Here is a 115343-nt window from a genome sequence, read left to right as displayed (position 1 = left end):
AAAAACACTAGATACGGCAAATATTACAGCCAAAAACAACCTAACTTTAACTGCAGAAAATTCAATAAAAAATCAAGGCGCAAATCTAACCGCCGGTAAAGAACTCGTACTTACAGCGAAAAAAGATATCGACCTTGAAACTGTAGCAAAAGAAAGACACGTTGCCGTAGTTTATAACAAGTCTAGTGCCGAAGAAAATAAAATAGAGCACAGACAAGGCAATGTAACAGGGCAAAACATTACGATACATGGGGACAATGTAAATATACAGGGTACCAATATTGTCGCAGATGACACCGTAAACATTACCGGCAAAAGTGATGTAAATATCAGCGCTGTAAAAAATAGCGACGAAAGTGATGGCACCGTAGGCAGCCGTGGGGGAGAATACTTCAGACGACAAAAAAATAACGATGAAACCATCCTCAATGCAAGCATCGCAGCAGGAAAAGACATCACGATAAAAACAGGAAAAGACATCAACGTAAAAGGTTCTAATATCAGTAGTGAAGAAGGAAAAGTCACCTTAACAGGTAAAGATGTGAACCTCCTAAACGAAACTGAACACCATGAAAGTTTGAGAGAAGAACACACGGAAAGAAAAGGCTTCTTCTCATCAACGAAAACAGATATCTACGACTACCAAGCAACAGATGCAGTCGTAGGCAGCAGTATTTCAGGTGGACAAATAAAAGCAGATGCCGATCAAGATATCCATATCAAAGGATCGACAGCAGTCGCCGACAAAGATGTAGAACTAACAGCCAAAGGCAATATCAACATAGAATCTGCTGAACAAACCAGCGAAGATCTCTACAAAAAATCCGTCAAAAAATCCGGACTATTCAGCGGTGGCGGACTTGGTATCACCATAGGCAAACAAAGCCAAAAAGACAGCCAAGCCAACCAGACAATAGAACAAATCGGCGCAACCGTAGGCAGTCTAGAAGGTAATGTAGACATAAAAGCAGGCAAAGATGCCAATGTAAAAGCCAGTGACGTAATCGCAGGCAAAGACATCAACATCACCGGAGAGAACATTGCAATCGAAAGTGCAGATAATACCTATAATTCTCAAGAAAAACACGAATTCAAACAAAGTGGTTTAACAATAGCCTTAGAAAGTCAAACCATCAACACATATCAAAAAGTATATGACTCCGTAGAAAGAGCAACACAGGTTTCAGACGACCGTTTAAAAGCACTGTATGCTTATAAAGCAGATGAAGACTACAAAGCAGTAAAAGCAGCAGAAGATAAAGCGGCAAAATTAAAAGCGGAACAAGAAGCAAAAACAAAAGTAGAAACACAAAACAATAACAACGGTGATCCTACGAACCAAACAGGGAATCAGGATCAGCCGAAAAAACCAGCACAAAAAAGTGATATCTCCATCAGTGTAAGTCTAGGAACAAGCAAATCCGAAAGCAATGCAACCAGCCACACGACAGTTGCCCAAGGCAGTAGTATCACAGGCGGAGATAATGTAAAGGTCAAATCCACAAAAGGAGATATCAAGGTCAAAGGCTCAGATATCTCCGGAGAAAATGTAACCTTAGACGCAAGTGAAAATATCGAAATCATAGCCAGTGAAAATAAAAATACGAGCAACACCGACAGTAAAAGCAGTTCAGCAAGTATCGGAGCAAGCATCAATCTAGGTGATGGAAGTATTGGCGGAATCAATATAAGTGGTAGCAAACAAAAAGGAGAAATTAAAGAAAATAGCACCACCTATAACCAAAGCACAGTAACAGCCGATGATAACTTAACCATGAAATCTGGTAAGGATATCGACGTCATAGGTTCAAAAGCAAGCGGAGACAAAGTAAAAGTAGAAGCAGGAGAAAACCTAAACCTAGAAAGCCTGCAAGACCAAGAAACCTACGATGAAAAAAACAGCTCAGTCGGCGGAACGATTGGTGTAGGTACTTTCAATGCATCCGCAAGTAAAGGAAAAATAAATTCAGACTACGAAAGCGTAACCAAACAAGCCGAAATCCATGCAGGTAAAGGCGGCTTCGATATCGAAATAGGCAAAAACACCGATCTAAAAGGTGCGGTCATTAGTAGTGATGCTACACCGGATAAGAATAAGATCAGTACAGATACGCTGACTTACTCGGATATTGATAATAAGGCGGATTATGGTGCAAGTAGTAAAGGCGTAAATTACAGTAACGGCGGAGATACAAAATATAACGAACAAGGATTTACACCAAACGCTAGTACACCAGCCAATGGAGAAGCAAGCAGTACAACAAAATCCGCAGTAGCCGAAGGAACAATAGAAGTAAGAAGCAATCCAAATCAGGATTTAAGCGGATTAAGCCGAGATACAAGTAAAGCATTAAATGAACTAGGAAAAATCTTTGATAAAAAGAAAATCCAAGAACAACAAGAACTCGCAGACCTATTTGGCAAACTAGCCTTTGAAGAAGTGCATAAAATCAGTGAAGCACATGGCTGGGATGAAGGAAGTCCACAAAAAATAGCCCTTCATGCCTTCGTCGGTGGAATCATGACTGAAATAACAGGCAACGGATTCAAGTCTGGCGCAGTAGGAGCAGGTGTAAACGAAGCAGTACAAAAAGAACTAGAAAAATACTTCAAAAACCAACCAGATATGTGGCAATGGGCAAGTGCACTTATAGGGTCAGCCGCAGCCAAAGCAGTAGGTGGAAATGCACAAGCTGGCGGAAGTGTAGCAGCGAGTGGGACGAAGAATAATAATTTATATGAATCAGTTGCGCGTACTGCAATAAGAATAGGTGTTTTACCTAATCCAGAAAATATGCAGAATGATTATGTATATGTTGAACTAAGTGGAGACCTTCCATTTGTAGGATCACTTGGGGGCGGATATATAATGGATAAGAATGGGGAATTATATAGATTTTCAGAGAAAGGTTGGAGTCTAGGCTTGCCTATCCCACTTGTTGGTGCAGCGGGAGTAGGTAATGTTGATACAACATGGAAAGATGGAGGCGGAAACATACGAGATGCAATTGAAGGAATGAGTGCAAGTGGTGGAGGAAGTTCACTGGTATCAGCAAATGTATCTGTTGCAACTAATGGTGCACTTACTTTCGAAGTTGGATTTGAAACAAGTGCAGGTGTTACGTTTGCTACGAGAGATGCTGAGTGGGTGGGCAGTATTTATCAGGATAATTAATATTTACGTTTATAGAATTTTATACAATAAAAATTATGTCAAATAAATAATAGAGGAGGAGTCTCAAAATTTATAAAAAAATCAAATGGGTTATATGCGGTTTTATTGTTTTAAACTTCATTTCTATTTGGGGAGTAGGAATAATAAGTAGTATAGTAGCTTTGCCCGTAGAAGAGCAGGAATATTTAATAGAAAATGAAGTCAAGAATATAAACTTTGCTAAATTTTCTACATTATCAAAAACTCATTATAATAAGAGAATATTTTCAAGGTCACGAAATGATATATATGAATATCCAATAGCTTTTAATTTGAAGCAAGTAGAGGAAATGTGCCTGAATGAATTAAAAAAAGAAGAATGGATTATTCTAAAAGTAAACGTAATCAACGCTGAAAAAAAAGTTATAATTTTACAAAAACAAAATTTATATGCATTTTTAAGATTTGAAGAGAAGAATATTTTTTCTTTTCAAATAGGATACATAACTTTTGAAAAGAAAATCAATGGTTTTTCTTGATTTGGGATTAATGGGGTCAGGATTGAGTTATTAAATAAATTGACTTATTTAACTTTCTTATATAATTATCAAAGTTTTTTAAAGGTATAGTAAAATCACGAAGAGAATAAGAAGGATAAAAATAACTCAAAAATAAATAAGTCAAGCCTGACCTCGAAAGCTCCGAAAGCTCCGAAAGCTCCGAAAGCTCCGAAAGCTCAACGACTTTAGGACGGCGATTTATAGACGTATTTTCTGAAGGAGTAGCGCATGAATCTAAAGTTGGATATGTTCCATTAACAAATTTCATTAAGAAACAAGTATTAAAGGATGCTGAATTACTTGCGGAGAATAAAGTAGATGAGGTAAAGTGGCATTTTTATAGAAGCGCCATTACGGGGAAAATTGGACCATCACAACCACTCTTAGATTTTTTAGAACAACATGGTATAAAATATGTAATACATGATTAAGGAGAGAATGTTATGCTATATCCTTTAATGGATCCGCCTAATTTTATGTCTTATGATGATATGACAAGATCCGAAGCAAAAAAACATTTGGAATGGTATGTAAATCAAATACCAGAGCGATTAGAATTGCTTAGAAAAGCCTATGAGGAGACAGGGGGAGGTGCAAAAGAAGAACTAGATTATTCAGTTGAATCGTTAAGAAGATTATGGGAATGGTTTATACCTTTGATTTAAGGGACAAGGGGACAGGTTAAGTGTCCCACAAATGGAAAAGATGGTATACTAATAATGAAATATTTAAGTGAAATAGGAATAACAACGATTAGTCAATTGAAACAATTAAAAAAGGACAACGGGATAACGTAATTCTAAATATGAAAGAAAAAGAGGGAATGAGAATCGGACAATTAGCAAGGATAACTGGAATTTCTAAAAGTGTAATCGGCTAGATTGTAGTGGAACGGTAAACCTGTCCCCTTGTCCCTCCGTGGCTTAGGAAATTTAGAACAAACTCTACGATCAGAAGGTAAAAGTTTAGAAGAAATAGCAAGGACATTACAGCAAGCAAGACGAGACTTAGGAGTTCAATATAAAGATATGACTTCCCCAGAAATGCTCGAAGTAATCTATGCGCGGAACATAGAAAAATATGGTGATAAGTTAGGACCTACAGTTGATTGGCTTAGAGCAAGAGGGAAGTCATGGGAACAAATTATCGAAAGTTCTAAAACACCAGGGAAAGAATTTAATGATTTAGCAGGCATAAAATGAGGAGATTGAAAAATGAGTAAGAATATTATATTTCTACAAAATAACGATATTTGGCTAGAAGTTATGCAGTTAAATACTATAACTGGCGGTACTAAAATTTTGAAACGTACTGATGAATATAAAATCAGTGGACATTTTGGGGAGGTGAACAATGAAATTGTAATGTTTTACAGAAAAGATAAATATTTGTATCTTAATCTTAAAAACAGAGAGATATCATTGTGTGACAGTACTATTAACTTATCATTTGAAAGAATTGATAAGAATAATAAATTTTCAATTAATAGAGGGAATGATATTTTATACTCAGTGATATACCCATCATGTATTTATGATCCAGTAAATATTGCAGATTTTGATTTTAATAGTGATAGGGAAGAAGATCAAGATTTTTTCCTCTTTGTTTATAATGTTATGCAAAACAAAGATTGGCAAAGTCGAATCTATTTTTAATTGAGTGTATAGTATAATACTAAACAATATCAAATCCTATAAATCAAAGAGGTCAGTGGACGTAAAAATCCGCTGACCTCTCTCTTTCTCTCAGGTGTCGTCTCGTGATCAAAAATAAAGGGACAAGGGGACAGATTGCACTGCAACTAAAATTCGGACACTGTCCCTATGGGGAAAAATAACATTTTTTAACAATATTGTCTTCTATAACTGACAGGGGACATCCCCTTTAAACGAGCTTGAAAACGTTCATTGTTATAATAATATAAAAGATGACAAAAAAGGAACGTCCCTTAATGTTACTGATAAAATGACAAGGGGACGGAGAAAGTGTCTTCTCGAGACAAAACCACCGTCCCTTCGTCTTCCTTCGTCTTCCTTCGTCTTCCTTCGTCTTCCTTCGTCTTCTGGGAATATTTGAAAAAACAGAACGAGATAGAATCCTACAAAAGTTAAAAAATTCAGGATTATCAATAAGAGAAATAGAACGAGCAACAGGGATATCAAGAGGGATTGTAGCTAAAAGTTGACAAAAAAGGAACGTCCCGTAATGTCCTAGACTATCTGATGCGGGGGTGAATAATTGGTGACTTCCATGTAAGACCTAAACATTCTGCAGCTCTTAAACCTGTATAGTATGAAATAATAAATGGAATATAATATTCGGAATTGCTTACCTGGGCAAATACGTCTTTTATAGTTCTTGGGGATAATGCTTTGGATTTTTTTTGCTTTGGCATATATTTAGGTTTAATTACGTTCTTCAGAGGATTTTCATTAATATATCCACAGGTTAGGTGTGCGTATTTAAATGCACCGGATAATATTGCATATAATACATACCTTCGAGATGTAACAGAGCAAGAAGTCATAAATCGCTTCACAACTGCAGAAATAAAAGTTGAAATGACAAATCACAATACGGTTAATAATGAAATGGATCTCGATGGCATAGTAAATCATCTCGAAAATAAAGTTGATGAAACTATGCGGATGGCTGCTGAAGGAGTGCATGTTTAATGAGAAAATTATAAAATACAATTTATTTGCAATAATACAGCCAGAGCTTAAAAGTTTTGACTGTATTTTTTTTTGAATATGTTATTCCATTATTTAGGAAGGAAGTTGCGGGGGTTTGTCGAACGCTATATTTGTAAGTGGGGGTGAAATTATGGATGAGCAAGACATTATTGGACGTATAAGAGCAGACTTTATACAACTAAAGGTGGATGGAATTCAAAGTGTAATGGTTGATAACTTATTAAAATATATTGATACACTAAATCATGCTCAAGATGTAGAAGCAAAACGTTTCTTGGCGAAATTATCACATGAACGAGAGCTGGAGCAATATAAAGCGGAGAATCAATCTAGAATTTCTAATGTGGATCGCTTAGAAAAAGATCAAATACTTATGACAAAATCGGCAATTGAAATAGGTCAATATGCATTAAGGTATGCAATAATCATCAATGGTGGTGCGGGTGTTGCTTTACTTGCTTTCTCTGGAAACATTTTATCAAATGGTGGTAGTGTTAATAATTGTTTGGCAAGTAGTCTGCTGCTCTTTGCATTTGGAGTGTTATCCACAGCAATATCGAGTGGTGCTTCATATTTGAGTCAATGGTATTACGCTTCTTCATTTGCAAAGCAGAAAGATAAAATAGTAGAGGAAATCAATGCTGGCGAAAGGCATACTAATACTACTGACTGTAATAGTTGTCTAGATGAAAAGAAGGGGGATTTGTATCGCAATATAGCTATTGGGTTGGCAATAGCGGGATATGGATTTTTCTTAATAGGCATTATTACTACATATAGAAGCTTTTAAATAATTGCACTAATTCTTTAAATCGAGCGTTATTATTAAATGTTAATGGCTACAGCCTATTCGTGATGGACGAGGAATAATCAAATTAATGACAGGTTGATTAAAGAAGAGTAATACAAAAATTAAAATGGAGGAATTTAAATGAAAGTATACTCAAAAATTATTCATGTAATGGCAGATGGTACAGTTAGAGATTCAATTGAAGGCGTAGTAATTCCATTAAACGAAAAAACAGAATGATTTTATCGTTTAATGGTTGATTTAGCCAAAAAACAAAAAATGCTTGCTCAGTCACAGAAATAGAAAAAATATGCTGATAGAGTGGCTTACAGGTTGTTAAGAAATGTTAAGGTTCAATCAATAATATGCTAATCATAGTATGCAAAAACCAATGCTGATAAATTGCTAAGAAACCTTAAGATTTATCTTATTAAATCAATGCTCAAAGTTATAAATTGTTGGAGAATGTTTAAATTAGCTGTAAATAGTTACATACAAGGGAGTATGACGAGTGGAAAAAGAAGAATTCATAAGTAAAGCAAAAGAGCTTGGCTATACGGATGAAATGATTAATGAACATATCAGATTGAATGAAGAAGCTGAAAGACAGGGAATAAAAGTACCTTGGGAATTTGGTCTTGTAGAATTACCAGTTGATTAAATCACTTACAAATTAATTAGAGAGGTCTGAATAATGTCTAATCAAATTGAACAATTAAAATTTTTAAGAGCTGAAGAAGTAGCCGAAATATTACAAGTATCGAAATGGCATGCGTATAAAATTATACGAGATTTGAATGAAGAATTAAAGAAAAAAGGGAAGATCGTTGTTGCCGGAAGAATTTCAAGACGATATTTTGAAGAAAAGTTTTATTAAGTCAGTAAAAAATGCTTGCTCAGTGATAAGAGTATTGCTTTCAAAAATCAAACCTAAAGCTTGTCAAAACTTTACATTAGCTATTATTAGGGGAGGATATTACTGATCAGCATGAACCAAAGAAATTAAATATAAAGAACCTTTGATAGTTAAGGTGTAAAAGGAGAAATCATGTTTCTAAAGTTTTGGAATAAAGATAGAGAAATTACCCGCAAAATTCAGGCCATGGCTTGTTTTATAGAGAATGAGAAATTTGTGGATTATCCGTTGTGTTGGCAAGAATGTTCGTGTAGTGGAAGAAATGATTTGATTCATTACTTAAATAGTAATGAGAAACTATTTAGAGGGATCGTGAATATAGAGTTTAATAAACGGATTACAGGGGAAATAACAAATATACTATCTATCGATGGGATATCATGTTCGAGAAGTCCAGTTGAAAAATATGCCGATTTAAATGAATTTGCTTTGAGTTTGAAAAAAGACGCTAAAAAGTTATATAAAGATAAAAATGCGATTGAATTTATTACAGACCAAGACTTTGAGGACAATTGCAATTTTATAAAAGAAGAATACCATAAACTACATAGTATTGCCGTTCAAGGCTGGAATAACAAAAAATATATATTGAATGACAATTGCTCAGAGGGACAAGGGGACAGGTTTAGCGTCCCACAAATGGAAAAGATGGTATACTAATAATGAAATATTTAAGTGAAATAGGAATAACAACGATTAGTCCATTGCAACAATTAAAAAAGGACAACGGGATAACGTAATTCTAAATATGAAAGAAAAAGAGGGAATAAGAATCGGACAAGTAGTAAGGATAACTGGAATTTCTAAAAGTGTAATCGGCTAGATTGTAGTGGGACAGTAAACCTGTCCCTTTGTCCCCCTTTGTCCCACTAATCCCGTCAGAATAGAAATTCCATCACCAAATAGATTGCGAATACCAAATGGGAATGAGCCCGGAGTCAATTCAGAGTGGTTACCAGGTGGATATACAAGTGGTGGTATTCCAGAAGCCGTAATAGATCAACTGAACCCTGGAGAATATACGGTAACTACTATTAAATAATATAGGAGAGATGATGAAATGGAAGAAATAATATTTAGTAAATATGGGTGTGATATTTTTATACGAGATAGAAAATATTATCTTCGGCACGATATAGGGCACTTTAATATTGAAATGAGAGATGATGAAATTTTGGAAGAGGAAGCAATTAAAGCTCAAAAAAGTAAACAGAATTTGATTGAATTAATTGATAAATATACAAGGTGAAGCGTACTTTTGCCTAAGCAATAAGAAGGTCAGTGGACGTAAAAATCCGCTGGCCTGTGCGCCAACAAATTTGATGATCCAGACTTAGATCTTGCAAAAAGGGTTTTAAAGTCGAAAGGCCTTGATCCAGATGATCCAGAAAACATGACAAAGGGGACGTTCCCTTTTTGACAACAAAATAATAAAATTAAGGGGCGTGACAAAAAAGGAACGTCCCTTAATGTCGAGAATACTTGAACGGCTGGGACTTACTTCTGAAGAAGCAGTACTTGCTAGTGAAGAAAATATAATAAAAATAGTTGAAGAATATAATATTTGGCAGGCGCGGATAGTTGTTTTTTCACACACGCTACCAGAATTTGCAGAACAGGAAACGATGAATCCAAATTCCAATATAGTGGCACTAGGAAATTACTGGAAGGATGGCGTTTCCTATGTACAAGTGGCAAAAGATATGGAAGCTACATATTTTGAAGTGCGTAATTGGAGTCAATTAGTCGCAGAATTTGGTGAGACAAATATGTGGAAAATTAATCAAAAATTTTTAGAACAACAAGTGAATGCTGGAAAGAACTTTGTTTTTTCGCATAATCCATTTGAAGCTGACGGATACTTTTTAAATGAAGTAGATTACTTGATAAGCAGAGGATATACTTTTTGGCAGGAGGGTTCAATTTGGCATGCAATGAAGTAGTTTTAGAGGTGGTGTCTTATGAGCAATGAAAAAAATAATATAGCGAAGAGTATTTTCATGAAATATTGTGGAAGTCACTTTCATATGGAGAGGGAAGGCAACTATAAATATTATAAAAGTTTTGATGTTTCAGAAGAACAGGAAAGCTTATGGATTGATGAGTGTCAGAATGAATTGTTGAATGAAATTAAAAGTGAGGATGTTGTAAGTTTTAATTTTATAAAACTTGTGGGTATAATTAGTCAATATAAGCGTATTGACGGATTATGCGCATTATTGGAATTTGTAAAAATGAAAAATGGGAAATTAGACACATTTTCACAAATAAGAATAGCTGAAGAGATTATGGGTGTTGTGAAAGCATTTGATGCTAATGCAATGAATATTGACGTAATACGTGAAGCACAAAAGCTCGCTTCTGATATAGTGAATAATATTGATATAGATAATGTATCAATAGCGATATACTATAAGGATCTTGGATATTTAACAGATATATTAACAGAAGAAAATATAATTAATAGGATTAAAAATTTTAGAAGGAGATGGGATAAATATACAAGTTGACGGTTATTGTGAAAACAACACCTAAAAAAGACAACAAAAAGCAAACCTGAATAAATAGGTGAAATTTAGTTGCTTATTGAGATTTAACGGAGCCTAAGCTATATTTGAATTAGCTATTATTTAATGGTGGAGAGAATGCAAGTTGACGCGTACTTTTGTCTCACTAACTCAAACTTCGCACATCAATAAAAGCCTATGACAAAGGAGACGTTCCCTTTTTGACAACAAAATAATAAAATTAAGGGACGTGACAAAAAAGGAACGTCCCTTGATGTCTGGTGGTAATGCTCAAGCGGGAGCTAATGCAGCATATAATGGAGTGAAATATAATGATTACGTTCATAAACCAACTGCAGAAGGCTCGATAATTTATGATCCAGATAAAGGTTTTTATAAGATTCGCTACGATGAAAATGGCGAAGAAGACGATGAATACATGGGAAGTGACTGGTATCCAGATCCGAACCAACGGTATTGGCGTCAAGATAAAGATGATAATTATGGAACTATGGGCTGGGAATATGAAGCTGGAAATGAAAAATATGGTGGACCATATAAAGATCATGAAGTGGATGTTAAGTCATATTATGGTGTTAATATTGTAGATGATCATGGATATAAGGCAAGTGTAGATCTTAAAGGTAAATTAGACGAATATGGGAGAGTTGCACAAGATTTCCTTCCATTCTATGGTACTGGAGCTGGTTTGACTAGTAAGGGCGTTAAGACAGTAGAAGAAGTAAGTGCTTGGTCTAAATTAACAGGGATTGATTTGCAATTATTTGCTGAAGGTGGAGAAGCTGCGATATCAGCGGCCGGTAGCATAAATCCAAGCGATATAAGATTTACACAAAGTAGTATATCAGCTATATTTAAAGATGGTAGAACAGTTAGTGAATTAATTAATGGTTTAAAAACTGGAGAGATTAGCTCAACAAGTATTGCACCTATAAGAGTCTTCGAGAGAGATGGAAAATTTTTCACTTTGGACAATCGTCGGTTATATGCATATCAACAAGCAGGTATTGCAGTTCCATTTAGATGGGCTGCTGCTGAGGAAGTTGCCAATGAATCATGGGAATTTACTACTAAAAATGGCGGTGTAGGTATTCGGGTAAGGGGAGGTGAAGATTGAAATGAAAATAGAGGTCGTAAATACAGGTTTTAAGATAAACGAAACACCGTTAGAAGAAATAGATATAAAAAATTCTCGTGTAACGGTAATATTTGATGATGCTTTTGAAAAACGTCGTAAAATATCATTTTGTCCTTATCAAGGAGTTAAAATTACTACTATAGATTGCGTAAATGTTAATTCATTTTTGATAAATGGAAAACGTTCATTCAATATGTTAGAAGTAGCTGATTCACAGTGGTTAATTATTTTAAAAGAGAATTTAAGAAAAAATGATTACACGGCTGAATTTTTAGAAAAGGCTCATCATTATGTACTACCTTTTCAAGATACAATGCTAGAAATAATAGCTTGGGATAATTTTATAGTAGAATAATTCAATAGCAAAAGAGGTTAACGTGGACAAAGGGGACGTTCCCTTTTTTGACAACAAAATAATAAAATTAAGGGACGTGACAAAAAAGGAACGTCCCTTAATGTCTTTGGGGATCAATATACAAAAGTAAATGGAAAGAAAGCGCTAAAACCAGATATTGAATATACGACAAAAGAAGGGTATACGTATTTGACAGATGGTAATGGAAGAATCTCATCTGTTGAAGCGAAATTAGAGCTAGGAAAAGCGGATCGTAATACATATGCACAAAAAACAGTTGGCAGAGAAGATAGATTACCTACAGATGATGGTGGTCACTTAATTGCAAGTATATTTAAGGGATCAGGAGAACTTGATAATTTAGTACCAATGAACTCTACGCTAAATCGAAGTGAATATAAGATTTTAGAAAATACTTGGAAAAATGCTTTGAAGGAAGGAAAAACGGTAAATGTTAAAATCGAACCAAATTATAATAGTAGCTCGATAAGACCATCTAAATTTGACATTGAGTATACAATTGATGGTAAAAAATATAATAACAGTTTAACTAACTATGAATGAGGTGGAAGATATGGAGAATAAAAGAATGGAAACATTATACATGGAGATTGCTGAGTTACTAAATAAGATGATTCCAGAAGAATGGTCAAGAATTTTATTATACTCAGAAGTTCGAGAAGGTATGTCACAAGTGTATTTTTATTATTATCCTAAATTACAGAATAAGCCAATATATAGTTTAGATATTGTAGATATCTACGATATCGATAAACAAAATTATAAAAATATAGATCACAAGTTATATGATTGTTTCGAAAGACTCTGGGAGGAATTTAAAATACAGGGGCAAGAACCATGGACGCATCTCACATTTTTCCTAGATAGTACAGGAAAAATGAAAATTGACTATAATTATGATGATATATCTCAAATAAGCCCGGTAGAAAAACAAGATAAATGGGAAGCTAAATACTTAGGCATCTAATAATTCATAGTCAAAGTGGCGCGAAATTTTGTCTCAAAAATATAATAGGCCAGCGGAAGTAAAAATCCGTTGACCTATTTTTTCTCATGTAAAAGAACAGGGGTATTAACAATAAGTTTTAATATCAAAAATATCTTTCACGGAAAGCAAGCGAAGGAAAAACACCAAGAGATCGTTTAGACTGGAAAGAAACAAGAGACTATTGGCTAAATGATTCACCAATGGCAAGAGGTAATGCATTTAATGATAAGGCTGTAGACCAAGATTGGTACAAATATAATGAAGTTAACTTAAGCAATGGAAAGCGGCTGGATTCGTATGATCCTAAAAAAGGCGAAATAGTATCGAGAAAAGCAACAAACTTGGCGGATGTGGAATTATCAACATTTGAGGCTTATTTAAAAGAATTGAAGGGACAAGGGGACAGGCTTAGTGTCCCAAAAATGGAAAAGATGGTATACTAATAATGAAATATTTAAGTGAAATAGGAATAACAACGATTAGTCAATTGCAACAATTAAAAAAGGACAACGGGATAACGTAATTCTAAATATGAAAGAAAAAGAGGGAATAAGAATCGGACAATTAGCAAGGATAAGTGGAATTTCTAAAAGTGTAATCGGCTAGATTGTAGTGGGACGGTAAACCTGTCCCCTTGTCCCCAAATTTGACTTTAGTACAATGCAAATGGTACCTAAAAATTAGGAGGGAAATAAATGAATTATGAAATAATATTTAAACAGGAATTTGAAAATATAATGAATAAATATGATATGAAATATTTAAATGTTGATAATAATGAATTTGCAATAGTGGGTAAAGATTTTGCGTTGATTTTTATGATACATTTAGACGATATATTTATTTCTTATGTTATGCGAAATAGTCATAGAGAATTAGAAATATATAATTTTGATTCATTTATAGTTGAAAAATTTAATGCTATTGATAGAGAAAATATTAAAGAAGCTAATACAGTTGAAGAAAGGATAAAAAATAGATTGAAAATTATTACTAGAGGCTTGAGAAATCATTGGGATGGTTTGATGAAAGGTGATAAAAATTGGGTAGAGGATTATTTGGTGTATTCATTGGCTGGAAAGCCAAGAAAGGCAAATAAAAAAATTCTAGATATAATAGGAATTTAAAACGTTATATAGACAAGGTGACGCGTACTTTTGTCTAAACATAAAAAGGTCAGTGGAAGTAAAAATCCGCTGACCTATCTTTTTCTCTCAGGTGTTGTCTGTTGATCGAACAATAATTGAATAATATTAGTGACAAAGGGGACGTTCCCTTTTTGACAACAAAATAATAAAATTAAGGGACGTGACAAAAAAGGAACGTCCCTTAATTTTCACTATCAATGCTTTAGGAAAAATCTTTGATAAGAAGAAAGTACAAGAGCAACAGGAATTAACGAAAGTATTTGGTCAAGAAGCCTATAAAGCAATCGGTGATTTGTCATTAAAGCAATACAAAAAAGCACTTGATGATGCGGCGAAAGCAGATAAAGCCGGTGATAAAACAGCCTGGGAATTAATGGGGTCAGGCTTGAGTTATATAAAAATTGACTTAAGGGACAAGGGGACAGGTTTAGTGTCCCACAAATGGAAAAGATGGTATACTAATAATGAAATATTTAAGTGAAATAGGAATAACAACGATTAGTCAATTGCAACAATTAAAAAAGGACAACGGGATAACGTAATTCTAGATATGAAAGAAAAAGAGGGAATAAGAATCGGACAATTAGCAAGGATAACTGGAATTTCTAAAAGTGTAATCGGCTAGATTGTAGTGGGACGGTAAACCTGTCCCTTTGTCCCTCCAAAAGTAAATGGAAAGAAAACGCTAAAACCAGATATTGAATATACGACAAAAGAAGGGTATACGTATCTGACGGATGGTAATGGAAGAATTTCATCTGTTGAAGCGAAATTAGAGCTAGGAAAAGCGGATCGTAATACATATGCACAAAAAACAGTTGGTAGAGAAGATAGATTACCTACAGATGATGGTGGTCACTTAATTGCAAGTATATTTAAGGGGTCAGGAGAACTTGATAATTTAGTACCAATGAACTCTACGTTAAATCGAAGTGAATATAAGATTTTAGAAAATACTTGGAAAAATGCTTTAAAGGATGGAAAAGAAGTAACCATAAAAGTTGCGCCAATATATGAAAAAGATTCTATGCGCCCTGCACAATTTAGAGTTGATTATAGTATTAATGGTGAAAAATATAAAGCAGAGTTGCCTAATTATAAGGAGTGATAGATTATGGAAACTGATAGAATGGAACAACTATATCGAGAGATAGCTAATAATATAAATCACATAATCCCAGAAGAATGGAAAAATTTATATTTATATGCAGAGATAAGGGAGGGGTATGCTAGTGTATTTTTCTATTATTATCCACTAGGAAGTGATACACCAGTAAATTCATTAGAAATAACAGATAAATTTATTATTGATGATAATTATTTTTCAGATCTTGACCATCAGTTATATAATGTTTTTAGAAGACTTTCAGACGAATTTAAATTTCAGAAACAAGAGATATGGACAAATTTAACTCTAACCTTGAGCTGTAAAGGCGATTTTAAAATAAACTATGAGTATGATGATGTTTCCCAGATAAGTCCTGTAGAAAAAAAAGAAAAATGGAAAGCTAAGTATTTGGGGTTATAAAAGAATAGACAAGATGACGGCTATGTTTGTCTAAATTAAATTTAATTTAAAGAGTAGGAATGGCTAGCAGAAATGTTAGCCATTTTTGCTAACCAAACAAACGTCAACATAGGGATTGACGGGGTCAGGCTTGAGTTATATAAAAATGGGACGAGGGGACAGGTTAAGTGTCCAACAAATGGAAAAGATGGTATACTAATAATGAAATATTTAAGTGAAATAGGAATAACAACGATTAGCCAATTGCAACAATTAAAAAAGGACAATGGGATAACGTAATTCTAAATATGAAAGAAAAAGAGGGAATAAGAATCGGACAATTAGCAAGGATAAGTGGAATTTCTAAAAGTGTAATCGGCTAGATTGTAGTGGGACAGTAAACCTGTCCCTTTGTCCCTCTTTAGAAAATTCAGCAAGATATGATGGCTTTTGGGAGAAAACTGCTGCTATTACCCGATCTATAGTAAACAATCATACATTTGATAATGGTAATAAACGTACGGCAATGGCGGTAATTCAATCGTTAATGGAGAGAAATAATATATCTACCGGAGCTAGTATAGAGGGAATGAAGGAGGTAATCTATAAAATATCGACTGGTGAACTAAAAGATGTTAATGAAATTGCAAAAGCATTAAGGGGGTTTTAATATGAATTTAAGTTCATATAAAATACAATATATACAATTGGCAAATAAATTGGGTTTCCCCATAGATAAGAATGATTTTAAAGGTATTGATTGTTTCATTCCTTGCTTTGAGAAAATAAAGCAAGATTTATCATTAATCATTATCAAGGTAGATGGAGAAAGGAAGGAAAATATTTATACTTTTATTGTATCAGGTAAAATACTTGGTGAAAGGGAATCTATAAGAATGGATACTTCTGACCTTGAAGGAGGATTGTCATATATTTGTACTGAATATGCAAAAATTGCATGGGGCTTTAGTTTTTAAGATGACAAGGTGACGCGTTGCACTGCAACAAAAATTTGGACACCATTCCTATATGGGGAAATAAGTAAATGAAAAAGGCTAGTGACAAAGGGACGTTCCCTTTTTGACAACAAAATAATAAAATTAAGGGACGTGACAAAAAAGGAACGTTCCTTAATATCAGGAAATGAATGGGGTAATATTGAATGACAAGGGGACGGAGGAAGTGTCTTCTCGAGACAAAACCACCGTCCCTTCGTCTTCCCTTCGTCTTCTGGGAATATTTGAAAAAACAGAACGAGATAGAATCCTACAAAAGTTAAAAAATTCAGGATTATCAATAAGAGAAATAGAACGAGCAACAGGGATATCAAGAGGGATTGTAGCTAAAAGTTGACAAAAAAGGAACGTCCCGTAATGTCCCGTAATGTCCTAGACTATCTGATGCGGGGGTGAATAATTGGTGACTTATGAACAAGAGATTAATGAATTAAAAGAACAATTTGGGATAATGGATAGTGAAAAATTAATAGAAAAAATCAAATTAATAATTAATAATCCCTTGGTTGAGGTATCCGTTAAATCAAATGGATTATGTTTGATTGGGAATATAATTTGTTATTTATCTCCATATTTAGAAGAGGATAATGGCTATTCATATTTTAAAAAAGCATTAAATTTTAACCAGACTAATTATGATGCCATATTAGGGATCTGTTTTATATTTAATACATACCCTTATCCCTTCAGTACAATAGTAACGGAAGTAGAATATCTTTCCTATATTCAGAGACTCATTGAAGAGTTTGATTATATGGAAGAAAGACAAAGACTCAATACGTTACAATCTTTAAAAGGTTATTCATCTTATAGAACAAAAGTTATTGAGAAATATGGATATCCGATGAAGATTCAAGGAAACAAGTCAGTTTAGACAAGGTGATCCGTATGACAAAGGGGACGTTCCCTTTTTGACAAGAAAATAATAAAATTAAGGGACGTGACAAAAAAGGAACGTCCCTTAATTTTATTACGCAAATAGAGACAGGAGTAATAAAACCAACAAAAGAAGCTTTTTATAAAAAATCAAAAGAGATTGATGAAATGTTTGGAAATTTGTATAATCCTCCACACTAAATTATAATTTAAGGTGAGAATATATGAAAATGTACTTACTGGAACCAGAAGTTCCAGGAGGAATAGGAAAGAATTCTATATTAGAACATGAGAATGGTAGGATAAAAAAAGCTGTTCACTTACATTATGAGTTTGATGGATGGCTAGGTGATGATTTAATTACTACAAGTCCATTTTTTATTATAACTGAAAGGTTAGCCGATAAAATTCAGACTAACGATATTATTGGGTATGACTTTGAAGATTTAGAAACTAGTTTATCCGATAATTTTAAGGAATTGTATCCAATCAGGGTATTACCAAAATTTAGAATGTTGATTCCTTTAGGAATTGTTGAAACTGATAAACAATACATAATAAAATGGACAGGACATGATTTGTGTTTACGAAATGGAGCTGACTTTATAGTGTCAGAAAAGGCTTTGGTGATATTTCAAAAATACAACTTGAACTATTGTGATATTTCAGAATTAGAAACAAGGTGACGAGTACTTTTGCCTAAACAAAAAAATATAAGAGAGGGGACGTTTTGCACTGCAACTAAAATTCGGACACTGTCCCTATGGAAGAAATAACATTTTTTAACAATATTATCAGAAAACAAATAAATCTTATACTTATGTCATTAGATGAAAAGATAAGTGAAGATAATCCATAATTACCGTCACTTTGCCTCTTGCGAATTTATAACCACTGCAAATAAATCGGGAAGTGGATTATTAGGAGGAATATAGTGAGAAAATTAGAAAAAATATTACGCGACTATGAAAGTGCTTGCATTAAAGGAGAGGAAGCACAGGAAAATGGAGACTCTAAAAATTCTAATAAAAAATACAGAGTAATACAAAAAATTCGTAAAGAGTTAAAGGAAAACACGGAGTATGGTCTAGAAAAATTATTACCTTACTTGGAGCATCCGAGCCCATTTGTTAGATTGAAAACAGCATTTAGTATTATTCCGGTAGCACCAGAAAAAGCCAAAGAAGTGCTTATACAGCTAAAAGAAATTCGAGGATTAATAGGGTATTCTGCAGAAATGATATTGTCTGAATGGGAAAAGGAAAATTTAAAATTTGATTAAACAAAATGAACAATTAAGAATAGGCGAGTGACAGAATTGTGCTACATTAGTTGCACAATTCATGTTTCATTTGGAAGGTCTTATTTAGTATCGTTTTTCGTTTTTATAAGTTTATACAAGACAGGACTGAGGATAAACGCTCAGTCCTGTTTTTCAAAACTAGGCGAATTACTATAATACATTCTAATACACGTTCTGTATGGGTGTATTATTTTTTTGCCAACATTGCAGAAAAAAACATGAATAATGAAATATTCATATAGGAAAGAATAATAAACATAAAATCCTTGTGGATCCTTTAAATATATGGATTAGTGAAAATTTCAGCAAATAACTAAAATAGGTCTTAATAACTAAACTTTTAACAATTCCTTAACATTGTCTTAACACGAAATATGAAATACTGCGATAAAATGAGAGACATAGAAAAGATTTAAATATTTTAGGAGGTTCATGAAGAATGAATTTATTTAAAAAATCTAAAGTGTTAGCAAGTGCAGTTGCAATGATGGTAGGTGCAGCGATGTTTGCTGGCTGTGGCGGCACCGATACAAAAGCGGACAACACAGCAAAGCCGGCAGCGGTTGAAGGAACGGTGAGTGCTTCTGGTTCAACTGCATTGTTACCACTCTTGAAACCAGCACAAGAAGAGTTTCAAAAGCTTCATGATAAAGTGAATATAAATATTGCTGGTGGCGGTTCGTTTACAGGAATGAATCAAGTTGCTGAAGGGTCAGTGCAAATTGGTAACTCCGATGTAAATTTACCAGAAGATTATAAAGGCAAAGGGTTAGTGGATCATCAGGTTGTTGTACTACCATTTGTTTTTATCGTGAATAAGGATGTGCCAGTAACGAATTTAACAGCAGTACAAGTTGTTGATATTTTGACAGGGAAAGTTAGTAACTGGAAAGAAGTTGGCGGTCCTGATCAAGCGATTACGATTATCCATCGTTCAAAATCTTCTGGCTCAAGAGCTACGATTGCAGAAAAAGTATTGAAAGGTGCTTCATTTACAGATAAAGCAGTCATTCAAGATTCAAATGGTGCAGTGAGAGCAGCAATTGCAAATACACCTGGCGCAATCGGCTATGTTGACGCTCCTTATGCAGATCAAACTGTTAAAATTCTTGATTTTGATGGTGTGAAATACAGTCCAGAAGCTATTACAGGCGGCAAATATCCAGTTTGGTCTTATGGTCACATGTATACAAAAGGTGAAGCAACAGGCGCAACAAAAGCATTTATTGATTATGTGATGAGTCCAGAGTTTCAGAATACTTACGTTGAAAAAGCTGGTTTTATTCCAATAACAAAAATGTCCAAATAATCGATAAATATTCCCTCATTTCTTAGTAAGAAGGCCCGCTTGCGCGGGCTTTTTTACTAAAAGAAAATTGAGAAGGCAAAGCAAGGAGTAACAAAGTTATGAATACGATCGATCAAAACCATAAACTGACTTTAGCCTATGATAAATATGTACGGTATTTGTTTATTGCAAGTGCCGTTTTTATGACAATCGTTATTTTTTCTATTATATTTTTTGTTGGTAAGCAGGGGCTAATGACATTTAAAGAAGTAAGTCCAATTGAATTTTTCTTTACAAGCAAATGGGATCCTATGGAGCAGCAGTTTGGGGCACTTAGTTTTATCATTGGGTCAATTTCGGTTACCTTGATGGCAATTCTTATCGGAGCACCGCTTGGATTAGCTGGTGCCGTTTTTATGGCTAAAATTGCACCTAGATGGGTTCGTGAAATTATGCGTCCGGCAACTGATTTGTATGTGGCAGTTCCATCCGTTGTTTATGGATATGTAGGGTTGATTGTTTTGGTACCTTTTTTGCGTGAATTTTTCGATGTTAGTACGGGTTTTGGGTTGTTGGCAGCTGCAATCATATTGGCAGTCATGATATTACCAACGATTATCAGTATTTGTGAAGATGCCCTGCGTGCTGTACCACATACCTTGGAAGAAGCGAGTTTGGCGCTGGGCGCAACTCGTTGGCAAACACTTTGGCTGGTTGTGATTCCAGCTGCTCTGCCAGGGATTTTGACAGCAATTATACTTGCAATGGCAAGGGCGATTGGGGAAACCATGGCCTTACAGATGTTGATCGGGAATACGCCGCTTATTGCAACTTCATTATTTTCACCGACGTCTGCTTTAACAAGTAATATCGTCGTTGAAATGGGGAATACGCCATTTGGATCTGCTTGGGGGAATTCATTATTTTTAATGGCGTTGGTTTTATTATTAATCTCCTTAGGCATGATACTTTTAATTAGACGGATTGGTGCAAGGAGGTTGGCATCACAATGAATGCAAAGTTTATTGATCGGGTCGCGACCCTATGTATGTGGGTTGCAGGAACTATCATTTTAGGTATCTTGATGGCTTTTTTAGGTTACATTTTATACAAGGGATTACCAGTACTTTCTTTTGATTTTATTTTTGGAAAATCGAAAGAATTGGATACTGGCGGTGGAGTTGGTGCACAGCTGTTCAATTCTTTTTATATTCTGTTTTTATCTATGTTAGTTTCTATTCCTGTTGCAATTGGTGCGGGGATTTATCTTGCTGAATATGCAAAAGATAATAAATTAACCTATATGATTCGTTTAAGTACAGAGAGTTTAGCAACAGTGCCATCGATTGTTTTGGGTTTATTCGGTATGATTGTTTTTGTTAATTTCTTTCGTGTTGGTTTTAGTATTATAGGTGGAGCACTTACGTTAATGCTGCTTAATTTACCTGTACTGGTTCGGGTGACTGAGGAATCAATTCGTACAGTTCCCAAATATTACAGAGAAGCAAGTTTAGCGCTTGGTGCAACGAAGTTACAGACAATTTGGAAGGTCGTATTGCCAAATGCAATGCCTGGAATTATTACTGGTATTACTCTGACTGCCGGACGTGCACTTGGTGAGACTGCTATTTTAATTTTTACAGCAGGAACGACTGTATCCAGACATTTGTTTGATACAGATGTATTTGCCGCCGGAGAAACATTAGCAGTCCATATGTGGTATCTGATGTCAACGGGAATGGTTCCGGATCGCGATATGATAGCGGATGGAATTGGGGCATTGCTTATCATTATGATTTTGATTTTTAATTTGATTTTTACAATACCAACGAAAATCATTCAAAAACGAACAGGTACTTTGCGATAAACATATTTTTAAGGGCTTATAAGAATAAGTCCTTAATTTTTTTCAAAGTAATGATGGAAATAGGTGGAGGAAATGATGAAAGCAGATTGGGTACAGCGGCGGTTTATAAAATATTTAGAAAAATATAAAACGATATGCAGTAAAAGCAGACTATGTGTATCGCAAAATTTTAGTATAAAAGAGCGATTGCAATGGTTTTTGCTGCTTAGGACAAAAGCTGCTGTTTTTACAGCAGGTATCTGTTTATTGACAGCTGTCAGTATTGGTTTTTATTTGCTTAATCAAGAGGTAAAAGATTTAACACAAATCGCAATTGACAATAATAACAAAGTGGCGGAGCGAATTTGTGATGATATTAGCAGTTACATAGAAATCGAGAAGAATTTTTTGGTTGTGACAAGTGCAAATCAACGGGTTCGAAGTATGGATAAAAAAGTTATGCAGGAGCATTTGTCAAATGTGCAGGTCTATCGTAAAAATAACAGTATTGGTGTTGTTGATGAAACCGGACATGAGATTGTAAGAATTGATAATCGGCAATTAGCAGATGTTTCTGGGCAAGTTTACTTTCAGCAGGCGATGCAGGGAAAGCTAACTTTTTCTAAACCGATAAAAGATCATGAAACCAATCAGTTGTCGATTGTGGGTGCAGTTCCGATTTATGATGGAGGGAAAAAAGTACAAGGAATTTTGACTACAAATATTTATCTTGAAAATATTCAGCAATTAATTGAACAGGTACTTGCAAAGAATCCAAGTTATAATATTATTGTTGTTGATCAAAATTGTGTACCGATTTTTTATCAGCGGAACCAGCAAGCTGTACAAAAACAAGAGGCTGTGGATGAGGCATTTTTGACGGCGGCTGTGGAGCAAAAGAATGGTTCGATGCTGCAAACTATACATGGAGACGATTACCTTGTCGCATATCGGCCAATACCAAATACAGAATTTATTGTAGTGGCTACGTATCCAAAAAATTTGGCAGTCCAATCTTTGGTGATCGTTTTAGAAAAGTGTCTCGCGGCATTAGCTGTTATTGTTTGTTTCGTTATGTGTATTGCCGTGTATTGTACGCGCAAAGCGTTGTCGCCTTTTCATCAGATTGTAGATGGCGTAAATCAAATTGCCCAAGGTGCTTTGTCTCATCGTTTAACATATCGTGGGCGGGATGAATTTGGAACTGTTGCACAGGGGTTTAATTTGATGGGGAAAAATCTGCAGGAAATCGTTGGTTCGGTCAAACAATTAATTGGCGCTGTTTTAGTTGAAATCAATCATACAAATAAAGCTTGTGATGATTCTCATCAAGGCAGTATTGCCGCAGGAAAAGCCATACATAATATGCTTGCTAAAATAGAGGAGCAAGGACAAGAAACGGCGTCAACAAAAACAGCAATAGAAGCTTTAGTTGAGTTGACGCAAGAAGTGGCGGCGGGTATTCACAGTACAGCCACTACAACCAATCAATGTGAAAATATAACACAAGACGGAAAAATTATCTTAACGAATACAATGCATACAATGGTTGCATTAAAAAATCAGGTGAATGATTCCGTGGATACCGTCCGTGAATTAAGTAAAAATATGCAGGCGATTTCAGAGATATCGGAGGCGATTCAATCTATTTCACAGCAGACGAATTTATTGGCTTTAAATGCTGCGATCGAAGCCGCAAGAGTTGGTGAATTTGGTAGAGGGTTTGCTGTTGTCGCAGAAGAAATTAGAAAATTAGCCAATGATTCGGCCGTAGCGACAAAGAATATCACTGAAATATCGAAAAAAATAATTAGTGATACGGATAAAGTATTGTTCGTAATGCAAGATAGTGACCAAAAAGTAAAAGATGGTGTGAATATGATTCAGGAAAGTGATCAGGCTTTCACAGAGATTGCTGCGCATATAACAAATGCAAGTGGCAAGGCCGAACAGATTGCAGAGAAAACCAAAGAGCAGGTTGCATTATTTGAGCAAGTTATGATCGAAGTGAGTCATATTGATACTTTGGCACAAGGAAACATTGAAAATGGCGGCGTGATTGAAAAAAATGGACAGGAACAATTGATGCATATGGTTGAAATAAAAGAAGTAAACCAACGATTGATTGATTTATTACATAAATTAGAAGAAAGAATTGATAAATTTACCGTTTGACAAAATCAAGCATAATTTTTATACATGCTTCTCATACTAATTTGTAGAAAGGAGCGTGTTTTTGTGCGCAAAATAATTTGTTTGCTTATGATTGGAATCGTAGCAGTTATATTTGCCGGTTGTGACTTGATTCAGCCGCCTGTGAAAGAAGATCCAAATCAAACAACGCCAGAAAATATGCAACGTGTCGAACCCACTTTAAGTGTATATATGCATGAGACTGGGGAAACAAAGCAGATGAAGTTAGAAGAATATTTGGAAGGCGTTGTAGCTGGTGAAATGAAAAATGATTGGGAAATAGAAGCATTAGCCGCACAGGCGATTATCGCACGGACTTTCACTTTGCAAGCATTTGAAAAAGGAGATCTTACAAGAGAAGGAACGAATGCATCTACCGATATAAAAGAATTTCAGGCTTATAATGCAGATGCTGTTAATGAAAATGTGAAAAAAGCAGTGCAAATGACGCGAGGGAAAATCGCAACTTATCAAGCTGTTCCTATTATGGGTTGGTTTCATGCTTCGGCGGGCGGTCAAACAGCTATGGCGAAAGAAGGACTGGATTATAAATATGAGGAACCGCCGTTTATTCAATCAGTCGTTTCACCAGATGATTTAGCGCCTGCTGATATTCAGAGTTGGACGGCCACTTTTCCGGTGAAAGACGTAGTAGAAAAATTGACGGAATTAGGTCAGCCTGTTTCTACAATTACGAGTATTTCTATTGGAAATAAAGGTGTATCTGGTCGAGCAACAACGATTTTATTCAATGGCAATATAGAAGTGTCTGCACCTAAGTTACGTTTAGCATTAGGCAGTACAATTCTAAAATCAATGCTGCTTGAAAGTGTTGAAGTCGTTGGAAATGAAGTTGTTTTTAAAGGAAAGGGCTATGGTCATGGTGTCGGAATGTCACAATGGGGTGCGCAAAAGATGGCAACTGAAGGAAAAACTGCGGATGAGATTGTAAAATATTATTTTAAAGACATAAAAATTGAAAAACGCTGGGAGTAAAAGGAATACAAGTGTTGCAAAGATTATTTTGCAGCACTTGTATTATTTTTGTTCTAATTTTCTTGTCTATGCATATAGTTAAACAAAAGCATTGTAGGAGTGAGACGATTATGGTAAATGATAAAGCAGCCCCAGTATGGCGACATCAGATTAAATTAATTGATAGAGAGGAGCTTACGGTTGATGGTGTAAGCAGCTTGGGAAGTTATGATGAAAAGGAAGTTGTAATGGAAACAGCGCAAGGTACGATGGTTGTAAACGGCGAAGGACTCAACGTAAAACAATTGAACCTTGAAGCAAGCAATATTATCATCGAGGGAAATATCAAAGGTATACAGTATGAAGAAAGTCATAAAGAAAGACGTGGAATTTTGGACAGATTTTTAAAATAGGGAATTTAAACGCTGTAATTTGGAGGTGAGAAAATGGAGATCAATGCACAATTGATAAGTTTTCTCACGACACTATGTATTGGAATTATCTTGGGGGCTATTTTTGATTTTTATCGTGTTTCACGTAATATGTTTAAGCCCAGGGTTTGGATAACTTGGGTGTTTGACGCTCTGTATTGGCTTGTGGCTATCGTAATTACTTTTATTGGGTTACTTTTTTGTAATTGGGCGGAACTTCGCTTTTATATTTTTATCGGCATTATAGTTGGTACGCTTCTGTATTTTAAGATATGTAGCCGATATACGATCTTATTTAGTGTTCATACGATAAAATTTTGCATTTGGTTTGTCAAATATTTAAAAAATTTCTTTGTGAGATTTCTATTGCAACCCATTGGCTATCTGTTAGGGATTTTTTCTACACCGTTTTCTTATGTCAAAAAACGGTTTAAGAAGCGCAAAAAAACGCAAAATGATGCAGATATAAAAGACTAAAGACCTAATTTGAAGAATAATGTTGCAATTCAAAAAATATAACTTTATTATATAAAGGAAAATGATAAAAAATTAATGATGATAGAATAATTTTAATATATAATATAAAGAGAGTTAAAATTTGTGCAGAGGATGTTTAGGATGGTGACGGAATGAAGGGGAAACGCAAAATAAATTGGTTTCGAACCGTTTTAATAGTTATGGTTACGTACTTCGGGTACGTCGCTTTTAATCAACAAATACATATGAATGATATTGAGCAGGAACAAGAACTCGCGAATGCAAGATTGTCGGAAGCACAACAAATGAATCATACGTTGCTTGAAGAAAAAGAGAACTTGAATCGAGCAGAATATATTGAAAAAATTGCTAGGGAAGAGCTAGGCTTAGTAAAACCTGGCGAAATGCCATATATCTCATCAAATAAAAGTTAATTTGTGAGTGAATTTCTTGACACCTTTTACAGTCCAAAGTATAATATCCTTGTATGTTTTACAATATAATGTAATGTTAAATTATGAGGAGGAAATCTGATTAGTATGTCCATTGAAGTTGGCAGTGTGGTAGAAGGCGTTGTAACCGGAATTACAAATTTTGGTGCATTTGTTGAATTACCAGGAGGAAAAGTAGGTCTTATTCATATTTCAGAAGTTGCAGATGTGTATGTCCGTGATGTAAAAGATTTTCTAAAGGAACAGGATAAAGTCAAAGTTAAAGTGTTAACCGTAGACGAACGCGGTAAGATCGGTTTATCTATAAAACAGTTACAAGAACCAAAACCTGTTGCTGCACCCGTTGGTGCATCCAATACCGAATTTAGTTCTAGACCAGCACCGAGAAGAGCCCCAGCCAATGATTTTAGACGACCACCTCGTTTTAATACTCCTTCATTTGAAGATAAACTGTCGAAATTCTTAAAAGACAGTGATGAACGTTTAACTGATTTGAAGAAGAACACCGATTCTAAACGCGGCGGCCGTGGTGCACGTAGAGCTGAATAATCATTTTATTATATAAGCACTCCAATTTAAGGGGTGCTTTTTATATTTATTTTTTTAATGATATGTCCAATATTGTATTATTAATTCTTCGTTTGTCGGTTTTTTTTATTTACATGATGCCCTATTCAGACAATATTAGATTGCCATAATATGTAAAATAGATTATAGGCTAAAATCTGATAATTTAAATAATAGTAGGAGTGGTATCATGCAAAAAATGACGGTAATGGCATTTCCTAAGCATATAATGGATGTGGTAGAAAAAACGCAAACGCAAAAAGTTCCATCAAAAACGATTTGGCAACGAAGCAAAATAAATGTTGAAAACCTTTATTCTTACAGAATGGATTTATTTTTTTGTGGACTTGCTTTTTTATTGTCTCGTTTGACTTTGTTGGGAGATCTGGCTCCTTTTGGTTTGAGTTTTTTTGCTGCAACAGCGGAATTTGTAAAAGGACGCATGCTTCTCATTGCAGCTTCTACTGTTTTGGGCGTTTTATCCACAGGCAATTATACAGAAGCTTTGATTTATTTATTTGCAATCGTTGTGTACTTAAAAATGAGGACAAGATTAACGAAGCTGGATAAAAAAATGTTTGCCGTACCTTTGGTTATGTTTTTTTCTATTTTAGTGAGCGGGTTTATAATAAATTATATCAATGATCGAGTTCTGTATGAAAATCTTGTAGTTGTTTTTAATGCGACTTTATGTATGATTGCGACCCAATTGTTTGTGTATGGGATGCCTTTATTAACGAATCAAATAAAAATTTCTTCCGCATATGAAAAACCTACGAATGAGGCTATGATTTGTCTGATCGTAATTTTAGCGTTTGCAATTGCTGGCGTCGGAAAAATTATGATTTTAGACTATCAAATACAGAATATCTTAAGTTGTATGCTTGTCATGATGTTTGCTTTAGCAGGCGGCGCAGGACTTGGGGCAGCTGTAGGCGTTGTCATCGGGACCGTGATCGGGCTCAGCAGTAATCATGCGTTAACATTAATTGCATTGTATGCAGTAAGTGGAACCTTAGCAGGCGTGTTTAAACATCTTGGCAAATTTGCTGTAGTTTTAGGATTTATTTTGGGGAGTACAATGATTCATTTGACGTTTACACAATTGCCTATTCTCATGGAATCAATCACAGAATCGGTGATTGCGGCTTGTATTTTATTATTTTTACCAATCAAAAAAATTATGCAATTAGATAGGTCTGTAGCTGTAACTGATCCATCGTATGCATTGTCAGAGGGCAGTTATAAGCTGCAAAATGTTGCAGATATGTTCTATGAATTAGCAGCTTTATTAGGGATGAATCAAAGTAAAATACAAGAAAAAATACAACAGGAAGATTTGACTAGTTTTTTGACGACTGTAGGGGTAAAGCTTTGTGAAAATTGTACAAATCGATCGTATTGCTGGCAGGAAAATTATTATCAGACTTATCAAAATTTGCTGTCAGTTTTTCAACATTTAGAGAATCGAAAATTGAAATTAAAGGATATGCCAAAAAGTTTTAGAGAGCATTGCATCCATGTTGAAAAAATGGTAGAAGTCATTCAAATGTTGGTGGAGAAGAACAAGATCAATGCGTATTGGCAAAGTCAACTTGTTTCGCAAAAGCAGGTGATGAGTGAGCAAATTAAAGCTGCTGGAAATATCCTTTCAAATTTGTCATCTGAATTAAATAAATTACCGGAGCAACAAGATCATAAACTTGCAAGTCTTTTAAAACATAAAGCACTCAGTGTTGGCTGTATATTGGAAAATGTAAAAGTAATAGATAAAGATAAACCGCGACAGATAGAATTTGAAAAAAAAGCTTGTGGTAAAGTAGGGGAATGTGCGACGACAATTCTGCCACTTGTCGCAAGTACATTGAAAGAACGGATGACATTGTTTAGAAAGTGCGGTAACCAAGAGCTGAATAAGAAGTGTAAAGTATGTATGCGCGTTGCAAATCAGTTTAAAGTGAAGACTGCGGTTGCCAATATTCCGAAACATGGGAATGAAGTTTGCGGTGATAGCGTGAAAATTGCACCTTTAAATCAGGGAAAGATAAGCTTGTTGCTCAGTGATGGTATGGGGAGCGGAGCTAGTGCAGCAAAGGAAAGTAAAATGACGCTGGATTGCTTAAGTAAATTATTAGAAATAGGATTTGACGTTGATATTGCGGTCAAAACAGTAAATTCGCTTTTGCTCCTACAAGTGCCGGGTGAAAAATTTGCAACTATGGATATGGGGATTATTGACAAATATACGGGTGAAGTTGAGTTTTTAAAAATTGCTTCGGCGCCGAGTTATATTAAAAGGGTTCATGAGGTAAAGACGATTCAGTCATCTACATTACCGATCGGGATTTTAAACCAAATAGAACTTGAACCTGTAAAAGTGCAAGTGGATGTAAATGATATGATTATTATGATCAGTGATGGTATCGCGGATACGAAAGATATAAAATTGCGGAGTGAGGATAAAGAAGGTTGGCTTACACAGTTTATTCGGCGAAGCAGCGAGAAAAACGAAGAACGATTTGCGGAAGCAATTTTAAAAGAGGCGCTTAGAATTTCAGGTGGAACGGCGAAGGATGATATGACGGTGATGGTCGCAAAAATCAGTGAAGCGAGCTTGCTTTGAGTGTTTCAATAAACTGGATTTAGATGGGCAGGGCGTGAATGTCTGCGCCTTAAAATGGTTATCATCATGAAGTTCGGATGGTAACCATTTATTTTTTTTATCTGGGGTGCATGGATGTTTTTATAAATTGCAAAATTTTATACAATTCTAAGTGCATTATTGGATATAATGAAAATAATAAAGGATCCATCATTTTCATAAAATATCATGTTTTATTCTATAAATAAGGTCGTTTTATGATATAATGACATTCGTGTCAGATAAAATTTAGTGAGGCTTATAAATGTTAGAGAAGGTAAAATGCTATTGTAAAGAGAAAGGTTTGTTAGAGCTTGGTGATACAATCTTGATTGCTTGTTCCGGCGGACCGGATTCGTTGGCATTAGTAGATATTTTTCTGAAATTGCGGAATTCTTATCAGTTAGAGGTTGCTGTTGCCCATGTGGATCATATGTTTCGTGGAGAAGATTCAAGAGCGGATGCAATCTTTGTAGAAGAATTTTGCTTAGCACATCAAATTCCATATTATAAAAAGAGCTTTGACGTACCAGCTTATAGTAAGAAAATGAATCTTTCGCCGGAAGAAGCAGCGAGAATTGTACGTTATGATTTTTTAAAAGAAATTGCCAGTTTCATCGGTAATGCGAAAATCGCGACTGGTCATCATAAAGATGATCAGGCAGAGACCGTCTTGATCCATTTATTTCGTGGTGCAGGCAGTGCCGGAATTGCTGGAATCCGACCTATGAATCATGGTATAATAAGACCATTCTTGTCTGTAACACGTCAAGAAATTGAAGCGTATTGTAAAGAGAATAGATTAAATCCGCGGATAGATCAGACAAATTATGAAACTGAGTATCTGCGTAATCGGATTCGTTTAAATCTATTGCCGGAGCTTGTAGAGAAGTTTAATCCAGCGATCAAAGAAGCACTTTGCAAGAGTGCGGAAATTATTGGTGCTGAACATGCGTTTATCCGAAACAGTGTGGAAAGCATCTGGAATCGACTTGTAATTGAAGAGAAAAATAGATTCATTTTACAACGGAAAAAATTAAATTGTCTGCATATTGCGCAAAAACGTGAATTATTTCGGCTGGCAATTGAAAAAAAACAGGGCCATCTTAGAGGAATAAGTTTTACGCATGTAGAAAAAATGATAGTGTTGTCAGAAAAAGGTTCTGTTGGTACGAAAATAATTTTACCCGGCGGTTTGACATTGCAATGCAATTATCAGCATATGCTGTTAGGTACTTTCAATGAAAAGCAAAAAAAGCAGAATACAATGCAGGTGATCATAAACTTAGTGGGAGATACGCAGATTCCCAATCTGGGAATCATCGCACGAACCGAATGGGTGCATGCGCTAAATAAGATAAGAGATAAAAATGCAGTTATATTGGATTTCGAGCAGCTTGTACCGCCTTTGTTTATTAAATTTCGTCAAGACGGTGATCGGTTTCAGCCAAGCGGTATGCAGGGAAACAAAAAATTGAAAGATTTTTTTATTGATCAGAAGGTAGAGTGGCAATTGCGTGATTCTATTCCGCTCTTATGTGATCAGCAAAGAATCCTTTGGGTTTGTGGCTATAGACAAAGTGAAATTGGAAGAGTCGTGGAAAAAACAAAAAAATTTTTACGCGTTTCAATTATAAAAGATCAAAGTTAAAAGGAGTATAATGGTTCATGATTCATGATGTAGAAAAAATTTTATTTAATGAAGCTGATATTGCTTCGTGTGTTGAAGAAATTGGTGCAAAAATCACAAAAGATTATGAAGGGAAAGAAATTACGTTAGTTTGCATTTTAAAAGGTTCTATGATTTTTACTGCAGATTTAGCGCGGGCAATAAAAATTCCGGCAGCACTTGATTTTATGGTTGCATCAAGTTATGGTACTGGTACATCTTCGAGTGGTAATGTGAGAATTATCAAGGATTTGGATCATAGTATTGAGGGAAAACACGTGATTGTTGTAGAAGATATTATTGATTCGGGTGTTACACTGAATTATTTATTGAAAAATTTATCGGATCGCAATCCAGCAAGCTTAAAATTATGCACGCTTCTTAGCAAACCAGAACGGCGTATTATTGACGTTGATGTTGATTATATCGGCAAAATAGTACCGGATTATTTTTTAGTTGGTTATGGCTTAGATTATGCAGAAAAATACCGTAATTTACCGTTCATTGGTATTTTAAAGCCATCTATTTATAAGTAAAATTGACTTGTAATTCCAATGGCATAAATAATTGATTTAAAAGTTATAATGTAAGTGATAAGTATTTAAATGATATGATGTTACTTGATTGTTAAATATAATTTTTGATGATATAATTATTTTCTATGGAGACTTTATATTTATTAACTGTTCCACGGAGAGGGAGGGCGACTGATTGAATAAGTTTTTACGAAACGTAGGCTTCTACTTATTGATCATATTGATAGCGATTTCAGTTATTGATTATTTTTCAGCGAGAAGTAATACAAAGCAAGAGATAAGTTACACCGAATTTTTGCGTCAGGTTGATATGCAAGGTGTAGAAAAAGTAACAATTGTAGATAATTCGATAAAAGGAAATTTAACCGATGGCACAGAATTTACGACGGTTGCACCGGATGATCCAACGTTAATTGGCAATCTTCGAGATAAAGGTGTAAACATCAAAGCAGAAAAAACACCTGAACCACCGTGGTGGACAACGATTTTTTCCTCTATTTTACCAATGCTGTTGTTAATTGGTGTGTGGTTTTTCATCATGCAGCAAACACAAGGTGGTGGAAATCGCGTCATGTCATTTGGAAAAAGCCGTGCGCGCTTAAATAATGATGATAAAGCAAAGGTTACATTTAAAGAAGTAGCAGGTGCTGACGAAGCCAAACAAGAGCTTGAAGAAGTGGTTGAATTCTTAAAGCACCCTAAAAAGTTCAATGATTTGGGTGCACGTATTCCAAAAGGTGTTTTATTATTCGGACCTCCGGGAACAGGTAAGACTTTGCTTGCTAAAGCTGTAGCAGGTGAAGCAGGTGTACCTTTCTTTAGTATTAGTGGTTCCGATTTTGTTGAAATGTTTGTCGGTGTTGGTGCATCTCGTGTGCGTGATTTGTTTGAACAGGCCAAGAAGAATGCGCCTTGTATCGTGTTTATTGATGAAATTGATGCGGTTGGTCGTCAGCGTGGTGCTGGTGTCGGCGGCGGGCATGATGAACGCGAGCAGACTTTAAATCAATTGTTGGTTGAAATGGATGGCTTTGCAGCCAATGAAGGAATTATTATCATTGCGGCGACCAATCGTCCTGATATATTAGATCCTGCGCTTTTAAGACCTGGTCGTTTTGATCGGCAAATCGTCGTTGATAAACCGGATATAAAAGGACGTAATGCAATTCTTAAAGTGCATACAAAGGGAAAACCAGTGGCTGAAAATGCTGATCTTGAGATATTAGCAAGACGTACACCTGGATTTACCGGTGCAGATTTAAGTAATTTAGTGAATGAAGCTGCGTTGCTTTCTGCTAGACGAAATAAGAAAAAGATTTCTATGGCAGAATTGGAAGAATCCATAGAGCGCGTTATGGCTGGTCCTGAACGTAAGAGTAAAGTAATGAGTGATAAGGAAAAACGTCTTACTGCGTATCATGAGGCAGGGCATACTTTAGTCGGCATGCTGGTTCCGCATGCTGATCCAGTGCACAAAGTTACGATTATTCCACGTGGTCGTGCCGGTGGTTACACGCTGATGTTGCCAAAAGAAGATCGTTCTTATGCAACACGCAGTGAATTGTTGGCACAGCTTAAAGTTGCACTCGGCGGACGTGTTGCCGAAGAAGTAGTACTAAATGAAATTAGTACAGGTGCGCAAAGTGATATTCAAAGAGCTTCCAGCTTAGTACGCGGTATGATCACAGAGTATGGAATGAGTGAAGTATTAGGTCCGATTGCTTTTGGTAAAGGGCATGGTCATCAAGTATTTTTAGGCAGAGACATCAATCACGAAAGAAATTATAGTGAAGAAGTGGCTTGTGAAATCGATAAAGAAGTAAGCAAGTATATTAAGACTGCTTATGATGAATGTCGTGATTTATTAATTGCAAATCTTGATAAGCTGCATGTAATTGCGAAAGCCTTGATAGAGCATGAAACATTGGAAGCTTCTGAATTGAAACAATTGGTGGAAACTGGACGTTTAGAGGAAAAGAATGAATCAGATAAACAAGAAGATTCCAATGATGGAACCCTTCAGGAAAAACCACAGACGGAAATTATTTCATCAGGGCAAAACAATGCAATTGATGTGAATATCATGAGTGAAACGGAAAATACAAATGGTCCGAAAATTAACTATATTATAAGGACTTAAGTAAAAAAGAAAGTGCAGTATGCACTTTCTTTTTTCGTTTAAAATATAGTATGTGATATGTAGTTTGCTTGTTTATTTGTATGTGGATTCGTTCAATCTATCTTAAAATATGGCATTTAAAATAGATTTGTTTGATTCTCTATTTACGGAAAGAAAAAAACTATTTTATAATAAGGTTAAAACAATAATAGAAGCAGGTGATGACATGAGTGAAATTTTAGTGCAATACACACGGGCTGGAAAAGTAGAGAGTATACACCGCGGTGATATCGTCGCAGTAAATACGAAAGGAAAAATTATAGACTGTATTGGTGATGCTCATAAAAAAATGTTTTGGCGTTCAGCTGCAAAACCATTTCAAGCATTGCCTTTTGTTGCAAAAGGCGGTGTAGAGCAATATGGAATTACACAGGAAGAATTAGCTTTGCTGGTATCTTCACATAGCGGAGAAGCAATTCATGTTGATTTAGTAAATCATATTTTAAATAAAATAGCGCTGGATAGCAGTGCACTGGATTGTGGAACAAGCAGACCAATGAGTTCAAAAGCTGCGAAGCTGTTGATTGAAAACAAACAAAAACCAGAAGCACTTCATAATGCCTGTTCTGGTAAGCATGCAGGGATGCTTGCTCTTTGTCAGATGCTTGGTATCTCCATTGCAGGCTATACGAAACCAGAGCATGAGGTACAGAAACAGATGCATGCATCTGTAGCCCAGAGTGCTAAAATAAGTCCAAGTGAACTTGAAATAGGAATTGATGGCTGTGGCGTCCCCGTTTTTTATTTGCCGCTCTATCATATGTCGCTTGCTTATGCAAGATTAGCAAAACCTGAGGAAGGTGCGTGGGGGTGCTATGAGGAAGCAGCAAGAAAGATTCGGGATGCAATGATTGCCTATCCGGAAGTTCTCGCTGGATCTGGACGAATTGATACGATTGTAGCTAACGTAACAAAGGGGCGAATTATTGCCAAAGTGGGTGCTGAAGCTGTTTACTGTCTGGCATCTGTTCCTGATGGAATCGGAATTACCTTTAAGATTGAGGATGGAAGCTACCGAGCAATTCATCCTACTGTGATAGGGATATTAAAACGATTAGAATTAATTAGTGAAACAGAATATCATGCATTAATTGAAAAATTTCCGCCAATATTAAAAAATCATCGTGGTGATATTGTTGGAACGATTGAAACAATGTTTTAAACTTTAATAAGCATCATGAAAAGACCTCACGAGAGATCCTACAGGTATAGGAAAGTTCGTAAGGTCTTTTATTTTGTATATAGATAATTTGTTAATTAGAAGGCATACCTTGTGGGGGCGCGCAGTCTTTATGATGCATTCCAAATGCTCTGTCTTTACTGTGCCAGCCTTGTTTCATCGGCCCACATTGTCTTGCAAGGTCTCTGGATTGTTGGTAGTCTTGATCGCTTATGCCAAGCGAAGCCGCAACATCTGACCAGCGATTATTGATTTTTTTCATATTGATAATTTCATCAATTGATTTATCCGCATGCTTTGATAATGCGATTGCCATGGAAATGTCATGCGGATGGTACCCTTTTGATAAAAAAGAATCGATTACAGTTTCAGCGACACCAAGATTTTCTGCCATATGCTTGCTCATAGTCGATTGCATAAGGGTTTGCATTTTTTCTTTTGTAACGCCAAAAGATTCGCTTACCTCCCGCCAATCATTGGTCATGGTTTTGGCATTTAGGACTTCACTTAATGGCTTATCACTTGCATAAGAAATAAATGCAGCCATGCGCAAATCTGGCATTTTCCATCCTTGATCATGATATGTAAGAATCGTCTGTTTATCAATACCGAAAGAATCTTGAATATCTTGTGCCATAACTTCCGGTGCAACAGGGCCTCTTTTTTGATCCTGTTTTTGCAGGACTTGTTTTGTGTTTGCATTTGCTATTGATTGCGGTAGTTGTGTAATACCGATGCCTGTTACGATGAATGCACTAGAGAGTGCTAAAACAATTGCTTTTTTTACTGAAGTTTTAAATTTAAAATTTTTAACGTTACGATCTAAATTCATGAGAAATCCTCCATTTATTTATATTTCTAGCAGTAAAGATAACTGCAGATTGAATTGTTAGTTTTAGTATAATGGAGAATTGTGACAATCGTATGACAAAATTAATTTAAACGTTCGGTAATTTTATAGAAAAAACAGTTTCCTTAAAAGGAATGCTGGTAACTTGAATTGTTCCATTCATTCCTTCTACGAGTTTTTTGGTAATCGCTAAGCCGAGGCCTGTTCCACCTTCACTGCGAGAGCGTGCCTTGTCTACCCGATAAAAACGATCCCAAATAAATGGTAAATGTGCAGCGGGAATTCCTTCCCCATGATCGGTTACCGTAAACGTGGTATATTGTAGATCGGATATGACTTGAATCGTGATAGCCGAATTTTCCGGCGAGTGACGAATTGCATTGCTCAATAAATTCGTAAGAATTTGTTCCAGGCGATTTGGGTCGGTATGCAATGTTTTTAAGGTAGGGTCATATTGCAGGGTGAATGATAGTTGTTTGATTTGGAGTAAAACAGCATATTTTTCTTTTATATTGATTAAAAAATCTTTAAGGTCAATTGTTTTGTATTGAAAGCTGAATTGACCAGATTCAAGTTTTTCTAAATCTAAAAGTTCACTGATAAGATGATTCATATGATTTGTTTCATTTAAAATTGTCTGTAGGTATCGATTTCGTTTTTCAACGGAAGGTACGAGTCCATCAATCATTGTTTCTGTTAATGCTTGAATTGCAGCAATTGGTGTTTTAAGTTCATGCGCTACGTTGGAAAAAAATTCTCGTCTATTTTTTTCAATGTTTTCTAGTGCGGTGGCCATTTGATTAAAAGTTTGTCCTAGATTTCCGATTTCGTCAATTCCTGTAGCGATTGTACGGCTTGTATAGTTTCCCTTCGCAAAGGATTGTGCTGCATCACTAATATTTCGGATGGGCTTCGTAAGGTTACGTGATACAAAAAAAGCACAAAGTGCTGCCAATGCGATAGAGGTAATAATAGAATAGACTAATAATTTTTGAATAGCGACCGCTGTTTTTGTGATTCCTAAGATCGGAGCATGCAAAAATAAGGCGGCTTGTTCATTTTGTGAAAATGGTACAGCAACAACGACTGAAGGATCATCTTCATTGCGTGCTTTTTTTATCCATGACAAGGGTTCACCTTTTGCTAATTCTGCTCTGATATCTATTTTGTCTAGGGGATGCCGACGGGGAGGCGGTGGTGGCGCATCGCATTGATTTTGTCCATGTTCTTTGTGCATTTGAAGACGATGATGCCAGCTCATAGGAGCGTCACCGATGATGGTATCATCTCTTGTAAGTACCCACATTTTTACCCCGGATAATTCACTCATGACTTCAAGATGCTTTTTCAAGTTGTTCGGATCATCAAGCGCTGTTTCTAAAAATCTAGTAGAGACGATGCCTTCATGAATCAGTTCAGTCCGTTTTGCTTCAATTAAATACTCGGTAATCAAATGTGATAATACGATACCGATGCTGGCGGTGATGATAATGATAATGACGATATGTGAGGTGAATATTTTTCCAAATAATGAACGAATCATTTTTTTACTACCTCAAAACGGTAGCCAAATCCTCTGGCAGTATGAATGTAATGAAATTCTGAAAGGTTTAATTTTTGACGCAATCTTTTTACAGTGGCATCAACAGTTCGAGCATCTCCATCGTAATCATAGCCCCACACATTTGTAAGCAATTGTTCTCGTGAAAAAGTATGTTTGGGATTGCGAATGAAAAAATTTAATAACTCAAATTCTTTTGGCGATAAAGAGATGATTTGATCCTGTATCGTAATCGCTTTGTCTGTATGGTTTATGATCATGCCTTTAATATCTGTCGTAAGATCCATAATCGGTAATGCTCCACTTCTTTTTAATACCGCTTTCACTCTTGCTACTAACTCACGCGGACTAAATGGCTTGGTTATATAATCATCTGCGCCTAGAGAAAAACCGATAATTTTATCATTTTCGGCAGACTTTGCAGTGAGAAAAATTTTTGGCACATTGCGCTGAATTGTCTGACATAATTCGAGTCCAGAAATTTTTGGTAACATTATGTCGAGCAACAACAAATCTGGACGTTCTTCGCATTCAAGGTCTAAAGCTTCATCTCCATCTTTTGCTGTGAGTACAGTAAAACCTTCTTTTTCTAAATAAAGTGCGACGATTTCACGTATCGTTGCTTCGTCATCGGCGATGAGAATTTTCATCGGTACAACCTCCAAAAGAATATAATATCTATATTATTATAATACAAAAAGAATGATTTTCTCCATAGAGAAAATCACAGACTGTAGACAAATCATATATTTGTGTCGATAACGTTAGAAAATAACCAAATCGGTTTCACTTATAAACTAGTATGAAGATAGGTTGCTTACCTGCTGTGATGTATGTTTTATACAAAATACTAGTAGCTGGTATTAAAAAAGATTTGCTTATCTTGATGTGATCATGTATTATTAGTTTGGTTAAGTTAGTTATTCGAGTTTATACTAGGGAGGAATGCAAAGTGCGTTCTAGTATATTAGACTTACTGAGAAATGCTTCAGGGTATATTTCAGGAGAAGAAATAGCAAAAAAAATGCAGGTATCGCGTACTGCTGTATGGAAACATATTCGTGAATTAAAACAAGCAGGGTACGCAATTGAAAGTCATTCACGAAGTGGATACAGTTTAGTTAAAATACCAGATTTGTTGTTGCCGAATGAAATAAAAGCCGTTTTGCAAACCAAGAGATTTGGTAAATCGATTCAGTATTTTGATGATCTTGTATCTACGAATAATGCGGCAAAACAATTTGCTATGGAAGGGGCCGAAGAAGGTACAATCATTGTCAGCGAAGCACAAAATGGTGGACGCGGCAGATTATCTCGCGGTTGGTACTCACCGGCAGGGCAGGGGATTTGGTTTTCAATTATTTTACGACCGAAATTTTTACCGCAAGATGCACCAAAATGCACCTTGATGGCTGCGGTTGCTGTAACAAGAGCAATTGAAAATGTTTTAGGTATTACATGTGGGATTAAATGGCCAAATGATATCTTATATGATGGGAAGAAACTTGTTGGTATACTGACGGAAATGAATGCTGAAATGGATTGTATTAATTACATTGTCATTGGTGTTGGCATTAATGTAAATCTTGCATTGCATGAAGTTCCAGAAGAATTGCAGCAAATTGTCGCTTCATTGTCAGAAATCACGGGAACCCATTTAAATAGAATCGAACTGTTCTCAGAAGTTTTAGCACAGTTAGAAAAAATTTATGATGAAGTAACGTATGAGGGGTTTGCAACAATTTTTAATGATTGGCGTAAATATTCAATTACACTGGGACAAGAAGTCAATGTCATTGGAATTGACACAAATTTTTCCGGAAAAGCCATAGATATAGATGACACAGGAGCTTTGCTGGTAAAGACAGAAACAGAAATGAAACGTGTTGTAGCCGGAGATGTATCCATTAGACCGCAGATATAATGATTAAATTACTTGGAGGAATTTCTAAGCATGCTATTAGTATTTGATATTGGAAATAGTAACATAGTATTAGGCACCTATAAAGATGACAAACTACTAAAACATTGGCGTATATCGACAGATCGTCAAAAAACAGGAGATGAATATGGAATGTTAATCAATAATTTGTTTAACTTCCAAGGCTTAAAAATGTCCAATATTAAAGCAATTATCATTTCATCTGTTGTACCGCCGCTTGTTGTACCATTATCTAAAATGTGTAAACGGTATTTTAATATTGATCCGTTAGTTGTAGGACCTGGGATAAAAACAGGTATTCGCTTAAAATATGAAAATCCTCGGGAAATTGGAGCTGACCGTATTGTAAATGCAGTGGGGGCCTATGAGAAATTTGGTGGACCTTTGATTATTATTGATTTTGGTACAGCGACGACGTTTTGTGCTGTAGCGCAAAATGGTGATTATCTTGGCGGAGCAATTGCACCAGGAATTGGTATTTCAAGTGAAGCATTATTCCAAAGAGCTGCAAAATTGCCGCGTATTGAATTACTTACGCCTAAAACAGTGATTTGTCGTAATACAGTGACGAGTATGCAATCCGGAATTATTTATGGATTTACTGGACAAGTTGATGAAATTGTTCGGAGAATGAAGGAAGAACTTGGTTGTGATGCAAAGGTTATTGCAACAGGTGGGTTAGCAAATTTGATTGCAAAGCAATCAAAGACGATTGATGTTGTGGAACATTTTTTAACGTTGTATGGTCTTAATATTTTATATAAACGCAATTCGTAGCCCATTTTGAGTGGTGATTTATCTAGTAGGGCGATATGCAAGGCTGCACTTTTTTATCATGATGAAAGCGCAAAATTGTATACGCCCGATTTTTGTTTTTGACAAAGAGGTGATAGTGTAAATGAAAATAGGAAATGTCGATATAGATGGCAAGGTTTTTTTGGCTCCGATGGCGGGGGTTACAGATCTTCCATATCGGATTTTAGCGAGAGAACTCGGCTGCAGTTTGCTTTATTCAGAAATGATCAGCGATAAAGGCATCAATTATCGTAATTGTCATACGCTCGAAATGCTGAAAAGTGAAAAGAGGGAACGTCCGCTTGCCCTGCAACTATTTGGCGCAGAGCCAAATAGTGTTGCAGAGGCTGCAAAATATGTCGATCAATTAGGCATAGCTGATATCATTGATTTTAATATGGGATGTCCTGCCCCCAAGGTTGTAAAAAATAATGAGGGGTCTGCATTAATGAAGGATCCAAAACTTGCAGCCCGGATTATAAAAGCTGTCGTAAAAGCGGTGAAAGTGCCGGTAACAGTAAAAATCCGCAAAGGCTGGGATGCAAAATCTGTCAATGCTGTCGAAATGGCAAAAATAGCTGAAGAATCTGGCGTTGCTGCAATTGCAATTCATGGCAGAACACGCGAAGAATATTATACAGGACATGCCGACTGGGAGATTATCGCGGAAGTGAAAAAAAATCTCTCAATTCCAGTCATAGGAAACGGTGATGTTCGAACATGTCAAGATGCGAAAAGAATTTTTGAAAAAACAAATTGCGATGCAATTATGATTGGGCGAGCTGCGCAGGGAAATCCATGGATTTTTAAAAGATTAAAACATTTTCTTGCTACTGGCGAGGAACTTCCGCCAACAACCATTGAAGAACGGAAGGAGATCATTCGAAGGCACTTAGACATGCTGATTGCGTATAAGGGTGAATATATTGGTGCGCGTGAAATGAGAAAGCATGCGACTTGGTATACGAAAGGTTTGCCGCATTCCGCCGAACTTCGTTTAAAGTTTAATCAAGCAGAATCTAAAGATGATTTTTGGAAAATATTAGATTCTATGATTGCGTAGTAAAATTGATAAATTTGGGTAAAATAGCTTCAACTTCAAAATTGAGTTGAAGCTATTTTATTTTTATAGGATTGTATATAAAAATAAGTTTATCATATCTACCTAGGTAAGTTGGTGAAAAAATGAAACGCATTATGAGTATTAGTCTAGGTTCATCTAAAAGAAATCATCAAGTTAGCGTATTGTATGGCAATGAAAAATTTTCCTTAGAAAGAATCGGAACCGATGGAGATAAGAGAAAAGCAATTGCACTGATTAAAAAATTTGATGGCGAAGTAGATGCATTTGGTTTAGGCGGAACGGATTTATACATATATGCGGGAGAAAAGCGATATACATTTAGAGAGTCGAAAGAATTTGTTCGAGCAGCGGGTACTACACCAATTGTTGATGGAAGCGGACTTAAAAATACTTTAGAAAGACATGTAATTGAAAATTTGCAAAAGAATAAAATTATAGATTTTACAAATTTGCCCGTTTTATTGGTCTGCGGTGTAGATCGTTTCGGTATGGCAAGCGCACTTAACGATTTAAATAGTGATGTTGTATTTGGTGACTTATTATTTGGTCTGGGGCTGCCTATCGCGATAAGAGATATTCGGTATCTGAATCGATTTGCCAAATTTTTAGCACCGATTGTTACACAAATTCCAATTCGTTACTTTTACCCAATTGGCAAGAAACAAGAAGAAAGCAAACCTAGATTTGCCAAGTATTTTCATCAAGCAAAAGTAATCGCTGGCGATTTTCATTTTATTAAACGCTACATGCCAGATCAGCTAGAAAACAAAATTATTCTGACCAATACAGTTACCCAGACCGATAAGGATTTACTTTGTAGCCGTGGCGTGAAGATGTTGATTACTACAACACCAAATTTTGATGGAAGATCCTTTGGCACAAATATGTTAGAAGCTATGTTGGTTGCAAGCAAAAATCAAAGTTGCCGAAAACTCACGCCAAAAGACTATGAATTTTTATTAAAAATGTTTGATATTCAACCTCATATACAAATATTTTAAATGGAATGGTTCATCTTGAATTTATGGGGGCGGTGCTATGGAAAACTTTGCCTTTGTTTTACATCCGTTAGAAGCAATGGACTTTGCACGGAAATATTCAATTGCCAGAAAGATATCTCCAACGATATTAGAAGGAATTTTAAAATATATTCCACCGATTAAAGTTTCGCATATTTCAGGAATTTCATCTGCATATAGCCAAGCAGAAGGCTGGTTTATCGCTTGTCCGTTGACTTCAAGACAGATGATCGATTTACCAGAGCCGTATGTTATAAACAAAATCATTAAAGCAGGTAGATTGGCTGAAAAGATGGGGGCAAAAATTTTAGGGTTGGGTGCATTTACCTCGGTTGTTGGTGATGCAGGTATCACGATTGCTAAAAACCTAGACATTCCGACTACTACAGGAAACAGCTATACAGTAGCGACTGCGATTGAAGGAACGAAAAAAGCTGCGCAGATTATGGGATTAGATTTAAAAAAAGCAAATGTTGTAATACTGGGTGCGACAGGGTCAATTGGTGCGGCTTGTGCGCAGCTGTTGGCTCGAGAAGTGAAGTATATAACATTGGTAGCTCGGAATGAATTTAAACTTGAAAAAGTGGCAGAAAAAATATATGCTGATTTTGGGTTAGCCGTTAGAATTAGCAGTAATAATAAAATGGCATTAAAATCGGCGGATATTGTGATCGCAGTTACCAGTGCGGTTGATAACGTGATAGAAGTAGATGACTTAAAATCCGGGGCAATTGTGTGTGATGTTGCCAGACCTAGAAATATTTCTCGAAAAGTTGCACAGTTACGTAATGACATTTTAGTCATTGAAGGCGGGGTCGTAGAAGTTCCTGGTGATGTAGATTTTGGTTTTTCTTTTGGGTTTCCGGAAAAAATGGCGTATGCTTGTATGGCAGAAACCATGATTTTAGCTCTGGAAGGTAGGTATGAAAGTTTTACATTAGGACGAGATTTAACAATAAGGCAAATTGAAATCATAAGCCAGTTGGCAAAAAAACATGGGTTTCAATTGGCGGGCTTAAGAAGTTTTGAACGTGCAATTACAGATTATGAAATTAATCAGATCAAAAATAATATTACAGCTGCCCGAAATGGCAAGGCAAGAAGGGATGCAGGCTGAGACTAGAATTAATTGACAAAGAGATTAAAAAAACATATAATGTTGAATAATTGGTAGGGTTGATATGACTTAAGGTGTCAAGTTATACTTGACACTATTTATATTTTCCCTAACTTTGTCGTAAAATGGATTTATTGTTACTCTAGTGTGCATTATTTAAAAATATCAACAGAGATTAAGAGTAAAAAAGGAGCGCATATAAATGGCTGAAAAGCAAGTAATGCTAACTGCAGAAGGACTTAAAAAGTTAGAAGAAAAACTTGAACACTTAAAAACAGTACGTAGAGGAGCTGTTGCTGAACGTATCAAACAAGCAATTGAGTTTGGTGATATCAGTGAAAACTCTGAATATGAAGATGCAAAAAATGAACAAGCTTTTATTGAAGGGGAAATCATGACCCTTGAAAAAATGCTTCGCAATAGCCATATTATTGAAGATGGAGCTGATAATGAATCGGTTCATTTAGGTTGTACAGTTATTATAAAAGATATTGAGTTCAATGAAGATCTCGAATATACGCTTGTTGGTTCTGCAGAAGCTGATCCTACTGAGTTTAAAATATCGAATGAATCTCCAGTTGGGCAAGCGATTATTGGTCAAAAAGTTGGGGATGTTGTAGAAGTACATGTACCAGCAGGTGTTTTACAATATAAGATTATCGAAATCAAACATTAATATTATAGATTGTAATTACTTATAGAAGGTTTGCTTGTAGAAGGTTAGGCTAGATGTAAGTGCTAGAGGAGAATGTTTAAATGAGTGAAGTAAACGAACAGCAGATTCAAGTTGAAGAATTAAATGAGATGATGAAAGTTCGTCGTGAAAAATTAGCGGCGATTGCTGAAAAGGGAATTGAACCTTTTGGTCGTCGTTATGATTATACACACCATGCAACTGAAATTATTGAAAACTTTGAAAAATTAGAAGGTCAGACAGTACGGATTGCAGGTCGACTTATGGCAGTTCGTGGCCATGGCAAGGCAAGTTTTACGACTGTAAATGATATGAGTGGTAAAATTCAGTTATATTTTCGCCAAGATGTGTTAGGTGAAGATGTTTACGCTAATTTTAAATTACTGGATATTGGCGATATCATCGGAGCTGAAGGTGTTGTGTTTAGAACGCAGCGTGGTGAAATTAGTTTAAAAGTAACTGACTTTGCAATTCAGTCTAAATCCCTTCGTCCTTTACCAGAAAAATTTCATGGACTAAAAGATGTGGAGACCCGCTATCGTCAACGTTATTTAGATCTAATTGTAAATCCGGAAGTGAAAGATACCTTTGTGCTTCGGAGTAAAATTATTAAGACCATGCGAACTTTTCTGGATGAAAGAGATTTCTTAGAAGTTGAAACGCCAATGATGCATCCAATCGCTGGTGGGGCGGCGGCACGTCCGTTTATTACGCATCATAATGCGTTAGATATGGATTTGTATATGCGTATTGCGCCAGAACTTTACTTAAAGCGTTTGGTTGTTGGTGGATTTGAAAAAGTTTATGAACTTGGCCGTGTATTTAGAAATGAAGGTATTTCAATCAGACATAATCCTGAGTTTACATCGGTAGAAATTTATCAAGCTTTCGCTGATTATAATGTTCTAATGGATTTAACAGAAGACGTTATCATCTATATTGCGGAAAAAGTTTTAGGTACAACAAAAATCAATTATCAAGGCACTGAGATTGATCTTAGTAAAGGTTGGAAGCGAATTAGCATGAGTGATGCTGTTCTTGAAGTGACTGGTAAGGATTTTGGTAAAGTTGCGACAATAGAGGAAGCTAGAGCAATTGCTGATGAACTTAGTGTTAAATATGAAAAAAATCATGGTATCGGCGGAATTTTAAATGCTGTATTTGAAGATAAGGTAGAGGAAACTTTGGTTCAACCTACTTTCATCACTGGGCATCCAACAGAAATTTCTCCACTAGCAAAACGTAACAAAGAAAATCCGGCAATTACAGATCGTTTTGAAATCTTTATCTATGGTAGAGAAATGGCGAATGGTTTCTCGGAATTGAATGATCCGATTGATCAGGAAGGACGTTTCTTAGAACAGGTGAAACAACGTGAATCTGGTGATGATGAAGCGCATATGATGGATACGGATTATATCACTGCACTTGAATTTGGCTTACCTCCAACAGGCGGACTTGGAATTGGGGTTGATCGCTTGGTAATGTTATTGACCGATAGTGCTTCGATTCGTGATGTATTGTTATTCCCACATATGAGACATAGAGAATAGAGTGTTTAAAAAAGCGAACCTTTGGGTTCGCTTTTATTTTGCAATGCGAGAGCAGATACTTCACAACGAAAACAGGCAAGACGGCGCGAGATGAATCTTAAGGTAGTACAGAATCGAAGACCGCAAAACCGACTTAAACTCCCTACGGTCAGACATAAGTCGGTTTTACTCCGTACAGACTCTGATTCATCTCATTGCCTTCGTTGGACTGTTTTCTTATGTAAAGCATCTGCTCTCTATACTGTAATTTAGAGATAACTATATATAGAAGAAAGAAAACAAGGAGTGCGTTTCAGTGGGCTGAAACATTGCCGTGCGGAGAGTTGATTAGTTCTTTATTGAAAAAATTAAAAAAACTTTAAAAAAGTGTTGACATAATCGAATAAAACGTGTAACATAATATAAGTCGCTGATGAACAAAGCGCGGCGATAAAAAAAGATGTTGACAACAACTTGAACGTTGTGTTAATATAAATGAGCTGACAACGAAGCTTGCCAGCAAGTGTTCTCTGAAAACTAAACAATGTAGATGTAATAAATGCCAGATGTGCGGTGTCTATCGTAAGATAAACACAAAACAAAAACAATTTCTTTTAAAAAGAAACAAGATATTAATTGAGCCTTTTAGGCTTTCTAATAATAAATTTATTGGAGAGTTTGATCCTGGCTCAGGACGAACGCTGGCGGCGTGCCTAACACATGCAAGTCGAACGGAGAATTAGCAATAATTCTTAGTGGCGAACGGGTGAGTAACGCGTAGACAACCTACCCTTAAGATGGGGACAACAGATCGAAAGGTCTGCTAATACCGAATGTTGTTAAAGAAACGCATGTTTCTTTAACTAAAGATGGCCTCTATTTATAAGCTATCGCTAAAGGATGGGTCTGCGTCTGATTAGCTAGTTGGTGAGATAAAAGCTCACCAAGGCAACGATCAGTAGCCGGTCTGAGAGGATGAACGGCCACACTGGGACTGAGACACGGCCCAGACTCCTACGGGAGGCAGCAGTGGGGAATCTTCCGCAATGGACGAAAGTCTGACGGAGCAACGCCGCGTGAGTGAAGAAGGTTTTCGGATCGTAAAGCTCTGTTGTTAAGGACGAATGTATAGATTGTAAATAATGATTTATAATGACGGTACTTAACGAGAAAGCCACGGCTAACTACGTGCCAGCAGCCGCGGTAATACGTAGGTGGCAAGCGTTGTCCGGAATTATTGGGCGTAAAGGGAGCGCAGGTGGGAATGTAAGTCAATCTTAAAAGTGCGGGGCTCAACCCCGTGATGGGATAGAAACTACATTTCTTGAGTGCAGGAGAGGAAAGTGGAATTCCTAGTGTAGCGGTGAAATGCGTAGATATTAGGAGGAACACCAGTGGCGAAGGCGACTTTCTGGACTGTAACTGACACTGAGGCTCGAAAGCTAGGGGAGCGAACGGGATTAGATACCCCGGTAGTCCTAGCCGTAAACGATGGGTACTAGGTGTAGGAGGTATCGACCCCTTCTGTGCCGGAGTTAACGCAATAAGTACCCCGCCTGGGGAGTACGGCCGCAAGGTTGAAACTCAAAGGAATTGACGGGGGCCCGCACAAGCGGTGGAGTATGTGGTTTAATTCGACGCAACGCGAAGAACCTTACCAGGACTTGACATTGATTGAAAAGTATAGAGATATATTCCTCTTCTTCGGAAGACAAGAAAACAGGTGGTGCATGGCTGTCGTCAGCTCGTGTCGTGAGATGTTGGGTTAAGTCCCGCAACGAGCGCAACCCCTATCCTATGTTGCCAGCACGTAAAGGTGGGAACTCATGGGAGACTGCCGCGGAGAACGCGGAGGAAGGCGGGGATGACGTCAAGTCATCATGCCCCTTATGTCCTGGGCTACACACGTACTACAATGGGCTTAAATAGAGGGAAGCAATACCGCGAGGTGGAGCCAAACCCACAAACAAGCTCTCAGTTCGGATTGTAGGCTGCAACTCGCCTACATGAAGTCGGAATCGCTAGTAATCGCAGGTCAGCATACTGCGGTGAATACGTTCCCGGGCCTTGTACACACCGCCCGTCACACCACGAAAGTCAGTCACACCCAAAGCCGGTGGGGTAACCGTAAGGAGCCAGCCGTCTAAGGTGGGGCCGATGATTGGGGTGAAGTCGTAACAAGGTAGCCGTATCGGAAGGTGCGGCTGGATCACCTCCTTTCTAAGGAGATATGAAAGTTTAAATGTACTTTCGTAATCCAAGGTCGACACATTTGGCACTACATTGTCTAGTTTTGAGAGAATACGAAAGTATGATCTCAAGATGTTCTTTGAAAACTACACAGAAGAAAATAAAATGTATGAAAACCTCTCTATATTTTAGAGAGTGAATTAACGAGCATTTTAGGATTCAAAAAAGATTAAATTAAGCATTTAAGTATAAACTTAATGGCTAAATTGATTTAAAGCAAAAGCTAGGACTGGCTAGAAATAGACGAGTCCGGTGNTCTCATAGAGTAATCTAGTAAGACCCCTTGAAGAAGACAAGGTTGATAGGCCAGGAGTGTAAGTACAGTAATGTGTTCAGCTGACTGGTACTAATAGGTCGAGGGCTTGACTTAAAAAAAGCCAGACACCAGAAGGTGTCTAGAAGAAAGAAACTAAAATGCAAGAATTCATACAAAAATAAAACTTCTGTATAGTTTTCAGAGAATAACTCTGAAGAATCCAGTGACGATGCCTAAGTGGATCCACCTGTTCCCATACCGAACACAGTAGTTAAGCACTTAGAGGCCAAGGATACTTGGGTGGAAACGCCCTGGGAAAGTCGGTAGTTGCTGGTTAAGTTGAAAAGCCAATCGAATAGTTTCGTTTGGCTTTTCTCATATGGTGGCTGTGGTGAAGTGGTTAACACGCCGGATTGTGGCTCCGGTATGCGAGGGTTCGATCCCCTTCAGTCACCCCATTTATTTTACAGGGGTATAGCTCAATTGGTAGAGTAGTGGTCTCCAAAACCATTGGTTGAGGGTTCAAGTCCTTCTGCCCCTGCCAACTTTATATTGTGATGTTTTATAACACGGAGTGGTACTCAAGAGGCTGAAGAGGACGGTTTGCTAAATCGTTAGATGGGTAACCATGCGTGGGTTCGAACCCCACCCACTCCGCCATTTAGAGAATTAGAGGTTATATCGGTTATCGATATAACCTTTTTGTATTCCGGGAATACTGTAAAACATATAAATTATTTGTGACTTTGGGATTAAATTTATAATGATGTAATAGATGGTAAAATGACTTAAATTGGAATTTGGTGAACGATTTTTTATGATTTTCTATATAGACTTAGGAGCTTGTTTTTTGATATAATGGGGATAATGAATTCTCTATAAATAGTAATTATTGTTTATGATCTTTTATTTAAGCAAGAATATGACTTTATATGATAATAACATTTGTTTTGTGATCTTTAAATATGTAACAAAGTATGAGATATTTAATGAAGAGGTAAATCTAAATTTTTGTGATAAGAATAAAGTAAGTTTATCTGAATTCAAATGGAAGCAATGAACTGCAGTATAATTTTGGACACTAGTGAAACTGCAGGGAGCTAGTAGTGTAACCGGCCATTTTTTACGAATGGCTTTTTTTTATGCCCTAATATGGGAAAAAATAGTTGAAATGCCAGATGGAATATATAAATTAATTTATTTATGGAGAGGAGCTGATGCGGGTGAAGCAAAAAATAATCGTATATTTTGCATTGATTGTGGCCTTAAATGTGACAGGAGTTGCTTTTGCAGAAGAAACTTCTGAAGAAGTTCCTATGTGGGCATATGAGAAGATCAATGATTTAATAGCAAAAGGATATTTACACGTACCTGTTCATGGAACTGATTTATATACGCGTGATGAGATGGCTAGATTGGTGGCAAAAGCAATTAGTGATATGGAACGTGATGCGGAAAAATCAGTGGAAGGATTGACTGCAACAATAGAAGGAGAGTCGGAGGACACCCAGTCAAAACTTGAACGAGAAACGACGTTGGAAAAATTAAAGGTTGAATTTACCCCGGAATTAAAGAAATTAGGGTATTTTTCTGAAGAAAAGATAAAAAGAGATTTAAGGGCGGGGAAAAGAAGGCAAGCTAAGAAACCTCTTACGATAACTGGCGAGATTCGATATAATTATGCATTTCAAGATGGGGCTAAAGGTGCTAGGTTTGATGATGATAGTAAGCTACGAACTAGAGTAAATTTTGACTATAACTTTGATCATAATTGGCATTTGTATAGTATGTTGGAGAGTAATAAAGCGCTTGTCGGGAATTCTTCGGCAAATGGGAAACCTGTGATGGAGCGTTGGTATGCAAGAGGGAGAAGCGGTATAACTGATGTAACTGCTGGTTCATTTGGTTATGCAATGGCAGAGGGCAATATTTATGATAGTACGTTTCAGGGCATACAAGGGCAGTTTGGGGATCAAGTAAAATATAAAGCCAGTTATGGAAAAATTGACGAAGCAGATGAAGTCTATACCTTGACAGCTAATTACCAAGATTATGACTATCAATTGGAAAGTGGTATATATGGTTTTGAGATGAGCAATGGAGAAAGACGTAATATTTGGACTGTTGCGGGGAATTATGATTTTGAGAATTTTACGGTTGGTGCAATGTATTTGAATGGAAATCAAAATAGTAAGAATGAGGATGGTTATGTGTTGACGGTTGGCCATGGAAAGTTAAATACATGGCGGCCAGGAACTTATAGTCTTTATGCAAAGTATTATGACCAACCTGCACTTACCTATGTTGCGCATACGATGACAGGTCTTGGCAACCGAATGCAAGGCTTTAAAGGGTATGGTGCAGGCGTGGAATATACGGTTTATGAAAATCTTGTTGCTGGATTAGAATATTATGATTTGGAAGACAAAGTGACAGGTGAAAAGGGGCAAACAGTATGGACGCAGGTTACGTATTATTTTTAAATGAGTAGAGATTAGGTGAAATAAAAATGAAGGTGTTTCAAAAAATAAAAGCACGTCAGGCTTATTTGGCAGTGGTTGGGTTAGGTTATGTTGGATTGCCTTTGGCAGTTGCTTTTGCTGAAAAGATAAAAACGGTTGGTTTTGATATCAATGAAGATAAAATTACAATTTATCAAAAGGGGCAAGATCCAACGCAGGAAGTTGGAAATGAACGTTTGATGAAGAGTTTGTTGGAGTTTACAAGCGATGCTAGTAAATTACAGGAAGCACGGTTTATTATTGTGGCGGTACCAACGCCGATTAATGGAGATAAAACGCCTGATTTGTTGCCATTAAAAAACGCTTGCAGCGTTATTGGAAAGCAGCTGGTGCAAGACACAATTGTTGTTTTTGAATCTACTGTGTATCCTGGTGTTACAGAGGATATCTGTGTACCTATTTTAGAAGCAGAATCGGGACTTGTCTGTGGCGTTGATTTTAAAGTCGGATATTCACCGGAACGAATTAATCCTGGCGATAAGCTGCATAGAGTGGAAGGTATTGTGAAGATTGTTTCTGGAATGGATGAGGAATCTTTAGAAGATATTTCGGCAGTTTATGAATTAATTATTGAGGCAGGTGTTTATCGAGCACCAAATATTAAAGTTGCAGAAGCTGCAAAATTAGTAGAAAATGCGCAGCGGGATATTAATATTGCTTTTATGAATGAATTGGCAATGGTGTTTGATCGTATGGGAATTGAAACGAATGAAGTGATTCAGGCAATGAATACGAAGTGGAATGCTTTGGGCTTTTACCCAGGTTTGGTAGGCGGACATTGTATTGGTGTCGATCCCTACTATTTCATCTATCAAGCAGAAATGCTGGGATATCATTCTCAGATCATTGCAGCGGGTCGGAAAATAAATGACGGCATGGGAAGTTTTATTGCACAGGTTATTATTAAGAAATTGATTCAGGCAAATAAGAACGTAAGTAAAGCCAAGATTTATATTATGGGAATTACATTTAAAGAAGATTGTCCAGATGTACGAAACTCAAAAGCAGTAGAAGTTTGTACGCAACTTAGTGAATATGGAATTCAAGTAAATGTAGTGGATCCTGTGGTAGATCAGAAAGAACTAAAAAGGAAACTTGGAATTTCTATCGTTGACATGAAAGAAATAGCCGATGCAGATTGTCTTGTTTTTTTAGTTGGTCATAAGGCGTTTCAAGAATTGCATGCAGATACCTTGGAGAGTTGGTTTGGAAGCGATGATTCTGAAGAGAACAGTAAGATTTTGATTGATGTAAAAAGTATTTTTCCTTCGAATATTTGGCGAGAAAAAGGATATGTATATTGGAGTTTATAAACTTGAGGAGGTGAGTCTGTGCGGCACAAAAATTTATGGCTGCTATTTGGACTTCTTTTTATTGTAAGTTTTTTTTCTATTTTTTTCTTCAAAGACAAAATGACAGCAAAAACTGTTGAAGAATATAGTCAGATGAGTGATTTTAATACGATATATCCTATTACATCTGAAATTGAAAAAGCGCGAGGCTTTTTAAAAACAGATCCAGAAGCGGCGTCGGTTATTACAAATCAAGTGAATGGTAAAAGACAAATTGCGCTTACATTTGATGGAATGGCAGATGAGAAGACAATGGAGAAAATTCTTGATTTGCTGAGAAAGTATAAAGTGCAAGCAACATTTTTTGTTGAGGGGATCAATGTTGCTGATCATCCTAAGGTGATCACTGCGATCGAAAATGCTGGGCATAGAATTGGCAATTATACTTGGATTGGTTTGAGTCAAGTAGAGAAATTGACGCAGGAACAAATGCTGATAGATTTTTCTCGTACACAAAAAGTAATCAAGGTTACAACCGATCAGATGCCAACGTTGTTGAAGGCAAGTAAAACAGTTTATACACCAATTTTATTGCAGACAGCAAAAGCTTGTGGGATCGAAAGCGTTGTAAAAAACGGTGTGTTTTTGCCGAAAAATCAGCTTCATTCTTTAGAAGAAGCAAATGCTTTTTTGCATACATTAAAACCTGGCAGTATTGTGTCAGTGCAACTGGGCACTCCTGTTGATGTGTACACGTACGAAGCCGAGAAATCAAGTGATACAGCAGCTGTGGATAAACAACCAAGTGTAAAAGATCCAAATCCTCAAATGAATCTGAAAGATGAAGAGATAACAGATGAAATAGAGCGATTTTTGATCGCATTGCAAGTGCAGAAATATGAGGTTACTTTGGTGGAGGATTTCCCTAAAGTACAGTATGTTCCTTCCGCAAAAAAAACTGCATGGGTACATCTAATGCACGAGATTAAAACGCAGGTAGTTTCTTTATTCAGTATACAAACTGCATATGCAGCGTCTAACGATACAATTGAAAATCTGCGTTTGAAAAACGATGGAAATTTTGCAGAAGAAATGAAAATTATTCCAACGACAGAACAAGCAATTATCTATACTTTTGGTGGTTTGGCGAAAGAAAATGTTGTTGAAGATGTGCTTGAAAGACTTGATAAAAAGCAGATTAAGGCTACCTTTTTTATCTTGGAGCGTGAAATGCAGCAATATCCAGAGGTTGTGCAAAAGATTATTGCTCGTGGGCATGAAATTGGGATTGCTGTTCGTCCTAAAGATAATGCTGATTTTACGCAGATTGTAAATGAGATTTCAAGTGCTCGTAAAATGTTAAAAGATCGTTTTGGTGTTGAGACTAATTTAGTTAAACAGCCTTGGGGTGTGGTTCGTGATGAAACTAAGGAAGCTGTTGCTGCGCTTGATTGTCAATTGATTGGTCAATCTGTAAATGTTGTACAAAGTAAGCATAAGGATGCGCAGTCCGCAGATCAAGTGATGGCAGAGATTTTTGGAAAGTCGGTCTATTCTTTATCGCGTGGACAGATTGTTCATTTTCGGATGGATTATTATACAAAGGATGCTTTGATTGGCGATATGTTAGACATGATCAAAGTTCGTAAGATTGATAATATTGCATATACTGCATTGGATGATGATCCAGCCTATAATTTACAGAATGACTCAACTTATAAAATTGCTTCTGTAGGCAGTGTACTTGCAAATAAAAAAATGCTGTATGCATATCCAGTGGATTTGGAACGTGTTCCGTTGGAACTACGGCCGGAAAATCATGAAGTGCATATAAATGAGGAGAATTTTAAGGAAGAAATAGCGAAGCGATATATTGGTTCACCGGAAGTTGATGCTGATGATCGTATGCTTGGTTTTTCACAACGTGAAATGCGAAGACTTGATTTGAGTGGAACCATACGTACAGATGAGAATGTGATTTTCTTTACGTTTGATGATTGGGGAACGGATGCAGCAGTGAATAAGTTGTTGTATGTATTGCGCAAGCATGAAGTTCCAGGAAATTTCTTTGTCATTACGCATAATGTTTTAAATAATACGAACCTTTTACGTGCAATTGCTATGGAGGGACATGAAATCGGCAGTCATAGCAATTTGCATAAAGCGATGGTGGTACGCGATAAAAAGACGGGCAAACAGGTGCAGCCTCAAACACGGGAGGAATATCGTGAGGATCTTACAACGTCTTATCAAAGATTGGCTTCTGTTGTTGGTGATGTTGAGGTAAATGGTAAATATGCTTTAACGAGATATTTCCGTCCACCTACTTTAGCAGTTAGTAAAATGGGCTTTGAGACGCTCTTTGATACAGGGTATACGTATATTGTTTCTGGTTCTAGAAGTACAGAAGATTATGCAGCAGAGAATCTCAGTGATTTAGTCGACTCAATACAAGATGGCATTTATGATCAAAATGGGCACGTGAAAAAAGGAGCAGTTCTTGTGATGCATATGAGTGATTATGCCAAGTATACAGCGCATGCCTTGGATTTGATACTAACAGCAAACGAAGCAAAAGCCGACGGAGATCCGACAAAGTTTAAAGTAGGCAGATTGGCCGATTATATAAAAGATGATTATACGCAGGCACGGCATAAAGTCAATTGAGTTGGATTGCTAGGGTGGGCAAAAATAAAGTTGGTTTGCGGGACTAAGCGGTAGAGGGGTAATAGAGTAAGTAACTAACGAAAAGGGGGATTTGTGTTATCGGTAAAGAGGAGATAAACACAATGTACAGTTTGTTATGACGAATTTAAATCAAAATGAAGGACAGGAGAAAGAGGATATCCTGCTTGTTTTAAAACCAGATCGACGTTTGCTTTCTAAAGTTCCTGATAAGACGGGGTTACGAACGGTTATAGATCGGCGCAGTACAAAAGTGCAGCAGGCAACCGATGATTTTTTTTCTTATATGGAGCGAGAGAAAGCAGGGCAGCGTTATGTTGTCTCATACGACATTATCATTACGTATGAGACAAAGCAGCAGGAGAGAAAAACATGCCACGGTAAAGGGGTTGATTTGTCTGCAACTGGAATCTTGATTGAAATACCAGTTGATTTTGCACAGGAACTGCAAGAGGCTGCGAAAATTCGGCTAAAGTTTGAAATTGTTCCTGGGACAATGCCCGAAGGCTATGAAATGAAAGTCGATATTGGCGCAAAGTACATTCGTCTGGTAAAGCCTTCTGGGGGTGAAGTTTTCTGTGGTCTGGAATTTGAGGAGAGTTTAGCAGAATATGCAGTAAGAAAAAGAAATCGCTATGTTTTGGCGATTTCTTCGGCGTGTTTGTTCTTTATTACATTTTTTATTGTTTTAATGCGGGCGGAGAGTGTTATTTATTTTAAATTTAATCAATATCTGTATTTTTATAGTATTATTGCAGCAACATTTTTATTGACGCGGTATTTATTTGGTTCATTTTATCGAACTACGCCCATCGATAAAAATTTTACACCGGGTGTTACGATTATTATTCCTTGTTTCAACGAAGAAAAATGGATCAGAAGGACGATTCTAAGTTGCTTAAATCAAGCGTATCCAATCGATCAATTGGAGGTTTTGGTGGTAGATGATTGTTCCAATGATCGGTCTGTGGAAAAGATCAGAGAAGTGATAGAGGAAATCAAGTCTAAAGAGGAACGGTATGAGGTTGCGCATAGATTAAACTATATTGTGCAAAAGGTGAATAAAGGAAAACGTGAAGCCTTGGCAAGAGGGGCACTCATGGCAAAACATGATCTCATTGTATTTGTAGATTCAGACAGTTTTTTAGATCCGTTTGCTATTTTAAATATTGTGCAGCCGTTTAAAGATAAGAAGATGGGGGGAGTTTCCGGCAGAACCGATGTTGCCAATACTTATACAAATGTATTGACAAAGATGCAGGCGGTTCGGTATTTTATTGCGTTTCGAATTATGAAAGCCGCAGAAGGATATTTTGATGCGGTTACATGTTTATCAGGTCCGCTTTCTTGTTATAGGAAAGATTTAGTACTAACCTATTTAGATGCATGGTTAAATCAGAAATTTTTAGGTCAGCGGGCAACCTTTGGTGATGATCGCAGTATGACGAATTTTATCTTGCGGCATCATCGGACTGGATATCAGGATAGTGCGCTATGTTATACAATTGTGCCAAATCAATATAAGCTGTTTTTAAAACAGCAAATGCGCTGGAAGCGGTCATGGCTTAGAGAATCTTTAATTGCAGCGAGTTTTATGTGGAAGAAAGAGCCGTTTATGTCGTTGTCTTTTTATATGGGACTCATTGTGCCAATCGCGGCACCAATTATTGTGTTGTATAATTTAATTTATGTACCGTTGATGCATCGAGTCTTTCCTACAACGTTTATTCTAGGGATATTTTTTATGGCGATGTTGATGAGTATGGCGCAGTTATTTCTTAGAAAGAGTTCTACATGGATTTTTGGATTTTGGTTTTGTTTGTATTATGAAGCAGTTTTGTTGTGGCAAATGCCGGTTGCTTGGTTTACTTTCTGGAAATCGACTTGGGGAACGCGTATGACACCAAGTGATTTAGCTGAACTAGCAAAGCAAAATGAAAGAAAGCAGAAGAGGGCGTAGAGAATGGAAAAAGATTATACAGCCCGAAAAGATAGAAGAAAAAAGATACGTACAATTTTGCAGTGTGGAATGCTGATCATTTTAATTGTTGTATCAGTGCAGGCTTTGTTTACATTCCAACATTATCGCCCTTATGCAAAGAGCGATTCGGTTATAGCAGAGGGCGAAGAGGATACAGGATTTATCGCATTATCCTATTTTGGTGTTGAAAGAGTTGGAAGTCAGCAGTTAATTGGTGTGAACCGTTTGCAAGAACATTTGAAAGCATTGAAGGATTTAGGGTATGTGACAGTTACGCAGGAAGATATCATTGCGTATTATCAGAATAAAAAAAAGTTGCCAGAGAAATCATTGTTTTTGATCTTTGAAGATGGACGCCGAGATACGGCGATTTTCTCACAAAAACTTTTAGAAGATTTGAATTTTAAAGCGACGATTTTAACCTATCCAGAAAAGTTTGAGAAGAAAGATCCGAAATTTTTAGTTCCGGAAGAATTGATCGATTTAGAGAATACCACGTATTGGCAAATGGGAACGAATGGTTATCGATTGTCATTTATCAATGTTTTTGATCGTTACCATCATTATCTAGGTGAGCTTGATCCATTGCAATATGCGATGGTATCACCTTATTTAGGCCGCAGATACAATCATTATTTGATGGATTATATTCGTGATGCTGATGGTATCCCGAAGGAAAGCTATCAAAGAATGAAAGATCGTATCAGTTATGATTATGAAGCATTACGTGATCATTACCAAAGTTCTATTGGTTACGTACCACCTATGTACATTTTGATGCATTCTAACACAGGTAAGTTTGGTAATCATGAAAAGGTAAGCGCGGTAAATGAAAAATGGATACGCGAATTATTTCAGATGAATTTTAATCGTGAAGGGTTTAGCTTTAATCAATTGAATAGTAGTATATATGACTTAACGAGAATGCAGCCGCAGGCGTATTGGTCTGTGAATCATCTATTGATGCGGATTCGATATGATATAAATAAAGATTTAGCCTTTGTACAGGGCGATGAGAAAAAACAAAAAAACTGGGATACGATAGAAGGCGCTTCGGAGTTTAGGGACGAAAGTGTGATATTAACCTCAATTCCTAAGGAACGTGGTTTGTTGCGATTGAAAAATAGCGATGCGTATCGTGATCTAAAACTTTCAGTACAAATGAAAGGCAATAAATTTGGATTGCAAAAAGTATACGTTAGAGCAAGTGAAAATCTGCAAAGATTCTTGGCTGTCAGTATCGTAAATAATGTTTTATATGTAACAGAACAGAATGAAGGAAATGAAATCGAATTGTTTAAACTTGATTTGGACGTTCATGATGGAAAGCCCAAACTTTCAATTGCAGAGGATGAAAAAGCAGCACAAGTACGTGAGTTGGAAGCACGGATACGTTATGCAGACTCTGTGGAAGAAGGCAAAATTTATACGGAGCAGCTGAAAAATAAAAATTTAGAAAAAGTTCCAACATTGCAGGATGGTGCAGAGGTTTATGTACCGCAAATTAGTGTACATGAAAAAGGTGATCGCAAAGTAAGCATCGCTGTTAGAAATAACCAAATTAGTGTGACTATCAATGATCAAAATGTTGTAGAGGATTTGGACGTATCTGTTACCGCAGCCGGTTCAGTTTATCTCGCATCGGCATGGGGCGGCTACGGATGGAGTCAAAGAAATTTAGCGGATGATGTTTATGATGGGATTTTTGAAAAGCTTATTATTACAGAGAATCGTGCAGAAGACGGAGCAAAAGAAAACATTCTTTTTGATATGACATTGCATGGTTTTGAAGGCTTTGTATTTAATGCCAAGAAGTTTTGGGAAGTTATCATAAACTGGTTTATTCAATACCTGTAAAGATGAGAAAGGAGTAAATCGGTGAAAAAAGTAATTTGTTTGGGCTTAAAAACGGTTGCGGTAACATGTACATTGATTGTGCTATTTGGTTGCTACGTTTATAGTGAGAGCGATGTAAATGCACATGCAAGGAAAAAAACAAATTTGTCAGCATGGATCACGTCCTGGGATTTTGATATGGGAGAGAAAGAACTTAAGAAAATAGAAGATAAAGTAGAGAAAGTTTCTTTTTTTGGTGCGTATTTTAACGCACAGGATCAACTTTTTATTCCAGCGGAATTTGCTGAAAAAATCAGTGCGATGAAGACGGAAAACGATCATTATGAAACATATCTTACGTTTGTAAATGATAAAGAAAATGAAGATGGTTCTGTTATTTTTAAAGATATAGATGTGTTGAAACGTATTTTTTCCACGGAAGAATCGATGGAGCAGCATGTTGACGATATCATTGCATTAGCGTTGCAAGGTGGATATGATGGAATTGAGATGGATTATGAAAGAGTATGGAGAGACGAAGCATTAGAGAAAAATTTTCTACGGTTCTTTTCGAAACTTTATGAAAAGGCTTTGCAGCATAATATGAAAGTGCGTCTGGTGTTGGAGCCTGGAGTCATTTTTTCCGAGGATAAATTTATAGAGGGACCAGAGTACGTGGTTATGCTGTATAATCTTTACGGAGTGCATAGTGGACCTGGGCCGAAGGCGGATAGAAAGTTTATTGAAAAAACCATTGATAAAATGGCTGTTTTGCCAGATAAAAAAGCTGTTGCTTTTTCTACGGGCGGATGTAAATGGGGCAGCAACGGAGAAAAAAAGTTTTTGACTGAGGCTGAGGCAGTAGCGCTCGCTGAAAAATATAGGGCGAAGCCTAAGCGGGATAAGGACAGTCAATGTATGGTTTTCTCCTATCAAGATCAAGATGTGCACTATGACGTTTGGTATGCGGATTATAAGACATTAAATTATTGGGTTTCAATTGCGAAAGATAAAGGAATTTATCAAAGTAGTATTTGGAGACTTGGCGGAAATATAGCAGTGCATAAAATTAAGTGAGAAATTTTAAGTAATCAATGACCATAGAACAATGTTTGTTTATATATTTAAACAAATTATGAATAGAAAATTATATTTTTAATGAAGAATAAATTTTATATTGTAATATTTTTGTTGTATGTTATAATACAATTATATTATAAGCTCAATGGAGCGCTTATCAATTTTTATATTGATAAGTGCTTTTTGCATTTTTAGAGGTATGTGTATTGTATTCATTGTTTTTAATTGTAAGTTTAGGAGGAGAGAAATATGTCGAATGATACGTTGATAAAAGTAGCAGAATCCATAGATAATTTAATGTGTACAGATATGGCATCAAGGGGAATCATTCATCACTTATATCGTGCGGCGCGAGCGTTAACAGAAAATCCGCTTAGCTATACTGTGGCAAAGGCCTGCTTGGAGAAAGTCAATCCTATGGATAAAGTGCTGATTGTAACAGGCTGGATTGATCAGCCGCTCGTTTCGCCGGATCGTGGTGAATCTGATGGTCCTGCGGGCGCGGTTGCTTTAGCAAGAGCGTTGAGTGTAGCTTGTAAAGCGTGTCCGATTATTATGGTCGATGAATGTTTAGTGAAATCTATAAAGAAAGTAGCGTGTGCTTCGGGATTTGAGTGTGTGCCGGTAGAGCACTTAGAATATGCGATTAAGTTAAATCGCCTCAGAACATTGTCGGTGATTGGTTTCCCAAGAGGACATGAAGCTGGAAAAAATTTCGGTAAGGAAGCATTAGAAAAATATGAACCGAAATTGTGTATTTCTATTGAACGTGGTGGTATGAATGAAAAAGGGGTTATTCATAACATGCTGGGTGCAAATACCGGAGCTGAGCAGGCGTTTATGGATTATATGTTTCAATATGCGAGAGAAAAAGGCATTTTTACTGTGGCTATTGGTGATGGTGGAAATGAACTTGGCATGGGAAATATTAAAGACATTGTTGAAAAGAAAGTACCAAATGGTTGTAAATGTCAGTGCTCCTGCGGTTTAGGAATTGCCGCTGCAACGAAGGTAGATTTATTATTGACATCTTCTATTTCAAATTGGGGTGCTTATGCAATTGCGGCAATGCTTGCGGTAATGAGCGGGCAAGGAACAGCATTGCAGACTCCGGTGGAAGAAATGCGTATTCTGGAAGCTTCAGCACAGGCTGGTTTTCATGATGGTATGTATGGATGCTTAGGTACGAGTGTCGATGGTTGTCCTGCGGAATCACATGTAGCCATGGTTACGCTGATGCGGCAAGTAGCGCAAATTTAATGGTTGACTAAAGAGCATGATTGTTTCATCAGGGATGAAAGATGCTGATAAAATAAATGTAAAATTAAGAAATATTTTATTAAAAATATAACAAATTTTGCTGTTCATATTTAGGAAATGTGGTAAAATAGCTAAGTGAAGTGTTTCTTTTACTTTATAGGGTTCATGACTCATGAGTTATGAACTTTTTTGTTTCTACTATTGAATTTAGGGAGGACTAAAATTGAACGAATGGTTTAAATTTAAGGAAAGAGGGACGAATCTTTCTACAGAGGTGCTAGCAGGGGTTACCACTTTTGTTACAATGGTTTATATTGTGATTGTAAATCCAGCAGTGCTTAGCAAAACAGGTATGGATTTTAATGGGGTCTTCATTGCAACGATTATTGCGAGTATGGTTGCAACTTTAATCATGGGAGTTTTTGCTAATTGTCCAATTGCAATAGCACCCGGTATGGGATTGAATGCATATTTTGCGTTTGCTGTCGTTATTGCTGCCGGTGTACCATGGCAGACTGCTTTGGGCGCGGTATTTGTTTCGTCTGTTATCTTTTTGCTTCTGTCTTTTACAAAGTTTCGTTATGTTTTAATTGATGCGATTCCTATGAGTTTAAAACAAGGCATTACCGCAGGGATTGGTTTGTTTATTACGTTTATCGGATTGCAAAATTCAAAACTTATTGTAGATTCACCAGCAACTTTAGTTACTTTTGGAAATTTATCAGAACCGATGACACTGCTTACGGTGATTGGTTTAGTCATTAGTTTGCTGTTGATGGTTTATAATGTAAAAGGTGCGTTGTTTATTGGTATGCTTTGTACAGCAGCCATTGCCTATTTTCAAGGTTTGGTTGTCGTTCCTGACCGTTTATTTGCAATGCCGAGCGGGTTAGAACATACGGCAATGCAAATGGATATAGCAGGTGTGTTTGATAGTAATTTATATGCAATTATCTTTACGTTTTTTATTGTTACATTATTTGATACTACGGGAACGATGCTGGGGATTGGTGAACAAGCCGGTTTAATTAAAAATGGTAAGTTTCCACAAGTGAAAAGCGCATTATTAGCAGATGCTGTGGGCAGTACATTTGGTGCTTGCTTAGGGACAAGTCCTACTTCTGCCTATGTAGAATCGGGTGCTGGTGTTGCCGCTGGCGGACGTACCGGCTTTACTGCCGTTGTTGTTGCAATTTTATTTGCGCTTACTTTATTTTGTGCACCAATTGCTCAAATGCTAGCTGGAGTCGCTGCTGTAACAGCACCGTCGCTTATTATTGTTGGATTTTTAATGATGAATGGTCTTCGTCAAATTGATTGGTCTAATATGGAAGAAGCTTTCCCGGCTTTTTTAGTCGTGTTCCTTATGCCGATTAGCTATAGTATTGCGACAGGGATTGGAATTGGTTTCATTTTTTATCCTTTATTGAAACTGTTGCGAGGTAAAGGCAAAGAAATTCATCCGATCATGTATGTGTTTCAAATTTTATTTATTATCCAAATAGGATTTTTGAGTCATTAATGAAACGGTGATGGTTCAGCTTCGTTTTACATGAATATAAAAAAAATAACGGATCTGTCAATGATTGCGATTGATGGATTCGTTATTTTTATGTAGAAACTATAAGGCTTTAATGGTATGATTAAAGTAATTGTGTTTTTACATAGATTTGTCTTAGGAGGTTTAGTATGCATTTTTCCTTTAAAAGAATGAGTGTTATATGGATCGTTATTTTTACAATGGTCATTGGAGTAAGTTATCAGCATGTTTCGGCAGCTCCGTTTAAATGGAATGATAGAGAAGATTTTTTACAGAAAAAGAGTTCGAATATTGCAATTATGGGTAAGGCTACAGCGACAAAAGAACAATGTGTGAAATATTTGCTAAGGCATAATCCCAAACCTGCAATTATGGTTTCTCCGGAAAAATTAGTGGATTTTTATTATGAAGAAGCACAAAGAGAAGGTATAAAACCAGATGTTGCTTTTGCGCAAGCTTTGCATGAGACTGGCTATTTTCGTTATGGCGGTTTGGTGGTAGCACAGCAGAATAATTATTGTGGTTTAGGTTCGGTTGGTGCTTCTGCTAAAGGTGCCTGGTTTCCAAACTCACAAGTAGGTGTGCGGGCGCACATCCAGCATATTCTCGCCTATTCCAGCAAGATTCCACCGAAGACAAATATCGTTGATCCAAGATATCGTCTGGTTACGACAACGAAGAATTTTGGCAAAGCAAAAAATTGGACAGACCTAAATGGCGTATGGGCAATACCGGGCAGAGATTATGGAGAAAAAATCTTGAAAATCCATCGTGAGATCTTACTTCAATAGGGGAATTGTGCCTGGTATGATAAAACGTTGTTGTTTTTGTATACGAGTAAGTAGTCAAAGGTTCATGGCGCATTCGTCATGAATTTTTGTTTTTATTAAGATCATAAGAGAAAGTGTTTTAGATATGTATGATTGGGAAATCCTATGTAGCGAATTACTTTTTTATCGTTGATAGAATTTCATAAGTGGAGGAGTCAGTGTTTATGTTAGTACAAGAGCTTATCAAGCAGGGCGAGAAGGATACAATTGCTGTTATTGATGGAGAAAAGCGAATTACGTATGGTGAATTAGAATCTATGGTAAAAAAATATCAAAGTTATTTTTATCGTTGTGGAATTCGTGCAGGAGAAAATGTTGGGTTGTTATCAAGAAATTCAGTTGAGTATATATATTGCTATATGGCGGTTGTGAGTTTAGGTGCTGTCGTGGTACCGATCAATTTTCAATTGAGTGAACGTGAGATTGCTTACATTGTAAAAGATGCTGAGATGAATTTTTTTATTACAAATCAAAGTGTTGATTTAAATCAAGCATTAGCAAATCAAGCGTATAATAAAAACTTAACGCTTCTGAGAATCTCTGATATTGTTTGTGCTGTCAAAGAGCAAGACGCCGCCACGGATGAATTCTTGCAGCGTGTAACAATGACGGATCAGGATACTTGTGTCATCATTTATACTTCGGGTACAACTGGTAATCCTAAAGGAGCGGTGTTGTCTCATCGAAATTTGACGAGCAATGCCAAGATGTTTAAAGAGGCATTAAATATTTGTAGTCACGATAATATTTTATGCGTATTGCCAATGTATCATTGTTTTGCTTGGACTTGTGCGGTATTAAATCCTTTATTAACTGGAGCGACCATTACAATTATTGAAACTTTTGCACCGAAAGAAACCCTAGAAGTGATTAAGACAGAACGTATTAGTATTCTTTATTTGGTGCCATCGATTTGCAGTTTGTTTACACGATTGGCAGATGTAAATGATTTATCCACGGTTCGTTTCATTGTTGTTGGCGGGACAACATTGCCGTTGAAAATCGCTGAAGATTTTACAACTAAATTTGGAATTGAATTATTAGAAGGATATGGATTATCTGAAGCATCACCTGTTGTTGCTGTGAACCGTCCAGGAAAAGTCAAAGGGGGTTCAATAGGGTTAGCTTTGCCTGGTGTTCGCGTTGCGATTGTAAATGAGCAGGGAGAGAAAATGCCAATGGGACAAGTTGGTGAATTGATTGTACAGGGAGAAAATGTAATGAAAGCGTATTTTCATTTGCCAAAAGAATCAGAACGAGTTCTTAGCGATGGATGGCTTCATACGGGAGATATGGCTTATCAAGATGAGGACGGATATATTTTTGTTGTAGATCGTCTGAAAGATATGATCATCAGCAATGGGGAAAATATATATCCTCGGGAAATTGAGGAAGTGCTATATATGTATCCGGGGATTATTGAAGCGGCGGTCGTTGGTGTAGCTGATAAACTCCGCGGACAGGCGGGGGCTGCGTTTATTGTTATGGAAGAAGGAAAGAGTCTTCAAAAAAAAGCGTTAAAAGAGTATTTGCAGGCAAATTTAGCGTTGTATAAAATTCCGCGGGAGTTTCATGTAGTAGATGTATTACCGAAAAGTCAGACAGGAAAAATTTTAAAAAGACTGCTTGTAGAGTAAGGCGGTTTATTTGCTCCTGCAGAAATAAATGAAGTAGGCGATTCGTGGGATTGTATTGATTAGACTTAGCCCGTAGAATATGATAAAATATTGCGATATAAAGAAATTTTTTTAAAGGACTGATAAATTAACATATGATTAGTACAAATGGTTTAACTTTACAGTTTGGCAAACGTATTTTATTTAAAGATGTAAATATAAAATTCACGCCGGGAAACTGTTATGGTGTGATTGGCGCAAATGGTGCCGGTAAATCCACTTTTTTGAAATTGTTAGCGGGAGATATCGAACCGACGAAGGGCAGTATTGATATTACCCCGGGTGAACGTTTGGCAGTGCTAAAACAAAATCATTATGAATTTGATGAATATGAAGTTTTAAAGACAGTTATTATGGGACATCACAGATTGGTTGAAATCATGGATGAAAAAGATGCTTTGTATGCAAAACCTGATTTCTCCGATGAAGATGGTATGCGTGTATCTGAACTTGAATGTGAATTTGCTGAATTGGATGGTTGGGAAGCGGAGCCAGAAGCAGCTCGCTTATTAAATGGGCTTGGTATCCCAGAACCTTTACATACGGCTAAGATGGCAGAGTTAAGTGGTAAAGAGAAAGTACGTGTGCTTCTGGCACAAGCATTGTTTGGCAATCCTGATATTTTGTTATTAGATGAACCGACAAATCATCTTGATATCGAATCGATTAACTGGTTGGAAGATTTTTTGGCTAATTTTGAAAATACAGTCATTGTTGTATCTCATGACCGTCATTTTTTAAATCAGGTTTGTACACATATCGCAGATGTTGATTTCGAAGGAATTCAATTATATGTCGGAAACTATGATTTCTGGCTAGAGTCCAGTCAGTTGGCGTTGCAGTTAGCCAAGGATGCGAATAAGAAAAAAGAAGAGAAAATGAAGGATTTACAAGCCTTTATTCAACGATTCAGTGCAAATGCTTCTAAATCAAAGCAGGCAACTTCACGTAAAAAGTTACTAGAAAAAATTACGTTAGATGATATTAAACCATCTACGCGTAAGTATCCATATATCGCGTTTAAACCGGAGCGTGAAGCCGGAAATCAGCTATTGCAGGTTGAAGGGCTTACGAAAACAATCGATGGTGAAAAAGTATTAGATGATGTGAGTTTCTTTGTGAATAAAGGAGATAAAATTGCCTTTGTAGGACCGGATGGCTTAGCAAAGACCACTCTATTTAGAATTTTAATGGGTGAAATTGAAGCGGATGCTGGGACGTTTAAATGGGGCGTAACAACGACACAAGCTTACTTACCGAAAGATAATGCGACATATTTTGAAGGAATAAAATTGAGTTTGGTAGACTGGTTAAGACAATACTCAGTCGATCAAGATGAGTCTTTTATTCGCGGTTTTTTAGGCAGAATGTTATTTTCTGGTGAAGAATCTTTAAAAAGTGCGGATGTATTATCTGGTGGGGAAAAAGTACGCTGTATGTTATCTAAAATGATGTTGAGCGGTGCAAATGTGCTTTTATTAGATGAACCAACGAATCATTTAGATCTTGAATCTATTACGGCATTGAATGATGGGTTAACGAATTTTACTGGTACGATGTTGTTTGTATCGCATGACCATCAATTTATTCAAACGATTGCAAATCGTATCATTGAGATTACGCCAAAGGGCTTGGTAGATAGAACGATGACATACGATGAGTATTTAGAAAATGCTGAAGTAAAAAAACAATTGGCTGAAAAATATTGTGATTAATTTTCAAAAATTAAGAAAGACGAAATTCATTATGAATTTCGTCTTTTAGCATTTCATTATAAAGCAATTTCGATGTATACTAATAACATGATGCACGGTAGTAAATTTTCTTGAATGGAGCAAACGCGTATGTTGATGGGTAGCTTTTTAAAATATAGTAAAGAAGCAAACAATCAAAATATATCTACGGATCGATTAAAGGAAATTATTTCGGTTTTAAATAATCGCGAAATTGTCCATGGGTTGACCCCTAAAAAACTGCGTTTAATTTTGGAAGATTTGGGGCCAACATTTGTGAAATTGGGACAAATTATGTCGATGCGGCCTGATATTATGCCACAGGAGTACTGTGATGAATTGATCAAATTACGTGCTGAAGTCACGCCTGTGCCTTTTGAACAGATTATCAAGGTCGTAGAGACAGAGTATAATATGCCACTTTCTGATGTGTTTGAAAAAATTGAACCGGTTTCACTTGGCTCAGCTTCAATTGCGCAGGTTCATGAGGCCGTTTTGCTAAATGGTAAAAAAGTAGTCGTTAAAGTGCAAAGACCCGGAATCTACGAGATTATGGCGCAGGACATTGTATTGCTTCGCAGGGCTGCTCAAATTTTAAAAATTATCAGTGATACGAGTAGTGTTCTTGATTTTAATATGATTATTGAGGAAATGTGGACAGTTGCCAAGCAAGAGATGGATTTTTTAATGGAGGCAAACCACAACTATGAATTTACAAACTTCAATCGTGATGTAGCGTATGTGTCATGCCCGATCATCGAACGTAATCTAACGACAGCGCATATTCTTGTAATGGAGTATATAGAAGGCATCCCCATTGATAAAGTGGACGAGCTGGTAGAGCTCGGTTATGATATGACTGAAATCGGTAAAAAACTGGGTGAAAATTATGTGAAACAGATTGTAGATGATGGATATTTTCATGCAGATCCTCATCCTGGAAACATATGGATAAGAAATGGAGATATTGTTTGGCTTGATTTGGGCATGATTGGTAAATTGTCATATCGGGATAAGACGATGTTTCGCAAGGCCGTTCTTGCAATTGTAAATAATGATGCCTATGAAATGAAAAATGTTGTACTTTCTATTGGAATACCAAATGGAAGAATTAATCATGCAAAGCTATATGCAGATATTGACGATGTCATGAATAAATACAGTAATCTGGATTTTGGCAGTTTGGATATTGGACAACTCATTCGCAGAATGCTTGAAATCGCAAAACGTCACAATATTAGTTTTGCTCCGGGAATCAGTATGTTAGCGCGTGGTGCGATTACGATTGAAGGCGTTCTTAGATCCTGCTGCCCGGAGGTAAATCTCGTAGAATTATTGTCAAAGCATATGAGATCGGATTTCAAACGTAATTTTGATTTGATAGAACAATTGCAGCATACACAGAAATTGTTATACAAATTTACGCGAAAGACAGTTGATATTCCAGGGCAGTTGTCGGATATATTAAAAATGACAATTAAGGGACAGACAAAGGTAAATTTAGATTTAACTGGCTCGGAAGAACCAATTAAACAGTTCGACAAGATGATTAATAAGTTGATCGTTTGTATTATCAGCTCTGCCTTGTTGCTTGGCTCAAGTATTATTGCTACAACACAGATGTCACCTCAAATTATGGGCATTCCATTGCTGGGCGTGTTCGGCTATATTGGCGCGCTGATTTTATGCAGTAGATTGTTATATAGCATATTGAAACATAAATGAAAACGGATACAGAGAAGCCTTTTTCATATCTAGGTAATATTATGCCAAGAAAAGCAAGGCCACTGAAAAAGTCTGTATTCCTCCAAATTTAATCAAAAAGAAAGACCGTTGAAACGCATAAATGCGTTATAACGGTCTTTTTCACTGTCCTATCTGGAGGTGGCATACCATATGGAAGCTCATATTTTACTATGATTATCTTCTGAATTTTCTCCATATGCTGTAACAAATTACAGCTGCAAGTATTACATTTGCACACACAACACCATACATAAAAGCGTAGCCATTCCGCTCTGCTACCATGCTCAGTAATATTGCCGCAAGGCCGACACTAATATCTAAAGACCAGAAATAAGTAGCTGTTGCAACACCAGCTCGTTCCGCAGGAGCACTCTGAATCGCTAAGGTCTGAAAAGCAGGGCTCAGAGCTCCGAAACCGATCCCTAAAACAGCTGCGGAAAAAAGTAATCCGGTTAACGTAGTAACCGAACTAAATAAAACAAGTCCGGCAATAAAAAATAAAAATCCTGGATAGACTGTAAAATCTGCACCTTTATAATCAAAAATCCGTCCAATAAAAGGGCGTGTGATGACAATCACTAAAGCAAATACCATGAAAAATAAACTTGTAGCAGTGCTAAGTCCTAAGGTTTTTGCATATAACGGAATAAACGTCAAAATACCTCCATAAGCAAAAAATACCAACCCACCAAGAAACGCCATCGGTAAGGATTTTTTTTCTACGAAATCCTGCAGGTTCCAGCCCTTTTTTTCTCTTAAAGCAGGTTCTGTAATTGCAGATTCCAACTTTTTGCAATTACTAACTCCTATTGTAAAAAGAGCTACGATTGTTAAAAAAATAAATAAGGCAGAGGCTCCCCATTGATGAATAATGAGTAATCCGATAAGAGGTCCTACAACCATTGCCAAGTTTGTTGAAACAGCAAAATATCCGATACCTTCACCTTTACAGGAATTGGGCAATATTAAAGCTGCCATCGTAGATGCTGCGGTTGTACCTAATGCAAATAATATCCCGTGCAACAAACGCAATAAAAGTACTGCATGCAGAGAATTTGCAAAACTGAAACCTGCCATAACTAAAAAAAACAGCCCGGTTGTAACAAGCAGCAGCTTTTGTTTATTCACTGTATCGATCCAGCGGCCTGCGAAAGGCCTGCAGCAGACTGTCCCGATTTGAAAAAAAGTCATTGCCAGTCCGGCCTCAAGCTCTCCCCCGCTCAGTTCATCCATAATAAAAATTGGCAATGCTGCTACCAGAATATATTGTGATATGAATTGAAAAAAATTGCTGCAACTCATCATAATAAATTCTATCGTCCATAATTTTTCCTTTGACATAAAAACAAGATACTTCCTTTCATTCGTAACGATAACCTAAAATACTATATCGAATTTGTAAATATTTGCTTTAAAAAAACATTTACAAATGGAAAGCCATATTAAAGTGCTTCAGCTATTATAGCACAAAATACCTGACCATGCTTTTGCTGCATTACCCAAACTACTGTTGGTGATGATGCCATAGAATCGTCCTCCTAATTTGTAAAATATTGAATTTGTTTAAATTATAATATAATTTAAACAAATCAGTATGCACGATTGCGTATAATATTCACGCAAAGGAGAGTAGCTGTATGGAGTACATAAGCTGCTTTTGAGGAATGTTTGTCAACGGGCGTGGATTTTGAAACTTAAATGAAAGGCGTGGTGTTTTTTACTTTATTTAAGAAGCGCTGGGAGCCTAAATACTGAAAAAATTACAAAAGAGGTCAGCGGCTGGAAAGAGCTGCTGACCTCTTTTGTAATTGGCACCTTATGAAGTAATTATAAATTTTAAGCGGAATCTTTTATTTCCTAAATATGCGGAAATTTGATAACTGGAATTATCAGACTAATGTTTATATAATAACAGCAGATGGAGGATGTAAATATGGTGATTCAAAATAAAAGAATTTTACAGATTCTAAAATTATTAAATCATAACAATGGAAGTGTTACAGGAAAATATTTAGCGGATTTAATAGGCGTGAGCAGTCGTACAATTAGAAGTGATATGAAAGAAGTAGCATGGCTGCTGAGAGGGCAAGGTGCTCATATTGTTGCTGAAACAAGAAATGGATATACATTGGCAGTAGATGATGAGGAGACATACGAGGCATTGCTATATTCTATTCATAGTGCAAAAGATTATAAAGGAATCAATGTAGTCCCGTCTGATTATCATGATCGTATTTCTTTCATTATTGCCAGAATTTTACTGAATTCATTATATAATAAGGTCGTCAAGCAAGAGGATCTATCAGATGAATTATTCATCAGTCTATCCACTTTGAAGAAATATCTAGGTGATATTAAAAAGAGTGTAGAGCGTTTTAATTTAAAACTTACAACGGATCGAAAAAATGGTATAAAGATAAGCGGCGATGAAGCTCAGATCAGGTATTGCATATCGGAATATATTTTTAATCGAGATGATCTTTTAAATCTACCCAAGAATCAATTTTTCAATGATTTGTTTCCGAGCCAAGAAATAGAAGCCATAAAGCATATTCTACTGAAAGTCATTTTAAAACATAATATTCATTTGACGGATATTGCTTTCAAAAATTTGTTGGTACATATTATTATAACGATGCGCAGAGCTGGCAAGAAGAATACGGTAGAGTATACTGCAAATGAATGTTTGAGACTGGAGCAATCAAGCTATTTTATTCCGGCAGGGGAAATTCTCGACATCGTTGATCAACAGCTGGGCGTGGATATCAAAAATGAGATATATTATTTAACGCAGCATTTTATTGCGAGTCAAAAATTTATAGAATCATCAAAAAATAGTGATGAGCTGAAAATTTTAATTCGTTCAATATTAAAAAAAATAAATGATAATACAGAGATTGACTTGTCCAATGATGATGAATTGATTTCTGGAATAACAATACATCTGATCGCTGCGATTAGCAGGCTTCGATTTAATATGAATATAAGAAATGATATTTTAAAGTCAATTAAGACAAATTATCCATTGGCTTTTGATATGGCATTGATTGCTGGAGAAGTTATCGAAAAAGAAGAAAACGTAAAAACAAATGAAAACGAAATTGGATATTTGGCTATTCATTTTGGTGCGGCCTTAGAGCGTAATAAGCTAAGCAGTGAAATGGGAAAGACCGCTGTGATTGTTTGTGGGACAGGCCTTTCATCGGGTCTCTTGCTCAAAAGTAAACTGCAAAGAAGATTTGGCGCTATATTACAGATCAAAAAAGTCATGAGCTGTTATGAACTCGACGAGAGAATTCTACGACAGACTGATTTTGTCTTTACAACTGTACCGATACACCAGATCAAATCTGAAAAAATTATTCGTGTAGAGCCTATTATGACCGAATATGACCTTACAAGAGTGGAGAAGGAAATCAATCAGGTATGTACAGAGAAAATTGATGTAAACTGCAATGAATTTTTTAAGGAAAATCTATTTTTCTCGGCATTAGAAGCGGAATCTTCCGAAGAAGTCATAGAAAAAATGGCAAATGGGATGATAAAAAACGGTTATATGGATGAAAGTGTGAAACAATCAATTTTCGACAGAGAACGTATGGCGTCTACGGAATTTTCCAAGTTTATTGCGATACCACATTCTTTGGAAAATCATATGGATAAACCAGCGATTAGTGTGGCGATATTAAAAAAATCTATTGTGTGGGATAAAGAGAGGGTGCAAATTGTATTTCTACTTGGGATACCACAGCGGTTATACCATACATGGGAAGATATATTTAAAAAAATATACGATAATTTCATAGAGGGAAACAGTGGAGAGGTTTTATTAAAATCACCTTCTTTTGATACATTGATTACAGAATTAAAAAAATAAAAGTAGGAGGTACTTATGTGAAATCTGACAATAAGATTTTAGATATGAATATAGACTTAGATTTTATATTTATTAATTTTACAGCAAATGATGATATGGAAGTCATTAGAAAAATGGCAGAAAATTTAAATGCAAAGGGGGTGGTAAAGGATAGCTTTGTTCCAGCTATTTTGGAAAGGGAAAGAAATTTTTGTACAGGACTGCAATTTGATGAGGCAGGTATAGCAATTCCTCACACCGATACGCAGCATGTCAATATACCGGCAATCAGTATAGCAGTATTAAACAATCCGATTATTTTTCAAGGCATGGGAATGCCGGGAACAAAGGTAAATGTGGAAATTGTATTTATGCTGGCAATCAAAGAGGCCCACAGTCATATGGAGTTTTTACAGACCTTGATGACAGAATTCCAGCGTGAAGGCGTATTACGGAATTTGATTACAAGTAAATCTAAGACTGCATTATTGCATACATTTAACATGTTGTTTAGCAAGTAGCAGGAAGTGTCATTGTTGATTTGGGGTTATCGTAGTGGCAGACGTATAGAAGGGATTACGGTACAGGATAAAACTTAAGATAAAATAAGGGGGCGTATCAATGAAAAAGATTCTCGTAGCATGCGGAGCCGGTGTTTGTACATCGACGGCAGTGTTAAACAAACTGAAAAAGATTTTAGATGATCATGGCTGGAAAGGCAAATATGAATTATTTCAATGTAAGATTGCAGAGGTGCCTTCTAAATCGGCAAACTGCGATTTATGTATCGCAACGACGATGGTATCTGATGTTAAATGTCCTTTTATTATGGGAATTGCTTTCCTGACAGGAAGAGGGCTCGATGATGTTGTTAAGCAGATTTTAGCGGAATTAGAAAAGTAACTGGATAAATTTAGCGATATGCTGGAGAGGTGGAAAATATGGATACAGTATTGACTGCTTTTAAATTTATACAAGGTTTGGGGCCTTCGGTTATGATGCCAATCATCATCTTTATTTTAGGAGTTGTGTTAAAAACGGGAGTAGGAAAGGCAATCAGAGCAGGGCTGACCGTGGGCATCGGGTTTATTGGGCTGAATCTTGTCATCGGTCTTATGAGTTCAAGCCTGGGGCCGGCAGCTCAGCAAATGGTAGAACGTTATGGTTTGAGTTTGTCAGTGATTGATGTAGGCTGGCCGGCAGCCGCAGCGATCGCATTTGCATCTACTGTTGGGACCGTTATTATTCCTTTATGCTTGCTGGTTAATATTGTGATGTTGTTTACCAATACAACGCAAACTGTGGATGTTGATATCTGGGATTATTGGCATTTTGCTTTTACCGGGGCTTTGGTTGCGATACTAACAGACAGCCAGATGCTTGGAATTATAGCGGCGGTGTTGAATATGATCATCATTATGGTGATTGCCGATTATACAGCGCCTGCTCTGGAGAAAACCAATGGGCTCGCGGGAATTTCTCTGCCGCATGGATTTAGCGGCGCATATGTACCTGTTGCGTGGATCATCAATAAAGTGATTGACATGATTCCGGGTGTAAGAGATATTAATATTGATTTAAATAAAATACAAAATAAATTTGGTGTATTTGGCGAGCCTATCCTGGTAGGCACTGTATTGGGGCTGATCATTGGCGTCGTTGCAGGGTATGAGATCGGTCCGGTGCTGACACTCGGGATAACTTTGGGCGGGGTGTTGGTTCTCATTCCTAAAATGGCTGCAATGCTGATGGAAGGATTGCTGCCGATATCGGATGCTGCATCTGAATTTATTGAGACACGCTTTAAAGACAGGGGCAAAATTTATATCGGGCTTGATTCGGCGATTGGGATAGGGCATCCGATCACGTTGGCAGTTTCTTTGATTCTTGTACCTTTGACGGTTTTTATGGCAGTTGTGCTTCCGGGAAATAAAGTTCTGCCATTTGCAGATCTTGCCGTTATTCCGTTCATGTTTGTTTTGATCATCCCAATGGTGAACGGAAATGGCTTTAGAGCTTTAGTTACCGGAATTATCACAATCGCAGCGGGACTTTTGATCGCTACCGATCTTTCACCGCTGATGACTACGGCGGCGGTCAATGCCAAATTCAAAATGCCGGAGGGGGCTATGGCTATTTCCAGTATTTGCGATGGTGCGAATCCTCTTACCTGGGCGATTGTGCATATCAATGATATCGGTATTGCAGGAATCGGTTTGCTGGCTATTGTAGCAATCGGTATGGCGATCATCAACAGGAATAGGATCATCAGAGAAGCACGGGAAATACATGCGGCAAGTGATAATACGGGGATGTGATCGTATGAAAATCTATGTTTGCCGCAAAAGGGAGTTTATGTTTCAGGTGATCCTTCCGGTTTTGGTTGCTATTGGCGGAGGTATTTCCTGCATCGTCGGCGCTTATTTATACCCGGAGCATCTGATCCTTGCCCTACTGATCAGCACGATCTGCTTGTATACGATTTATAATACGTTTCTGACCGGCAGTTACCCGGATAAAATTATCATTGCCGATGATCATATTTCCTTTTCTTCTATGGGCAAAGTGCAGCGGTATAAATACTGTGATATACGGTATTTTAAAGTGCGAGAATCAAGATATTCTTTGGCTATGTTCGTGAGAATCAATAAACCTTTGTTAAATAAGGGAAGATTTTGGATTCATGCAAATAGCTTTCAAGATGGTGATGCATTATATAAAAGCATTGTGGAGCTGGAATTTAAAATACATCCGAAATCGCTGAAGAGCATTGCATATCATCAAATATAGTAAATGAGGTAAAAGAAATTGTTTGAAAAAGAAAAGCAAAAAATGATTGAGACGGGGATAAAAATTGATCGGTATGGACTGATTGCTCTTTCGGGAGGAAATGTCAGCTGGCGTATGACTACTGGAGAAATTTTGGTGACTCCCTCAGGCATGATATATGAAGACCTTGTTAAAGAGGATATTTTAGTTGTCAATATTGACGGCATGATTTTAGAAGGCACCAGAAAACCGTCTGTGGATACGGTGGCTTTGCGGTATATCTATAAACATATGCCAAATGTAAATGCAATCATCCATACACATCAGCCATATGCAACGGCTGTCAGCCTTATTGCCGATGAGCTGCCGTGCGTTCTTACTACATTAGCCAATTCGGTGAGAGGCAGTGTAAAGGTTTGTCCGTTTAGTTCGGCTGCCAGTGAACAAATGGGAATTGAAATGGTAGCCAATATAGAAGATAAGCTTGCGGTGATCTTAAAAAATCATGGTGTGATCGCTGTTGGGGCGGACTTAAAGCAGGCACTTTGTGCATGTGTTTATTTGGAGGAGGCAGCGAAAACTTATTTGGCAGCCAGAGCTGTAAGCAAGGATATTGCCCTTTTGTCAGAAAGTCAAATTGAACAGGCTGTTGCGGTCTTTGAGCATTATGGGCAAGGAAAATGAGAGTTGATGAGAGCAGGCTGTCAGAACAGGTTATGTCATTGTATAAAAGTTAAAAGGAGGAATCCATATGCTGGTATCGACAAAAGAAATGCTTCAGGAAGCGAAACAAAGGGGCTTTGCAATACCGTCGGCCAATTTTGTCGATCAAATATCGGCGAAAGCGTATATCAGGGTAGCTGAAGAAATGGGGCTGCCGCTGATCTTATCTTATGCACAAGCGCATTCAGTTTATCAGAATATAGAAGAAGCAGCTATGATTGGAAAATTTTATATTGAACGGGCAAGGGTTCCAATTGCGCTGCATCTTGATCATGGTACTGATGCTGTGTTTATCAAAAAGGCAATTGAGGCTGGCTTTACTTCGGTTATGATTGACGCTTCGACACAGGATCTCGAGGGAAATATAGAAATGACGAAAAGCATTGTGGATTTCGCGCATAGAAAAAATATTCCGGTAGAGGCTGAAATAGGACATGTAGGAACAGGCATCAATGTCGGACAAGGAGAGACAGATGCCGGAGATGAAAGTATCTATACTACGGTAGAAGAAGCAAAACAAATGGTACAAAGAAGTGGTCTTGATAGTTTGGCTGTATCAATAGGAACGGCGCATGGACTGTATAAGGGGACACCGCAAATTAATTTTGCAAGGTTGCGAGAATTGGCACAAGCGATAGAGATACCGTTGGTATTGCATGGCGGGTCATCATCCGGTGATGAAAATTTAGAAAAATGTGCATTAGAAGGTATTGCTAAAATTAATATCTATACGGATTTTGTTGTGAATGCTTATCAAAATTTACGGGAAGGCAAAGCTGCGGATTATTTTGAGGTGAAGAAACTTCTGGTTCAAGGCATGGAAAATATGTTGAAGCACTATTACAAGGTTTTTCATACCCGAACAATAGGATAAAAGTAGCAGTAATAAAATAACCAACCTCCTAAAATACGTAGACTTAAGCGAAATAAGTTTACGAATTTTAGGAGGTTGGTCAGTTTTTATTTTGGGGAAACTTTCAGCAGACAAAGATCAGAAAGACTGTAGGTTTTATAGGATATCCTTTTGATTCATTTATGTCATTGTATCAAAATTAGGCAGTGGAAATTTTATGTAAAAGGTAGTGCCTTTAGAGGAAGAATCAATTGTAATAGTAGCATTATTTTTGCTGGCAATTGTATAACAAATTGAGAGACCAAGTCCAGTTCCATTTTCCTTTGTCGTAAAAAACGGTGTACCGATTTTTTCTTTGATCTCGTCTGGAATCCCAGGGCCTTCGTCTTTAATTGATAAAATAATATTTTGTGTGTCTTGTTTTGTTGCAATGGTTATTTTTCCACCGGATTGCATTGCTTCTAAACCATTTTTTACAATGTTTAAAAGCAGCTGTCTGATTTCTTTTCCGTCAAGTAGTAAATCAGGAATTTCATTTAAATCAATGTCGATAAAATTGTTATGTGTAATCGCATTCGTCTGAAGTAAAGGAAGAATTTGTCTGATAATACAGTTTATATTTGTAGACTCAACTTGACTGAGTTTGTTTTTTGCCAGAGATAAATATTCTGTAATGATTAAATTGGCTCGATCTAATTCCTCGATCATCAATTCAAAATAAGATTGATAGGTTTTCATTTCGGCTTTTTTGCTGAGCATTTGTAAAAATCCGCGAACTGACGTCATTGGATTACGAATTTCATGACCAACACCAGCTGCAAGTTCGCTGGCAATATTGAGCCGTTCTAGTCGATAGATTTCATTGGCGAGTTCGTGAACTTGACTAATATCGTTGATTGTGAAAATGATAGCAGGTTTGTTTTTAAAACAAATTTTGCGTGCGGATAATAAGCCGATACGTTGTGGAGGTTCTAAAGCGACCCAATTGAATGTCATCTCAATATTTTCAACAATCGCATTGGCTTCTAATTTTCTTAGGATGTCGCGATGTAAATCGGGTTTGGCATCGAGTGCTAAATCCAACCAATTTTTATGATAAATATGATCATGAGACAGACCTGTGGCAATACAAAAACTTTGATTTGCTTCCATAATTTCGCCGGTTAAGGAGGAAATAAAGGTGATAATTGGTAGCTGATCGAATGGATTTCCAACAATGCTGCTATCCAGCAAAAGTTTTTTAAATATCGTTTTTTCTTGAATTACATCTGTAATGGAAACTAAAGTTTGTTTGCTATGCGGAATAAAAGAGGTTGTAATATAAAGGGTTTTACGGATACCCTTCGCAGTTTTAACTTCAATGGTTTGATAATTGGGCAGTCTTTCCTCAGCAGGATGCTGGTGATTATAATGAATGAGATAACGATAAGATTTTTTTGATATCCGTCCTAAATAACTTTGTTTACCTTCATAATCTTCACTGCTGATATCAAAGAGTTTTTCACAACTTTTGTTTAGGGAAACAATGCGCATGTTTTCGTCAAAAATAACCATCGCAGTGCTATTATAGTAAAACGCATCATAGTATAGTTTGTGTAAATCTTGAAAGTCAGGTAAAATGATATTTTGAGATAATTTTTTTATACTTATTTTTATATTTTCCAAGGTATTGTTCGCATCTTGCTTGGAAAAAGTTATTTCAAAAATGACTATTGAGTCGTCTACAGAGATGTTTTTATGAAATTTAATAGACAGATATTGCAGCTGACGAAATTTATATAATTCATGAATCAGCCAATCTGGTAAATTGAATTCTTTTAGATCTATTTCTTGTGTAAAATTTAATTGCTGAAAGAGTTGCTCTCCGGCTTCGTTGATCGTTAAGATGCGGTTTTTATAGTCGACTACAAAAACAGTAGCAGGTAAATTATCAACAAAAGTTATATGATCATCATGATAGGCAGCCAATTCTGTGTCAAGAGCTTTCTTGAGGTACCGTTTGTTCATAAATATATCTCCTAAACTGTTTTTTTTAAGTATTTTTATTTTCAATAAGTATTATATACAACATGTACCAATAAATACCTTTCAATTATGAGAAAATTGGTAATTTTTTTTTGCATATGAGAGAATAAGAGAGAGAAAAACCTTTCTAGATAATTGAGAGTTATTATAGTCATATTTATGATATAAATGTTATTTTATGCAGGGTAATCTGAAAAAAACAAGAATTTAATTTTTATATGTTATAAATACAAAGAATTACTTAGATAAAGGAGTTTTGATATGCAGGATTTTGCAAAATATAATACGCTGTTTTTTGATCTGGATGGAACCTTATCCGACTCAGCTTTAGGCATTATTCGTTGTCTTCAATATTCGTTGGAGAAAGTGGGAATCATGGAGACTGAAATAGAAAAATTGCGTTGTTTTATTGGACCTTCTTTAACTGAAACCTATATGGAAGGTTACAAAATGAATGAACAAGAGGCAATGCGAGCGACGGCTTTTTATCGTGAACGTTTTGAACGTGAAGGCATAAAGGAAAATGCAATGTTTGAGGGCGTGGGTGAAATGCTAGAAGCGCTAAAAAAACAACAGAAGACACTTGTGCTTGCTACAGCTAAGCCAACCGAACATGCAAAAGAAATCATATCCTATTATCAAATTGATCATTATTTTACAGTTATAGCGGGAAGTAATTTTGACGGAACGCGTGAACATAAGGGCGAAGTTATTGACTTTGCCTTGTCTCAGCTTGAACATGTGGATCTTCAGCGTACGCTTATGATTGGAGATCGCAAGCATGATATTTTAGGAGCTCGTGAAAATGGAATCGCTGCTGTTGGTGTTAGCTATGGATACGGCAGTATGACTGAACTGACGGAATCAAATCCAAAAAAAATTGTACATTCAGTTGCGGAATTAAAGAAACTTTTGGTAGGAATGTAAGATTGCAATTTATGGCTTATGATTTTACATAATATTTTGTTGAAGGATGAAAGTGTAAGGACGGAAAGCGTAACCTCTAAGAAGCCGGTTGAATAGAATAAACAGAAAAGAATCGGAAAAATAAAACTTAGAGGGATAGATATGATAAAACAAAGTTTTGTAAAAAGAATGCGACAATTGGTCGTGGGGATAGAACAGCGTGTTCCGTTACTCAACGGTAAGATGATAAAAGCGATCAATTTTGATAATGCTGCTACAACGCCTCCTTTCATATCTGTTATGAACGAAATCAACGAATTTGCGTTATGGTATTCATCTGTGCATAGAGGTATGGGGTATAAGTCTATTTTATCTTCGGATCTTTATGAAAATGGCAGAGCAACAATTAAAAATTTTGTTGGGGCAGATGAGAAGAAAGATACCTTGATTTATACGAAAACAACGACAGAAGCAATTAATCTTTTCGCAAATGCTTTTCATGCTGTATATCCAGATGCAGTGATTCTTAGTACAGAGATGGAACATTTGGCAAATGACTTACCTTGGCGGTATAAATTTGCTATGGATTATGTAAAAATCGATGCAGTTGGTAAATTAGACTTAAATGATTTGGAAAATAAATTAATTCAATATCGTGGCAAAGTAAAACTTGTCAGTGTGACTGGCGCATCGAATGTAACTGGGTATATCAATTCAATTTATGAAATCGCGAAACTTGCACATACATATGGAGCGGAAATTTTAGTGGATGGTGCACAGCTTGTACCGCATTGGGCAGTTGATATGAAACCCTTTCATCATATGGAACATATAGACTATTTGGTGTTTTCAGCGCATAAAATGTATGCTCCTTTTGGTATTGGTATATTCATTGGGAAAAATTATATTTTTAAGAAATGTCAGCCCTTTCTAAAAGGAGGCGGCGCCGTTGAATTGGTTACGCATGATTTTGTAGATTGGGATAGTGCGCCTTATAAAGAGGAGGCTGGTACGCCTAACGTAATTGGGGTTGCTGCTTTATTAAAAGCGATTGATACATTGAAAAAAGTGGATATGCAGCATGTTCACCAATATGAGCAGCAGGTGATTGAACATATCATTTGCGGTCTGAGAAATGTGAAAAATATTAAATTGTTTGGTTGTCCGAAAAAACAAGGTGATAAAGTGAGCATTATTTCATTCACTTTACCTGATATTGAACATCGATTAATTGCAAAAATTTTATCGTATGAATTTGGCATTGCTGTGCGGAGTGGATTATTCTGTGCGCATCCTTATGTGCAAAAACTATTAGGATTGACAAAGGAGGAGATCGAATATTATCGTAAACATGATGATATTCCTTTCCCCGGAATGGTTAGAGTCAGCCTTGGTTTGTATAATACACATGAAGAAGCCGATATTTTGATTCGTGGTGTTCATCAAATTGCAAATCATACTGCACAGTATATCGAAAAATATCGTAAATTGGAGCAGTCCTCAGCTTATGAGCAAGGGGAAATTTTTAATCATAAGCGTCATTATTTGCCGTAATTTTAAAAATATGTACAGATAGAGGGACGCGTCCTTTTGTCATCGACACAAAAGGACCAAAAGGTCTAGGCCTCAACCCTCCAAAATACTTGAAAAAAGACCAACTTGCTAAAATCTGTAAACTCACTTCGTTCAAACAAACAGATTTATTCACGCAAGTTGGTCCTTTTTCATCCTTCGGAACGTATTTTTCCGGAAAAGGCCAGGTACGAAAAACAAAGGAGCGTCGCATTAAAATGCGCTTTCACTGACCCGCCGTCCATCTGTCTATAAGCTAAAAAATAAAAATTTTTTATTTTATAAGATTTTAGATAGGATTTTTACGAATTAGTGCGAAATACATTAAAGAATATTTTATTATATGAGGATGAGGTAGGAGGGCTAAGGTGTTACAAGGAATAAGGGGAGCCATTACTGTAGCAGAGAATAAAAAAGAGACCATTTTTTTGGCAGTGCAAGAATTGTTAATGGAATTAGTCGAGAAAAATAACCTGAAACTTGAAGATATTGGAGCGGCGATTTTTAGTGCTACGCCTGACTTAAATGCGGCGTTTCCAGCAGCTGCAGCAAGAAAGATTGGCTGGGATTTCGTACCTTTATTTGGAACGCAGGAACTTGATGTTGAAAATGGTTTAGATCAATGTGTGCGCGTACTTTTATTGGTCAACACAGAAAAAAAACAAAAGGAAATTGTACATGTTTATTTAGGCGATTCCAATTGTTTACGACCTGATTTAGCAAAAAAATTATTATAGTTCTTTCTAAAATATACATGCTATGCAGCGTGAAGTTGTACAGCATAAAATAATATGTATAAGGGAGTTTTTTTCATGAAACAAGTTGTTCATACAGATCATGCACCAAAGGCAATTGGACCATATTCCCAGGCAATAAAAGCAAATGGATTTTTATTTATATCTGGGCAAATTCCAGTGAATCCACAAACGGGGGAAATCGTTGAGGGCGGCATAAGCGCACAAACTACACAATCCTTAGAAAACTTAAAAGCAATTCTTAAAGAGGCTGGCTGTACAATGAAGGATGTAGTGAAAACGAGTGTTTTCTTAGATGATATGAATGATTTTGCGGCGATGAATACAGTCTACGCAAACTATTTTGAAGCGGAAGCACCAGCGCGTGCATGTGTACAAGTTGCGAAATTACCTAAGGGTGCTTTGGTTGAAATTGAATTGATTGCAGTCTGTAAATGAGAAGACGGATTTTTATTTTAGCATTGTAAAATAAAAAGTAAGGTTGTTACAAAATAGAGTTACATTGTTTTGTAACAACCTTATATTTTTTTGTCACGATTTTGTCACATTCTTATGATAAGGTGGTCAAATGGACAATTTTTAGTCAAGTCAAACATGCAAGATGCTGTATAGGTGCGTTGTGGATAGCGTTAAGGTGGAGAGTGAATAGTTTATGCGACATAATTTTTCAGCAATGAATAAGAAGAAATTGATTGCAGTTGGATCGGTTGGTATTGTAATCTTAGGCATCCTGTATACTTTATTTTATCATAAGGCAAATCCGGACGGCCAGCAGCGAGAAATGGTGAAACCGATGGTTGATACTTACGTTGTGGAACGTAAAGATTTGATGCGGCGGGTTTCACTTTTTGGGCAGACTGTTTCAGAGGCACGCGTTGATATAGCCCCAAAATATACAGGGCGCATAGTTGCAGTTAATGTGCGTCTGGGGCAGCAGGTGAAAGCCGGTGATGTTTTACTTGTGCAAGATACGGGGGATCTTGATTTATCTATAGCACAAAACAATGCAGCAGTACGTCAGGCTGAGGCTGATGTAAAAGAAACGGAATCTACATACGATGCTTCTTATCAAAAACAGCAAATCGATTATGAACGGACCAAAACAAAATATGAACGGTATCAGGCACTTTATGAGCAGGGTGCGATTTCAAAGGAATCTTTAGACACCGTTTATCAAGAAATGATCAATAGTAAAGCAGCTTTGGATACGCTGCTAAATCAAGCGATGACAGGCGATGTACCTGCAAGTGTAGAGGCCAAACGTGCTGCATTTGAAAAATCAAAACATGGCACGGAATCATTGGCGAAACAGCGATCTGATTTAATTTTAGTGGCACCGCGGGACGGGATCATTGGGTATCGTAATGCTGAAGTGGGTGCGATTGCTGCGGCAGGCCAAAAAGTTTTAGAACTAGTGGATAATAGCCAGATCTATATGGATTGTCAATTGTCAGAACAAGATGTGGCAGTCGTTCAAATTGGTGGGCAGGTAGATGTAAATATTGAGTCTTTAGGCAATCATTATACAGGGGAAATTATTTATGTAAGTCCAGCGGTAGATAGTGCAACAAAGGGATATACAGCAAGAATTATGTTGAAAGCAGAGGATTCATTCATTAAAGCAGGGATGTTTGGGCGCACGGCAATCGAAGTTTTGCAGCGCAAGCAAACTTTATTTGTTCCTAAAGACAGTGTAATTGAAAAAAATGGAAAAATTTCATTGTTTATAATTGACTCTGAAAATAAAGCACAGGAACGTCAAGTCAAACTTGGGCTGAGAAATGATGCATACGTTGAAATTGTTGAAGGAATTGCGGAAGGCGATGTTGTAGCCGTCAATAATTTAGCGCGGTTAAGAAATGGATTAGAAGTTATGCTGCAGAGTGAAAATGGGCAGGTGGCGGCTGAATGAATTTAACGCGTTTTTCTATCCAGAGACCCGTTGGAATTTGTATGATCGTAGGCTTGTTTGTAGTACTTGGGCTATATAGTTTTTATCGAATTGGTGTGGAGTTATTACCGGCGCTGAATACGCCTTATGTTACAATCTATGTAAAATATCCTGGGGCAAGTGCAGAATCGGTTGAACAACAAGTTGTTAAACCCTTAGAAGATGCATTATCTTCTGTGTCAAATGTAAAACAGATGACCGCTACTGCCAGTGCGGAGCAAGCTCGAATTACGCTGCAGTTGGAGTTCTCTGCCAATGCAGATTATGCCTCTATTGAAGCAACGAAAAAAGTAAATGCAGCGAGATATAAACTACCGGATGATGTGGATGAACCGGTAGTTATCAAGCGGGATATTAATGCAATGCCGATTATGAGGATTGCTGTCGTATCTAAAAATTCTTTATCGGATATGTATAGTAAAGCAACGAATTTTTTTCAGGATCGTTTACAGCAGTCCGATGGTGTATCTGAAATCGAATTGCGCGGTGGTCGGGATCGGGAAATTGCCGTAGAAATAGATAAAGATAAATTGGCTTTTTATGAATTAACCTTAAATCAAGTCATCCAAAAAATTAATTCTGAAAATACTTTGCTGCCATCTGGTTCTATTTATACAACGACGACACAAACGAATGTACGCATCACAGCGCAATATAAATCGGTAGAAGAGATTGAAAAGTTACAAATTACGAATTCTGCCGGCATCCATGTTCCGATTACGGCGATTGCAAATATTAAAGCGCAAGAGGCCAGAGCGAATCGTTATGGACGCGTAAATGGCCAGGATGCAGTTTCCATGGTGATTTATAAAAATAGTGATGCAAACATCGTTTCGACTGCAGAGGCAGTTACGAGCAATTTGGAAAGATTGAAAAAAGATTATCCGGAGTATGAATTTATCGTTGTAAATAATGCAGCAGATTACGTTAATAAATCGTTACATAATACTTTGGGGACATTAATCGAAGGGTTATGCACAACAGGATTGGTTCTATTTTTATTCTTACGAGGCTGGCGTTCTACGCTCGCCGTGATGATTGCAATTCCTACATCTTTGATTTCTACTTTCCTCGTAATGTATATTGCGGGTTTTACATTTAATATGATGTCATTGATGGGGATGGCGCTTTGTGTGGGGATTTTAGTAGATGATTCGATTGTCGTACTGGAAAATATCCATCGTCATATGATGATGGGAAAAGAGGCAAAAATAGCCGCAGAAGAAGGACGTAATGAGATTGGTATGGCGGCGATTGCAATTACACTTTGTGATGTTGTCGTATTCTTACCTATTGCATTTATGAATGGCATGACCGGACAGTTTTTTAGACAATTCGGTTTAACGATCGTATTTGCTACTTTATTTTCATTATTTATATCTTTTACACTTACGCCAATGTTGGCATCAAGGCTTTTTGCACAAGGGATTAAAAGCGAAAAACGAAAAATCTGGACGTTTATGGATCGAATTGAGAACCGTGCAGTCACGGAATATGAGAAAATATTAAAATGGAGTTTACATCATCGTAAGAAAATTGTTGTGTCCGTACTCCTATTGTTTATTGCGACGATGAGCTTTATTCCATCGGGGATTGTTGGTTCTGAGTATATGCCGCGCACCGATGAAAGTAGTTTCGACATCAATTTGCAATTGCCAGTTGGCCAAAGTGTAGAGCAGACGGACATCGTAATTTCACAAATGGAAAGTTATTTAGAAACAATTCCAGAAGTAAAATATTATCTATCCTATATCGGTGGAACCAATCAATATGAAGGCGGAATTAGTGTTCAACTTTATGATCGTAAAGAGCGCAGCCGTAGTGTATGGCAGATTACAAATGATGTACGGCAATTTGCCGATGTGAATATTAGTGGCGGCAGTGTACAGGTGAAAGAAACCCAGTCTTCTGTAGCCGGTGTTGCCGGCGGGCCAGGATCTGGACGCGGCAGTGGAGCTTTGCAAATAGAGTTGCGTGCAAATGATCTGAATAGTCTGGTTGCGGCTTCATATAAAGTACAAGATTTATTGAAACAAAATGTAAAAGGGATAAAAGATGTGAGCAGCTCCTATACAGAGGGAATGCCTGAGCTGCAATTAGAAATTGATAGAGAAAAGTTAAAACAATATAAAACCTCTATCCAGGATGTTACGAATACATTTTCATCTGCGATTGCCGGTAAACAAGCTGGCGTGATCGCCAATGATGTCAATAATGATGGAAATGATACAGATATTCAAGTTAGATTCAGGGGCAGTGATGGGTTCAAGGCATCGGATATTGCCAAGATACCTCTGCAAGCAGATGGACGGGTTATTTTTATTGATGATGTGGCAAGCATAAAAGAAGGTGTAGGTCCAGTAAGTATTCGTCGTGCAGATAAACAGCGTTCTATTATTATTGGTGCGAATTTAACGGATCGTCCATTGAATGAAGTAATTAAAGAGTCACGTGAGGTATTAAAAAATGTAGATTTAGGTAAAGGGGTTACGTATCGATTTACTGGACAGGCAAATAGTATGAATGATACGTTTGGTGAATTATTGCAAGCTTTATCGCTGGCTTTGGTGCTGATCTATATGTTGCTTGCAGTATTATATGAATCTACACTTACTCCTTTTATTCGGATGTTTTCATTGCCATTAGGTATGATTGGTTCAATCCTGTTACTTTTCCTCACCAATAATACGATAAATTTATATTCTTTGGTGGGAATTCTGGTCATGGATGGTCTAGTCGCGAAAAATGGTACCTTGCTTTTAGACTATACATTGACACTCATGGATCGTGGGATGAATGCTTACGATGCAATTATTGAAGCTGGTAAAGTTCGGCTAAAACCAATTTTTATGACGACTTTAACTATGGTTGTTGGTATGCTGCCCACAGCATTATCGCTTACGGAAGGGTCGGAAACACGTGTTAGCATGGCTTGGGTAATTATCGGAGGGTTATTGACGTCAACTGTATTTACTTTAGTAGTTATCCCGATTATTTTCTTGTTTTTTGAAAAACACCCGATGCGTAGCTGGTGGAGCAGCTTAAAGAAATGTGTCTCTAAAGCATAGGCTCTTATCGAGGCCTTGATTGAGGCGTCTATCATCGTGGTACACTTTTTTATTGACGAACAAGCAAAAGGGTCGTAAGATTTAAAAGAAAATGTCTGTTTTGATATTTCTGCCTTCTTATAGGACACAATAGAGTGTAAGGTTTCTGGTTTCGAGTTAGAGTAGAATTAGATGGGCTTTCTATTAAAGCCCGGTCTTTATTTATAGTAGGTGTTGATTTTATGCGTGAATTTTTGAAAACAGCATGTATTTCTGTGATTGCAGGTGCTTTATTTTCAGTTCTTTATATACCATTGCCGTGGACATTAGGCCCTATTGCAGCGATTTCTTTGTATGCGCTAAAAATGAAAAAGCAGGTGTATTGGTCAATTAAAATCCGTAATTTGGCTCTGATTGTGCTGGGGTATGCAATGGGGAGACCTTTTACAGCTGAAACCGGTTATAAAATACTGGAACAACTGCCGTTGATGTTGATTGCTACATTAATTACAGTATCTATAGGCGTTCTTGTTGGGTATATAACTTATAAGAAAACGGGAATTAGTTTGGAAAGTTGCTTGCTCGGTTGTGTACCAGGCGGTCTTTCCCAGATGGTTGTACTTGCAGAGGAGATGGAAAATACCGATCAGACTGCTGTTACGATTATGCAAACGATTCGGATGTTATCCGTTGTTTTTAGTGTACCTTTTCTGACGATCCATTTTATTCACGATGGTGATCCGATGATGGTTGGCGCTGCTTCACAACATATCGTAAGCAGTGGCGAGCATATTTTACTGTATGCTGTTGTTGCCGTTGCCGGGGCATTTCTTGCAAAGTTTATGCGATTGCCAACTGCGTTTTTATTAGGTCCGATTCTGTTTACTGGTGCTTTTATTTTAGCGACGGGCGTTCCGGCGCCTCCAGTACCTTCATATATGATCAGCATTGCGCAGATTTGTGTGGGAACCTATATTGGTGCTAGTATTAATCTTGCGAAACTTAAACAGTATCACGGATTATTATCCAGTCTCTTTTTTGGTGTTGCAGGTGTACTTGTAGTTTCCTTAATAACCGGATATATGGTTGTACAATTAACAGGGATATCCTTTGTAACTGCATTTTTGAGTACGGCACCTGGCGGCTTGGCCGAAATGGGAATCACAGCTCTGCTTGTTGGCGCTGATATTTCGACGATGACAGCGTATCAACTCGTTCGGCTATTATTTATCATGTTGCTATTTCCTCTTATCGTAAAAATGATTCTGAAACTCCGAACGCAAAAAGTAGCTTCAGATCATTGATTTTTCCCTTTGCTTATAAATAGTTTTCCTTTACTGTCAATCACTGCATATAAGACATCGTCTTTATTTTGAATCCCTTGCTTTGCTAGTTCATTTTCTAGCCAGGTGAGGGATATATTATTGCTTGCTAAATGTTCATCAATGACTTCTCCATCCATAATTAACTCTATAGGCAGTGTGGCTTCGTTTGGAGCAAGACCTAGGTCGCTTTTGGTAACAGGTTGTTCTTGGGCTTTCTTTATTATACTAAGACCACCGGTTGTCTCAAGAATCGCAAATTGCACTTCAGTGATATCTAGAACTCCTTGTTCGCGGAGCTGTGCCTTTAGTTCATCGAGATCATAACGTAGTTTTTTCATATTTTCTTTTACCAGCATGCCATTCTCAATGATGAGTGTTGGTTCGCCTTCAATTACTTTGCGGAGGGAGCGATTATTTAGAGTGAGGAATGAAAAAATATAGGTCAGCAGAGCAAATAATACGAGGTCATAAAAATGACTCCAAACTTTGTCCGGCTCTGCCGCTACGATGTTTCCTGCAATAGAGCCAATCGTAATACCATTGATATATTCATAAAACGTGAGTTGTCCGACTTGTGTTTTTCCTAAAAAACGCGTGAAAATCCATAGCGCAATAAAAATGAAACTGGTTTGCCAAGTATCACGAAATAGTTCTTCAAAACCCATGCTTACACCTCGTTTATCGTTCGATTTAACCTTAATATGTGTAAGTGTAAAGAAAAATAGTCAAAATTATGATGAAATAAAAAAGAAATAGAAATGCTTTTGTTCCGTTTTTGAACATAACGATATTGGAATTGTGTAAAGCGTTAATTTGCTTAGAGAAGATGGATATTTTGTCCGAAAAATAATAAAATAATAATGTTTACATTGTAATAAATGTTAACTTGTTAATACAAGAAAGAAGAAACATGTTATAATTTACAATTAAGTGTATATTTATTTCTAGTTTTAGGAGGATTTATTGTGAATGTTTTTCGTACGAAGGGACTTGAAATTTTAAAAAATGAAGCATCTACAACCTCGCTGCATAGATCGCTTGGGGCTCTAGATGTTGTATTGTTAGGTGTAGGTGTCATTATTGGTACCGGTATATTTGTGCTTACGGGGCTTGCCGCTGCAAAATATGCAGGTCCGGCATTGATGTTGTCTTTTGTTATTGCAAGTGTGACTTGTGCTTTTGTAAGCCTAGCTTATGCAGAACTTGCTGCTATGGTACCAGTCTCTGGCAGTGCGTACACGTATACATATGCTGCTTTGGGAGAATTTGTTGCTTGGCTGGTCGGCTGGAATTTAATTTTAGAATATACAGTTGGTGCGAGTGCAGTAGCGGGCGGCTGGTCAGCTTATTTGGTGGGGCTTTTAAAATCGGGCGGTATAGAACTGCCAAAAGCATTGACCGCCGTACCAGCAGAAGGCGGTATTGTTAATTTACCGGCGATGTTGATTACCTTATTTTTAACGTATTTACTTGTGCTTGGTGTGAGAGAAAGTACGACAGTGAATAAGATTTTAGTTGCTGTAAAATTTATTGCTATTTTTACATTCCTTTTATTAGCGGGGCCGAAAGTAGATGTGATGAATTGGACGCCGTTCATGCCGTTTGGTTTTGCGGGCGTTTCTGCAGGTGCTGCAGTTATTTTCTTTGCTTACCTTGGATTTGATGCGGTTGCGACAGCGGCTGAAGAAACAAAAAATCCGAAACGAGATATGCCGATCGGTATTATCGGCTCGTTGATTATTTGTACGATTTTATATATCTCTGTATCTGGCGTTATGACGGGGGTTGTTCATTATAGCGAACTTGACAATGCGGAGCCTGTGGCATATGTATTAAGAGCAATTGGTTATAATTTCGGTTCGGCAATTGTTGGTACAGGTGCAATCGCGGGATTAACTACCGTATTACTTGTTATGATTTATGCGCAAACGAGAGCTTTTTTTGCCATGTCGCGTGATGGATTGATTCCGGCGAGCATTTGTAAAGTGCATGAGAAGTATGGTACACCGCATATTATTACGATGATTGTTGGTTTTTTTATTGCAATTATCAGCGGATTTACACCAATTCATATTGTTGCTGAAATGTGCAGCAGTGGAACTTTATTTGCGTTTGTAATCGCGTCAATTGGTGTTGTTGTTATGCGGCATAAATATCCGGATGCCAATCGACCTTTCAAATGCCCGGCTGTGAACCTAATCGCAGCGCTTGCTATCATTTCTTGCCTTTATGTTATGAGTAATTTATCGGCGATGACTTTGGAACGGTTTTTCATTTGGAGTATCATTGGATCTTTTATCTATTTTCTGTATGGTTATTCACATAGCAAATTAAATCGAAAATAATGTATCGGATGAAATATTTTAAACTTTATCTACATGTTTATGATAAAAATGCTAAAAATGTGAGAAAAACAATTTGTTATAGTTATAAAATTTTGATTGTGAAATAAATATTGATAATATAGATAGGTCGAAATAGCTATGTTATATTTACTTTAAATTTTTTTAGGTGTATAATTAAATCGTATTCATCCGTATAATTTGCATAAAAACACATGGATTTTGTTATAAATTTTCATTTATATGCGCTTGGTTATACGCATGAATTATTTTGTGTATGTAATCGTAATGCTGTTTAAATTTTGCGTTACGTCAGTTACATTAAAAATAGTGTCCCTATGTGTATTTACAGTTTCATTGGCTATACTACGGTGTATAGTAATTTTGTAACTTGAGAGAGGAGCTATGAAATGAGTAAAAAAATGAAAACAATGGATGGTAATGCGGCTGCTGGGTATATTTCTTATGCATTTACAGATGTGGCAGCGATTTATCCAATTACCCCATCGTCACCAATGGCAGAATTCGTTGATGAATTGGCTGCAAAAGGGCAAAAAAATATATTTGGACAAACTGTTAAAGTGATTGAGCTGCAATCAGAAGCTGGGGCATCAGGCGCAGTTCATGGATCACTTCAAGCTGGTGCACTTACTACTACTTATACTGCTTCCCAAGGATTATTATTGATGATTCCGAATATGTATAAAATTGCTGGTGAACTGTTGCCAGGTGTATTTCATGTGAGTGCACGTGCAATTGCAGCAAATTCACTCAATATCTTTGGTGATCATCAAGATGTTATGGCTGCTAGACAAACTGGCTGTGCAATGCTTGCAGAAAGCAGTGTGCAACAAGTAATGGATTTGAGTGCTGTTGCACATTTGGTTGCAATAAAGAGCCGTGTGCCTTTTATCAACTTCTTTGATGGATTTAGAACGTCTCATGAAATTCAAAAAATTGAAGTTTTGGAATATGATGCATTAGAAAAACTATTGGATTGGGATGCTGTCAATGCATTTCGCCGTAGAGCTTTAAATCCAGATCATCCGGTTGTTCGTGGCACAGCGCAAAATCCTGATATCTATTTCCAAGAACGTGAAGCAGTTAATAAATATTATGAAACACTTCCTGCGTTAGTTGAGGAATGTATGGCTGATCTTGCCAAGATTACTGGACGCGAATATCATTTATTTGATTATTATGGTGCAAAAGATGCAGATCGTATGATCATTGCAATGGGATCTGTATGTGAAGCAATCGAAGAAACTGTAGATTACTTAAATGCAAAAGGGGAAAAAGTCGGTGTATTGAATGTACATCTGTATCGTCCTTTTTCTATTGAACATTTCTTTAAATATATACCTAAAACAGTGAAGAAAGTTGCCGTTTTAGACAGAACAAAAGAACCGGGTGCATTAGCTGAACCATTATATCTTGACGTTAAAAATGCTTTCTATACCAGTGAATTACGTCCACAAATCGTTGGCGGACGGTATGCGCTGGGCGGCAAGGACATTACACCAAGTCATATTGTGTCGGTGTTTGAAAACTTAGGTTTAACTGCACCAAAGGACAACTTTACAATCGGTATAGTTGATGATGTTACGTTTACTTCACTTCCAGAAGCAAGCTTTGACATTGATACTACTTCAGAAGGAACAACTGCTTGTAAATTCTGGGGTCTTGGTTCTGATGGTACTGTAGGTGCTAATAAAAGTGCAATTAAGATTATCGGTGATAAAACAGATATGTATGCACAAGCTTATTTCGCATATGACTCGAAAAAATCTGGTGGTATTACCATGTCGCATTTAAGGTTTGGTAAAACACCGATCAAATCTCCATACTTAATTAATAAAGCGGATTTTATTTCTTGTTCACAAGAATCCTATGTAGATAAATATGATTTGCTTGCTGGGTTGAAACCCAATGGAACTTTCTTGCTCAACTCTACTTGGAGTGAAACGGAAATTTCGGAAAAATTACCAGCGAATATGAAACGTTATTTAGCGAAAAATAAAATAAATTTCTATGTTGTAAATGCAGTTGAGATTGCAAAAAAATTAGGCCTTGGCGGTCGTTTTAATATGATTATGCAATCGGCATTCTTTAAATTGGCAAATATCATTCCAATTGATACCGCGGTAGAATATCTGAAAGATGCAGTGGTCAAATCCTATGGAAACAAAGGACAGAACATTGTTGATATGAACCATGGTGCAATTGATAAAGGTATAGAAGCTTTGGTGAAAATTGAAATTCCTGCAAGCTGGGCAGATGCAACAGATGCAGATCAGAACGTAAAAGAAGTTCCTGCGTTTATCAAGGATATTCTTGATCCGATGAATCGCCAAGAAGGTGACAGCCTGCCAGTTAGTGCCTTCGAAGGAATGGAAGACGGTACTTTCCCAGTGGGAACTGCTGCTTATGAAAAACGCGGCATTGCAATCAATGTGCCTGAATGGCAAGTTGAAAATTGTATTCAATGTAATCAATGCTCGTATGTTTGTCCGCATGCTACAATTCGTCCGGTTTTACTCACCGAAGAAGAAGCTGCGAATGCACCGGAAGGGTTTGTTACCAAACCTGCGGTTGGATTAAAAGATGGCAGTAAATATCGCATTGTAGTTTCACCACTTGATTGTGTTGGCTGCGGTAATTGTGCGCAAGTTTGTCCGGCGAAAGAAAAGGCATTGATCATGAAACCGATTGCTACACAGCTTTCGAATGCTCCATATTGGGAGTATGCGATGCAGGTAAGTCCAAAGAAAAATCCAATGAATAAGATGACAGTAAAAGGCAGCCAATTTGAAAAACCTTTGCTTGAATTCTCTGGTGCTTGCGCCGGCTGTGGTGAAACTCCATATGCAAAACTGGTGACGCAGTTATTTGGTGATCGTATGATGATTGCGAATGCTACTGGTTGTTCTTCCATTTGGGGAGCGAGTGCGCCGGCAATTCCGTATACTAAAAATCATAAGGGACAAGGACCTGCTTGGGCAAATTCATTGTTTGAAGATAATGCCGAATTTGGATTAGGTATGCTTCTTGGGACAAATGCAATACGCAATGGTTTAGCAAACGATATGAAGGCAGCGATAGAAGCTGGCGGTATAAGTGAAGAATTAAAGAGTGCCTTTGAAGATTGGATTGAAAATATGGAAGAGGGCACAAATTCTCGCCAGCGTTCAGATGCAATGATTGCATTACTTGAAGCTGAAAAGGCAGGTCATACAGTACTTGGAAGAATTTATGATAATAAAGATTTCCTTGTAAAACGTTCACATTGGATCTTCGGCGGTGATGGTTGGGCCTACGACATTGGGTACGGTGGCTTGGATCATGTATTAGCTTCCGGAGAAGACATCAATGTTTTGGTATTTGATACGGAAGTATATTCAAATACTGGTGGTCAATCTTCTAAATCAACACCGGCTGCAGCAATTGCACAATTTGCAGCGAGCGGTAAAAGAACGAAGAAAAAAGATCTTGGCATGATGGCAATGACCTATGGTTATGTATATGTGGCTCAAATTGCAATGGGTGCCGATAAAAATCAGGCATTGAAAGCGATTGCAGAAGCTGAAAGTTATAAAGGTCCATCTCTTATCATTGCTTATTCCCCATGTATCAATCATGGATTGCGTGTAGGCATGGGCTGTAGTCAATTAGAAACCAAGCGTGCTGTAGAATCTGGTTATTGGTCTATGTATAGATTTAATCCTGCCCTGAAAGACACGGATAAAAATCCATTCATTTTGGATTCAAAACCACCAACGGCTGACTTTAAAGAGTTCTTGATGGGTGAAGTCAGATATTCATCCCTAAAACGTCAATATCCAGATATTGCGGATGCTTTATTTGAAAAGACGGAACAAGACGCGAAAGAAAGACGCGAAGGCTATGAAAAATTAGCCGGTAAATAAATGATGGCATGAGAAAAGGTTAGTGTACTTTGGTGCACTAACCTTTTTCTGTATATAAAATTATAATAAAAATAGAAAAGCACCTGTTAGGGATTACAGGTGCTTTTCAGGGTGTTTTTAGGTTGTCTTCATTTTGTATAATAACAGATTTAGTCAAGAAAACTACACTGATTACTATACTGTGTGTAATATATTATATGTCGTTTACAAAACCTATTTTATAGGAATGCAGCCGATTTGTCTTGGTACGTTTCTACAGTTTTAAAAACATTTTTTTTGTAGACGTATGCTAAGTTTGTTTTATTTGTCCGATTTTTTTCATCGCGGCATAAAGGCACCCAATCGTAATCAGAATGCACCCTAACCATACAAAGCCTATCAGTGGTTTATAACTTATATCGATATCAATCTGTGGTGTTGTGCTTGGCTGGAGTTTTTTTAGTTCTAAACGTACTTGTTTATTGGCCGCATTTACGCCAGTCAGTGATAAACTATATTGATTGTCGAGTATTTCAACTGGTACGGGCTTGAATTGACCGTTATCATGGATCATTTCAAGTATGACTGTTTCAGTCATCGTTTCATTGTTTACTTCAAAAGTTGCATGAACTTTTATATTTTGACTTGTATGATTTCGTTCCATTACGATATCGGTTAAAGTTAGCGTAAGATTATCTTCAGTAACAGAAGTGCCTGTTTTTAGTGTGAGAATGTTGATTTCTTGGTCATGCTTGTGTGCCGGAGCAAAATATACATCACCGGTGAACGTCTTGTATATTCCGGGTTCTCTCGCAGCATCATCGCCAGTGTCAGTGAGCTTAGTTAATGCTTTTATCATTGTATTTTCATTGAGCAGTTCAAAGTTTTGATATTTTTCCCGTTTATCTAAGTTACTAGTTTCACCGAGATACTTTATATTATAGCCAAAAACTGATTGAATCTCGTCGACTTCAAAACTAATGTTTTGATTTTGACTGCCGGCAGAAGAAAGAATGATGCCGATCGTCATGACCGATAGACCGATGTGCGCGATTGTGGCTGCTAAAGAGAGCTGTTTGTAGTGAATTACATGGCTGCTAAATGCTGTGCAGGCCAATAGTATCGCGATGATGCAAAGTGGATGATAAATTTGATAGAAGATGCAAATTACAATAGCAATTACTAGAGGGATTGTTAGATACCAGACGTTACGATAGTTAGGTGTTTCTGTTTGCAGCCATTTTAACATTGGCGTTAATGTAATTAGAGCCAGAATAATGCTGATTAAGGGTAAGGTAGCATTGTTATAAAACTCAATATTTACGTTTTGCGGACTGCCTAAAAATTTGCTGACGAGTGGGGTTGACATACCAACAAGAATGAGCGCAGCCAGCGCTATAAACGCAATTGCACCTGCTGTAATTACGAATTCGCGGCTCTGGAACTTTTGATAAATAGGAGCTGTATAGAGACGTCCCCATTTTAAGGATAATAGTAGTAAAGATACGACAGCCACTAAAATAAATAATGTTGCAATTGTTCCGGCAGTGCCATCTTCACTGAAAGAATGTACGGAAAAATCACTAAGTACGCCACTACGCGTTAAAAAAGTTCCATAAAGTACAAGGAGAAAACTGCAAATTGCCATTAAATAGGTTAATTTAAATGCACCAGGTTTTATCTTCGCTGTAATCAATAAATGAATAAGTGCACAGCTTGTCAGCCAAGGAACAAGGGACGAATTTTCTACTGGATCCCAACCCCAATAACCTCCCCAGCCGAGTGTTTTATATGCCCAATAACCACCGATAAAGATACCTGCGCCTAAAAAACTCCAAGAGAAAAGTGTCCAGGGAAGTGCTTTTTCCATCCATTCTCTATGTTTTTCCGTGATAAGACCGCCTAGTGCATAGGAAAACGGAATTGCCAGTGTTGCATAGCCGATGAAAATAATTGGTGGATGAATTACCATCCAAGGATCTTGTAAAAGTGGATTTAATCCCATGCCGTCTACTGGATGACCCGCTTGAAGCAGAAAAGGATTTTTGATCATGAGCAAAATTGTGAGTACTGCTTGGATGATCATGTAGGCAATAAAAGCGGGTTTGGCCATAGTATTTGATCGCTCAAAATAGAGGCCGATCAGTGCGTGAAGTAACGTCCAAAGTAAAAATGAACCTTCTTGTCCGGCCCAAAATGCGGCAAATTTATAAGCTAAAGGAAGATCCTTAGCAGAAAAACTCCAAACATAACGATATTGAAATTGATCGGTCAAGATAATATAGATAAAAAAAGCACTTGTAAATAGAATAAAAATATTCGAAAGTTGGTAACAAAACGAGCCCAAAGTAAATGTTGAGGTAGATTCTTTTTTTAATCCTTCTTTAGCATATGTACTGATTGAAGAAAAGACGGCAATTGTTACTGTGATCAAGGCTAGAAATAGACTAATGACACCAATCATGGTTTAGGTTCTCCTTTGCGTTCATATTTTGAAGGACATTTCACTAATAGCTTTTCAGCGATAAATTGATCGTTGTTATACTTACCGATTACAACGATACTTTCTGCGTGTTCAAAGTTTTCAGGTTTTATTCCTTTATAGGAAACGAGTATTTTTTCATTCTGTTCACCACGAAGAAAAAATTTTAACTGTTTATTTTCATACGTAATAGAATCGTTATCTTTGTTTAAGGTTCCTTTTATTTGCACAGTGGTATTTAAAGATTTTGCTTCTGCAAAATTTACATAAGGATTCAGTGAATTTGAAAATTGGGAAAGACAATAACCTAGAAATAAGGTAATGAAGATTAGGATGCTAATCTGACGTTTTTTCATATAAATTCGCTACTTTCTTTTAATAAATCTTGTTGTTTTTTGTGGATGAATAAAATGCGGAGAAATAATAAAGTACAGTTGATAAGCGCCGCCAGCAAAACATAAACCATGATCGGATCCATATCAAGTTTTCCAGCCTGATTCATGACTGGTGACGGATGGAGGGAAAAATAGTAACGTGGAATGATAAATACTAAAAAAGGAACAGTTACAAAAGAGAGGAGAGAATATACTGCGGATAATTTTGCCTTAGTTTCTTGATCTTCGATTGAACTTCGAAGAACGGTATAAGCGCCGTAAATCATCAAAAGGATAAAGATCGTAATTTGGCGGGGATCCCAATTCCAGTATGCACCCCAGGTTAGCTTTGCAAAAATAGCACCGCTTATTGTAGCGAATAAGCAAAATATTAAACCCAAATAAGCTGAACGTGCACATAAATGATCATAGGTTAGGTCTTTGGTGTTAAGGTAACGAAGTGCATACCAGGCAGATAGTAAAAATGCAAGAACCGAAACCCATGCAACAGGAATATGAAAAAATGCAATACGGACGAGATAACCTAAACCTTCAGCAGGTGGAACCAAATAAAATACTGCCCAAAGCACACAAAGTGTGTAGAAAGTTAACAAAGAATTCAACATGAAAATAACCTCCTTAGTCATACCAAATATAGTCAAATAAAATAGAAGAGATGCCGATCATGATAAAGTCGTAAGCACCGATAAAAAGTAATTGTTTGCTTCCCTGAAAGCTTGTGTCGTCAATTGCCATTGCAGTTAATTGAATGAGCATTAAAAATAAAGGCAATAAAATTGGAAAGGTTAATACCGTAAATAGAGAACCTTTGCTTTGCGTATGGACTACGAGTGCGGCGGTTAACGTGGAAATGGCTGCCATACCGATATTTCCGAGCAATAAAATAAGGATAAAGAAACTGAAACTGCTTATATCTACGTTGAGTAAAATAATGAATAAAGGTATTAAACAAATTGTCAGACCATTTAACAGTACAATATTATAGATCAGCTTACCGAATAAAATGATTTGGGCTTGTCCGTATAGCTTTAGCGTATGAATTGTACCCGTTTCTTCTTCTTGGATAAAAACGCGCGACATACCAGCCATCGCAGAAAAAAATAAAATGATCCATAAAAGCACGGCGAGGAGCTTTGGTGATAAATGCATGCTGCCGATTGCCATGCTGACACTTGCCAGGGTAGTCAGAGCAAACATGCTTAAAGCACCGACTGCATAGCGTGTACGGTATTCAGTTCGCAATTCCTTATAAAAAACAAGTTTAATTTTTTGTAAGTTTAAATACAGAGTCTGCATAACGTACCTCCAGCGGGTCATTGGTTGCCAGTATGATGGTTTTGTTTTTCTTCAGACCTTGCGCAATGCAACTTTTCACGAGTTTTCTTCCGTCTTCATCAAGATTGGAAGATGGTTCATCAAAGATCCATAAGGGGTGGTCGGATGCAAGTAAAACAGCGAGTTTTAATCTTTGTTTCATCCCGGTGGAAAAGGTCTTTACCGGTTTTTCTTTAACCTCCATCAGACCTACCATTTTTAAAGAATTTTGCAATAATGCATGATCAGAGCATGCTGTCGAGGGCATGATTCCAGTAAAAAATTGTAGGTTTTCCATAGCTGTCAGAGTGTCGTACATATTCATTTCCGGTGATACCATACCAATATATGTGCGATAATCATTCATAGGAATTTGTTTGTTCCCCTTTTTTGGCACAATAGTGCCTGTGGTTGGTTTAATGATACCAGCGATAATTTTTAGTAAAGTAGATTTTCCTGAACCGTTATTGCCAGTAATACAGGTGCAACTACTAGATTCTATTTTACCGACTAGGTTCTGATATAGGATTTTATCTCCATAACGTTTGGTGATGTTTAACAATTCGATCTCAATAGACATCTTTTTCCTCCAATAAAATCAGATAAGACCATTCCTTAAACGGCATGGTCTTATCTGTAACCTACTACTTTAGTGATAAAATGAATGACATGAATAAGCATCATGATTCATTTTTTCTGCTGTATGATATGAATTTATCTGATGACATAACCTGTTTTCATGTTGATGATTTTAAAATAGGTTATGTCTTTGTATCATTTGACTACGGTTAGGATGAATTAAAATTCTTTATATATCGTAGTTATATTTAGGTTTCAGATGTTTTTTTGATTGTTTCAGTAGTAGGAGTAGTGGCTTCCACGATAATTTTCTGTGGTGGCTGTGCTGGTGGAGGCTCATTGATTGCATTGCGAATTTCTCCGATGCTTTTACCAATCGATTTACCAACCTCAGGTAATCTGCCGGGGCCAAAGACAATAAGACCAATGACTGCAATAAGCGCAATTTCAGGCATACCTAAACCGAACATGATCTATGCACTTCCTTTTTTCATAATATGTAAAAATTCATTATCATAATCGTATGAGAAAACTAACGGTTTTTTGTATGAATGATAAATGAAGAAAAATTATTTTTCCCAATTAGACGGCAACTCTTTCATCCATTCAAAGTTATGACATTGTGAACAAGTTGTTTTTGATTTTCTATGCATGCTATGGCAATCAGAGCATACGAGATCACCCATGTGAGAATCGTGCGGATTTTGCTCTCCAAATTGTGTTTTTGCTTTGATTTTTTCAACATCATGGCATTTTAAACACGTATCATTATCTAATTTACGTTTTTCCATAGGATCATCGAAATCATCTGTCACATATGCAATACCTTCTTCAACTTTGTCCGCAATTGATTTTTGATGACAGTCAATACATTTAACACCCGCTTTATTATGCGCATTTGCTAATAAATCGCTATCTTCATAACCAGCGACATAAGGCTCAAGATTATGGCAGCTCGCGCAAAAGGCAGGATTGGCACTTGCTTGTTTCATCGCAAAAGATCCGGCGCCGATCAACACAACTAAGGCAACTGCCGCCACGAGTGGTTTTCGTTTTATGAACTCTACGATTTTTAATAAAAAATTTTTCATAGGAGCATCTCTTCCTTTCTAAATAGATTTTCTTACAGAATGCAGACAAAAAAATTTACTCTGCCTAATTATTTTATAATTAATTACGTTTATTTGCTTTAGCTATATATACAATAATTCGACAAAACTTTTTGTATATATAATTGAAGAAATATATACAAATAGAATTTAGAAAACTTGCAAAAAAATTCTTTATCTAAAGATTTTTATCAACAATAAATTTTAATAATTAAACAATATAAATTTAGAAATTCTGATTTAAAAATTATGATAAAATTAATATCGATTATAGATATCTACAGTAAATGCTAATTCGTTTTGTAGATATCTTTAGTGACTGTTGATTTATTTGGATGATAATATAACAATTGTCGAATGAGGACGAATTTATAAATTATGGACTTATGATTTATTCTAGAGTAGGGGAGAATTTTGTATGCAGTTAGAAAAAGATGCAAATACCGCAAAAGGTGTATCAAGACGTAACTTTTTAAAGAGTAGCGCAGTTACAGTTGCCGGTGTTGTAGGCTCTGGATTTTTATTGACGGCTTGTGGTAAGGGAAGAAAAAATGGTGTAGCCCAAGATGTCGAAGAAGGAACAAAAGCAACAATGAAGGCACCGAACTTCTTAAAAGCACCGGAACCAATTAAAGACAGTGAAATAAAAGAAACATTGGAGGCCGATGTAATTGTTGTTGGCGCCGGAATGTCTGGAATTTGTGCAGCGGCAGCTGCTGCTGAGGAAGGCGCAAAAGTTATCATTATTGAAAAAGGTCCCAATATTAATTTTCGCAGTTATGATTATGGTGCAGTTAATTCAAAACTCCAAGTGCAAGCGGGAAACAGCTTAGATCCTAAAGTGGTGACACGTGAAATTATGCGTTGGGGTGCATACAAAGCAGATCAAAAGGTGGTAAAACTTTTTTCAGAACAAAGTGGTAAGGTGAATGATTGGATTGTTGATAATGCATTAAAGGTTGGGTGTAAAGTAAAATCTGTTTGGACCAAAGAAGAGCAAATTTCTCCTGGTGCAACAATTCCCAATATTCCTACATTATCTTTTGTTTTAGAACCACCGGCTGATGCGGCTGAAAAAACGCCAAAAGGTATGATTGGCGGGAATGGTGTAGTTGCAATGGCCTACACATTGAAAACAACTGCTGAAAAATTAGGTGTTGATTTTAAATTTGAAATGCCGGCAGTCCAGCTTGTTCGCAAAGATAATAAGGATCGTGTAACTGGAGTTATTGCGAAAAATAAGCAAGACCAATATGTAAAATTCAATGCAAAAAAAGCCGTTATTCTTTGTGCGGGAGACTATGGCCATGATAAAGAAATGCTTGGCTACTATATCCCTACATCAGAAAAAATACAAAAGATTATGTATCCTGGTACCTATAATACTGGCGATGGTCATAAAATGGGAATGTGGGTCGGCGCAGGGATGGATGAGGGACCACATGCACCGATGTATTTTGACAATGCGTTACTTGACCCAGATGGAAAAAATGCAGGCAGAATAGATGCCATGGTTCGTCAGCCTTGGCTTAGTGTAAATTTACGCGGTGAACGATATGCCAATGAAGATTTACCGTTTGCATATATATCTAATGCAGTTCGGCAGCAGGCTGGGAATACAAGATGGACAATCTGGGATGATAAATATGAAGATGAAGCACCTAGATTTAAGCAGAGTGCTTGTAAAACTTTAAAATTTCATCATCGTAAAGCAGAGTTAGAAGATTTGGTTCAAAAAGGTATTGTTGTAAAAGCAGATAGCATTGAGGAACTTGCCCAAAAGATGAAAGTTCCAGTAGAGACATTAAAAGTTACAGTTGATAGATACAATGAGTTAGCTAAAAAAGGTGATGACGAAGATTTTGGAAAAGATAAAGTCTATTTGACTACTGTTGAAAAAGCGCCGTTCTATGCTGGTCATATTGGTACAGCATTACTCGTAACTTTAGGCGGTTTAACGATCAATGATAAATTACAAGTATTAGATACAGAAAAAAATGTAATTCCAGGACTTTATGCAGCTGGTAATAATTCTGGCAGCTTTTTTGCCACCGATTATCCAATTGTTGTCACCGGTTGCAGCCATGGACGGGCCTATACTTTTGGTTATTTGTCAGGCAAAAATGCAGTGAAATTAGGGTAAGAATTGATAAAAGTGAATTGGAGAGATCATTTAATGAAGAAAATGCTTATGACAATGGTTACGGCAGCTTTAATGACTGGAGCTTGTGCAGTTACATTTGCTGCAGCAAACCCTTTTACGGATGTTTCAAGAGATCACTGGTCTTTTGATGCCGTTGCAAAATTGGCGCATGAGGGCGTAATCGAAGGTTATGGCGATGCTACTTTCCGTGGCGATGCAAAAATTACGCGTTATGAAATGGCACAAATGGTTGCGAAAGCAATGGCAAAAGAGCATGTAAGCACGGTTGATCAAACTGTTATTAATAAATTGTCTGCAGAATATGCGACTGAATTAAATAATTTGGGTGTACGTGTATCTTCACTTGAAAATAAAGTGGATAATGTAAAATTCAGTGGATTTTATCGTATTCGTGCGGAAAATTTTGAAAAGGCAAATGACATTGATAATACAGTAAAAGGCTATATTGAATTATATACGGATGCACAGGTTAATCAGGAATGGAAAGTTAGAAGCAAAACGAAGATTACGTCGGACTTAAAAGCAGAAGCCGATACCACCAATGAAACAACCAATATGTATGCTGAGGGTAATTTGTTTGGTGCAAAAGCGAAATTAGGTAAGTTTGATACTGTGGATGGCTATGCTTATATTCATGAAGATCCAATGTCCGGTGCACAGTTCAGTTTTGGCAATCGATTAAAAACCGTTCTTTCGGTCGGTAAAATTGAAAATCCAAATAATAATTTTAAAGCGGATTATGCGGCAGGGGAATTTAGCTACAAGCTGAATAAGTCCACCAATTTGACTGGTGGTTACCATTCTTTTCACAGTGTAGAAGCTGGCGGAAAATACGGAAAATTGATTAATTCAGAAAATTATGGTCTGGGTGTAGTCGGCTTTGATACGCTTTTTGCTAAAAATTTACGGTTTGTAGGCTTGTATGCAAAGAGTGATGTAGGAACGACGGTTGGGAATGAGGGCTATTTTACGGAGCTTGATTATAAACGGATGGATATCAATCATCCAGGTTCATTTATGTTTATGCTGAGAAACTTCAAGGTAACCGATGCTACGGCGATTTCTTCACGTTACGAAGCGTACACGCATGGAAATGTAAAAGGTACAGAAGTTGGCGCTATCTATGCGCCGGCTAAAAATGTTGAAGCCGGATTAAAATATTTTTGGGGTGAAGATGTAACGACGAAGAAAGATAAAAATTTCTTCCGTGGTGAAGTTAAGTTCTTCTTCTAAAGCATATATTGCAAACTGGAACGCATTTTAAATGCGTTCTTTTTAATTGATAAAAAAGAATTGCACATGATATAATGATGTAAGTTTATGCAGAATCAAGATGATGGGAAGAAAATTTTTATGGCGAATATTGGAGATAGTGAAAGTTTATTAAAAAAATTAGTTAATCATGGATTAGGTGCGGTCGTTTCTTATATTGCCCAGACAACTAAAAAAACTATTTTGATAGTTGATAATTATGGATATATGCATTATCCAGAAAAATCCCAAGTTATAGTAGATGAAATCATAGAATTATTTTTTGATATACCCGATTTAGAAGAGAATCAGTACTATTATAAGAAATCAGAAGCGACTTTGATTTACCCGGTAGGGCAAGAGGAGCTTAAAGCAGTTGTTATTATTAAAAATGTAAAGCATGAAAACATTCCTTCTATCGTACTAACTTTGAATGAAGCTAAATTAGCCTTGAAGATGTATATCAATTATGAAAATAAGCTCAAAACCAAAATACAATCATTTCAAACAGAAATTTTAGAGAATCTTTTCGTTAAGAATAGTATTAATATTCGGTATATTATAGAAAAAACGGGTATTCAGTTAAATTTAAATCAATATTATGCAGTTCTTCTTATAAAGATCGATGAAGATAATAAACAGGTTAATTATCATAATCTGAAGGCAAATATTTTCGAATATGCGAAGCAAAATAATCTTTTCTTCATACCCCCTATTTATTGGCGCGGGTTTTTTGTTTCAATTTTATCGGGCGTGTATGATGACGATACGTTAGAAATAAAATCTGATTGGCCTAATGCAAAAAACTCAATCATCTGGAAAAATGCTTTTGAAGAAAAATATAATGTAAAAGCTGCAGTAAGTATTGGCGGAGTATATAAATTAAGTGAATTACATAAAAGTTATAATGAAGCAAGAATTGCAATGCATTTTCATCTGTTAAAAGGTGAAGTTAGCTTTGTGCAGCGATTTGTTGATTTAGGTGTATTTGCTGAATTGTTTTCACAAGATATTGATAAATTAAAGAATTTTTGCATGAAAACGATAGAGAAAATTTTGGAATATGATCATGATTTTGATGGAGAATTGCTCGTAACGCTCAGAACACTATTGGACTGTAACTTTAACTGGAAATTGGCGTCTGAGATATTATTTGTTCACGTAAATACACTGCGTTATCGTTATGAGAAAATTGAGCAAATTTTACAGATTGATTTGTCCTTAGCGCAAGAAAGAAGTAATTTATTTATCGCAATCCGTGTAGCGGATATTCTTCATGAACTTGGTTTCTTGCAGCCAATCTTTGTTGGTAATACATTAGATATTTCCAAGGTGAATAATATAAAAAAACAAAGTAAAGCCTTATGGTGAACCCTTTGGTAAGAAAAATTACTGCAAGATGTTTTTCGTAAAGTGGAAATTAAAACTTGTTCATGGAGTGCCTAGACTCTTTTTGGACAGGTTTTTTATTATGATTAAATTTTTATTTATATGAATTACACGATAATATAAGTCAAAATTTGTAGAAAAGAACAATGGTATGATTGCGGCATTAATCATATCATTGTTTTTATTTATTTTTATGGATTCTATCTACAATACATAGACAAAAGATTTACAGCTTTCGTCGATGACTGAACTTTTATGCAGGTGCTAAAATGTAGTTGCTTTAGAAATTATGAAGATAAAATATTTTAATGTTGGAGGTACCATACATGGATAAAGATCTTGAAGTACGAAAAAGTGGAATATCTCGCAGAGGGTTTTTGAAAAACAGTGCATTGTCGGTTGCTGGTGTTGTTGGATCAAGCTTTTTATTAACTGCTTGCGGCAAGGGGAGAAAAGCTGGAGAAGAGAAGACGGATGAAGGAAATAAATTGGTTGCAGGTCAAGAACCTAGTTTTTTAAAGACGCCAACACCGATTAAGGACAGTGACATTAAAGAAACAGTTGAAGCTGATGTGGTCGTAGTCGGTGCAGGCATGGCTGGGCTTTGTGCTGCAATTTCAGCAGCGCAGGAAGGCGCAAAAGTTACATTGATAGAAAAAACACAAAGTGTAAATTTCCGTAGTTATGATTATGGTGCGATTAATGCAAAGGTACAGAAAGAAGCCGGGATCACGATCAATCCTTTGGATGTTACACGAGAAATAATGAAATTTGGCAGTTATAAGCCAGATCAAAAAGTAGTGCAAGAATTTGTAAACAATAGCGGTAAAGTAAATGACTGGCTGCTGGATCTTGCACTTAAAGCTGGATGTACGATTAAGCACATTCATACTGAGGAGGAATTGGTTGCTCCAGTATCTACGCTGCCAACATTCCCAAGCTTGACCTTCGTACTTGAACCGCCAGAAGAAGCAGCAACTAAAATACAAAAAGGTATATATGGTGGTAAAGCAACGATAGCAACAGCATATACGTTGCTTACAACTGCTGAGAAATTAGGTGTTGAGATTCGTTATAAAACACCGGCAGAACAGTTAATTAGAGTAGAAAATAAAGGCAGAGTTCAGGGCGTTATCGGAAAAGCAGAAGATGGTAAGTATATTAAATTTAATGCAAAAAAGGGTGTTATCCTTTGTGCCGGTGATTATGGACATGATGAAGAAATGTTAAAGTATTACGTGCCTACTTCGGAGGCAATTCATAAGATTTCTTATCCGGGCAAATACAATACTGGTGATGGTCAAAAAATGGGCATATGGATAGGCGCGGCGATTGATGAAGGTCCACATTGCGCAATGTATTTTGATAAAGCATTTGTTGATGATCCAAAAGTAAATCCAGATTCTTTGGTTCGACAGCCGTGGCTTGGTGTTAATTTAAAAGGTGAACGCTATGGTAATGAAGATCTGCCGTTTAGTTATCTTTCAAATGCGGTTCGTCAGCAGCCGGGTCATAGCAAGTGGAATATCTGGGATTCTAAGTGGCCGGAAGAAGGCCCTAAGTTTAGACAAACTGCTTGTAAAGAAATGTTAACAGTAGAGCATCATAATCCAAAAGTTATTGAAGAATATATTCAAAAAGGGCTGATAAAAAAAGCGGATACGATCGAGCAGTTGGCAGAATTAACAAAACTTCCTGTAGAAACTTTGAAGAAAACAATAGCCCGGTATAATGAGTTAGCGAAAAAAGGCGTTGATGAAGATTTTGGAAAACCAAATCTTTTCATGACAACAATAGATAAGCCTCCTTTCTATGCCGCTAATATCGGAACATCAATGCTTGTTACGCTCGGCGGGTTACAAATTAATGACAAAATGCAAGTTTTGGATAAAGAGAAAGACATTATTCAAGGACTTTATGCAGCCGGGAATAACTCGGGCAGTTTCTTTGGTGCAGATTACCCTAATTTTGTTCCTGGAAATAGCCATGGACGTGCTTATACATTTGGATATTTATCCGGTAAAAATGTACTGAATCTCAGTTAAATGTAAAGTAGCTACAGATAAACAAGGATAAGACCGTATGCGAAACATCTTAATATTGTGAATTATGTAAGGAATTTATTTGTAGGTAAATAAAGTATTGAGGAGAATATGAGGATGAATAAAAATTTGACAGCCTCAATCGTGGCGATGCTTATTATCGGGTCGTTTGGAGTAACTTTTGCTGCACCAGAAGATTCATTTCGTGATGTGCCAAAAGAGCATTGGGCATATCAGGCTGTACAGGAGCTAGCGAAAGATGGTATTCTTCAAGGCTATAGTGATCATGAATTTAAAGGCGAGCGTCCTCTAACGCGATATGAATTTAGTATGGTTGTAGCAAAAGCCATTGATCAATTTGAAACCGCCGATGAGCACGATAAAGCGATCATTGATAAACTATCAGCAGAATTTGCCGGCGAGTTGAATCGGCTTGGGAAACGTGTAACAGTGGTGGAAAAGAAAACGAATACTTGGATTGAGGGCGAAAGTCGGGTACGCTATTTGCATGATAGTTCCAATACCGGGAAAAGTTTAAAGGGTTCAGATAAATTTGACTTTAGACATCGCATCAGTGTTAAAGGAAATGTTAATGAAAAAATGAGTTATACGGGAAGATTAGTCGTCGAAGATAAATTTGGCGATATGTCTGGGCAAAAAGATGGTTCTAAAGGTTCCGAGGTACGCTTGGATATTGCCAATATAATCATAAAAGATAGTTTTGGTATTGATAAAATTCGTGTGGGCAGAAGTCCAATGGATACCATCGGACACGGATTAATAGGAAAACCAAATAATGTCGATGGTATTTTGCTGGAAAAGAATTTCGGGGATACAAAACTTAAGCTATTTACCGGTGATCCTGAAGTGAATAGCAATGCTGATTATGCAGATGGTTCACTTGGCAATGCACAGCAAATTACTACTGTTGATTTTACGCAAAAATTAAACGATAAAATGAATGTGGGGTTAGGTTACTATTGGTCAGATGCTAGTGCAAATGCAGCTAAAAATGGCACGGGGGATCTAAATATTGATGGGATTGGTGGTAAGGCTTACGATAGTGCGAAAGGTGCCAGCCTTGCTTTCGATTGGAAATTTGGTAAGTATACTTTGATGTCGGATTATATTGTGACGAAATTAGATGGTGTAACACCGGGAAACGGACTATCTGACAACCCTAAAGGATGGGCTGTTCAACTTAGTAATAGCGTGGGCCCAAAAGTTTATTACAATGCAGTAAATTTAGTTGATAAAAGTAAGTCGGGGACAGATGCATGGATGATTGGCTATCGATCAATCGATGCTGGAGCCGTTCCGCATGGCGTTGGTGGATTTAATACGATTGGGGTTGCCTATGTTCCAAACAATCCATACAGTGTATTTACGCATGGGACAGACAATGTAAATGTGTGGAGCTTTGTATATCAAAATGTAGTGCGCAAAAATGTCATTATGACATTAGAATATCAAGATTTTAGAATTAAGGATCAAAGTTTAACAAATCTAACTTCCAAAAAATTGGACAAGACATTTAAAGCGCAATTTGAATTTTGGTATTAATCTTTAAATAGTTCAGATCTATAAGATTTGAACTATTTTTTATTTGTTCATAATTTGTTCATAATTAATTCATGTTTCATTTATTGATAATATGTTTATGAATATGTGTTATTATATTATAAAAATTTTTTATGAGTGGTGTTATCAAAATGTCTGATGCTGATGCTAGTGTGAATTTATTAGAAAATCTTATTGAAAAAGGCTTAGATTACGTTGGTACGTACATTGGTAGAAAGATTAAAAAAACAATTATCATTGCAGATCATCAGGGATATGCACATTATCCAGAAAAATCTATGAGTGTAATTGAGGAAATAGAAGCATTGCTAAGTGATCTTTCTAAGCTTAGAGAAAGGCAATATTATTATGAAAAAAATGAGAATATTTTGATTTATTCAATAGGAGTGGAAGAGACAAGAGCATTTGTCATAATTAAAAATGTTGTACAAGAAAATATCGTATCCATTATTATGAATCTTAGTGAGGTTCATTTAGCAATTAAACATTATATGAAAACTGAATCAAAGTTAAAAAACAATATCATACAGTATCAAAAAGAATTTTTAAAAGCAGTCTGTATCAAGAAAAATGCACATGTTGAAGAAATTGCTGAACGAGCTGGAATCGAGTTGGATAGTAACAATCGATATGCAATTTTAATGATTAAAATTGACACAGTAGAGCGAGCTTTCGATGCATATAAACTGAAATCAAATTTGTTCCAATATGCTAATAAAAATAATATGGAATATGCAGTTCCAATTTATTGGAAGGGCTATTACGTAATGATCTTGTCCGCTATTTTTGAAGATGAAGTATTAGAATTAGATAGAGATTGGTTAAACATAAAAAAATATAAGAACTGGAAAAAAGCTTTTGAAGAAGAGTATCATTTAAATGTTGCAATTGGTATTGGTGGGGTATATAAACTAAATGAACTCTATAAGAGTTATAATGAAGCAAGAATTGCGATGGTATTTAATTTGATAAAAGGAGAGCGGAGCTTTGTACAAGCTTTTATGAATTTAGGGATATTTACGCATATTTTTTTGCAGGATATGGAACAGATTAAGAGCTTTTGTATGAACGCAATTGGAAAATTGTTAGAACATGATCATGATTTTGATACAGAATTGTTAATAACACTTAGAGTGCTGCTAGATTGCAATTTCAATTGGAAATTATCCGCAGAGCAATTATTTGTTCATGTCAATACACTGCGGTATCGTTATAGTAAAATTGAACAATTGTTAGATAAGGATCTGTCATTATCCGATATAAGGGTTAACTTGTTTATTGCAATTAGAGTTGGTGATATACTAAATGAGCTAGGTTTTTTAAAACCTGTTTATTTAGGAAATATTGTTGAAAATTATAAAGCAAATTGCAATAATAGAAAACAAAGTAAAGCATTGTGGTAAGTGGTGAAAGGGTATCTTTATGTTGATTCGTCATCGGTTGATTTTATCAAATTTGATTATGTTTATTATTCCTTTTGTTGTTATTTTATTTGTCGCTGGTGGTGCGAATCTACTTTATAATGAATCGAATCGTAATGCATTTAATAATCCAGATGAAGACAAAAAAATGGTTCACCAAGTAGAATTTGATTTAAAAGAATATTCACAAGCTATGTTAAAAGCAGAAGATACAGGAGAATTTTGTAGTTTACAAAATGAATTGCAAGATAAAGTTTTGGCAAAGGGCTATCATATGCTGTTGATGTGTGATGGTGAATATATCTTGTCCAATTTAACAAGTGATGATTGGTATGCCTTAGGTGATGAAAAAGCACCCGTTGTGTTTGCCGATAATTCAGTGGTTCTGATATTACGGGCAAATAACATTGTAAAATGTATGTTTCAAAAAGATAAAAAGCAATTTCATTTGATTGCGGTGCAATCACGCGATGTAAGCAGTATTGAAAAAAAGTTAAGTTATTTTTTTCGTAGTTATATGAGTTTGGTTATTTTAGTAGGTTTGCTCATTATTTGGTTTGTGAATGTGATGTTATCTTCTAGTTTAGCGAAAAGAATCAACGAACCTTTGGAGCAATTGAGGCGTGGATCAAGAGCAATTAAGCGAGGTAACCTTGAATTTGATATGAAATGTGCTGGTGATGATGAGTTTAGCCAAGTTTGTAATGATTTTAATGATATGAGAATGCGTCTAAAATATTCAAAAGAAGTAGAAGAAAAATATGAAAATGATCGTAATATTTTGATTGCAGGGATTTCACATGACATTAGAACACCGCTTACGATTATTAAAGGCTATGTTGAAGGTTTGCGTGATGGTGTCGCCGATACGCAGGAAAAAAGAGCGCAATACATAGATATCATATATAATAGGGCTTGTGATATGGATCGTCTGGTAGATAAATTATTTTTATTTTCTAAATTAAATATGGGTAATTTTCCATTCGAATTTAAAACACTTGATTTTGCTGTATACATAACAGAATTTTATAATAAAGTAAAAAATGAATTTGCGGATAAAGGTGTTACGATCAATTATGAGCAGTATAGTAATGCTGAGATGGAAGCTAAGATAGACAGTGAAGAATTTAACCGAGTGTTAATGAATATTTTAGATAATTGTTATAAGTATAAGGTGCGGGATAAAGTCGAAGCAAACATAGTTTTATTTGTAGAAGAGCAGCAAATCGTACTAAAGATCTCTGATAATGGTAGTGGTGTCAGTGCATCAGAGTTGGATCAAATCTTTACAAGCTTTTATCGAGGCGATCCTTCAAGATGTAATTCTTGTGATGGGAGCGGATTAGGACTGGCAATTTCGCAACAAATTATTCGTGCCCACGGTGGAAGTATCTATGCAACCAATGATCCTGGTTTAAATATATTTATTAAAATACCCTTGGATAGAACGAAAGAACAGTGAGTATTTTTAAGTTTAAAAGAAATGGTGTGTCAAAATGGAACGTATTCTTATTATTGAAGATAATTGTAATATTGCAGAACTGGAAAGAGACTATTTAAAATTAAATAATTTTGATGTTGTGATTGCCAATGATGGGGAAAGTGGTCTTGATCGAGCAATTAATGAGAATTTTGATTTAATCATTTTAGATTTGATGTTACCAAAAAAAACTGGTTTTGAAGTATGTGAAGAGATACGTAAAGTGAAAGAAATTCCTATTTTAATGGTTACGGCTAAAAAAGAAGATATAGATAAAATTCGTGGTTTAGGCACAGGTGCAGATGATTATATTGTAAAGCCGTTTAGTCCAAATGAATTAGTGGCAAGGGTAAAAGCGCATTTAAATAGATATAAAAGATTGACCAAAATTAAGAATAGCACAGGAATAAAAGATAAAATTATAATTGGTGCGCTTCGTATATTTCCGGAAGACTTAAGAGTGTATATTGGAAAGAAAGAAATAAAATTACCCAATAAAGAATTTGAATTATTATATTATTTGGCTTCAAATCCAAATAAAGTTTTTTCAAAAGAGTTTTTATTTGATGAGCTTTGGGGGATGGAAGCGATCGGAGATGTATCTACCGTTACGGTACATATCAAAAGATTACGAGAAAAAATAGAAAAAGATACAAGCAATCCAGAATATATTGAAACGGTATGGGGATCTGGTTATCGATTGAAAAAATAATAGCTAATCATTGAAAAATGGCCTAACATTTTGTTAGGCCTTAGACTGTAGCAAAATAACATATTTATGTTGATAATTTAGAAAATAACCAAATCCGTACGACTTATAAACTAGTACGAAGATAGTTTGTCTACACAAAAAAAGACCTGACATTTTGTCAGGCCTTTTTTGCTTCGATGAAGAGAACTTTAATGAATTTTTTTATATTGATATGTGCTTGTGACATGATTGGTTTTTGTTCATTTTCTAGAAGCAGCATAACCTTTCTTACCTCAGCAAAGTCAAAAAATTTAGCAGCGTAGTCTTCGAATTTTGGATTGGCATAATCAACGACTCCCATTGAAGCAAGATTGAGTAGGGCTTGAAATACAGTTCTTCGCAGCCGTTGTTCAATGGCTTTGCATTCTTTTTGAATATTCAAAGCGTTATCATCTCCAACTCTTGGAACAGCAATACTTTGAAATATCGATTTTAATGATGGAAAGTCATGACTGTCTTTGTGCTCCAGTTCATGTTTTTCTAAAAATTGCATAATGTTTAATAAATCTTTAGAGCCTTTTTCGCCTGCGATTCCCATTTCACTTAGTAAAATTTCAGTCGTTGAAGTCAATTTGTTTTGTGCGGTCATTTCCCCGGAAATAGGAGGATTTTTTTGCTTTTCAGGGCGTAAAGCAATATTTAAGCTGCTTTCAATATTGTTTATTAATTTGCGTAACTTCATATGTTCGGTTACATTTTTTATTACACTGACGACTTCATTCCGGTTGATTGGTTTTGTTATATAATTATCGACGCCTAAAGCGTAGGCTTTACCGATTAGTTCTTTATTTTCAACCTGAGACAGCATAATGATTTTTCCGTTAAAGCAATTTTTGATTGCCTTTACTGTTTGAATGCCGTCACGAATTGGCATGAGCATATCAATAATTAAAATGTCAATATTCTTTACGTCGAGTAATTGATTATCAATTGTGGAGCCATTTTCGGCTTCACCCACTACTTTCCCTAAATCATAATCTTCGATAATTTCTGTAAGCATAGAACGAATTACTTCATCATCATCAATTAGAAAAAAACGCATAATTTTTCATCCTTCCAAATTTTTGAGTGGGAGTGTTAAATAAAAAATAGTTGTATTTGGAGTTTCAATATCTAAGTGGATGGTGCCTTCCAATTCATTGGTTAAATGTTTTACATAAGGTAAACCTACGCCTGTAGATGGTCGGCCTTGGCTGTCAAATTTCGTTGTATAACCAGGCTTAAATAGTAATTTAACTTTGTTTTGGGGAATGCCAATCCCATTATCTGAAACTTGAATTTCGAGCAACGTGTTTATTTTAGAAAATTTAATTTCAATCTTGCCAACAGATTCTATTGCTTCAACAGCATTCGCAACGAGATTATTTACTAAGGACAGTATAGTATATACATGCAACTTATGAATAAAAGGATCAACCGCTAATGAAAAATTAATTTCTTTCTTTAATGATCGTGCATATTTTTTGTTTGTTTGTACGATGATATCGCCGAGTTCGGCAACGGTCATATAATCGTCTAATCTTCGATTTGTTGTTAATTGTGTCAAACCAGCATAGATGCGTTGATTATCTTTTTTTATTTCATGAACTTGTCCTGCGATACTGAGGAGTTCCAGAGAAAATTGATCTCTATCAATTATATAGTCCTTATTTTTTAGTTTTTCATAGAGTTGATAACAGTTTCTAGTAACAGTTTCTGCATTTTTTTGCGATTTATTTAACTGAATAACTTCCTCATATAAGCTTGAAATTAATAGAAGCATACGTTTATTTTGCTTATGTTCCTGAATTGCTTTTGTTTCGGATTGATGTAATTGTAGTAGAAAAAAGAAACTAAGAATAAAAAAGCAACGAATAATTGCAATCATGATTATTTTTGTAATGACATCTAAAGTAATTGCCCAATCCATTGCTGAAAAAATATTTGTTAATGAAAGTTCAACAATACTAGCTGCAAATTCTGCAAGAATTGACCAGCCGGCAATCTGTATCGATTTACTATATAACGTATCGCCTTTAGGAAGATGAAAAAAAGTCGCATAGGTTAGATAGTAAAAAAAAGTTGGACCGCGAAGTAAAATACTGGAAGAAAAAGATGCATCATAAGCAAATAAATCTAAAAGTATACGAAACCCGGTTACAGATAATCCGACACAAAAGCCAGAAAATATAAATGAAGTATTGCGAATCCAAAGCAAAAATAAAAGAAAAATAGGAGAGCCAAAACTAACTCGAAATGAACTTAGCTCACCGCTGAAAGGATGTATTTTTGGCTCACCGGCGAGTGGTACCAATATGAGCATTAAGATAAAAATATAAATATTTTGATTTGTTTTCATAAAGCTCCTTACCATGATATATAAGACTTATGACACAACTCTGTATAATGTATACAATAATTAATTTAGATTATATCATGAATTTGGAATATTTCCACATTTATTTTTATCCATATATAAATATTTTATATTGTATATAGAAAAGTAATACTAAAATAAAAAAAAAAAATAGTCAGAATATTATTTTTTAGGATTTTGTCGGATTATGTAGTTAGATTAGTACACTTAATTTGTAAATCATATAGAAATTATTTTTATATTTTAGGAGGAATATATGGTGAATGGCAAATTAGGAAAAGGGTTATTA

Annotated in this window: 101 protein-coding genes, 3 tRNA genes, 2 rRNA genes, 1 pseudogene, 1 riboswitch and 1 other annotated feature (2 of these 109 only partly in view); of the genes and pseudogenes, 91 read left to right on the top strand and 16 right to left on the bottom strand. The window is 36.5% G+C overall.

The features are described 5' to 3' along the window. The 5 genes from BN6559_RS04500 to BN6559_RS04485 form a co-directional block, all read left to right on the top strand. Window positions 1-3175 carry the 3' portion of a two-partner secretion domain-containing protein gene (locus tag BN6559_RS04500; protein ID WP_110953624.1) on the top strand. 3689 nt of this gene lie to the left of the window's left edge, so the window shows 3175 of its 6864 coding nt (coding positions 3690-6864); the start codon falls outside the window, past its left edge; its stop codon occupies window positions 3173-3175. 161 nt (window positions 3176-3336) lie between these two features. Next, window positions 3337-3693: a hypothetical protein gene (locus BN6559_RS04495; RefSeq protein WP_110953623.1), complete on the top strand. Its 357-nt coding sequence runs from the start codon at window positions 3337-3339 to the stop codon at window positions 3691-3693. 464 nt (window positions 3694-4157) lie between these two features. Beyond that, window positions 4158-4379, top strand: a complete 222-nt coding sequence (locus BN6559_RS04490) for a hypothetical protein (RefSeq protein ID WP_110953622.1) — start codon at window positions 4158-4160, stop codon at window positions 4377-4379. Between the two features lie 363 nt (window positions 4380-4742). Continuing rightward, window positions 4743-4916: a hypothetical protein gene (locus BN6559_RS19170; RefSeq protein ID WP_199883738.1), complete on the top strand. Its 174-nt coding sequence runs from the start codon at window positions 4743-4745 to the stop codon at window positions 4914-4916. 12 nt (window positions 4917-4928) lie between these two features. Continuing rightward, window positions 4929-5369, top strand: coding sequence for a hypothetical protein (locus tag BN6559_RS04485; protein WP_110953621.1), 441 nt, complete (start codon window positions 4929-4931; stop codon window positions 5367-5369). Between the two features lie 188 nt (window positions 5370-5557). On the opposite strand, the pseudogene BN6559_RS19790 reads toward BN6559_RS04485, so the two are convergent. After that, window positions 5558-5629 (bottom strand): annotated as a pseudogene (locus tag BN6559_RS19790) (IS3 family transposase); the annotation flags it as partial. A 457-nt stretch (window positions 5630-6086) separates the two neighbouring features. Between BN6559_RS19790 and BN6559_RS19165 the strand changes: the two are divergent. The 37 genes from BN6559_RS19165 (at window position 6087) to BN6559_RS04290 (ending at window position 35412) form a co-directional block, all read left to right on the top strand. After that, window positions 6087-6389: a hypothetical protein gene (locus BN6559_RS19165; RefSeq protein ID WP_199883737.1), complete on the top strand. Its 303-nt coding sequence runs from the start codon at window positions 6087-6089 to the stop codon at window positions 6387-6389. Between the two features lie 151 nt (window positions 6390-6540). Beyond that, entirely contained in the window at window positions 6541-7200 is a 660-nt protein-coding gene (locus BN6559_RS04465; RefSeq protein WP_110953620.1) for a hypothetical protein, read from the top strand. Between the two features lie 141 nt (window positions 7201-7341). Further along, window positions 7342-7440: a BOW99_gp33 family protein gene (locus BN6559_RS19785; protein WP_407656749.1), complete on the top strand. Its 99-nt coding sequence runs from the start codon at window positions 7342-7344 to the stop codon at window positions 7438-7440. A 271-nt stretch (window positions 7441-7711) separates the two neighbouring features. Beyond that, a complete protein-coding gene (locus BN6559_RS19160) occupies window positions 7712-7861 on the top strand; it encodes a hypothetical protein (RefSeq protein WP_199883736.1) in 150 nt (49 codons plus the stop codon). A 33-nt stretch (window positions 7862-7894) separates the two neighbouring features. Further along, window positions 7895-8077 carry a MarR family transcriptional regulator gene (locus tag BN6559_RS04460; RefSeq protein ID WP_110953619.1) on the top strand — a complete coding sequence of 61 codons (183 nt, stop codon included), beginning with the start codon at window positions 7895-7897 and terminating at the stop codon, window positions 8075-8077. Window positions 8078-8248: 171 nt separating this feature from the next. Further along, a complete protein-coding gene (locus tag BN6559_RS04455; protein ID WP_110953618.1) occupies window positions 8249-8776 on the top strand; it encodes a hypothetical protein in 528 nt (175 codons plus the stop codon). Between the two features lie 400 nt (window positions 8777-9176). Continuing rightward, on the top strand, window positions 9177-9365 hold the full coding sequence (locus BN6559_RS04450; protein WP_110953617.1) for a hypothetical protein: 189 nt from the start codon (window positions 9177-9179) through the stop codon (window positions 9363-9365). Between the two features lie 220 nt (window positions 9366-9585). Next, entirely contained in the window at window positions 9586-10059 is a 474-nt protein-coding gene (locus BN6559_RS04445) for a hypothetical protein (RefSeq protein WP_110953616.1), read from the top strand. Window positions 10060-10077: 18 nt separating this feature from the next. Beyond that, window positions 10078-10626, top strand: a complete 549-nt coding sequence (locus BN6559_RS04440; protein ID WP_110953615.1) for a hypothetical protein — start codon at window positions 10078-10080, stop codon at window positions 10624-10626. 271 nt (window positions 10627-10897) lie between these two features. Next, a complete protein-coding gene (locus tag BN6559_RS04435; protein ID WP_110953614.1) occupies window positions 10898-11761 on the top strand; it encodes a hypothetical protein in 864 nt (287 codons plus the stop codon). A 1-nt stretch (window position 11762) separates the two neighbouring features. Further along, window positions 11763-12137 carry a hypothetical protein gene (locus BN6559_RS04430; protein WP_110953613.1) on the top strand — a complete coding sequence of 125 codons (375 nt, stop codon included), beginning with the start codon at window positions 11763-11765 and terminating at the stop codon, window positions 12135-12137. 66 nt (window positions 12138-12203) lie between these two features. Beyond that, window positions 12204-12701: a DNA/RNA non-specific endonuclease gene (locus BN6559_RS04425; protein WP_110953612.1), complete on the top strand. Its 498-nt coding sequence runs from the start codon at window positions 12204-12206 to the stop codon at window positions 12699-12701. Window positions 12702-12711: 10 nt separating this feature from the next. Then, entirely contained in the window at window positions 12712-13125 is a 414-nt protein-coding gene (locus BN6559_RS04420; protein WP_110953611.1) for an immunity protein YezG family protein, read from the top strand. Between the two features lie 221 nt (window positions 13126-13346). After that, window positions 13347-13589 (top strand): hypothetical protein, encoded by a 243-nt coding sequence (locus BN6559_RS04415; RefSeq protein ID WP_110953610.1) that lies wholly within the window; start codon window positions 13347-13349, stop codon window positions 13587-13589. Window positions 13590-13841: 252 nt separating this feature from the next. Further along, window positions 13842-14273, top strand: coding sequence for a hypothetical protein (locus BN6559_RS04410; protein ID WP_110953609.1), 432 nt, complete (start codon window positions 13842-13844; stop codon window positions 14271-14273). A gap of 181 nt (window positions 14274-14454) precedes the next feature. Further along, on the top strand, window positions 14455-14775 hold the full coding sequence (locus BN6559_RS04405) for a hypothetical protein (RefSeq protein WP_110953608.1): 321 nt from the start codon (window positions 14455-14457) through the stop codon (window positions 14773-14775). A gap of 216 nt (window positions 14776-14991) precedes the next feature. After that, window positions 14992-15402: a DNA/RNA non-specific endonuclease gene (locus BN6559_RS04400; RefSeq protein WP_110953607.1), complete on the top strand. Its 411-nt coding sequence runs from the start codon at window positions 14992-14994 to the stop codon at window positions 15400-15402. Between the two features lie 6 nt (window positions 15403-15408). After that, complete coding sequence (locus BN6559_RS04395; RefSeq protein WP_110953606.1) at window positions 15409-15822, top strand: immunity protein YezG family protein; 414 nt, start codon at window positions 15409-15411, stop codon at window positions 15820-15822. Between the two features lie 382 nt (window positions 15823-16204). Next, window positions 16205-16471, top strand: a complete 267-nt coding sequence (locus tag BN6559_RS19780; protein ID WP_110953604.1) for a type II toxin-antitoxin system death-on-curing family toxin — start codon at window positions 16205-16207, stop codon at window positions 16469-16471. Window position 16472: 1 nt separating this feature from the next. Further along, complete coding sequence (locus tag BN6559_RS04380; protein WP_110953603.1) at window positions 16473-16778, top strand: hypothetical protein; 306 nt, start codon at window positions 16473-16475, stop codon at window positions 16776-16778. 442 nt (window positions 16779-17220) lie between these two features. After that, complete coding sequence (locus BN6559_RS04370) at window positions 17221-17691, top strand: hypothetical protein (RefSeq protein WP_199883735.1); 471 nt, start codon at window positions 17221-17223, stop codon at window positions 17689-17691. Between the two features lie 226 nt (window positions 17692-17917). After that, complete coding sequence (locus BN6559_RS04365) at window positions 17918-18379, top strand: hypothetical protein (RefSeq protein ID WP_110953601.1); 462 nt, start codon at window positions 17918-17920, stop codon at window positions 18377-18379. Between the two features lie 248 nt (window positions 18380-18627). After that, a complete protein-coding gene (locus BN6559_RS04360) occupies window positions 18628-18975 on the top strand; it encodes a DUF2019 domain-containing protein (protein WP_110953600.1) in 348 nt (115 codons plus the stop codon). Between the two features lie 460 nt (window positions 18976-19435). After that, a complete protein-coding gene (locus BN6559_RS04355; RefSeq protein WP_110953599.1) occupies window positions 19436-20305 on the top strand; it encodes a phosphate ABC transporter substrate-binding protein in 870 nt (289 codons plus the stop codon). A gap of 98 nt (window positions 20306-20403) precedes the next feature. Continuing rightward, on the top strand, window positions 20404-21297 hold the full coding sequence (pstC, locus tag BN6559_RS04350; protein WP_110953598.1) for a phosphate ABC transporter permease subunit PstC: 894 nt from the start codon (window positions 20404-20406) through the stop codon (window positions 21295-21297). Beyond that, window positions 21294-22151 (top strand): phosphate ABC transporter permease PstA, encoded by an 858-nt coding sequence (gene pstA / locus BN6559_RS04345; RefSeq protein WP_110953597.1) that lies wholly within the window; start codon window positions 21294-21296, stop codon window positions 22149-22151. The genes pstC and pstA overlap by 4 nt, the downstream gene beginning before the upstream one ends. Before the next feature lie 72 nt (window positions 22152-22223). Continuing rightward, on the top strand, window positions 22224-24305 hold the full coding sequence (locus BN6559_RS04340; RefSeq protein ID WP_110953596.1) for a methyl-accepting chemotaxis protein: 2082 nt from the start codon (window positions 22224-22226) through the stop codon (window positions 24303-24305). A 63-nt stretch (window positions 24306-24368) separates the two neighbouring features. After that, on the top strand, window positions 24369-25319 hold the full coding sequence (locus BN6559_RS04335; protein ID WP_199883734.1) for a SpoIID/LytB domain-containing protein: 951 nt from the start codon (window positions 24369-24371) through the stop codon (window positions 25317-25319). A 110-nt stretch (window positions 25320-25429) separates the two neighbouring features. Then, window positions 25430-25711: a YabP/YqfC family sporulation protein gene (locus BN6559_RS04330; protein ID WP_110953595.1), complete on the top strand. Its 282-nt coding sequence runs from the start codon at window positions 25430-25432 to the stop codon at window positions 25709-25711. 33 nt (window positions 25712-25744) lie between these two features. Further along, window positions 25745-26206 (top strand): spore cortex biosynthesis protein YabQ, encoded by a 462-nt coding sequence (gene yabQ, locus BN6559_RS04325; protein WP_110953594.1) that lies wholly within the window; start codon window positions 25745-25747, stop codon window positions 26204-26206. 152 nt (window positions 26207-26358) lie between these two features. Beyond that, window positions 26359-26640, top strand: coding sequence for an FtsB family cell division protein (locus BN6559_RS04320; RefSeq protein ID WP_110953593.1), 282 nt, complete (start codon window positions 26359-26361; stop codon window positions 26638-26640). 105 nt (window positions 26641-26745) lie between these two features. Further along, complete coding sequence (locus BN6559_RS04315) at window positions 26746-27207, top strand: S1 domain-containing RNA-binding protein (protein ID WP_110953592.1); 462 nt, start codon at window positions 26746-26748, stop codon at window positions 27205-27207. A 208-nt stretch (window positions 27208-27415) separates the two neighbouring features. Beyond that, entirely contained in the window at window positions 27416-29848 is a 2433-nt protein-coding gene (gene spoIIE, locus BN6559_RS04310; RefSeq protein ID WP_110953591.1) for a stage II sporulation protein E, read from the top strand. A 283-nt stretch (window positions 29849-30131) separates the two neighbouring features. Beyond that, complete coding sequence (tilS, locus tag BN6559_RS04305) at window positions 30132-31517, top strand: tRNA lysidine(34) synthetase TilS (RefSeq protein ID WP_110953590.1); 1386 nt, start codon at window positions 30132-30134, stop codon at window positions 31515-31517. 17 nt (window positions 31518-31534) lie between these two features. After that, entirely contained in the window at window positions 31535-32071 is a 537-nt protein-coding gene (hpt, locus tag BN6559_RS04300) for a hypoxanthine phosphoribosyltransferase (protein ID WP_110953589.1), read from the top strand. A gap of 175 nt (window positions 32072-32246) precedes the next feature. After that, entirely contained in the window at window positions 32247-34211 is a 1965-nt protein-coding gene (gene ftsH / locus BN6559_RS04295; RefSeq protein ID WP_110953588.1) for an ATP-dependent zinc metalloprotease FtsH, read from the top strand. Window positions 34212-34416: 205 nt separating this feature from the next. Further along, window positions 34417-35412, top strand: a complete 996-nt coding sequence (locus tag BN6559_RS04290) for an asparaginase (RefSeq protein ID WP_110956267.1) — start codon at window positions 34417-34419, stop codon at window positions 35410-35412. A gap of 91 nt (window positions 35413-35503) precedes the next feature. Here BN6559_RS04290 and BN6559_RS04285 read toward each other — a convergent pair whose 3' ends face one another. The 3 genes from BN6559_RS04285 to BN6559_RS04275 all read right to left on the bottom strand — a co-directional run bounded on the left by BN6559_RS04285 (window position 35504) and on the right by BN6559_RS04275 (window position 38491). After that, window positions 35504-36262, bottom strand: a complete 759-nt coding sequence (locus BN6559_RS04285) for a hypothetical protein (protein ID WP_110953587.1) — start codon at window positions 36260-36262, stop codon at window positions 35504-35506. A gap of 106 nt (window positions 36263-36368) precedes the next feature. After that, on the bottom strand, window positions 36369-37823 hold the full coding sequence (locus BN6559_RS04280) for a HAMP domain-containing sensor histidine kinase (protein WP_110953586.1): 1455 nt from the start codon (window positions 37821-37823) through the stop codon (window positions 36369-36371). Beyond that, window positions 37820-38491 (bottom strand): response regulator, encoded by a 672-nt coding sequence (locus tag BN6559_RS04275; protein WP_110953585.1) that lies wholly within the window; start codon window positions 38489-38491, stop codon window positions 37820-37822. Before BN6559_RS04275 ends, BN6559_RS04280 begins: the two co-directional genes overlap by 4 nt. Before the next feature lie 302 nt (window positions 38492-38793). On the opposite strand from BN6559_RS04275, the gene BN6559_RS04270 reads away from it, so the two are divergent. The 24 genes from BN6559_RS04270 (at window position 38794) to BN6559_RS04155 (ending at window position 68690) form a co-directional block, all read left to right on the top strand. Beyond that, on the top strand, window positions 38794-39765 hold the full coding sequence (locus BN6559_RS04270) for a biotin--[acetyl-CoA-carboxylase] ligase (protein ID WP_110953584.1): 972 nt from the start codon (window positions 38794-38796) through the stop codon (window positions 39763-39765). A 30-nt stretch (window positions 39766-39795) separates the two neighbouring features. Beyond that, window positions 39796-40560, top strand: coding sequence for a type III pantothenate kinase (locus tag BN6559_RS04265; RefSeq protein ID WP_110953583.1), 765 nt, complete (start codon window positions 39796-39798; stop codon window positions 40558-40560). A 121-nt stretch (window positions 40561-40681) separates the two neighbouring features. Then, the gene (gene dusB / locus BN6559_RS04260; protein ID WP_110953582.1) at window positions 40682-41641 is read left to right on the top strand and encodes a tRNA dihydrouridine synthase DusB; all 960 of its coding nucleotides are present in this window, start codon (window positions 40682-40684) and stop codon (window positions 41639-41641) included. Between the two features lie 122 nt (window positions 41642-41763). Beyond that, the gene (locus tag BN6559_RS04255; protein ID WP_110953581.1) at window positions 41764-42663 is read left to right on the top strand and encodes a quinate 5-dehydrogenase; all 900 of its coding nucleotides are present in this window, start codon (window positions 41764-41766) and stop codon (window positions 42661-42663) included. A 37-nt stretch (window positions 42664-42700) separates the two neighbouring features. After that, window positions 42701-43798, top strand: a complete 1098-nt coding sequence (locus tag BN6559_RS04250; protein ID WP_110953580.1) for an NAD(P)-binding domain-containing protein — start codon at window positions 42701-42703, stop codon at window positions 43796-43798. A gap of 202 nt (window positions 43799-44000) precedes the next feature. After that, complete coding sequence (gene greA / locus BN6559_RS04245; protein WP_110953579.1) at window positions 44001-44474, top strand: transcription elongation factor GreA; 474 nt, start codon at window positions 44001-44003, stop codon at window positions 44472-44474. Window positions 44475-44554: 80 nt separating this feature from the next. Then, a complete protein-coding gene (lysS, locus tag BN6559_RS04240) occupies window positions 44555-46045 on the top strand; it encodes a lysine--tRNA ligase (protein WP_110953578.1) in 1491 nt (496 codons plus the stop codon). A 645-nt stretch (window positions 46046-46690) separates the two neighbouring features. Further along, window positions 46691-48244, top strand: a 16S ribosomal RNA gene (locus tag BN6559_RS04235). 289 nt (window positions 48245-48533) lie between these two features. Beyond that, window positions 48534-48632, top strand: a sequence feature (23S ribosomal RNA rRNA prediction is too short). A gap of 117 nt (window positions 48633-48749) precedes the next feature. After that, window positions 48750-48866: ribosomal RNA gene (gene rrf / locus BN6559_RS04230) — 5S ribosomal RNA — on the top strand. A gap of 46 nt (window positions 48867-48912) precedes the next feature. Beyond that, window positions 48913-48988, top strand: a tRNA-His gene (locus tag BN6559_RS04225). A gap of 10 nt (window positions 48989-48998) precedes the next feature. After that, a tRNA-Trp gene (locus BN6559_RS04220) sits at window positions 48999-49074 on the top strand. A 27-nt stretch (window positions 49075-49101) separates the two neighbouring features. Further along, window positions 49102-49190 (top strand) — tRNA-Ser (locus BN6559_RS04215). Between the two features lie 380 nt (window positions 49191-49570). Further along, a riboswitch (cyclic di-GMP riboswitch) is annotated at window positions 49571-49657 on the top strand. Between the two features lie 96 nt (window positions 49658-49753). Then, a complete protein-coding gene (locus BN6559_RS04210) occupies window positions 49754-51013 on the top strand; it encodes a porin family protein (protein WP_199883733.1) in 1260 nt (419 codons plus the stop codon). A 26-nt stretch (window positions 51014-51039) separates the two neighbouring features. Beyond that, window positions 51040-52365: a nucleotide sugar dehydrogenase gene (locus tag BN6559_RS04205; RefSeq protein ID WP_110953576.1), complete on the top strand. Its 1326-nt coding sequence runs from the start codon at window positions 51040-51042 to the stop codon at window positions 52363-52365. A gap of 18 nt (window positions 52366-52383) precedes the next feature. Continuing rightward, a complete protein-coding gene (locus tag BN6559_RS04200) occupies window positions 52384-55011 on the top strand; it encodes a polysaccharide deacetylase family protein (RefSeq protein ID WP_199883732.1) in 2628 nt (875 codons plus the stop codon). Window positions 55012-55147: 136 nt separating this feature from the next. Then, window positions 55148-56989 carry a glycosyltransferase family 2 protein gene (locus tag BN6559_RS04195; RefSeq protein ID WP_110953575.1) on the top strand — a complete coding sequence of 614 codons (1842 nt, stop codon included), beginning with the start codon at window positions 55148-55150 and terminating at the stop codon, window positions 56987-56989. Window positions 56990-56992: 3 nt separating this feature from the next. Continuing rightward, window positions 56993-58867, top strand: a complete 1875-nt coding sequence (locus BN6559_RS04190) for a polysaccharide deacetylase family protein (protein ID WP_110953574.1) — start codon at window positions 56993-56995, stop codon at window positions 58865-58867. 21 nt (window positions 58868-58888) lie between these two features. Next, window positions 58889-59923 carry a glycoside hydrolase family 18 protein gene (locus BN6559_RS04185; protein WP_110953573.1) on the top strand — a complete coding sequence of 345 codons (1035 nt, stop codon included), beginning with the start codon at window positions 58889-58891 and terminating at the stop codon, window positions 59921-59923. A 252-nt stretch (window positions 59924-60175) separates the two neighbouring features. Further along, window positions 60176-61186: a DUF4392 domain-containing protein gene (locus tag BN6559_RS04180; protein WP_110953572.1), complete on the top strand. Its 1011-nt coding sequence runs from the start codon at window positions 60176-60178 to the stop codon at window positions 61184-61186. 223 nt (window positions 61187-61409) lie between these two features. Beyond that, entirely contained in the window at window positions 61410-62708 is a 1299-nt protein-coding gene (locus BN6559_RS04175) for an NCS2 family permease (RefSeq protein ID WP_110953571.1), read from the top strand. Window positions 62709-62875: 167 nt separating this feature from the next. Beyond that, window positions 62876-63517, top strand: coding sequence for a glucosaminidase domain-containing protein (locus tag BN6559_RS04170; protein WP_110953570.1), 642 nt, complete (start codon window positions 62876-62878; stop codon window positions 63515-63517). Window positions 63518-63720: 203 nt separating this feature from the next. Then, the gene (locus tag BN6559_RS04165) at window positions 63721-65193 is read left to right on the top strand and encodes a class I adenylate-forming enzyme family protein (RefSeq protein WP_110953569.1); all 1473 of its coding nucleotides are present in this window, start codon (window positions 63721-63723) and stop codon (window positions 65191-65193) included. 134 nt (window positions 65194-65327) lie between these two features. Further along, complete coding sequence (locus tag BN6559_RS04160; RefSeq protein ID WP_110953568.1) at window positions 65328-66947, top strand: ABC-F family ATP-binding cassette domain-containing protein; 1620 nt, start codon at window positions 65328-65330, stop codon at window positions 66945-66947. Between the two features lie 129 nt (window positions 66948-67076). Then, window positions 67077-68690, top strand: a complete 1614-nt coding sequence (locus tag BN6559_RS04155) for an ABC1 kinase family protein (protein WP_110953567.1) — start codon at window positions 67077-67079, stop codon at window positions 68688-68690. Between the two features lie 195 nt (window positions 68691-68885). Here the strand turns inward: BN6559_RS04155 and BN6559_RS04150 are convergent, their stop codons facing one another. Then, window positions 68886-70052, bottom strand: coding sequence for an MFS transporter (locus tag BN6559_RS04150; RefSeq protein ID WP_110953566.1), 1167 nt, complete (start codon window positions 70050-70052; stop codon window positions 68886-68888). Between the two features lie 592 nt (window positions 70053-70644). Between BN6559_RS04150 and BN6559_RS04145 the strand changes: the two genes are divergently transcribed. The 7 genes from BN6559_RS04145 (at window position 70645) to BN6559_RS04115 (ending at window position 76933) form a co-directional block, all read left to right on the top strand. Next, window positions 70645-72588 carry a BglG family transcription antiterminator gene (locus BN6559_RS04145; protein WP_110953565.1) on the top strand — a complete coding sequence of 648 codons (1944 nt, stop codon included), beginning with the start codon at window positions 70645-70647 and terminating at the stop codon, window positions 72586-72588. A 17-nt stretch (window positions 72589-72605) separates the two neighbouring features. Further along, on the top strand, window positions 72606-73088 hold the full coding sequence (locus BN6559_RS04140; protein WP_110953564.1) for a PTS sugar transporter subunit IIA: 483 nt from the start codon (window positions 72606-72608) through the stop codon (window positions 73086-73088). Between the two features lie 100 nt (window positions 73089-73188). After that, window positions 73189-73470 (top strand): PTS sugar transporter subunit IIB, encoded by a 282-nt coding sequence (locus BN6559_RS04135; protein WP_110953563.1) that lies wholly within the window; start codon window positions 73189-73191, stop codon window positions 73468-73470. 38 nt (window positions 73471-73508) lie between these two features. Next, window positions 73509-74885, top strand: a complete 1377-nt coding sequence (locus tag BN6559_RS04130; protein WP_110953562.1) for a PTS galactitol transporter subunit IIC — start codon at window positions 73509-73511, stop codon at window positions 74883-74885. Between the two features lie 4 nt (window positions 74886-74889). Further along, the gene (locus BN6559_RS04125) at window positions 74890-75357 is read left to right on the top strand and encodes a hypothetical protein (protein WP_110953561.1); all 468 of its coding nucleotides are present in this window, start codon (window positions 74890-74892) and stop codon (window positions 75355-75357) included. An 18-nt stretch (window positions 75358-75375) separates the two neighbouring features. Next, window positions 75376-76020, top strand: coding sequence for a class II aldolase/adducin family protein (locus tag BN6559_RS04120; RefSeq protein WP_110953560.1), 645 nt, complete (start codon window positions 75376-75378; stop codon window positions 76018-76020). Between the two features lie 67 nt (window positions 76021-76087). Next, a complete protein-coding gene (locus BN6559_RS04115) occupies window positions 76088-76933 on the top strand; it encodes a class II fructose-bisphosphate aldolase (protein WP_110953559.1) in 846 nt (281 codons plus the stop codon). A gap of 159 nt (window positions 76934-77092) precedes the next feature. Here BN6559_RS04115 and BN6559_RS04110 read toward each other — a convergent pair whose 3' ends face one another. Then, complete coding sequence (locus tag BN6559_RS04110; protein ID WP_110953558.1) at window positions 77093-78919, bottom strand: PAS domain-containing sensor histidine kinase; 1827 nt, start codon at window positions 78917-78919, stop codon at window positions 77093-77095. 279 nt (window positions 78920-79198) lie between these two features. Here BN6559_RS04110 and BN6559_RS04105 point away from each other — a divergent pair, with 279 nt between their 5' ends. From BN6559_RS04105 to BN6559_RS04070, 7 genes are all read left to right on the top strand, one after another. Continuing rightward, entirely contained in the window at window positions 79199-79864 is a 666-nt protein-coding gene (locus BN6559_RS04105) for an HAD-IA family hydrolase (RefSeq protein ID WP_110953557.1), read from the top strand. 141 nt (window positions 79865-80005) lie between these two features. Further along, window positions 80006-81397: an aminotransferase class V-fold PLP-dependent enzyme gene (locus tag BN6559_RS04100; protein ID WP_199883731.1), complete on the top strand. Its 1392-nt coding sequence runs from the start codon at window positions 80006-80008 to the stop codon at window positions 81395-81397. Between the two features lie 386 nt (window positions 81398-81783). Continuing rightward, the gene (gene aroH, locus BN6559_RS04090; RefSeq protein ID WP_110953555.1) at window positions 81784-82152 is read left to right on the top strand and encodes a chorismate mutase; all 369 of its coding nucleotides are present in this window, start codon (window positions 81784-81786) and stop codon (window positions 82150-82152) included. Between the two features lie 75 nt (window positions 82153-82227). Continuing rightward, a complete protein-coding gene (locus BN6559_RS04085) occupies window positions 82228-82608 on the top strand; it encodes a RidA family protein (RefSeq protein WP_110953554.1) in 381 nt (126 codons plus the stop codon). A 214-nt stretch (window positions 82609-82822) separates the two neighbouring features. After that, window positions 82823-84082 carry an efflux RND transporter periplasmic adaptor subunit gene (locus BN6559_RS04080; RefSeq protein ID WP_110953553.1) on the top strand — a complete coding sequence of 420 codons (1260 nt, stop codon included), beginning with the start codon at window positions 82823-82825 and terminating at the stop codon, window positions 84080-84082. Continuing rightward, window positions 84079-87189, top strand: a complete 3111-nt coding sequence (locus BN6559_RS04075) for an efflux RND transporter permease subunit (RefSeq protein WP_110953552.1) — start codon at window positions 84079-84081, stop codon at window positions 87187-87189. The genes BN6559_RS04080 and BN6559_RS04075 overlap by 4 nt, the downstream gene beginning before the upstream one ends. A 221-nt stretch (window positions 87190-87410) precedes the next feature. After that, the gene (locus BN6559_RS04070) at window positions 87411-88472 is read left to right on the top strand and encodes an AbrB family transcriptional regulator (RefSeq protein WP_110953551.1); all 1062 of its coding nucleotides are present in this window, start codon (window positions 87411-87413) and stop codon (window positions 88470-88472) included. Here the strand turns inward: BN6559_RS04070 and BN6559_RS04065 are convergent. Next, entirely contained in the window at window positions 88466-89158 is a 693-nt protein-coding gene (locus BN6559_RS04065) for a YetF domain-containing protein (protein WP_110953550.1), read from the bottom strand. The genes BN6559_RS04070 and BN6559_RS04065 overlap by 7 nt on opposite strands. A 300-nt stretch (window positions 89159-89458) precedes the next feature. Between BN6559_RS04065 and BN6559_RS04060 the strand changes: the two genes are divergently transcribed. Both BN6559_RS04060 and nifJ read left to right on the top strand, forming a co-directional pair. Continuing rightward, window positions 89459-90838, top strand: a complete 1380-nt coding sequence (locus tag BN6559_RS04060; RefSeq protein ID WP_110953549.1) for an amino acid permease — start codon at window positions 89459-89461, stop codon at window positions 90836-90838. A gap of 407 nt (window positions 90839-91245) precedes the next feature. Then, on the top strand, window positions 91246-94761 hold the full coding sequence (nifJ, locus tag BN6559_RS04055) for a pyruvate:ferredoxin (flavodoxin) oxidoreductase (RefSeq protein ID WP_110953548.1): 3516 nt from the start codon (window positions 91246-91248) through the stop codon (window positions 94759-94761). Between the two features lie 289 nt (window positions 94762-95050). Here the strand turns inward: nifJ and ccsA are convergent, their stop codons facing one another. The 7 genes from ccsA to BN6559_RS04020 all read right to left on the bottom strand — a co-directional run bounded on the left by ccsA (window position 95051) and on the right by BN6559_RS04020 (window position 100601). Beyond that, window positions 95051-97204 (bottom strand): cytochrome c biogenesis protein CcsA, encoded by a 2154-nt coding sequence (gene ccsA / locus BN6559_RS04050; RefSeq protein ID WP_110953547.1) that lies wholly within the window; start codon window positions 97202-97204, stop codon window positions 95051-95053. Continuing rightward, window positions 97201-97578, bottom strand: coding sequence for a cytochrome c maturation protein CcmE domain-containing protein (locus BN6559_RS04045; protein WP_110953546.1), 378 nt, complete (start codon window positions 97576-97578; stop codon window positions 97201-97203). The genes ccsA and BN6559_RS04045 overlap by 4 nt, the downstream gene beginning before the upstream one ends. Beyond that, window positions 97575-98222, bottom strand: coding sequence for a cytochrome c biogenesis protein (locus tag BN6559_RS04040; protein WP_110953545.1), 648 nt, complete (start codon window positions 98220-98222; stop codon window positions 97575-97577). The genes BN6559_RS04045 and BN6559_RS04040 overlap by 4 nt, the downstream gene beginning before the upstream one ends. Before the next feature lie 13 nt (window positions 98223-98235). Further along, the gene (locus tag BN6559_RS04035) at window positions 98236-98913 is read right to left on the bottom strand and encodes a heme exporter protein CcmB (protein ID WP_110953544.1); all 678 of its coding nucleotides are present in this window, start codon (window positions 98911-98913) and stop codon (window positions 98236-98238) included. After that, window positions 98879-99511: an ABC transporter ATP-binding protein gene (locus BN6559_RS04030; protein WP_110953543.1), complete on the bottom strand. Its 633-nt coding sequence runs from the start codon at window positions 99509-99511 to the stop codon at window positions 98879-98881. Before BN6559_RS04030 ends, BN6559_RS04035 begins: the two co-directional genes overlap by 35 nt. A gap of 247 nt (window positions 99512-99758) precedes the next feature. Continuing rightward, entirely contained in the window at window positions 99759-99980 is a 222-nt protein-coding gene (locus tag BN6559_RS04025) for a Sec-independent protein translocase subunit TatA/TatB (RefSeq protein WP_110953542.1), read from the bottom strand. A 99-nt stretch (window positions 99981-100079) separates the two neighbouring features. Next, window positions 100080-100601, bottom strand: a complete 522-nt coding sequence (locus BN6559_RS04020) for a cytochrome c3 family protein (RefSeq protein ID WP_110953541.1) — start codon at window positions 100599-100601, stop codon at window positions 100080-100082. A 436-nt stretch (window positions 100602-101037) separates the two neighbouring features. On the opposite strand from BN6559_RS04020, the gene BN6559_RS04015 reads away from it, so the two are divergent. The 8 genes from BN6559_RS04015 (at window position 101038) to BN6559_RS03980 (ending at window position 112659) form a co-directional block, all read left to right on the top strand. Continuing rightward, window positions 101038-102762 (top strand): FAD-dependent oxidoreductase, encoded by a 1725-nt coding sequence (locus tag BN6559_RS04015; RefSeq protein ID WP_110953540.1) that lies wholly within the window; start codon window positions 101038-101040, stop codon window positions 102760-102762. 33 nt (window positions 102763-102795) lie between these two features. Further along, window positions 102796-104016, top strand: coding sequence for an S-layer homology domain-containing protein (locus BN6559_RS04010; protein WP_110953539.1), 1221 nt, complete (start codon window positions 102796-102798; stop codon window positions 104014-104016). A gap of 87 nt (window positions 104017-104103) precedes the next feature. Continuing rightward, complete coding sequence (locus BN6559_RS04005) at window positions 104104-105405, top strand: PucR family transcriptional regulator (RefSeq protein WP_110953538.1); 1302 nt, start codon at window positions 104104-104106, stop codon at window positions 105403-105405. Between the two features lie 344 nt (window positions 105406-105749). Continuing rightward, a complete protein-coding gene (locus BN6559_RS04000) occupies window positions 105750-107468 on the top strand; it encodes an FAD-dependent oxidoreductase (protein WP_110953537.1) in 1719 nt (572 codons plus the stop codon). A 114-nt stretch (window positions 107469-107582) separates the two neighbouring features. Further along, on the top strand, window positions 107583-109028 hold the full coding sequence (locus BN6559_RS03995) for an S-layer homology domain-containing protein (RefSeq protein WP_199883730.1): 1446 nt from the start codon (window positions 107583-107585) through the stop codon (window positions 109026-109028). A gap of 149 nt (window positions 109029-109177) precedes the next feature. Continuing rightward, window positions 109178-110449, top strand: coding sequence for a PucR family transcriptional regulator (locus tag BN6559_RS03990; protein ID WP_199883729.1), 1272 nt, complete (start codon window positions 109178-109180; stop codon window positions 110447-110449). A gap of 19 nt (window positions 110450-110468) precedes the next feature. Continuing rightward, on the top strand, window positions 110469-111929 hold the full coding sequence (locus BN6559_RS03985) for a sensor histidine kinase (RefSeq protein ID WP_110953534.1): 1461 nt from the start codon (window positions 110469-110471) through the stop codon (window positions 111927-111929). 34 nt (window positions 111930-111963) lie between these two features. After that, the gene (locus tag BN6559_RS03980; protein WP_110953533.1) at window positions 111964-112659 is read left to right on the top strand and encodes a response regulator transcription factor; all 696 of its coding nucleotides are present in this window, start codon (window positions 111964-111966) and stop codon (window positions 112657-112659) included. Between the two features lie 157 nt (window positions 112660-112816). Here the strand turns inward: BN6559_RS03980 and BN6559_RS03975 are convergent, their stop codons facing one another. Together BN6559_RS03975 and BN6559_RS03970 are read right to left on the bottom strand one after the other, a co-directional pair. Continuing rightward, window positions 112817-113740, bottom strand: coding sequence for a response regulator (locus tag BN6559_RS03975; RefSeq protein ID WP_110953532.1), 924 nt, complete (start codon window positions 113738-113740; stop codon window positions 112817-112819). 6 nt (window positions 113741-113746) lie between these two features. Further along, window positions 113747-115036, bottom strand: coding sequence for an ATP-binding protein (locus tag BN6559_RS03970; protein WP_110953531.1), 1290 nt, complete (start codon window positions 115034-115036; stop codon window positions 113747-113749). A gap of 277 nt (window positions 115037-115313) precedes the next feature. Here BN6559_RS03970 and BN6559_RS03965 point away from each other — a divergent pair, with 277 nt between their 5' ends. After that, a protein-coding gene (locus BN6559_RS03965; RefSeq protein WP_110956264.1) for a DASS family sodium-coupled anion symporter crosses the window boundary here: on the top strand, window positions 115314-115343 show its beginning. The gene runs 1374 nt beyond the window's last position; only the first 30 of its 1404 coding nucleotides appear in the window; it begins with the start codon at window positions 115314-115316; its stop codon lies off the right edge, out of view.

The organism is Massilibacillus massiliensis, assembly GCF_900086705.1.
GTDB classification, from domain to species: domain Bacteria; phylum Bacillota; class Negativicutes; order FLKF01; family FLKF01; genus Massilibacillus; species Massilibacillus massiliensis.
This window is presented reverse-complemented; position numbering and strand designations above follow the sequence as displayed.

What these genes read in the sequence shown, in the direction of transcription:
- BN6559_RS04000 (WP_110953537.1), top strand. Translation starts at nt 105,750, where the DNA reads ATGGATAAAGATCTTGAAGTACGAAAAAGTGGAATATCTCGCAGAGGG.
- BN6559_RS04435 (WP_110953614.1), top strand. Translation starts at nt 10,898, where the DNA reads ATGTCTGGTGGTAATGCTCAAGCGGGAGCTAATGCAGCATATAATGGA.
- BN6559_RS04155 (WP_110953567.1), top strand. Translation starts at nt 67,077, where the DNA reads ATGTTGATGGGTAGCTTTTTAAAATATAGTAAAGAAGCAAACAATCAA.
- dusB (WP_110953582.1), top strand. Translation starts at nt 40,682, where the DNA reads ATGAAAATAGGAAATGTCGATATAGATGGCAAGGTTTTTTTGGCTCCG.
- BN6559_RS04420 (WP_110953611.1), top strand. Translation starts at nt 12,712, where the DNA reads ATGGAGAATAAAAGAATGGAAACATTATACATGGAGATTGCTGAGTTA.
- BN6559_RS03995 (WP_199883730.1), top strand. Translation starts at nt 107,583, where the DNA reads ATGAATAAAAATTTGACAGCCTCAATCGTGGCGATGCTTATTATCGGG.
- BN6559_RS04170 (WP_110953570.1), top strand. Translation starts at nt 62,876, where the DNA reads ATGCATTTTTCCTTTAAAAGAATGAGTGTTATATGGATCGTTATTTTT.
- BN6559_RS04085 (WP_110953554.1), top strand. Translation starts at nt 82,228, where the DNA reads ATGAAACAAGTTGTTCATACAGATCATGCACCAAAGGCAATTGGACCA.
- BN6559_RS04075 (WP_110953552.1), top strand. Translation starts at nt 84,079, where the DNA reads ATGAATTTAACGCGTTTTTCTATCCAGAGACCCGTTGGAATTTGTATG.
- BN6559_RS04445 (WP_110953616.1), top strand. Translation starts at nt 9,586, where the DNA reads ATGTCGAGAATACTTGAACGGCTGGGACTTACTTCTGAAGAAGCAGTA.
- BN6559_RS04045 (WP_110953546.1), bottom strand. Translation starts at nt 97,578, where the DNA reads ATGAAAAAACGTCAGATTAGCATCCTAATCTTCATTACCTTATTTCTA.
- BN6559_RS04410 (WP_110953609.1), top strand. Translation starts at nt 13,842, where the DNA reads ATGAATTATGAAATAATATTTAAACAGGAATTTGAAAATATAATGAAT.
- pstA (WP_110953597.1), top strand. Translation starts at nt 21,294, where the DNA reads ATGAATGCAAAGTTTATTGATCGGGTCGCGACCCTATGTATGTGGGTT.
- BN6559_RS04355 (WP_110953599.1), top strand. Translation starts at nt 19,436, where the DNA reads ATGAATTTATTTAAAAAATCTAAAGTGTTAGCAAGTGCAGTTGCAATG.
- BN6559_RS19170 (WP_199883738.1), top strand. Translation starts at nt 4,743, where the DNA reads ATGACTTCCCCAGAAATGCTCGAAGTAATCTATGCGCGGAACATAGAA.
- BN6559_RS04135 (WP_110953563.1), top strand. Translation starts at nt 73,189, where the DNA reads ATGAAAAAGATTCTCGTAGCATGCGGAGCCGGTGTTTGTACATCGACG.
- BN6559_RS04250 (WP_110953580.1), top strand. Translation starts at nt 42,701, where the DNA reads ATGGAAAACTTTGCCTTTGTTTTACATCCGTTAGAAGCAATGGACTTT.
- yabQ (WP_110953594.1), top strand. Translation starts at nt 25,745, where the DNA reads ATGGAGATCAATGCACAATTGATAAGTTTTCTCACGACACTATGTATT.
- BN6559_RS04070 (WP_110953551.1), top strand. Translation starts at nt 87,411, where the DNA reads ATGCGTGAATTTTTGAAAACAGCATGTATTTCTGTGATTGCAGGTGCT.
- BN6559_RS04180 (WP_110953572.1), top strand. Translation starts at nt 60,176, where the DNA reads ATGTCGAATGATACGTTGATAAAAGTAGCAGAATCCATAGATAATTTA.
- tilS (WP_110953590.1), top strand. Translation starts at nt 30,132, where the DNA reads ATGTTAGAGAAGGTAAAATGCTATTGTAAAGAGAAAGGTTTGTTAGAG.
- BN6559_RS19785 (WP_407656749.1), top strand. Translation starts at nt 7,342, where the DNA reads ATGAAAGTATACTCAAAAATTATTCATGTAATGGCAGATGGTACAGTT.
- BN6559_RS04460 (WP_110953619.1), top strand. Translation starts at nt 7,895, where the DNA reads ATGTCTAATCAAATTGAACAATTAAAATTTTTAAGAGCTGAAGAAGTA.
- BN6559_RS04010 (WP_110953539.1), top strand. Translation starts at nt 102,796, where the DNA reads ATGAAGAAAATGCTTATGACAATGGTTACGGCAGCTTTAATGACTGGA.
- BN6559_RS04415 (WP_110953610.1), top strand. Translation starts at nt 13,347, where the DNA reads ATGGCAAGAGGTAATGCATTTAATGATAAGGCTGTAGACCAAGATTGG.
- BN6559_RS04450 (WP_110953617.1), top strand. Translation starts at nt 9,177, where the DNA reads ATGGAAGAAATAATATTTAGTAAATATGGGTGTGATATTTTTATACGA.
- ccsA (WP_110953547.1), bottom strand. Translation starts at nt 97,204, where the DNA reads ATGATTGGTGTCATTAGTCTATTTCTAGCCTTGATCACAGTAACAATT.
- BN6559_RS04465 (WP_110953620.1), top strand. Translation starts at nt 6,541, where the DNA reads ATGGATGAGCAAGACATTATTGGACGTATAAGAGCAGACTTTATACAA.
- BN6559_RS04290 (WP_110956267.1), top strand. Translation starts at nt 34,417, where the DNA reads ATGAGTGAAATTTTAGTGCAATACACACGGGCTGGAAAAGTAGAGAGT.
- BN6559_RS04490 (WP_110953622.1), top strand. Translation starts at nt 4,158, where the DNA reads ATGCTATATCCTTTAATGGATCCGCCTAATTTTATGTCTTATGATGAT.
- BN6559_RS04190 (WP_110953574.1), top strand. Translation starts at nt 56,993, where the DNA reads ATGGAAAAAGATTATACAGCCCGAAAAGATAGAAGAAAAAAGATACGT.
- hpt (WP_110953589.1), top strand. Translation starts at nt 31,535, where the DNA reads ATGATTCATGATGTAGAAAAAATTTTATTTAATGAAGCTGATATTGCT.
- BN6559_RS03985 (WP_110953534.1), top strand. Translation starts at nt 110,469, where the DNA reads ATGTTGATTCGTCATCGGTTGATTTTATCAAATTTGATTATGTTTATT.
- BN6559_RS04440 (WP_110953615.1), top strand. Translation starts at nt 10,078, where the DNA reads ATGAGCAATGAAAAAAATAATATAGCGAAGAGTATTTTCATGAAATAT.
- BN6559_RS04065 (WP_110953550.1), bottom strand. Translation starts at nt 89,158, where the DNA reads ATGGGTTTTGAAGAACTATTTCGTGATACTTGGCAAACCAGTTTCATT.
- BN6559_RS04040 (WP_110953545.1), bottom strand. Translation starts at nt 98,222, where the DNA reads ATGTTGAATTCTTTGTTAACTTTCTACACACTTTGTGTGCTTTGGGCA.
- BN6559_RS04340 (WP_110953596.1), top strand. Translation starts at nt 22,224, where the DNA reads ATGATGAAAGCAGATTGGGTACAGCGGCGGTTTATAAAATATTTAGAA.
- BN6559_RS04165 (WP_110953569.1), top strand. Translation starts at nt 63,721, where the DNA reads ATGTTAGTACAAGAGCTTATCAAGCAGGGCGAGAAGGATACAATTGCT.
- BN6559_RS04130 (WP_110953562.1), top strand. Translation starts at nt 73,509, where the DNA reads ATGGATACAGTATTGACTGCTTTTAAATTTATACAAGGTTTGGGGCCT.
- BN6559_RS04035 (WP_110953544.1), bottom strand. Translation starts at nt 98,913, where the DNA reads ATGCAGACTCTGTATTTAAACTTACAAAAAATTAAACTTGTTTTTTAT.
- BN6559_RS04320 (WP_110953593.1), top strand. Translation starts at nt 26,359, where the DNA reads ATGAAGGGGAAACGCAAAATAAATTGGTTTCGAACCGTTTTAATAGTT.
- BN6559_RS04110 (WP_110953558.1), bottom strand. Translation starts at nt 78,919, where the DNA reads ATGAACAAACGGTACCTCAAGAAAGCTCTTGACACAGAATTGGCTGCC.
- pstC (WP_110953598.1), top strand. Translation starts at nt 20,404, where the DNA reads ATGAATACGATCGATCAAAACCATAAACTGACTTTAGCCTATGATAAA.
- spoIIE (WP_110953591.1), top strand. Translation starts at nt 27,416, where the DNA reads ATGCAAAAAATGACGGTAATGGCATTTCCTAAGCATATAATGGATGTG.
- BN6559_RS04255 (WP_110953581.1), top strand. Translation starts at nt 41,764, where the DNA reads ATGAAACGCATTATGAGTATTAGTCTAGGTTCATCTAAAAGAAATCAT.
- greA (WP_110953579.1), top strand. Translation starts at nt 44,001, where the DNA reads ATGGCTGAAAAGCAAGTAATGCTAACTGCAGAAGGACTTAAAAAGTTA.
- BN6559_RS03980 (WP_110953533.1), top strand. Translation starts at nt 111,964, where the DNA reads ATGGAACGTATTCTTATTATTGAAGATAATTGTAATATTGCAGAACTG.
- BN6559_RS04105 (WP_110953557.1), top strand. Translation starts at nt 79,199, where the DNA reads ATGCAGGATTTTGCAAAATATAATACGCTGTTTTTTGATCTGGATGGA.
- nifJ (WP_110953548.1), top strand. Translation starts at nt 91,246, where the DNA reads ATGAGTAAAAAAATGAAAACAATGGATGGTAATGCGGCTGCTGGGTAT.
- BN6559_RS04380 (WP_110953603.1), top strand. Translation starts at nt 16,473, where the DNA reads ATGAATTTAAGTTCATATAAAATACAATATATACAATTGGCAAATAAA.
- BN6559_RS04125 (WP_110953561.1), top strand. Translation starts at nt 74,890, where the DNA reads ATGAAAATCTATGTTTGCCGCAAAAGGGAGTTTATGTTTCAGGTGATC.
- BN6559_RS04015 (WP_110953540.1), top strand. Translation starts at nt 101,038, where the DNA reads ATGCAGTTAGAAAAAGATGCAAATACCGCAAAAGGTGTATCAAGACGT.
- BN6559_RS04365 (WP_110953601.1), top strand. Translation starts at nt 17,918, where the DNA reads ATGAAAATGTACTTACTGGAACCAGAAGTTCCAGGAGGAATAGGAAAG.
- BN6559_RS04160 (WP_110953568.1), top strand. Translation starts at nt 65,328, where the DNA reads ATGATTAGTACAAATGGTTTAACTTTACAGTTTGGCAAACGTATTTTA.
- BN6559_RS04115 (WP_110953559.1), top strand. Translation starts at nt 76,088, where the DNA reads ATGCTGGTATCGACAAAAGAAATGCTTCAGGAAGCGAAACAAAGGGGC.
- BN6559_RS04275 (WP_110953585.1), bottom strand. Translation starts at nt 38,491, where the DNA reads ATGAAAATTCTCATCGCCGATGACGAAGCAACGATACGTGAAATCGTC.
- BN6559_RS04020 (WP_110953541.1), bottom strand. Translation starts at nt 100,601, where the DNA reads ATGAAAAATTTTTTATTAAAAATCGTAGAGTTCATAAAACGAAAACCA.
- BN6559_RS04395 (WP_110953606.1), top strand. Translation starts at nt 15,409, where the DNA reads ATGGAAACTGATAGAATGGAACAACTATATCGAGAGATAGCTAATAAT.
- BN6559_RS04145 (WP_110953565.1), top strand. Translation starts at nt 70,645, where the DNA reads ATGGTGATTCAAAATAAAAGAATTTTACAGATTCTAAAATTATTAAAT.
- BN6559_RS04205 (WP_110953576.1), top strand. Translation starts at nt 51,040, where the DNA reads ATGAAGGTGTTTCAAAAAATAAAAGCACGTCAGGCTTATTTGGCAGTG.
- BN6559_RS04315 (WP_110953592.1), top strand. Translation starts at nt 26,746, where the DNA reads ATGTCCATTGAAGTTGGCAGTGTGGTAGAAGGCGTTGTAACCGGAATT.
- BN6559_RS04280 (WP_110953586.1), bottom strand. Translation starts at nt 37,823, where the DNA reads ATGATTCGTTCATTATTTGGAAAAATATTCACCTCACATATCGTCATT.
- BN6559_RS04150 (WP_110953566.1), bottom strand. Translation starts at nt 70,052, where the DNA reads ATGTCAAAGGAAAAATTATGGACGATAGAATTTATTATGATGAGTTGC.
- BN6559_RS04025 (WP_110953542.1), bottom strand. Translation starts at nt 99,980, where the DNA reads ATGTTCGGTTTAGGTATGCCTGAAATTGCGCTTATTGCAGTCATTGGT.
- BN6559_RS04430 (WP_110953613.1), top strand. Translation starts at nt 11,763, where the DNA reads ATGAAAATAGAGGTCGTAAATACAGGTTTTAAGATAAACGAAACACCG.
- lysS (WP_110953578.1), top strand. Translation starts at nt 44,555, where the DNA reads ATGAGTGAAGTAAACGAACAGCAGATTCAAGTTGAAGAATTAAATGAG.
- BN6559_RS04265 (WP_110953583.1), top strand. Translation starts at nt 39,796, where the DNA reads ATGCTATTAGTATTTGATATTGGAAATAGTAACATAGTATTAGGCACC.
- BN6559_RS03975 (WP_110953532.1), bottom strand. Translation starts at nt 113,740, where the DNA reads ATGCGTTTTTTTCTAATTGATGATGATGAAGTAATTCGTTCTATGCTT.
- BN6559_RS04005 (WP_110953538.1), top strand. Translation starts at nt 104,104, where the DNA reads ATGCAGAATCAAGATGATGGGAAGAAAATTTTTATGGCGAATATTGGA.
- BN6559_RS04100 (WP_199883731.1), top strand. Translation starts at nt 80,006, where the DNA reads ATGATAAAACAAAGTTTTGTAAAAAGAATGCGACAATTGGTCGTGGGG.
- BN6559_RS03970 (WP_110953531.1), bottom strand. Translation starts at nt 115,036, where the DNA reads ATGAAAACAAATCAAAATATTTATATTTTTATCTTAATGCTCATATTG.
- BN6559_RS04080 (WP_110953553.1), top strand. Translation starts at nt 82,823, where the DNA reads ATGCGACATAATTTTTCAGCAATGAATAAGAAGAAATTGATTGCAGTT.
- BN6559_RS04485 (WP_110953621.1), top strand. Translation starts at nt 4,929, where the DNA reads ATGAGTAAGAATATTATATTTCTACAAAATAACGATATTTGGCTAGAA.
- BN6559_RS04030 (WP_110953543.1), bottom strand. Translation starts at nt 99,511, where the DNA reads ATGTCTATTGAGATCGAATTGTTAAACATCACCAAACGTTATGGAGAT.
- BN6559_RS04330 (WP_110953595.1), top strand. Translation starts at nt 25,430, where the DNA reads ATGGTAAATGATAAAGCAGCCCCAGTATGGCGACATCAGATTAAATTA.
- BN6559_RS04455 (WP_110953618.1), top strand. Translation starts at nt 8,249, where the DNA reads ATGTTTCTAAAGTTTTGGAATAAAGATAGAGAAATTACCCGCAAAATT.
- BN6559_RS03990 (WP_199883729.1), top strand. Translation starts at nt 109,178, where the DNA reads ATGTCTGATGCTGATGCTAGTGTGAATTTATTAGAAAATCTTATTGAA.
- BN6559_RS04285 (WP_110953587.1), bottom strand. Translation starts at nt 36,262, where the DNA reads ATGAATTTAGATCGTAACGTTAAAAATTTTAAATTTAAAACTTCAGTA.
- BN6559_RS04195 (WP_110953575.1), top strand. Translation starts at nt 55,148, where the DNA reads ATGACGAATTTAAATCAAAATGAAGGACAGGAGAAAGAGGATATCCTG.